General features: G+C 67.9%; 103 protein-coding genes, 1 tRNA gene and 4 pseudogenes (2 of these 108 only partly in view). 41 read left to right on the forward strand and 67 right to left on the reverse strand.

Going from position 1 to position 114,421, the window contains the following annotated elements:
* A protein-coding gene (locus ACFQ91_RS01495; RefSeq protein ID WP_376870111.1) for an SDR family NAD(P)-dependent oxidoreductase crosses the window boundary here: on the forward strand, positions 1-921 show its 3' portion. 51 nt of this gene lie to the left of the window's left edge; the window shows 921 of its 972 coding nt (coding positions 52-972); the start codon falls outside the window, past its left edge; it ends in the stop codon at positions 919-921.
* Positions 922-1,209: 288 nt separating this feature from the next.
* Positions 1,210-2,694 (forward strand): amino acid permease, encoded by a 1,485-nt coding sequence (locus ACFQ91_RS01500; RefSeq protein ID WP_211978794.1) that lies wholly within the window; start codon positions 1,210-1,212, stop codon positions 2,692-2,694.
* A gap of 91 nt (positions 2,695-2,785) precedes the next feature.
* Here the strand turns inward: ACFQ91_RS01500 and rlmB are convergent, their stop codons facing one another.
* Both rlmB and cysS read right to left on the reverse strand, forming a co-directional pair.
* The gene (gene rlmB / locus ACFQ91_RS01505) at positions 2,786-3,727 is read right to left on the reverse strand and encodes a 23S rRNA (guanosine(2251)-2'-O)-methyltransferase RlmB (protein ID WP_211978793.1); all 942 of its coding nucleotides are present in this window, start codon (positions 3,725-3,727) and stop codon (positions 2,786-2,788) included.
* Positions 3,728-3,792: 65 nt separating this feature from the next.
* Positions 3,793-5,244 (reverse strand): cysteine--tRNA ligase, encoded by a 1,452-nt coding sequence (cysS, locus tag ACFQ91_RS01510; RefSeq protein WP_211978792.1) that lies wholly within the window; start codon positions 5,242-5,244, stop codon positions 3,793-3,795.
* A gap of 177 nt (positions 5,245-5,421) precedes the next feature.
* Here cysS and ACFQ91_RS01515 point away from each other — a divergent pair, with 177 nt between their 5' ends.
* From ACFQ91_RS01515 to ACFQ91_RS01550, 8 genes are all read left to right on the forward strand, one after another.
* Positions 5,422-7,011, forward strand: a complete 1,590-nt coding sequence (locus tag ACFQ91_RS01515) for a sodium-dependent transporter (RefSeq protein ID WP_211978791.1) — start codon at positions 5,422-5,424, stop codon at positions 7,009-7,011.
* On the forward strand, positions 7,011-7,121 hold the full coding sequence (locus ACFQ91_RS01520; protein WP_211978790.1) for a methionine/alanine import family NSS transporter small subunit: 111 nt from the start codon (positions 7,011-7,013) through the stop codon (positions 7,119-7,121). The genes ACFQ91_RS01515 and ACFQ91_RS01520 overlap by 1 nt, the downstream gene beginning before the upstream one ends.
* 258 nt (positions 7,122-7,379) lie before the next feature.
* Positions 7,380-8,471 carry an S-(hydroxymethyl)mycothiol dehydrogenase gene (locus ACFQ91_RS01525; protein WP_211978789.1) on the forward strand — a complete coding sequence of 364 codons (1,092 nt, stop codon included), beginning with the start codon at positions 7,380-7,382 and terminating at the stop codon, positions 8,469-8,471.
* Positions 8,471-9,142, forward strand: coding sequence for an MBL fold metallo-hydrolase (locus tag ACFQ91_RS01530; RefSeq protein WP_211978788.1), 672 nt, complete (start codon positions 8,471-8,473; stop codon positions 9,140-9,142). Before ACFQ91_RS01525 ends, ACFQ91_RS01530 begins: the two co-directional genes overlap by 1 nt.
* A 208-nt stretch (positions 9,143-9,350) precedes the next feature.
* Positions 9,351-9,716 carry a VOC family protein gene (locus ACFQ91_RS01535; RefSeq protein WP_137825675.1) on the forward strand — a complete coding sequence of 122 codons (366 nt, stop codon included), beginning with the start codon at positions 9,351-9,353 and terminating at the stop codon, positions 9,714-9,716.
* Positions 9,717-9,915: 199 nt separating this feature from the next.
* Positions 9,916-11,313, forward strand: a complete 1,398-nt coding sequence (locus ACFQ91_RS01540) for an amino acid permease (protein WP_211979244.1) — start codon at positions 9,916-9,918, stop codon at positions 11,311-11,313.
* 131 nt (positions 11,314-11,444) lie between these two features.
* On the forward strand, positions 11,445-11,933 hold the full coding sequence (locus ACFQ91_RS01545) for a hypothetical protein (RefSeq protein WP_249121011.1): 489 nt from the start codon (positions 11,445-11,447) through the stop codon (positions 11,931-11,933).
* Entirely contained in the window at positions 11,926-12,219 is a 294-nt protein-coding gene (locus tag ACFQ91_RS01550) for a transcriptional regulator (protein ID WP_249121010.1), read from the forward strand. The genes ACFQ91_RS01545 and ACFQ91_RS01550 overlap by 8 nt, the downstream gene beginning before the upstream one ends.
* 60 nt (positions 12,220-12,279) lie before the next feature.
* Here ACFQ91_RS01550 and ACFQ91_RS01555 read toward each other — a convergent pair whose 3' ends face one another.
* From ACFQ91_RS01555 to ACFQ91_RS01570, 4 genes are all read right to left on the reverse strand, one after another.
* Positions 12,280-13,347, reverse strand: coding sequence for a hypothetical protein (locus tag ACFQ91_RS01555; protein WP_211978786.1), 1,068 nt, complete (start codon positions 13,345-13,347; stop codon positions 12,280-12,282).
* Positions 13,344-13,823, reverse strand: coding sequence for a 2-C-methyl-D-erythritol 2,4-cyclodiphosphate synthase (gene ispF, locus ACFQ91_RS01560; RefSeq protein ID WP_211978785.1), 480 nt, complete (start codon positions 13,821-13,823; stop codon positions 13,344-13,346). The genes ACFQ91_RS01555 and ispF overlap by 4 nt, the downstream gene beginning before the upstream one ends.
* Positions 13,824-13,916: 93 nt before the next feature.
* Positions 13,917-14,867, reverse strand: coding sequence for a 2-C-methyl-D-erythritol 4-phosphate cytidylyltransferase (locus ACFQ91_RS01565; RefSeq protein WP_376904038.1), 951 nt, complete (start codon positions 14,865-14,867; stop codon positions 13,917-13,919).
* The gene (locus tag ACFQ91_RS01570) at positions 14,864-15,346 is read right to left on the reverse strand and encodes a CarD family transcriptional regulator (protein WP_137825680.1); all 483 of its coding nucleotides are present in this window, start codon (positions 15,344-15,346) and stop codon (positions 14,864-14,866) included. Before ACFQ91_RS01570 ends, ACFQ91_RS01565 begins: the two co-directional genes overlap by 4 nt.
* Before the next feature lie 319 nt (positions 15,347-15,665).
* On the opposite strand from ACFQ91_RS01570, the gene ACFQ91_RS01575 reads away from it, so the two are divergent.
* The gene (locus ACFQ91_RS01575) at positions 15,666-16,313 is read left to right on the forward strand and encodes a hypothetical protein (RefSeq protein ID WP_376872101.1); all 648 of its coding nucleotides are present in this window, start codon (positions 15,666-15,668) and stop codon (positions 16,311-16,313) included.
* Positions 16,314-16,458: 145 nt separating this feature from the next.
* Here the strand turns inward: ACFQ91_RS01575 and ACFQ91_RS01580 are convergent, their stop codons facing one another.
* The gene (locus ACFQ91_RS01580; RefSeq protein WP_198499612.1) at positions 16,459-17,139 is read right to left on the reverse strand and encodes a response regulator transcription factor; all 681 of its coding nucleotides are present in this window, start codon (positions 17,137-17,139) and stop codon (positions 16,459-16,461) included.
* A complete protein-coding gene (locus ACFQ91_RS01585) occupies positions 17,136-18,578 on the reverse strand; it encodes a sensor histidine kinase (protein ID WP_376872111.1) in 1,443 nt (480 codons plus the stop codon). The genes ACFQ91_RS01580 and ACFQ91_RS01585 overlap by 4 nt, the downstream gene beginning before the upstream one ends.
* 238 nt (positions 18,579-18,816) lie before the next feature.
* Here ACFQ91_RS01585 and phoU point away from each other — a divergent pair, with 238 nt between their 5' ends.
* Positions 18,817-19,479 (forward strand): phosphate signaling complex protein PhoU, encoded by a 663-nt coding sequence (phoU, locus tag ACFQ91_RS01590; protein ID WP_211978784.1) that lies wholly within the window; start codon positions 18,817-18,819, stop codon positions 19,477-19,479.
* A 115-nt stretch (positions 19,480-19,594) separates the two neighbouring features.
* Here phoU and ACFQ91_RS01595 read toward each other — a convergent pair whose 3' ends face one another.
* Complete coding sequence (locus ACFQ91_RS01595) at positions 19,595-20,554, reverse strand: EamA family transporter (protein WP_376872098.1); 960 nt, start codon at positions 20,552-20,554, stop codon at positions 19,595-19,597.
* Between the two features lie 71 nt (positions 20,555-20,625).
* On the opposite strand from ACFQ91_RS01595, the gene ACFQ91_RS01600 reads away from it, so the two are divergent.
* Positions 20,626-21,537, forward strand: a complete 912-nt coding sequence (locus ACFQ91_RS01600; RefSeq protein WP_198499615.1) for a LysR family transcriptional regulator — start codon at positions 20,626-20,628, stop codon at positions 21,535-21,537.
* A 53-nt stretch (positions 21,538-21,590) separates the two neighbouring features.
* Here the strand turns inward: ACFQ91_RS01600 and ACFQ91_RS01605 are convergent, their stop codons facing one another.
* On the reverse strand, positions 21,591-22,334 hold the full coding sequence (locus tag ACFQ91_RS01605) for a phosphoglyceromutase (RefSeq protein WP_376872095.1): 744 nt from the start codon (positions 22,332-22,334) through the stop codon (positions 21,591-21,593).
* Between the two features lie 96 nt (positions 22,335-22,430).
* On the opposite strand from ACFQ91_RS01605, the gene ACFQ91_RS01610 reads away from it, so the two are divergent.
* Both ACFQ91_RS01610 and ACFQ91_RS01615 read left to right on the forward strand, forming a co-directional pair.
* A complete protein-coding gene (locus ACFQ91_RS01610; RefSeq protein WP_376872092.1) occupies positions 22,431-23,450 on the forward strand; it encodes a bile acid:sodium symporter family protein in 1,020 nt (339 codons plus the stop codon).
* A complete protein-coding gene (locus ACFQ91_RS01615) occupies positions 23,447-24,019 on the forward strand; it encodes a GNAT family N-acetyltransferase (protein WP_376872089.1) in 573 nt (190 codons plus the stop codon). Before ACFQ91_RS01610 ends, ACFQ91_RS01615 begins: the two co-directional genes overlap by 4 nt.
* Before the next feature lie 44 nt (positions 24,020-24,063).
* On the opposite strand, the gene ACFQ91_RS01620 is transcribed toward ACFQ91_RS01615, so the two are convergent.
* Genes ACFQ91_RS01620 through ACFQ91_RS01650 form a run of 7 tightly spaced genes read right to left on the reverse strand, consistent with a single transcriptional unit; the run spans position 24,064 to position 29,165 of the window.
* Positions 24,064-24,450 (reverse strand): iron chaperone, encoded by a 387-nt coding sequence (locus ACFQ91_RS01620; RefSeq protein WP_376872086.1) that lies wholly within the window; start codon positions 24,448-24,450, stop codon positions 24,064-24,066.
* Positions 24,447-25,202 carry a YbjN domain-containing protein gene (locus ACFQ91_RS01625; protein WP_376872083.1) on the reverse strand — a complete coding sequence of 252 codons (756 nt, stop codon included), beginning with the start codon at positions 25,200-25,202 and terminating at the stop codon, positions 24,447-24,449. Before ACFQ91_RS01625 ends, ACFQ91_RS01620 begins: the two co-directional genes overlap by 4 nt.
* Complete coding sequence (locus ACFQ91_RS01630) at positions 25,202-26,602, reverse strand: glycosyltransferase (protein ID WP_376872080.1); 1,401 nt, start codon at positions 26,600-26,602, stop codon at positions 25,202-25,204. The genes ACFQ91_RS01625 and ACFQ91_RS01630 overlap by 1 nt, the downstream gene beginning before the upstream one ends.
* 10 nt (positions 26,603-26,612) lie before the next feature.
* On the reverse strand, positions 26,613-27,437 hold the full coding sequence (locus tag ACFQ91_RS01635; protein ID WP_376872077.1) for an alpha/beta fold hydrolase: 825 nt from the start codon (positions 27,435-27,437) through the stop codon (positions 26,613-26,615).
* 7 nt (positions 27,438-27,444) lie between these two features.
* The gene (locus tag ACFQ91_RS01640) at positions 27,445-27,756 is read right to left on the reverse strand and encodes a DUF2516 family protein (RefSeq protein WP_137825690.1); all 312 of its coding nucleotides are present in this window, start codon (positions 27,754-27,756) and stop codon (positions 27,445-27,447) included.
* A gap of 45 nt (positions 27,757-27,801) precedes the next feature.
* Positions 27,802-28,368: an AzlD domain-containing protein gene (locus ACFQ91_RS01645; RefSeq protein WP_376872073.1), complete on the reverse strand. Its 567-nt coding sequence runs from the start codon at positions 28,366-28,368 to the stop codon at positions 27,802-27,804.
* Positions 28,365-29,165 (reverse strand): AzlC family ABC transporter permease, encoded by an 801-nt coding sequence (locus tag ACFQ91_RS01650; protein ID WP_376872070.1) that lies wholly within the window; start codon positions 29,163-29,165, stop codon positions 28,365-28,367. The genes ACFQ91_RS01645 and ACFQ91_RS01650 overlap by 4 nt, the downstream gene beginning before the upstream one ends.
* Positions 29,166-29,248: 83 nt before the next feature.
* Between ACFQ91_RS01650 and ACFQ91_RS01655 the strand changes: the two genes are divergently transcribed.
* Positions 29,249-29,872 (forward strand): helix-turn-helix domain-containing protein, encoded by a 624-nt coding sequence (locus ACFQ91_RS01655; RefSeq protein ID WP_376872067.1) that lies wholly within the window; start codon positions 29,249-29,251, stop codon positions 29,870-29,872.
* A 76-nt stretch (positions 29,873-29,948) separates the two neighbouring features.
* Here the strand turns inward: ACFQ91_RS01655 and ACFQ91_RS01660 are convergent, their stop codons facing one another.
* Entirely contained in the window at positions 29,949-31,091 is a 1,143-nt protein-coding gene (locus ACFQ91_RS01660; protein ID WP_376872064.1) for an aromatic acid exporter family protein, read from the reverse strand.
* A gap of 85 nt (positions 31,092-31,176) precedes the next feature.
* On the opposite strand from ACFQ91_RS01660, the gene pepN reads away from it, so the two are divergent.
* Together pepN and ACFQ91_RS01670 are read left to right on the forward strand one after the other, a co-directional pair.
* Positions 31,177-34,287 (forward strand): aminopeptidase N, encoded by a 3,111-nt coding sequence (gene pepN, locus ACFQ91_RS01665; RefSeq protein WP_376872061.1) that lies wholly within the window; start codon positions 31,177-31,179, stop codon positions 34,285-34,287.
* Positions 34,288-34,434: 147 nt separating this feature from the next.
* A complete protein-coding gene (locus ACFQ91_RS01670; protein ID WP_376872108.1) occupies positions 34,435-35,238 on the forward strand; it encodes an aminoglycoside 6-adenylyltransferase in 804 nt (267 codons plus the stop codon).
* Positions 35,239-35,587: 349 nt separating this feature from the next.
* On the opposite strand, the gene ACFQ91_RS01675 is transcribed toward ACFQ91_RS01670, so the two are convergent.
* The 3 genes from ACFQ91_RS01675 to ACFQ91_RS01685 form a co-directional block, all read right to left on the reverse strand.
* On the reverse strand, positions 35,588-36,670 hold the full coding sequence (locus tag ACFQ91_RS01675; protein WP_376872058.1) for an NlpC/P60 family protein: 1,083 nt from the start codon (positions 36,668-36,670) through the stop codon (positions 35,588-35,590).
* A 278-nt stretch (positions 36,671-36,948) separates the two neighbouring features.
* Positions 36,949-38,022 (reverse strand): LLM class flavin-dependent oxidoreductase, encoded by a 1,074-nt coding sequence (locus ACFQ91_RS01680; protein WP_211978780.1) that lies wholly within the window; start codon positions 38,020-38,022, stop codon positions 36,949-36,951.
* Between the two features lie 234 nt (positions 38,023-38,256).
* Positions 38,257-40,389, reverse strand: a complete 2,133-nt coding sequence (locus ACFQ91_RS01685; RefSeq protein WP_376872054.1) for a DUF222 domain-containing protein — start codon at positions 40,387-40,389, stop codon at positions 38,257-38,259.
* A gap of 282 nt (positions 40,390-40,671) precedes the next feature.
* Here ACFQ91_RS01685 and ACFQ91_RS01690 point away from each other — a divergent pair, with 282 nt between their 5' ends.
* Positions 40,672-41,655, forward strand: a complete 984-nt coding sequence (locus tag ACFQ91_RS01690; RefSeq protein WP_376872051.1) for an NAD(P)/FAD-dependent oxidoreductase — start codon at positions 40,672-40,674, stop codon at positions 41,653-41,655.
* Between the two features lie 204 nt (positions 41,656-41,859).
* On the opposite strand, the gene ACFQ91_RS01695 is transcribed toward ACFQ91_RS01690, so the two are convergent.
* The 26 genes from ACFQ91_RS01695 to ACFQ91_RS01820 form a co-directional block, all read right to left on the reverse strand.
* Positions 41,860-42,255: a universal stress protein gene (locus ACFQ91_RS01695; RefSeq protein ID WP_198499629.1), complete on the reverse strand. Its 396-nt coding sequence runs from the start codon at positions 42,253-42,255 to the stop codon at positions 41,860-41,862.
* Positions 42,256-42,455: 200 nt separating this feature from the next.
* Entirely contained in the window at positions 42,456-43,886 is a 1,431-nt protein-coding gene (locus tag ACFQ91_RS01700; RefSeq protein ID WP_376872048.1) for an APC family permease, read from the reverse strand.
* Positions 43,887-43,928: 42 nt separating this feature from the next.
* Positions 43,929-44,789 carry a type 1 glutamine amidotransferase gene (locus ACFQ91_RS01705; protein ID WP_376917315.1) on the reverse strand — a complete coding sequence of 287 codons (861 nt, stop codon included), beginning with the start codon at positions 44,787-44,789 and terminating at the stop codon, positions 43,929-43,931.
* Positions 44,786-45,814, reverse strand: a complete 1,029-nt coding sequence (locus ACFQ91_RS01710; protein ID WP_376872686.1) for a dipeptidase — start codon at positions 45,812-45,814, stop codon at positions 44,786-44,788. Before ACFQ91_RS01710 ends, ACFQ91_RS01705 begins: the two co-directional genes overlap by 4 nt.
* A gap of 345 nt (positions 45,815-46,159) precedes the next feature.
* Positions 46,160-47,311: a DUF819 domain-containing protein gene (locus tag ACFQ91_RS01715; protein WP_376872683.1), complete on the reverse strand. Its 1,152-nt coding sequence runs from the start codon at positions 47,309-47,311 to the stop codon at positions 46,160-46,162.
* 109 nt (positions 47,312-47,420) lie between these two features.
* Positions 47,421-48,233 (reverse strand): serine hydrolase, encoded by an 813-nt coding sequence (locus ACFQ91_RS01720; protein ID WP_376872680.1) that lies wholly within the window; start codon positions 48,231-48,233, stop codon positions 47,421-47,423.
* A gap of 64 nt (positions 48,234-48,297) precedes the next feature.
* Positions 48,298-49,605, reverse strand: coding sequence for an LD-carboxypeptidase (locus tag ACFQ91_RS01725; protein ID WP_376872677.1), 1,308 nt, complete (start codon positions 49,603-49,605; stop codon positions 48,298-48,300).
* Positions 49,602-51,347, reverse strand: coding sequence for an ATP-binding cassette domain-containing protein (locus ACFQ91_RS01730; RefSeq protein WP_376872674.1), 1,746 nt, complete (start codon positions 51,345-51,347; stop codon positions 49,602-49,604). The genes ACFQ91_RS01725 and ACFQ91_RS01730 overlap by 4 nt, the downstream gene beginning before the upstream one ends.
* Complete coding sequence (locus tag ACFQ91_RS01735) at positions 51,344-52,384, reverse strand: ABC transporter permease (RefSeq protein WP_376872671.1); 1,041 nt, start codon at positions 52,382-52,384, stop codon at positions 51,344-51,346. The genes ACFQ91_RS01730 and ACFQ91_RS01735 overlap by 4 nt, the downstream gene beginning before the upstream one ends.
* Positions 52,384-53,493 carry an ABC transporter permease gene (locus ACFQ91_RS01740; protein ID WP_376872668.1) on the reverse strand — a complete coding sequence of 370 codons (1,110 nt, stop codon included), beginning with the start codon at positions 53,491-53,493 and terminating at the stop codon, positions 52,384-52,386. The genes ACFQ91_RS01735 and ACFQ91_RS01740 overlap by 1 nt, the downstream gene beginning before the upstream one ends.
* Positions 53,494-53,611: 118 nt before the next feature.
* Positions 53,612-55,480, reverse strand: a complete 1,869-nt coding sequence (locus tag ACFQ91_RS01745; RefSeq protein WP_376872665.1) for an ABC transporter substrate-binding protein — start codon at positions 55,478-55,480, stop codon at positions 53,612-53,614.
* Between the two features lie 192 nt (positions 55,481-55,672).
* A complete protein-coding gene (locus ACFQ91_RS01750) occupies positions 55,673-56,743 on the reverse strand; it encodes an ABC transporter ATP-binding protein (RefSeq protein WP_376872662.1) in 1,071 nt (356 codons plus the stop codon).
* A 12-nt stretch (positions 56,744-56,755) separates the two neighbouring features.
* Positions 56,756-58,456, reverse strand: coding sequence for a glycoside hydrolase family 13 protein (locus ACFQ91_RS01755; protein WP_376872659.1), 1,701 nt, complete (start codon positions 58,454-58,456; stop codon positions 56,756-56,758).
* A gap of 131 nt (positions 58,457-58,587) precedes the next feature.
* Positions 58,588-59,499 carry a carbohydrate ABC transporter permease gene (locus ACFQ91_RS01760; RefSeq protein WP_376872656.1) on the reverse strand — a complete coding sequence of 304 codons (912 nt, stop codon included), beginning with the start codon at positions 59,497-59,499 and terminating at the stop codon, positions 58,588-58,590.
* The gene (locus ACFQ91_RS01765) at positions 59,499-60,404 is read right to left on the reverse strand and encodes a carbohydrate ABC transporter permease (protein ID WP_376872653.1); all 906 of its coding nucleotides are present in this window, start codon (positions 60,402-60,404) and stop codon (positions 59,499-59,501) included. Before ACFQ91_RS01765 ends, ACFQ91_RS01760 begins: the two co-directional genes overlap by 1 nt.
* Positions 60,405-60,429: 25 nt before the next feature.
* Positions 60,430-61,632, reverse strand: coding sequence for an ABC transporter substrate-binding protein (locus ACFQ91_RS01770; protein ID WP_376872650.1), 1,203 nt, complete (start codon positions 61,630-61,632; stop codon positions 60,430-60,432).
* A 190-nt stretch (positions 61,633-61,822) separates the two neighbouring features.
* The gene (locus tag ACFQ91_RS01775; RefSeq protein WP_376904020.1) at positions 61,823-63,031 is read right to left on the reverse strand and encodes an ROK family protein; all 1,209 of its coding nucleotides are present in this window, start codon (positions 63,029-63,031) and stop codon (positions 61,823-61,825) included.
* A 93-nt stretch (positions 63,032-63,124) separates the two neighbouring features.
* Positions 63,125-64,645 (reverse strand): diaminopimelate decarboxylase, encoded by a 1,521-nt coding sequence (locus ACFQ91_RS01780; RefSeq protein ID WP_376904021.1) that lies wholly within the window; start codon positions 64,643-64,645, stop codon positions 63,125-63,127.
* 152 nt (positions 64,646-64,797) lie between these two features.
* Positions 64,798-65,208 (reverse strand): hypothetical protein, encoded by a 411-nt coding sequence (locus tag ACFQ91_RS01785; RefSeq protein ID WP_376871411.1) that lies wholly within the window; start codon positions 65,206-65,208, stop codon positions 64,798-64,800.
* Positions 65,171-65,392, reverse strand: coding sequence for a hypothetical protein (locus ACFQ91_RS01790; protein ID WP_376871414.1), 222 nt, complete (start codon positions 65,390-65,392; stop codon positions 65,171-65,173). The genes ACFQ91_RS01785 and ACFQ91_RS01790 overlap by 38 nt, the downstream gene beginning before the upstream one ends.
* 148 nt (positions 65,393-65,540) lie before the next feature.
* On the reverse strand, positions 65,541-66,248 hold the full coding sequence (locus ACFQ91_RS01795; RefSeq protein ID WP_211978767.1) for a response regulator transcription factor: 708 nt from the start codon (positions 66,246-66,248) through the stop codon (positions 65,541-65,543).
* Positions 66,249-66,304: 56 nt separating this feature from the next.
* Complete coding sequence (locus ACFQ91_RS01800; RefSeq protein ID WP_376871418.1) at positions 66,305-67,825, reverse strand: hypothetical protein; 1,521 nt, start codon at positions 67,823-67,825, stop codon at positions 66,305-66,307.
* A gap of 165 nt (positions 67,826-67,990) precedes the next feature.
* Positions 67,991-69,355 carry a 4-aminobutyrate--2-oxoglutarate transaminase gene (gabT, locus tag ACFQ91_RS01805; protein WP_376871421.1) on the reverse strand — a complete coding sequence of 455 codons (1,365 nt, stop codon included), beginning with the start codon at positions 69,353-69,355 and terminating at the stop codon, positions 67,991-67,993.
* 221 nt (positions 69,356-69,576) lie between these two features.
* Positions 69,577-70,752, reverse strand: coding sequence for a YgfZ/GcvT domain-containing protein (locus tag ACFQ91_RS01810; protein WP_376871424.1), 1,176 nt, complete (start codon positions 70,750-70,752; stop codon positions 69,577-69,579).
* A 1-nt stretch (position 70,753) separates the two neighbouring features.
* On the reverse strand, positions 70,754-71,353 hold the full coding sequence (locus ACFQ91_RS01815; RefSeq protein WP_198499649.1) for an FABP family protein: 600 nt from the start codon (positions 71,351-71,353) through the stop codon (positions 70,754-70,756).
* Positions 71,354-71,554: 201 nt separating this feature from the next.
* Positions 71,555-72,358 carry an ammonia permease gene (locus tag ACFQ91_RS01820; RefSeq protein ID WP_232623703.1) on the reverse strand — a complete coding sequence of 268 codons (804 nt, stop codon included), beginning with the start codon at positions 72,356-72,358 and terminating at the stop codon, positions 71,555-71,557.
* Positions 72,359-72,550: 192 nt separating this feature from the next.
* On the opposite strand from ACFQ91_RS01820, the gene ACFQ91_RS01825 reads away from it, so the two are divergent.
* The 9 genes from ACFQ91_RS01825 to ACFQ91_RS01865 all read left to right on the forward strand — a co-directional run bounded on the left by ACFQ91_RS01825 (position 72,551) and on the right by ACFQ91_RS01865 (position 82,840).
* A complete protein-coding gene (locus ACFQ91_RS01825; RefSeq protein WP_198499650.1) occupies positions 72,551-73,384 on the forward strand; it encodes a winged-helix domain-containing protein in 834 nt (277 codons plus the stop codon).
* Complete coding sequence (gene mshD / locus ACFQ91_RS01830; RefSeq protein WP_198499651.1) at positions 73,381-74,409, forward strand: mycothiol synthase; 1,029 nt, start codon at positions 73,381-73,383, stop codon at positions 74,407-74,409. Before ACFQ91_RS01825 ends, mshD begins: the two co-directional genes overlap by 4 nt.
* A complete protein-coding gene (locus ACFQ91_RS01835; RefSeq protein ID WP_198499652.1) occupies positions 74,402-76,546 on the forward strand; it encodes an RNA degradosome polyphosphate kinase in 2,145 nt (714 codons plus the stop codon). The genes mshD and ACFQ91_RS01835 overlap by 8 nt, the downstream gene beginning before the upstream one ends.
* On the forward strand, positions 76,543-77,517 hold the full coding sequence (locus ACFQ91_RS01840) for an NUDIX hydrolase (RefSeq protein ID WP_137825725.1): 975 nt from the start codon (positions 76,543-76,545) through the stop codon (positions 77,515-77,517). The genes ACFQ91_RS01835 and ACFQ91_RS01840 overlap by 4 nt, the downstream gene beginning before the upstream one ends.
* 283 nt (positions 77,518-77,800) lie before the next feature.
* Positions 77,801-78,904: a phosphate ABC transporter substrate-binding protein PstS gene (gene pstS / locus ACFQ91_RS01845; protein ID WP_198499653.1), complete on the forward strand. Its 1,104-nt coding sequence runs from the start codon at positions 77,801-77,803 to the stop codon at positions 78,902-78,904.
* A 227-nt stretch (positions 78,905-79,131) separates the two neighbouring features.
* Positions 79,132-80,022 (forward strand): phosphate ABC transporter permease subunit PstC, encoded by an 891-nt coding sequence (gene pstC / locus ACFQ91_RS01850; RefSeq protein WP_198500788.1) that lies wholly within the window; start codon positions 79,132-79,134, stop codon positions 80,020-80,022.
* A gap of 2 nt (positions 80,023-80,024) precedes the next feature.
* Positions 80,025-81,164, forward strand: coding sequence for a phosphate ABC transporter permease PstA (gene pstA / locus ACFQ91_RS01855; RefSeq protein WP_376871462.1), 1,140 nt, complete (start codon positions 80,025-80,027; stop codon positions 81,162-81,164).
* Between the two features lie 109 nt (positions 81,165-81,273).
* Positions 81,274-82,053 carry a phosphate ABC transporter ATP-binding protein PstB gene (gene pstB, locus ACFQ91_RS01860; RefSeq protein WP_198499655.1) on the forward strand — a complete coding sequence of 260 codons (780 nt, stop codon included), beginning with the start codon at positions 81,274-81,276 and terminating at the stop codon, positions 82,051-82,053.
* 643 nt (positions 82,054-82,696) lie between these two features.
* A complete protein-coding gene (locus tag ACFQ91_RS01865) occupies positions 82,697-82,840 on the forward strand; it encodes a hypothetical protein (RefSeq protein ID WP_198499656.1) in 144 nt (47 codons plus the stop codon).
* Between the two features lie 426 nt (positions 82,841-83,266).
* On the opposite strand, the gene ACFQ91_RS01870 is transcribed toward ACFQ91_RS01865, so the two are convergent.
* The 9 genes from ACFQ91_RS01870 to ACFQ91_RS01910 form a co-directional block, all read right to left on the reverse strand.
* A complete protein-coding gene (locus ACFQ91_RS01870) occupies positions 83,267-84,280 on the reverse strand; it encodes an inorganic phosphate transporter (RefSeq protein WP_198499657.1) in 1,014 nt (337 codons plus the stop codon).
* Positions 84,281-84,283: 3 nt separating this feature from the next.
* Entirely contained in the window at positions 84,284-84,904 is a 621-nt protein-coding gene (locus tag ACFQ91_RS01875; protein ID WP_137825730.1) for a DUF47 family protein, read from the reverse strand.
* Positions 84,905-85,240: 336 nt separating this feature from the next.
* The gene (locus tag ACFQ91_RS01880) at positions 85,241-85,828 is read right to left on the reverse strand and encodes a hypothetical protein (RefSeq protein WP_232623704.1); all 588 of its coding nucleotides are present in this window, start codon (positions 85,826-85,828) and stop codon (positions 85,241-85,243) included.
* A gap of 44 nt (positions 85,829-85,872) precedes the next feature.
* Positions 85,873-86,895 carry an Ldh family oxidoreductase gene (locus ACFQ91_RS01885; protein WP_198499658.1) on the reverse strand — a complete coding sequence of 341 codons (1,023 nt, stop codon included), beginning with the start codon at positions 86,893-86,895 and terminating at the stop codon, positions 85,873-85,875.
* Entirely contained in the window at positions 86,892-87,644 is a 753-nt protein-coding gene (locus ACFQ91_RS01890) for a GntR family transcriptional regulator (RefSeq protein ID WP_198499659.1), read from the reverse strand. Before ACFQ91_RS01890 ends, ACFQ91_RS01885 begins: the two co-directional genes overlap by 4 nt.
* A 59-nt stretch (positions 87,645-87,703) precedes the next feature.
* Positions 87,704-88,864, reverse strand: coding sequence for a fumarylacetoacetate hydrolase family protein (locus ACFQ91_RS01895; RefSeq protein ID WP_344258794.1), 1,161 nt, complete (start codon positions 88,862-88,864; stop codon positions 87,704-87,706).
* Positions 88,865-88,942: 78 nt separating this feature from the next.
* Positions 88,943-90,226: a TRAP transporter large permease gene (locus ACFQ91_RS01900; RefSeq protein WP_211978754.1), complete on the reverse strand. Its 1,284-nt coding sequence runs from the start codon at positions 90,224-90,226 to the stop codon at positions 88,943-88,945.
* A gap of 1 nt (position 90,227) precedes the next feature.
* Positions 90,228-90,887, reverse strand: a complete 660-nt coding sequence (locus ACFQ91_RS01905) for a TRAP transporter small permease (RefSeq protein WP_211978753.1) — start codon at positions 90,885-90,887, stop codon at positions 90,228-90,230.
* A complete protein-coding gene (locus ACFQ91_RS01910) occupies positions 90,887-91,936 on the reverse strand; it encodes a DctP family TRAP transporter solute-binding subunit (protein WP_211978752.1) in 1,050 nt (349 codons plus the stop codon). The genes ACFQ91_RS01905 and ACFQ91_RS01910 overlap by 1 nt, the downstream gene beginning before the upstream one ends.
* A gap of 343 nt (positions 91,937-92,279) precedes the next feature.
* Between ACFQ91_RS01910 and ACFQ91_RS01915 the strand changes: the two genes are divergently transcribed.
* The 3 genes from ACFQ91_RS01915 (at position 92,280) to ACFQ91_RS01925 (ending at position 93,690) form a co-directional block, all read left to right on the forward strand.
* Positions 92,280-93,233: a hypothetical protein gene (locus ACFQ91_RS01915; protein WP_249121004.1), complete on the forward strand. Its 954-nt coding sequence runs from the start codon at positions 92,280-92,282 to the stop codon at positions 93,231-93,233.
* 182 nt (positions 93,234-93,415) lie between these two features.
* A tRNA-Lys gene (locus ACFQ91_RS01920) sits at positions 93,416-93,491 on the forward strand.
* A gap of 34 nt (positions 93,492-93,525) precedes the next feature.
* Positions 93,526-93,690 (forward strand): hypothetical protein, encoded by a 165-nt coding sequence (locus ACFQ91_RS01925; protein WP_249121003.1) that lies wholly within the window; start codon positions 93,526-93,528, stop codon positions 93,688-93,690.
* 351 nt (positions 93,691-94,041) lie between these two features.
* On the opposite strand, the pseudogene ACFQ91_RS01930 reads toward ACFQ91_RS01925, so the two are convergent.
* The 5 genes and pseudogenes from ACFQ91_RS01930 to ACFQ91_RS01950 all read right to left on the reverse strand — a co-directional run.
* Positions 94,042-95,178 (reverse strand): annotated as a pseudogene (locus ACFQ91_RS01930) (recombinase family protein); the annotation flags it as partial.
* A gap of 181 nt (positions 95,179-95,359) precedes the next feature.
* Positions 95,360-95,584: a hypothetical protein gene (locus tag ACFQ91_RS01935; RefSeq protein ID WP_211978751.1), complete on the reverse strand. Its 225-nt coding sequence runs from the start codon at positions 95,582-95,584 to the stop codon at positions 95,360-95,362.
* Entirely contained in the window at positions 95,581-96,171 is a 591-nt protein-coding gene (locus ACFQ91_RS01940; protein WP_211978750.1) for a hypothetical protein, read from the reverse strand. Before ACFQ91_RS01940 ends, ACFQ91_RS01935 begins: the two co-directional genes overlap by 4 nt.
* Positions 96,172-96,186: 15 nt before the next feature.
* Positions 96,187-96,666, reverse strand: coding sequence for a single-stranded DNA-binding protein (locus ACFQ91_RS01945; protein WP_211978749.1), 480 nt, complete (start codon positions 96,664-96,666; stop codon positions 96,187-96,189).
* A gap of 79 nt (positions 96,667-96,745) precedes the next feature.
* A pseudogene (locus ACFQ91_RS01950) lies at positions 96,746-98,008 on the reverse strand (type IV secretory system conjugative DNA transfer family protein); the annotation flags it as partial.
* On the opposite strand from ACFQ91_RS01950, the pseudogene ACFQ91_RS01955 reads away from it, so the two are divergent.
* From ACFQ91_RS01955 to ACFQ91_RS01980, 6 genes and pseudogenes are all read left to right on the forward strand, one after another.
* Positions 97,922-99,361, forward strand: a pseudogene (locus ACFQ91_RS01955) (conjugal transfer protein); the annotation flags it as partial. The pseudogenes ACFQ91_RS01950 and ACFQ91_RS01955 sit on opposite strands and share 87 nt — an antisense overlap.
* Positions 99,362-99,559: 198 nt before the next feature.
* Positions 99,560-99,910, forward strand: a complete 351-nt coding sequence (locus tag ACFQ91_RS01960) for a YciI family protein (protein WP_211978748.1) — start codon at positions 99,560-99,562, stop codon at positions 99,908-99,910.
* Positions 99,911-99,919: 9 nt separating this feature from the next.
* Positions 99,920-101,107, forward strand: coding sequence for an RNA polymerase sigma factor (locus tag ACFQ91_RS01965; protein ID WP_211978747.1), 1,188 nt, complete (start codon positions 99,920-99,922; stop codon positions 101,105-101,107).
* Between the two features lie 375 nt (positions 101,108-101,482).
* Complete coding sequence (locus tag ACFQ91_RS01970) at positions 101,483-102,865, forward strand: MFS transporter (protein WP_249121002.1); 1,383 nt, start codon at positions 101,483-101,485, stop codon at positions 102,863-102,865.
* 354 nt (positions 102,866-103,219) lie between these two features.
* Positions 103,220-103,633: a hypothetical protein gene (locus ACFQ91_RS01975; protein ID WP_211978746.1), complete on the forward strand. Its 414-nt coding sequence runs from the start codon at positions 103,220-103,222 to the stop codon at positions 103,631-103,633.
* Positions 103,630-104,043 carry a recombinase family protein gene (locus tag ACFQ91_RS01980; protein WP_211978745.1) on the forward strand — a complete coding sequence of 138 codons (414 nt, stop codon included), beginning with the start codon at positions 103,630-103,632 and terminating at the stop codon, positions 104,041-104,043. The genes ACFQ91_RS01975 and ACFQ91_RS01980 overlap by 4 nt, the downstream gene beginning before the upstream one ends.
* A gap of 61 nt (positions 104,044-104,104) precedes the next feature.
* Here ACFQ91_RS01980 and ACFQ91_RS01985 read toward each other — a convergent pair whose 3' ends face one another.
* The 6 genes and pseudogenes from ACFQ91_RS01985 to ACFQ91_RS02010 form a co-directional block, all read right to left on the reverse strand.
* A complete protein-coding gene (locus tag ACFQ91_RS01985) occupies positions 104,105-104,578 on the reverse strand; it encodes a helix-turn-helix domain-containing protein (RefSeq protein ID WP_376871451.1) in 474 nt (157 codons plus the stop codon).
* A 357-nt stretch (positions 104,579-104,935) separates the two neighbouring features.
* Entirely contained in the window at positions 104,936-105,868 is a 933-nt protein-coding gene (locus ACFQ91_RS01990; RefSeq protein WP_211978743.1) for a hypothetical protein, read from the reverse strand.
* Positions 105,868-106,425: a hypothetical protein gene (locus ACFQ91_RS01995; protein WP_249121001.1), complete on the reverse strand. Its 558-nt coding sequence runs from the start codon at positions 106,423-106,425 to the stop codon at positions 105,868-105,870. Before ACFQ91_RS01995 ends, ACFQ91_RS01990 begins: the two co-directional genes overlap by 1 nt.
* A gap of 4 nt (positions 106,426-106,429) precedes the next feature.
* Positions 106,430-106,681 (reverse strand): annotated as a pseudogene (locus tag ACFQ91_RS02000) (FAD/NAD(P)-binding protein); the annotation flags it as partial.
* An 864-nt stretch (positions 106,682-107,545) separates the two neighbouring features.
* The gene (locus tag ACFQ91_RS02005; RefSeq protein WP_211979237.1) at positions 107,546-108,604 is read right to left on the reverse strand and encodes a DUF1524 domain-containing protein; all 1,059 of its coding nucleotides are present in this window, start codon (positions 108,602-108,604) and stop codon (positions 107,546-107,548) included.
* A 155-nt stretch (positions 108,605-108,759) separates the two neighbouring features.
* Positions 108,760-109,557: a PaaX family transcriptional regulator C-terminal domain-containing protein gene (locus ACFQ91_RS02010; RefSeq protein WP_211978740.1), complete on the reverse strand. Its 798-nt coding sequence runs from the start codon at positions 109,555-109,557 to the stop codon at positions 108,760-108,762.
* A 145-nt stretch (positions 109,558-109,702) separates the two neighbouring features.
* Here ACFQ91_RS02010 and ACFQ91_RS02015 point away from each other — a divergent pair, with 145 nt between their 5' ends.
* The 4 genes in view from ACFQ91_RS02015 to ACFQ91_RS02030 are tightly spaced (each overlapping or abutting the next) and all read left to right on the forward strand, a layout consistent with a single transcriptional unit that may run on beyond the window.
* Entirely contained in the window at positions 109,703-111,091 is a 1,389-nt protein-coding gene (locus tag ACFQ91_RS02015; RefSeq protein ID WP_344258804.1) for an MFS transporter, read from the forward strand.
* Positions 111,088-112,716 (forward strand): o-succinylbenzoate--CoA ligase, encoded by a 1,629-nt coding sequence (gene menE, locus ACFQ91_RS02020; protein ID WP_211978738.1) that lies wholly within the window; start codon positions 111,088-111,090, stop codon positions 112,714-112,716. Before ACFQ91_RS02015 ends, menE begins: the two co-directional genes overlap by 4 nt.
* Positions 112,713-113,651 carry a crotonase/enoyl-CoA hydratase family protein gene (locus ACFQ91_RS02025; protein WP_249121000.1) on the forward strand — a complete coding sequence of 313 codons (939 nt, stop codon included), beginning with the start codon at positions 112,713-112,715 and terminating at the stop codon, positions 113,649-113,651. Before menE ends, ACFQ91_RS02025 begins: the two co-directional genes overlap by 4 nt.
* Positions 113,648-114,421 carry the beginning of an acetoacetate--CoA ligase gene (locus ACFQ91_RS02030; protein ID WP_376904022.1) on the forward strand. The gene runs 1,245 nt beyond the window's last position, so the window shows 774 of its 2,019 coding nt (coding positions 1-774); its start codon is at positions 113,648-113,650; the stop codon falls past the right edge of the window. The genes ACFQ91_RS02025 and ACFQ91_RS02030 overlap by 4 nt, the downstream gene beginning before the upstream one ends.

Genomic DNA, 114,421 nt, shown 5'->3' on the forward strand with positions numbered 1-114,421 from the left:
TCGCTGTTCGACCTCAGCGGGCGCACCGCCGTCGTCGTCGGTGCCGGGTCCGGGCTCGGGCAGGCGAGCGCGCTCGGCCTCGCCGATGCCGGCGCCCACGTCATCGCCGCCGACCTCTATGCCGACGGCGCCGCCGAGACCGTCCGCCTCATCACCGAGCGCACCGGCACGGGCCGGCACGACGGTGCGGGCCGACACGACGACACGGCCGGCGGGGCCGGTTCGGGCGGCGGGCGACACGGGCTCGGCGCGCACGCGGCTGACACACAGGGCGGGGCCGGCGATGCCCGTTCGGACGGCGCCCGCGGGGAGGACCGGGGCAGCGCCGAGGCCGCCGTCGTCGACATCACCGACCCGGCATCCGTCGACGCGCTCGTCGCCGCCCACCCTGATGCCGAGGTCCTCGTCATCACCCCCGGGGCGAACGTCCGCAAACGCCTGACGGCGACGACCGACGACGAGTTCGATCGGGTCATCGACATCAACCTCAAGGGCACCTACCGGCTGATGCGCGGGTTCGGCGCGCAGATGGCGCAGCGCGGGCGCGGGTCGATCGTCACCTACGCGTCGTTCAGAGCGCTCACCGTCGAACCGGGCCAGGGCCTCTACGCGGCGGCGAAGGCCGGGGTCGTCCAGCTGACGAAGACGCTCGCGAGCGAACTCGGCCCCGATGGCGTGCGGGTCAACGCGATCCTCCCCGGCCCGTTCGACACTCCCCTGACGCAGCAGATCAAAGCCGACGAGACGTGGTGGGAGGCCTACGCGGACAAGACGGCGCTGGGCCGGTGGGGCCGCCTCCACGAGATCGCCGGACCGGTTCTCTTCCTCGCCTCCGACGCGTCCTCGTACGTGACCGGCACCTCCCAGCTCGTCGACGGCGGCTGGATGGCCCACGACGGACGGTTCACCCCCGACGTGTGAGCCCATCCCTCCGGAACCGCCCGTCCACCACCACTGCCCCGCCAGTCCCTCGCCGGACGGCCGTCCGGTACGACGCTCCCTGCACGATCACCCCAGGACGACCCCCTGCGTCACTCTCCACGGACCACACCCTGCCTGACCGGATCGGTCCGACCGCCTCGGCGAATGTGATCTGAACCTCATCGAACCCGTCCACTGCGGGCGTCGTCCCAGGTGTGAGGCGGTTCACCCCGATCACGATCAAACCTCGGTGTCAGCGGCCTGTGAACGACATGTGACAATGGCTCAATGAGTTCTCCGCAGCACACGCCTGCCCCACCGTCGGGGCAGGGCACAGGAATCGTCCGCCAATTGGGACGACGCAAGTCGATCACGAGCATGATCAAGGACACCGAGGATGCGAACTCGAAGGAGCTGCGGCGCACCTTCGGTGTCTTCCAGCTGACGATGATCAGCGTCGGCGCGACGCTCGGCACCGGCATCCTCGTCATCCTCGGCGAGGCCGTGCCGATCGCCGGGCCCGGGGTGTGGATCGCGTTCATCCTCGCCGGTGTCACGGCACTGCTCTCGGCCGTCAGCTACGCGGAGATGGCGGGCATGGTGCCCGTCTCGGGGTCGAGCTACTCGTACACGTACGCGACTCTCGGCGAGGGCGTGGCCTGGGTCTGCGGGTGGTGCCTCGTCCTCGAGTACGCCGTGTCCGTCGCCGCGGTCGCCGTCGGTGCGGCCGACTACGTCAACGAGACGCTGCGGATCTTCGGACTCGAGCTGCCCCCGGCACTCGCCTCGGGGCCCGAGCAGCCTGGTGGGGTCATCAATCTCTCCGCCCTCATCGTCGTGGCACTCGCCACGATCCTGCTCATGCGCGGGGCGAAGGAGTCCGGCATCGTCAACACGATCATCGTGTTCGTCAAGATCGGCATCCTCGTCTTCTTCTCGATCGTCGCGTTCACCGCGTTCCAGGCCGGGAACTTCGAACCGCTGCTGCCGATGGGCGCGGCCGGAGTCACGGCGGCGGCCTCGGTCGTCTTCTTCTCCTACATCGGCTTCGACGCCGCCTCGACCGCCGGTGAGGAGGCGAAGAACCCGAAGCGGGATCTGCCGCGGGCGATCATCCTCTCGATGGTCATCGTCACGACGATGTACGTCCTCGTCGCCGTCACCGCGATCGGCGCCAGGGAGTGGGAGTGGTTCGAGACCTCGACGGCTCCGCTCGTCCAGATCGTCCATGAGATCACGCAGTCGAACTTCGCGGTCTTCCTCTTCGCCGCCTCCTCGGTGCTCGCGATCTTCTCCGTCGTCATCACCGTCCTCTACGGACAGTCGCGCATCCTGCTGACGATGTCGCGCGACGGCATGGTCCCGCGCCTCTTCGGCGTCGTCTCCCCGCGCACCGGCACTCCGCTCGTCGGCACGCTCGTCACCGGCACCCTCGTCGCGATCACCGCGGCGCTCATCCCGCTCGGCGAGCTCGCGAACGCGACGAGCATCGGCACGCTCTTCGCGTTCTGCCTCGTCAACGTCGCCGTCATCTACCTGCGCGTGACGAAGCCGCAGCTCGAGCGGACCTTCAAGGCACCGCTGGGGTACACGATCCCCGTGCTCGGCGCACTCGCCTGTGCGTTCCTCATGCTCAACCTCGGCGGCGTGACCTGGGCGGTCTTCGGCATCTGGATGCTCGTCGGGGCGCTCATCTACTTCGGCTACAGCCGCCGCCACTCCCGGGTCGGCGCGATGAGCGAGCAGGACTACCGCACGAGCCTCGACGCCTGAGGGACGCTCTCACCCTTGCGGCGGTCACCCGAAGGGCGCATCTGCTCGGCGCCCAGAGGGCCGGCAGCGCCCGGGCGGTGGCTGAAAACGCTCACGCCCGACGGGCGCGGGCGACCTCGTAGAGACTCACGGCTGCGGCGATGCCGGCGTTGAGCGATTCGGTCGTCGCGGCGATCGGGATCGAGACGATCTGGTCGCACTTGTCGGCGATGAGGCGTGAGAGGCCCTTGCCCTCGGAGCCGACGACGATGCACAGCGGGTCGTTGCTGAAGGTGAGCTCGGGCAGGTCGACGTCGCCGTCCATGTCGAGGCCGACGACGAAGACGCCCTGCTTCTTCAGCTCGTCGATCGCGCGGGCGAGGTTGACGACCTGCGCGACCTTGATCCGCGAGGCGGCCCCGGCGGAAGTCTTCCAGGCCGCCGCCGTCATCGATGCCGCGCGGCGTTCGGGGATGATGACCCCGTGCCCGCCGAAGGCCGCGACGGAGCGGACGATCGCGCCGAGGTTGCGCGGATCCGTGATGCCGTCGAGGGCGACGATGAGCGGAGCCTCGCCCCGGTCGGCGGCGAACTCGAGGAGGTCGCGGGGATCGGCGTAGTCATACGGCGGGATCTGCAGGGCGATGCCCTGGTGGATCGCGTCGTCGGTGAGCCGGTCGAGGTCGGAGCGGCTGGCCTCGAGCATCGAGATGCCGCGGGCCGAGGCGAGCTTGATCGCCTCTTTGACCCGGTCGTCGGAGTCGATGCGGCTGGCCACGTAGAGCGCGGTCGCCGGCACCTCCTCACGGAGTGCTTCGACGACGGAGTTGCGCCCGGCGACCATGTTCGGCCCGAGCTCCTTCTTCTTCCGCTTCGCCTGCGCCGAGGCGTTGGCGGCCCGCTTCGCCTGCGCGGCCTTGTGCGCCTTGTGGTAGACGCGGTCCTCGGCCTTGGGCGTGGGCCCCTTGCCCTGCAGGCTGCGGCGGTGCTTGCCGCCGGATCCCTTGGGCGGGCCCTTCTTCTTCGACCCGCCGGAGCGTGGGTTGGAAGCCATGTCAGTCCTCTTGGTTCGTCGGTGCTGGGTGCGGTGCCCGGGCCTGCCCGGGCGCGTCCGCGGTCTCAGCTGTTCTTGAGATGGTAACGGTAACCGTCGGTCGTGTCCTCGATCGCGACACCGGCGGCGGCGAGCTGATCGCGGATCGCATCGGCCTGCGCATAGTCCTTCTCCGCCTTCGCCGCGATCCGCTTGCTCGCGAGGTCGCCGACGAGCGCATCGAGGGCGGCGGCGGCCGGGGCGCTGCCGTCGGCACTGCCCCACACCTCGGCGCTGGGGTTGACGCCGAGGATGTCGAGCATGAGCTCCACCTCGGCGACGATCCGGGCCAGCTCCGGCTTGTCGGAACCGGCGTCGAGGAGCTTCGCCCCCTCGGTGACGCGGGCGAAGACGACGGACAGCGCGCGGGGCACGCCGAGGTCGTCGTCGAGGGCGGCGGCGAACTCGACGGGGACGTCGATGATGCGGTCGCGGTAGGCGGCTGCGACGTTCGGCAGCGGCGGTGTCTTATCCCCGAGCGCCTGCCGGGCCCGGTCGAGGAAGTTCGAGAGTCGCTCGAGTGAGGCGGTCTGGCGCTCCATCGCCTCGGGCGAGTACTCGAGCACGGAGCGGTAGCTCGCGCTCGTGAGGAAGTAGCGCACCGCGAGCGGGCTGAAGCGGGCGAAGAGGTCGGAGGCGAAGACGGAGTTGCCGAGCGACTTCGACATCTTGTCCCCGCCGACGTTGAGCAGGCCCGAGTGCATCCAGATGTTGGCGAACTCGTCACCGGCGGCGCGGGACTGGGCGAGTTCGTTCTCATGGTGCGGGAAGCGCAGGTCGAGGCCGCCGCCGTGGATGTCGAAGTGCGACCCGAGGTACTTCGTCGACATCGCCGAGCATTCGATGTGCCAGCCCGGGCGGCCGCGTCCCCACGGGGACGGCCATGAGGCGGTCTCCGGTTCGCCGGGCTTGTGCGCCTTCCACAGCGCGAAGTCCCGGGGATCCTTCTTCCCGCGCATGTCCGAGTCCTCGGCCGGCTCCATGTCCGCCAGCTGCTGGTTCGTCAGCTCCCCGTAGTCGGGCCACGAGGTCGTCGAGAAGTAGACGTCCCCGCTGTCGTCGAGCGCGGGGTAGGCGTGCCCGGCCTCGATGAGGCGGCTGATGAGCTCGTGCATCTCCGTGATGTGGCCGGTGGCCCGGGGCTCGTAGCTCGGCGGGAGGACGTCGAGGGCGTCGTAGGCAGCGGTGAAGGCGCGCTCGTAGAGGTAGGCGTGGGCGAACCAGGGCCGTCCTTCTTCGACGGACTTCGAGAGGATCTTGTCGTCGATGTCCGTGACATTGCGGATGAGGGTGACGTCGTAGCCGCGGTAGAGCAGCCAGCGTCGGAGCACGTCGAAGACCGAGGCAGACCGCAGATGCCCGATGTGGGGTTCGCCCTGCACCGTGGCACCACACGCGTAGATCCCGACGTGGCCGTCGATGACGGGCCGGAGATCTTCGGTCGTGCGGGTGGCGGTGTTGTACAAGGCGATAGTCACCCGCCCAAGTCTACCGGGGATGGATCACTCCCGAACCGAGACCATTCGGTGCTGAATTGTGACCCGCGACACGTGATGCGCACCACCACTCACAAGCAATTCCCAGTAAAATGGAAGTCGATCATCCGCAAGCAGGAGGCATCGTCGCCTCCCGGCGGTGAACTACGAAAGGTCATCATGTCTACCACCACACCCCAGAGGGAGGTCTTCGCCACCCGCGGCGCGTTCATCTTCGCGGCCATCGGCTCGGCAGTCGGCCTCGGCAACATCTGGCGCTTCCCGTATGTCACGTATGAGAACGGCGGCGGCGCCTTCATCATCCCCTACCTCGTCGCACTGCTGACAGCGGGCATCCCGCTGCTCTTCTTCGACTACGCGATGGGCCACCGCTCCCGCGGCTCGGCGCCGCTGGCGTTCCGCATGGCGACGAAGGTCGCCGAGCCGATCGGCTGGTTCCAGACCGGCGTGGCCGTCGTCATCGGCATCTACTATGCCGCGATCATCGGCTGGGCCGGGGCGTACATGTTCTTCTCGCTCAACCAGGCGTGGGGCGATGACGCGGAGACCTACTTCTTCGGCAGCTTCCTCCAGATGGGCGATCCGGGCGTCTCCTTCGAGTTCGTGCCGATGATCCTCATCCTCGTCATCGTCGTCTGGGTGATCACCCTCGGTGTGCTCCTCGGCGGCGTGCAGGCAGGCATCGCCCGCTTCTCGAAGATCTTCATCCCGCTGCTCATCATCCTCTTCCTCGCGCTCGTCATCCGCGCGCTGTTCCTGCCCGGCGCGGCCGAGGGCCTCAACGCGCTGTTCACCCCGGACTTCTCCGCACTGTCGGATCCCACGGTGTGGATCGCGGCCTACGGGCAGATCTTCTTCTCGCTGTCGATCGCGTTCGGCATCATGATCACGTACGCGTCGTACCTCAAGCGGAAGACGAACCTCACCGGCTCCGGCCTCGTCGTCGCGTTCTCGAACTCGGGCTTCGAGATCCTCGCCGGCATCGGCGTCTTCGCCGCCCTCGGCTTCATGGCCGCAGCGTCGGGTTCGCAGGTCTCGGACGTCGCGACCAGCGGCATCGGGCTGGCGTTCGTCGCCTTCCCGACCCTGATCTCCGAGATGCCCGGCGGCGGACTCTTCGGCTTCGCGTTCTTCGCATGCCTCGTCTTCGCCGGCCTCACCTCGCTCATCTCGATCGTCCAGGTGCCGATCCAGGCGCTGCGCGAGAAGTTCGGGATCGGCAACAAGGCCTCGATCCTCCTCGTCGGCGGCGCCATGGCGATCATCTCGATCCTGCTCATGTCGACCGTCACCGCCCTCTACGTGCTCGACACGATGGATGCCTTCGCCAACAACATCGGCATCGTCGGCGCAGCCGTCGTCGGACTCATCGTCGTCGGCTGGTTCGCCCGCAAGCTGCCCGTGCTGCGCGATCACCTCAATGCGATCTCGAGCTTCAAGGTGGGCTGGTTCTGGATGATCATCCTCGGCGGTGTCACCGCTCTGGTGCTCGCGTACATGCTCATCTCCCAGATCATCACCTACGCCACCGAGGGCTACGAGGAATACCCGGCGCTCGTCATCGGCGTCTTCGGCTGGGGCATGATCGCGCTGCTCATCGTCATCGCGGTCGTCCTCTCGCTCATCAAGTGGCCGAGGAAGACGATCGAGGAGGCGGACGCGGCGATCGCCGATTCCGTCGCCGAGGAGCAGAAGGGCCACCACACCGGTCGGCATGCCGCCGATGAGACCACACGAGGAGGGAACTGATGGAACCGTCAGCCGTCATCATGATGATCATCGCGATGGTCACGGTCTGGGGCGGGCTCGCCGCAGCGATCGTGCACCTGCGCAGGCATCCGGACACCGACGTCGACTGATCACCCACTCACGCATGTGATCCGCGCCAGCGGGGCGTCTCCCATCCTCGGGAGGCGCCCCGCTTCGCATGCGCGCACACGTCACCCCACCTCGGCGACAGGCACCTGCGCACGCCGATCCCACGGAGGTCGCGCTGTCGTCACACGATGCGGACGCGGTGGTCGGAGGCTGCGTCGCGTGGTTAGGGTGGGCAGCGTACGAACCCCCATCGGCGCGCAGCCGTCGCGGTCGCGCACCGATCACCCCTAGGAGGCGCAATGCCACAGACTGTCAAGGGCGTCATCGCACGCAGCAAGGGCGCACCGGTCGAGCTCACCGACATCGTCATTCCCGATCCCGGCCCCGGTGAGGTCGTCGTCGACGTCCAGTCGTGCGGGGTCTGCCACACGGACCTCCACTACCGCGAGGGCGGGATCAGCGATGACTTCCCGTTCCTCCTCGGACACGAGTCGGCCGGGGTCGTCTCGGAGATCGGCGAGGGGGTGACGAACGTCGAGGTCGGCGATTTCGTCATCCTCAACTGGCGCGCCGTGTGCGGCGAGTGCCGCGCGTGCAAGCGCGGGGAGCCGTGGTACTGCTTCAACACGCACAACGCCGAGCAGAAGATGACGCTCACCGACGGCACCGAACTCACCCCGGCCCTGGGGATCGGGTCGTTCGCGGAGAAGACGCTCGTCGCCGCCGGCCAGTGCACGAAGGTCGATGAGTCGGATCCGGCGGTCGTCGGTCTGCTCGGGTGCGGAGTCATGGCCGGCATCGGTGCGGCGATCAACACCGGCGGCGTCACGCGCGGCAAGTCGGTCGCGGTCATCGGCTGCGGCGGAGTCGGCTGCGCGGCGATCGCCGGGTCCTTCCTCGCCGGGGCGGGCACGATCATCGCCCTCGACATCGATGACCGGAAGCTCGAGTGGGCGAAGGAGCTCGGCGCCACGGAGACCGTGAACACGAAGGGGATGAGCGAGGACGAGGTCGTCGCCGCGATCCAGGAGCGGACGAACGGCTTCGGCGCCGACGTCGTCATCGACGCGGTCGGTCGGCCGCAGACGTGGCGGCAGGCGTTCTACGGACGCGATCTCGCCGGCACCGTCGTCCTCGTCGGTGTGCCGACCCCGGAGATGGAGCTCACCGTGCCGCTGCTCGACGTGTTCGGTCGCGGCGGCAGTCTCAAGTCGTCGTGGTACGGCGACTGCCTGCCCGAGCGCGACTTCCCGATGCTCGTCGACCTCTATGAGCAGAAGCGACTGCCGCTCGAGAAGTTCGTCACCGAGCGGATCGGCATCGGCGACGTCGAGGCGGCGTTCGCGAAGATGGAAGAGGGAACCGTGCTGCGATCGGTGGTGGAGGTCTGATGGCTGGGATCGATCATGTCGTAACGTCCGGGACGTTCTCGCTCGACGGCGGGACCTGGGATGTCGACAACAACGTCTGGATCGTCGGGGATCAGTCGGAGGTCATCGTCATCGACCCCGCCCATGATGTCGATGCCATCGCCGAGGCGGTCGGACCGAGAGAGGTCAAGGCCATCCTCCTCACGCACGGTCATGACGACCATGTCGGCGTTGTCCGTGACTTCGCGAGCCGGGTGGGGAATCCGACGATCTACCTCAACCCGGATGACTACGTGCTCTGGGACATGACCTATGAGGGCTACCGTCCCGAGGGGCAGATCTCCGACGGCGACACGTGGCGGGTCGGCGGGGTGACGATCAGGGCGCTGCACACGCCGGGTCACTCCCCCGGGTCGACGAGCTTCTTCATCGAGACCGGGCTGCCGGTTCCCGCATCGGCGGGGGCGGGGTCCGCGGTCGGGCCGGTGCTCTTCTCCGGGGACACGCTCTTCAACGGTGGTCCCGGAGCGACGGGGCGGTCGCATTCGAGCTTCGAGACGATCATCGAGTCGATCAGGGACCGGCTCTTCGCTCTGCCCGATCCGACGATCGTCCTCACCGGCCACGGCGAGTCGACGTCGATCGAGGCGGAGAAGCCGAGCCTCGAGGAGTGGATCAAGCGAGGGAGCTGAGTTTCCTCCAGCGGAGTGCCCGACGACGCAGTGCCCGAAGACTCCGCCCGGCTGCCGAAGCGCCGCGACGCCGCTGAAACGGTGTCGCGGCGCTTCGGCATTCAGCCCGCGTCAGACCTGCGCGATGCACGGCAGTCCCGTCGCACACGCGGCAGTCCCGCCGCGCACACCCCTATACACCGCGCGGTGCGTCGACCACACTGGTCTCATGGCCAAGACGAGCAGAATCATCAGCGTCTCCGTCCCCGTCAGCGACCTCGACGAGGCAACCCGCTTCTACACCGACGTCCTCGGATGCTCGGTGACCTACGACGGTGAGCCGATGCCCGGCAATCGGATCGTCGAGGTGGCTCCGCCCGGGTCGGACATCGCGATCGTCCTCATCCCGCAGGGCAGTCAGATCCCCGTCGCCATCCGCCTCGAGACACCCGACGCCGAGGAGGCGCACGAGCGCATCTCGGCAGCCGGCGTGACGATCCACAACGACGAGGTGTTGCGGTGGCCGGGCGTCCCGCCGATGTTCTCGTTCACCGACCCCGACGGCAACGGCCTCGTCTACCTCCAGGACGACTGACCTCCACCAGACGTCCGGGACGACTGAGTCCCGCCTGACGTCCGGGACGACTGAGCCCCGCACACAGTCCACGACGACCGAGCCCAACACCCCTTACACCACAACGACGGATCACCGTGGCACACCCCACCCCGTGAGACGGGCATCACCCTGCGCCCGTTAGACTGCTCTGGTGCCTGATTCACATTCGCAGTCGCCGGTGACCGCCGACTCCGCCTACACCAGCCCTCAGCCCACCCCCGACGGCTCCGGCCTCAAGGCCGGAATGCGGCCCCGCCACCTCGTCATGATGAGCCTCGGCTCGGCGATCGGCGCCGGCCTCTTCGTCGGCTCCGGGGCGGGAGTCCAGGCCGCCGGGCCCGCGGTCCTCGTGTCCTACGTCGTCGCCGGCCTCATCGTCATCTTCGTCATGCGGGCGCTCGGCGAGCTCGTCGCCGCCGACCCGAACCCCGGCGCCTTCTCCCACTACGCCGGCAAGGCCATGGGCCCGGCCGCCGCGTTCGCCGTCGGTGCCCTGTGGTGGGTTCAGCTGTGCCTCGTCGTCGCCGCCGAGGCGACCGCCGCCGCACAGATCGTCGCCGGCTACCTCCCGTCGGTTCCGCAGTGGGTGCTCGCGCTCATCATCATGGTCGTCTTCACCGCGATCAACCTCACGACCTCCGGCAGCTTCGGCGAGTTCGAGTTCTGGTTCTCCCTCATCAAGGTCGCCTTCGTCGCGCTCTTCGTCGTCCTCGGTATCGCCCACCTCCTCGGCTGGACCCCGGCGGCTCCCCCGACCGAGATCTTCGCCGACGGCTTCATGCCCACCGGCATCCCCGGTGTCGCCGCCGGACTCCTCGTCGTCGCGTTCGCCTTCGGCGGCATCGAGATCGTCGCCGTCGCCGCCGCCGAGACCTCCGACCCCAGCCGCTCGGTGTCGAAGGCGATCAAGACGATCGTCTGGCGCATCCTCTTCCTCTACATCGGCTCGGTGGCGATCATCGTCCTCGTCCTCGACTGGACCGATCCCCGCCTCGCCGACTCGCCGTTCGTCGCCGTCCTCGACACCGCGGGCCTGCCGTTCATCGCCTCCCTCCTCGCCGCCGTCATCGTCATCGCGCTGCTGTCGTCGATGAACGCGAACATCTACGGTGCCTCCCGGATGTCGTTCTCGATGGCCCGCCGCTCGATGCTGCCGTCCGGCCTCGGCCGCACGAACCGGCGCGGCGTTCCCGTCGCCGCGGTCCTCGCGACGTCCGTCTTCGGCTTCATCGCCGTCGCCCTCAACTACTTCTGGGCCGCCGAGGTGCTCGGCATCCTCCTCCAGATCGTCGGCTCGACGCTCATCGTCACGTGGGTCGCCACCCTCGTCTCGCAGCTCATCCTCCGCCGCCGCGCCGAGGCCGCCGGCACCCCGCTGCCGCTGAAGATGTGGCTGTTCCCCTGGCTGACGTACGCGGCACTGGCCGGCATCGCCGTCATCATCATCCTCGGCCTCACCGTCGAATCTGTCCGCACCCAGATCATCGGCACGCTCATCTTCACCGCCGCCCTCTACCTCATCGGCATCGCCGTGACCCGCCGCAAGCGGGCGAAGGGCATCGTCGCCGAGGTATGACCGTCAGAGGGGCATCAGTCGGTCCTCGTCGCCGAGGTGGTCCTCGAGTCGGCCCCGCACCGCGCAGTCAGCGCGGTGCGGGGCCGTTCTTTGTGTTTCCATCATGGAAACATTGATGTAGAGTTTCCTCTATGGAAACACAACAGACCTCAGACCACGACCGAGAAGAGGCGCGCCGAGCACTCCTCGCTGCGCGCCGGGAGGAAAGGAAGACCTCCTCCGGACACATCCCCAAGTGGCTGCTCGTGTACGGCGCAGCCTTGAACTTCGGCTTCGCCTGGACCAACCTCGCGGTACCACCCGGTTCAGCGATCGCTCTCGGCGCGGTCATCGCGCTCACCGCTGCCATGGTCGTCCAGGTCGTTCTTCTCGTGAGGTATGTGTGGTGTCCGAAGGGGTATCGATTCGTCAGAATCCAGTGGAAGGTCCTCCTCACACTTGCCTGCATTGCGATGCTGCTTGTCGGCGGGACGTCCGTGGTGGCGTCACTGTTCGGCAATGACAGAGACACCGTGTCCGGTGTCTGGTCGATCATCGCTGGCCTTCTCTGCCTCCTCCCGGTCCTCCTCGACGCGGCCGAGAAGCACTGGCCGAAGCGCAAAGGACACCGCAGTGCCTGACGCCGAATTCAATCCGCTCATCCACGCCCCGATCCGCTTGCGCATCTGCGCAATGCTGTCGCAGGCGAAGGGCATCGAATTCGGGGAGATCCAGTCTCGCCTCGACATCTCCAAATCGGCGCTGAGCAAGCACCTGTCACAGCTCATCGACGCAGGCTACGTCGACGAGACGAGCATCGTCCGGCTCGGCCGCTCGCGGCAGTGGCTGTCGCTGACACCGGCGGGTCTCTCCGCCTACAGATCCCACCTCGCCGCGCTGCGCAGCATCATCGACGCCGACGACTGATGACGTCCCCCGACTCGCCCGGACTGACGCTTCAGTCCCTACCCGGCGGGCGCTGAGTTCTCAGCGCCCGCCAATGCGCTCCCGCAGTTCATCGGCCAGCGCGCTCAATGCCTCGTGTTCGCGGGCCGCGCTGATCCACCCGTCGAGCATCGCGAGCGTCTGGCCCTCGTGTCTGGCGAAATGGCGACCGGCATACTCACGCATCGGGATCGGCGAGATCCGGTCGGCAGCCTCGAGCACCATGCGGGCGACCGCCGGCACGACCGGCACCGGCATTCCGGTGACGGCACGGACCGCCTCGGCGGCGGCAGCGCTCGGCAACCGCAGATGATCGAGCAGCCGATCCCACTTCCCTCCCCCGGCACTCAGCTGCGCCACGTACGGAATGAAGAGCGCCGGTGAGGCGATGAGGACGTCGAGCGGCACGGTGATGACGACCGGACCGAGCTCACGCGCCAGTGCGCGGAGCGGTTGCTTCGGACCGGCGGCGAGGAAGACCGGTGCCCCGAACGGCGACCAGAACCGCACCTCATGACCGTGCTCGATTCCGGACCCGGCATCGAGCCGTTCGGAGAGGAACGCCGGGGAGAAGACGACGACCTCGGCGCCGGGAAAGAGCCCCTTCGCGATGTCGACGTCCCCGTCGACTTGGCTCGTGATGGCCAGCCACCGCGGGGCGACGGCCCTGATCGCCGAGGCGACCGCCGCGTCGAGATCGCCCGGTCGAGTGGTGAGGACGACGAGATCCCACGTCGTCGGCACGCGACGGCGCGTGCGCTTCCCGTGCTGGGCAGCGGCGCGGGCCCGCGCCACCGAGACGCCGGTCCCGAGGGAACCCGACGCGCCCGTGTCATCGTCGGCCGCAGCGATCCGGAATCCGCTGGCGTCGTCGATGCCGGCCCAATCGGTGACCGTCACCCGCCTCGTCGCGGCGACCTCGGTGACACTCCAGCCGGGTTCCCCGGTGTCCGATTCGCTCAATGCCTCCAGCCACCGCACCCGCCGCGGATAGGCAGCCCGCGGTCGCTCGAGCGGGGTTCGGGTGACGACGACCGTCTCGTGCCGGTGACCGAGCAGCGCAGCGCCCGCGAGGCCGACCGCGCCCGCACCTTGGAAGAGGATTCTCATGGCCGGTACACCAGCGCATTCGCGATCGCGGCCACGCCCTCACCGCGACCCGTGAGACCGAGCGCATCCGTCGTCGTCCCCGACACGGACACCTCGGCGCCGACCGCCTGGCTCAGCGCCTGCTGCGCTTCGCTGCGCCGTTTGCCGATCTTCGGGCGGTTCCCGATGACCTGGACGGCGATGTTGCCGATCTCGAACCCGGCTGCGCGGACGAGTCGGGCCGCCTCGGCGAGGAGGCTCACCCCGGACGCTCCGGCGAACTCCGGGCGATCGACGCCGAAGTGCGCACCGAGGTCGCCGATGCCGGCAGCGGAGAAGAGCGCATCACAGCACGCGTGCGCGGCGACGTCGGAGTCCGAATGGCCGTCGAGGCCACGCTCCCCCGGCCACAGGAGGCCGGCGACCCAGAGTTCGCGGTCAGGGTCGTCGGCGAACGCATGGACATCGACACCGATTCCGGTCCGGGGAATGGTCATCGCATGGCTCCTAAACGGTGAGGCAGTCATCTGCGCGGTGAGGCAGTCGTCGACTTCCAGGATAGGTGCCGGCCAGCGCGCACGCCTGAGCTCTCACACCGAGGCGGGATGCGCCCGGCCGCGCTCGCGGGCGATGTGCTCGGCGAGGACGAGGTCGAGCGGGTACGTGATCTTCAGCGATTCCTCATCCCCGGGCACCGCGACGACATCGACGCCGAGGCGCTCGACGAGTCCCGCGTCATCCGTCGCCTCGCGGGCGCCGGCACCGAGTGTCCGGACTTCCTCCCGGTAGCTCGCATGGGCGCGGCGCAGTGTCTCGGCGGTGAAGCCCTGCGGGGTCTGAACCCGGCGCAGACTCCCCCGGTCGAGGTCGCCGCGGAGGACTTCGACCTCGGCGGCGTGCTCCTGAGGTGGAATCGGCTGTTCCCGAGGTGGATCCGGCTCGAGATCGGCGTCATCGTCGAGCGGGATTCGCCTCGGGGACTCCTCGGCCCGGCGGACGGTGTCGATCATGGGCAGGACGGGCACGACCGCCTCGGCGCCGGATGCCACAGCAGCGGTCACCCGATCGAACACGGATGGCGGAGTGAGCGCGCGGGCGGCATCGTGGACGAGGACGATATCCGGGTCACCGGCTGCCGCGAGGGCCGCCTCGACGGACGCGACGCGGTCGGCGCCCCCGGGGACGACGATGATCTCGATGGCCTCCGGGGGGACGCGGTTCTCGTGGACACCCGCACCGCCGTGGGCACCCGCATCACTGCCGGCAACCCCGTCGGCATCTGCACTACAACCGAGCCCCGCACCACCGGACCCGCCACCCCCGGAGAACCGTCGGCGCACCTCGGCGACCTCCGCCTCGGCGAGGGACACAAACACCTCGGGAGCCGCGACCACGATCGTGGTGGCGACTCCCGAGGTGATGATGGCGTCAAGACTGTGCGCGAGCAGAGTGCGACCGTCCACCTGGACGAAGGCCTTCGGCTCGGTGTGCCCCAAGCGCGTGCCCGACCCTGCGGCCGGGACGATGACGCAGGTGCTCAGGACGCGAGCACTTCGTCGAGGAGCGCTTCGGCTTCGGACTCCTCTTTCTTCTCCGCGAGTGCGAGCTCGGAGACGAGGATCTGGCGAGCCTTCGACAGCATGCGCTTCTCACCGGTCGACAGTCCGCGGTCCTGTTCACGGCGCCAGAGGTCACGGACGACCTCGGCGACCTTGATCACGTCACCGGACTGCAGCTTCTCAAGATTCGCCTTGTACCGGCGAGACCAGTTGGTGGGTTCCTCGACGAATTCCGCCCGCAGGACGTTGAAGACCTTCTCCACACCCTCTTCGCCGACGACGTCACGGACGCCGACGAGATCGCAGTTCTCCGCGGGGACCTCGATGACGAGGTCACCATGGGCGACCTGGAGCTTGAGATACAGTTTCTCCTCACCTTTGATGGTTCGTTGCCTGATTTCTTGGATTGTCGCTGCACCGTGATGTGGATAGACAACAGTGTCGCCGACCTGGAAACTCATATTCTCTTCAAACCCCTTTCGCGGAATCCCAGTTTACCATGAGGCGCGCCACAGAAATCGTCCAGGATGGGGTTTCCTCATGCTAGGCTCGGCCTTTTTGGCCGCAGTCGTCAGGATCTCGCCGAGGCGGCCCAGGCCTCCCAGCGGACGCGCAGAGAACAACGGTCAGGTTGTCGCCTTCGTCACCGTCGGCCACGTCGTCAGCCGGGCAACTCGTGTTGGCGTCAGCGCCTCGGGAAGTTCACAGACAAGGTTCTACAGCTGGTCAAAAACCGGGTAGTATACAGACGGATCTTGTATTGCCACTTCAAGGAGCACAATGAAACGGCACAACCGCGCAGCTCTCGCACTTGCCGCCCTCGCGCTCGTCATCCCCGTCAGCGGATGCGCGAGCCTGATCTCCCCCCAGCAGACCGCTGAGTACCGCTACAACGGCGGCGACGGCGCGTGGGGAACGGTCGGCGACGTCGAGGTGCGCGGCCTCCTGCTCATCATGGACGAGAGCGGCGAGGGCCCGGCCCAGCTGTTCTTCACGCTCATCAACAAGGGCACCGAGGCGGCCGACGTCACGGTCGCGGTCTCCGGAGACTCCTTCTCCGAGTCGGTTCCCGCCGGCGAGACCTTCATCCAGGATCCCGAGAGCCCCCAGTCGACCGACAGCGAGCAGCTCATCGTCGACCCCATCGACGCGAAGCCCGGTGACCTCGTCGACGTCACCGTCTCCACGGGCGGCCAGGAGCAGACCATCGAGACCCAGGTGCTCTCCAACGTCCTCCCCTACTACGAGGAGTACCTCCCGTCGGAGTCGCCGTCGGCGGTGCCGACCGACGACGCCACCGAGGAGACCTCGACCGAGGGCACCGGCACCGAGACCTCGACCCCGACCGAAGGCGCCGCGAGCACCGAGGGCACAACGTCGACCGAGGGCACGACCGCGACCGAAGGCACCGCTGCCGCCAACGGCTGACGCCGCGTGCCGGGCCGCACCGGCCTCCCGGCGCACACAGTCTGCGCCACAGCACGAAGGAGCCGCTCACCTCAGGTGAGCGGCTCCTTCTGTATCTGTATGGGTCTGTATCTGTACGGGTCTGATCTGTGCTCTTCTGGGCCCGTTACGCCTCGAACTTGTACCCGAGGCCGCGGACGGTGGTGAGCAGCTGCGGCTCGGACGGGTTCTGCTCGACCTTCGCGCGCAGGCGCTTGACGTGGACGTCGAGGGTCTTCGTGTCCCCGACGTAGTCCTCGCCCCAGATCCGGTCGATGAGCTGACCGCGGGTCATCACGCGCCCGGAGTTGCGGACGAGGATCTCGAGGAGCTCGAACTCCTTGAGCGGCATCGACAGCTCCTCCCCGCGGACGGAGACGACGTGGCGCTCGACATCGATCCGGACCCCGCCGGCCTCGAGGATCGAATCGTCGAAGCTCTCGGCTTCGACGTTGCGCCGCAGCACCGCGCGGACGCGGGCGAGGAGCTCACGCGAGGAGTACGGCTTCGTCACGTAGTCATCGGCCCCGAGCTCGAGGCCCACGACCTTGTCGATCTCCGAGTCCTTGGCCGTGAGCATGATGATCGGCACGTTCGACTTCGCCCGCAGCTCGCGGCACACTTCGGTGCCCGAGGCACCGGGCAGCATGAGGTCGAGGAGGACGAGATCGGCCCCGTTCCGGTCGAACTCCGCGAGGGCCTTGAGGCCGTCATCGGCAACGGTCACCTCGTACCCCTCCTTGCCGAGCAGGTACGACAGCGGATCCGAGAACGAGTCCTCGTCCTCAACAAGCAGAATTCGAGTCACGTCGTGAGCTTCCTTTGTTCGCTTCCAGTGGGCAAAACCTGGGCGGTCCCATTCTCCTCCGGGCCCTCACCGTTGTCACCGCCGCCCGCCGAGGCGGTCCCCGGGTCCCCATCGACCCTATCGTCACCGGTTTGTTCGTCAGCGGGCTGTCCGGCGGCGGACTGTTCGTCACCGGTCCGTTCGTCAGCAGGCTGTTCGTCGGCGTTCTGCTCGCTCCCGGCTCGCGCCGAGTCGCCCTCGCCCCGCACCGCGTCGCCCCCGGCCTGCGCCGAATGCTCGAGCAGCACCCCTTCAGGCGCCGTCGAGGTCGCCTCGGCGACGGTCTGCGTGCCGGCCAGCGGCAAGACGATCGTGAACGTCGACCCCTTGCCGAGCTGGCTCCACACCCTGACCTCGCCGCCGTGGGTGGCGACGATGTGCTTGACGATGCTCAGCCCGAGGCCCGTGCCGCCGGTGATCCGCGAACGGGCGGGATCGACGCGGTAGAAGCGCTCGAAGACCCTCTCCGTGTCCTGCCGGGACAGTCCGATGCCCTGGTCGGTCACGGAGATCTCGACGCGTTCGTCGACGAGTTCGACGCCGACGCCCACGCGGGTGCCGTCGGGCGAGTAGTTGATCGCGTTGTCGATGAGGTTGCGCACCGCATTGACGAGAAGTTCGTAGTTGCCCTCGACGAGGAGGCTCGAGGGCGGGGCGATCTCGATGTGGATCCGCTTCGCCTCGGCGCGGGTGTGCGCGCGGTCGGCGGCGTCGTCGATGACCTCGGCGGCCGAGATCTTCTCCGTCGTCGACGGGGCGGCATGGTCCTGGACGCGGGAGAGGTCGATGATCTCCTGGACGAGCTGGGTGAGGCGCTTCGATTCGCGCTGCATGCGTCCGCCGAAGCGCTCGACCGCCGCCGGATCGTCGGAGAAGTCGGTGACCGCCTCGGCGAGGAGGGCCATCGCCCCGATCGGGGTCTTGAGCTCGTGGGACACGTTGGCGACGAAGTCCCGGCGGACAGCGTCGACGCGCTTCGACTCGGTCTGGTCGTCGCAGAGGACGAGGATGAACGCGGTGCCCAGGGGCGCGATCCGCGCGTGGAGGTAGCGGAGGACGGCGTCGGAGGCCTCCCGCTTCTGTTCGAGGTCGATCTCTTCGATGAGTCCCCGCGCGCGCACCCGCTCGACGACCTCGAGCATCTCCGGTGACGTCAGGGAATGCCCTCTGACCAGGCCGAACGTATAGGCGGCCGGGGAGGCTTTGACGACGTCGTCGCCGGCGTCGAGGACGATCGCCGCCGATTGGAGGACGGCGAGCACCTCGGCGATGCCCTCGGGCAGATCGTCTTCGGAATGCAGGTCGGCAGCATCGCGGGAGCGTTCGCTGAAACGGAACGCCAAAATGCCCGCTATGCCGAGTCCCAGGCCGACGATGCCGGTCAGGACCGCTACAATCAAGAGATCCACGTGAACAAGCTTAGGCGCAGTCCGCTTGCCGGTCGCACCGGATTCACCCGCTGACAGGGCTTTTGGCGAGGAATTCACCGAACCGCCAGTTGCCGTTCACACGGCGATGGAAAGCTGAAGTCAGTGTGCCTGCCGGGACAAGCCGCACTGTCGAGCAGTCCGAGCACGGCCGATCCCGAGATCTGCGCCACGCACTCTCACCTCGCACGAGACAAAGGAAGCATCCTCAATGCGCGAAGTCTTCAGGAATGAGCTCGATGAGCTGGCCACCCAGCTCGTCGACATGTCCACCAAGGTCCTCGACTCGATCCGCCTGGCGAATCAGGCCCTGCGGAGCAACGACCTCGAGCTCGCCGAACGCGTCATCGAAGCCGACGCGAAAATCGATGCCATGCAGCACACCCTCGACCAGCAGGCCGCCGAGATCCTCGCCCTCCAGGGACCCGTCGCCTCCGATCTGCGCGCCGTCATCGGCGCGTTGCGGATGAGCGCCTCGCTCGAGCGCATGGGCGACCTCGCGCGTCACATCGCCCAGCAGGTGCGCATCCGCTACCCCGAATCCGCGATCCCCAAGCACTTCGAGCCGACGTTCCTGCGGATGGGCGATTCGGCGGAGAAGATCGCCGAGGCGACCGAGAACCTCCTCAACAACCCCGGCCTGTCGATGGTCCCGACGATCAACGCGATCGACGAGGAGCTCGACGAGCTCCACCTCTCCGTCTTCGCGCAGCTCGCCGACGCTCCCGCCGAGGATCTCGCCCCGCGTCACATCGCCGACGTCACGCTGCTCTCGCGCTACTACGAGCGCTTCGGCGACCACGCCGTGTCGGTCTCGCAGAAGGTCGAATACCTGCTCACCGGCAACTGGGAGCCCTACCTGTCCCGGAAGTGAGCGCTCTGCCGGGCAGATGACGACGACGATCGCCGAGGTGGTTGACCCACCTCGGCGATCGTCGTTTCCATGTCTGCTCGGCACATCCCTGCTCGGTCCATCCCTTCTCGGCACATCAGGGTCCCCCGCTCACCCCCGCGACGGCGTCCGCGGACGTCTCACGGGCGACGACGTCACGTCGGCGCCGGCGGAGCACGCCCCTGATCCCCCGGGCGATCGTCCGATGCACCCCTGTCGTCACCGCGACGCCGAGGATGAGGAGGGCCCCGCCGATGAGTTCGGGCACGGTCGGCCGGTCGCCGAGGACGAGCCACGCCGCCCCGACCCCGACGGGCGGGACGAGGAGCGTGAACGGAGCGACCTGCGAGGCGGGGAAGCGGGCGAGCAGGGAGTTCCAGATGACGTACCCGATGAGCGAGGCGACGCCGGCGGTGTAGACGACCGAGGCGAGGACGCCCCACGTCGGGTGCGCAAGCGAGCGGACCACCTCGGCGGGGCCGTCGATGAGCAGGGAGAGCCCGAGCATCGGCAGCGGCACGACGAGACCCGACCACACGGTCATCTGCAGGCCGCTGATGCCCGGCTTCACCCCACGGGCGATGACGTTGCCGATCGCCCAGGACAGTGCCGCACCGAGGCAGACGACGAAGGCGACGACGGGGATCGACGCCTGGAGGCTCAGGCCGATGACGGCGAGGCCGGCGACCCCGATGAGGATGCCGAGGATCTGGCGCCGGTTGGGGATCTCCCGCAGCGCGAGCGCGGCGACGAGGACGGTGAAGGCGGCCTGGATCTGGAGGATGATCGAGGACAGCCCGACCGGGAGGCCGAGGAAGAGCGAGGTGTAGAGGAGCCCGAACTGCCCGGCGGACATGAAGACGCCGATGAGGAGGATGCGCCCGAAGCTGCCGCGCGGGAAGCGCACGAAGAGGATCGCGGGGATGACGACGACGGTGAACCGCGCCGCGACGAGGAGCAGGGGCGGCCAGTCCCGGAGTCCGAAGTCGATGAAGATGAAGTTGACGCCCCAGAGGACGACGACGAGGAGGGCGAGGAGGTAATGGACGGGGCGCATGACTTCAGGATCTCAGCGCGCAGCTATAAAATCCATTGAAAGTCACTCCGGTCATTCATTACGATATTTTGATGATCGATATCGTCGCCCTGCGCACCCTCGTCGCCCTCGACGGGCTCGGGTCCGTCACCGCCACGGCCGACTCCCTCGGCTACACGCCGGCCGCGGTCAGCCACCAGCTGCAGAAGCTCTCGCGCTACCTCGGTGCCCCGGTCACCGAGCGCACGGGCCGCGGCATCTCGCTCACCCCCATGGGGCGCGAGCTCAGCAGCCGCGGGGCGCAGATCCTCCACGACCTCGAGGGCATCGAATCCGAGGCCCGGGCCCGCTCGGGTGACCCGCGCGGCCGGATCACCGTCGGCGGGTTCTCCACCGGCATCCGCGGCCTGCTCGTCCCCGCGCTCCCCCGGCTCGCCGAGGCCGCGCCCGAACTCACGGTGACGAACGTCGAATCCGACCCGGATGAGCTCATCGAGATGGTCTCGGCGGGGCGGATCGACGCGGCCCTGATCTTCGACTGGAACAGCTCCGCCCTCCGCCTGCCCTCGACCCTGACCTCGGAGATCATCGCCGTCGACCGCGCCGACATCGTCATGCCGCGTGACCATCATCTCGCCTCGCGCGCCGAGGTGACGCGTGCCGATCTCGTCGGTGAGGTCTTCGTCTCCGCCCCGCGCGGGGCGGTGTGCCATCGCTGGCTCGTCGCGCTCTTCGAGGATCTCGGCAGCGAGCCGCGGGTCGAGTACTGGGCCGTCGAGTACGACACCCAGGTCGAGTTCAGCCGGTCGGTCGGCGCGCTCGCGCTCGTTCCCCGGCTCGGTCGCCCGCACCTGCCCTCCGATGTCACGGCGGTGCCGCTCGATGACCCTTCGATCGCCCGGTCGATCCACACCGTGTGGCGGCGGTCGATGACGAACTCCCCGGCGATCGCCGTCCTGCGCAGGCAGATGCAGGCGATCGCCGGGGAGTTCGCGGAACGCTGAGGCTCCGGCTCAGCCGGGTTCAGGGTCAGGTCGGCCGGGCTCCCAGCTCAGGCTCAGCGGCCCTGGTTCGCGACCTTGCCGATCGCTTCCTCGGCCGCGGCGGGATCGAGGTAGGTGCCGCCCAGGGTGACCGGCGTGAAGTCGTCGGTGAGCTCGTAGTGGAGCGGGATGCCGGTGGGGATGTTGAGTCCCGTGATGTCCGCGTCGGAGATGCCGTCGAGGTGCTTAACGAGGGCCCGCAGCGAGTTGCCATGGGCGACGACGAGGACGGTGCGGTTCTCGGAGAGCTCGGGGACGAGGACGTCGTACCAGTACGGCAGGAGACGGTCGATGACGTCGGCGAGGCATTCGGTGCGCGGCACCGAGTCGCCGAGGTTGGCGTAGCGCGGGTCGCCGACCTGCGAGAACTCAGAGGCGTCGGAGAGCGCCGGCGGCGGGGTGTCGAAGGAGCGACGCCAGGTCATGAACTGCTCGTCGCCGAACTCCTCGCGGATCTCCTTCTTGTCCTTGCCCTGCAGCGCACCGTAGTGGCGTTCGTTGAGTCGCCAGCTGCGGTGGGTGTCGAGCCACGAGAGGTCGGCGGACTCGAGGGCGAGGTTCGCGGTGAGGATGGCCCGCTTGAGGCGGGAGGTGTGGACGACGTCGGGGATGAGATCGGCTTCGCGCAGGAGCTCTCCGGCGCGCTTGCCCTCGGCCCGGCCCTTGTCCGTGAGGGTGACATCGACCCAACCGGTGAACAGGTTCTTCTGGTTCCATTCGCTCTCGCCGTGGCGCAGCAGGATGAGGTTATGCGTCATGGCCCCTATTTTCGCACGGGCGGCGTCCCCCACTCGACGGTTCCATGATGTGGTAGTCCGTCTTGCCTGACGGGACGACGGGGCTAGTATTCGGCTATGTCCGATTCAGCACAGCACCCGAGTCCCGCCGCGGCGCAGACGGCCCGAGCCGACCGCAGTTCGATCATCGCCGTCACCGCCCTGCCGGTCCTCGTCATCCTCGCCGGCGTCCTCGGCTTCCTCAGCCCGGACACGTTCACCCCGCTCGCGCCGACGATCACGTGGAGCCTCGGCGTCGTCATGTTCTTCATGGGGCTGACGCTGACGCTGCCGGACTTCGCGCGGATCGCGAAGCGTCCGTGGATCGCCCTCCTCGGGGTCGTCACGCAGTATGTCGCGATGCCGCTGCTCGGGCTCCTCGTCGTCACCGTCTACGATCTGCCGCCGGAGATCGCCGTCGGCGTCATCCTCGTCGGCTGCGCGCCGGGCGGCACGGCCTCGAACGTCGTGACGTATCTGGCGAAGGGCGATGTCGCGCTGTCGGTGTCGGTGACGACGCTGTCGACGCTCATCGCTCCCGTCCTCACCCCGCTGCTCACCCTGTGGCTTGCGGGGTCGTACATGGACGTGCCGTTCTGGTCGATGTTCGTCTCGATCTGCCAGACGGTGCTCGTGCCGGTCATCGTCGGTGTGCTCGTCCGCCTCGTCGCCTCCCGGTTCGTCGACCGGATCGCCCCGGCGCTGCCGTGGCTCGCCTCGGTGGCGATCGCCTACATCGTCGCCATCGTCGTCGCCGGTTCGGCCGGGTCGATCGCCACGGCGGGCATCCTCGTGCTGCTCGCGGTCATCACGCACAATGTGCTCGGGCTCGCTGTGGGCTACGGCGTGGCCGCCGCGTGCCGTCTCGATACGCCGACCCGCCGGGCGCTCTCGTTCGAGGTCGGTCTGCAGAACTCCGGGCTCGCCTCGACGCTCGCGACGACGTACTTCTCTCCGCTCGCGGCGCTGCCGGGTGCCGTCTTCAGCGTGTGGCACAACGTCTCCGGTGCCGTTCTCGCCTCGATCTTCGCACGTCTGCCCTACGGCAAGCCCCCGGCGGATGCGTCACACACCGCGCCCACGCGGCAGGACGCGTGAGGGCGGCGTTGGGAGGATTCGACGCATTCACCGCGCAGTCACTCGACATCGACGGTGGGCGGTTCGTCGTCAGGCGAGCTGAGTCACGGGATCTGCCGACTCTCGTCGGTCTCCTGCGCAACGACTCCCTCGGAAGCCAGCGCGAGCACCTCGACGATGGCGACCTCACGGCCTACGAGCAGGCGTTCGACCTCATCGCTGCGGATCCGAACCAGCTGCTCGTCGCGGTGGACGCTCTGCCCGACGCCGACGTGGCCGGGCCGAGCACGGTGGATGTGAGCGGCTCGGCGCGAGACTCCGCGATCGTCGGCACCCTTCAGCTCAGCCTCATCCCCGGTCTGGCACGAACCGGTGCCCTGCGACTGCAGATCGAGGCGGTGCGGATCGCTCCCGCATTCCAAGGACGAGGGCTCGGACGCGCAGTCTTCGAGTGGGCGCACAGCTGCGGCAGAACCGCAGGAGCGACCCTGGTGCAGCTGACGACGGACAAGTCACGCACTGACGCTCACCGGTTCTACGATCGCCTGGGCTACGTCGCCAGCCACGAGGGCCTCAAGCGTCAGCTCTGAGCCTGCGCCCCGCACCGCGCCGGCACGGCAGGATGCATGAGGGCTCACATCCACTTGACGCCGTCGACCTCGAATTCGCGGATGCGGTAACCGATCATCTCGGCGAGGAGGTCAGCGGGGATCTCCTCGTCATAGGGCAGCTTGATCGAGCCCTTGCCCGTGTCGAAGCCGGAAAGCCGATCCGCGAAGGCCTCCTTCGTGCTCGGAGTGAAGACGAAATTCGCATGGTGCGTGTACCCGGCGAAGACGAAGAGGATCGAGTCGAGGAAGTACGCGGGGTTGCCCCATTTGATGCCCTCGCCGGCGGTCGGGGCGTGCTCCCGGCTGAGATCGCGCAGCTGCGTGAGAAAGTCGCGCTGGGACTCCGAGTCGAAGGTCGCGATGTATTCGTCGACGGTGCCCGGCTTGCTGAGATCGACGCGTTTGATCATCGCCGCTGCCCGTCGTCAGTTTCGCCGTCGTCTGGCGCGGTCGCGTCCGAGGGCTCAGCCGCCTCGGTGCGCTCAGCGGCCTCAGACTGTCCGGAGCCGCGCGTTCCCGCCTGCTCCGATCCGGGCGACTCCGGGCGCTCCGGTCCGATCGTGCCGAGGAACTCATTGTCGGGACCGGCGAGCACATGCTCGAATGCGGCGAGGTTCCGGGTCGACTCCCCGCGGCTGACCCGCCACGCCCACTCCTTCTTCATCCCCGTGAGGAAGCCGATGAGGAGGAGTTCGTTGAACGATTCGTCGGCGACAGTGAGGAACTCCCCCAGCAGTCCGTCGAGGTCATCGAGCAGCCGATGCGCGGGCACCGTGGCCCTGAGGTAGACGTCGCCGAGGTGGTCGACCCCGAACGCGGTCGCCGCGAGCTTCATGTTCTTCCGCAGCAGCCAGCGGTTGAACTCCGCGGCGTTCTCATCCGGGTGGCGGATGACGAACGCGGCAAGCTCGGCGGTCCGGGCCGAGATGACGATCGAGACCGTCGTCTTGAGCTTCCGCTCGCCGGGCAGTACGACCGCGATCGACGAGTCGTCGACGCTGTCGACCTCGACCTCGTTCGCTGACGCCCACTCGGTGATGCCGGACATGATCGCACTCGTCGGCGTCTCGCTCGTCGGCGTTTCGGCCGTCGGCGTCTCGCTCGTCGGCGTTTCAGTCGTCGCCGCCGGGGTCCCCGGGTGTGCGGACTCGGGCCCTGTCATCAGCGCGATCCCCCGCACAGGCCGGGAGCGGCGAGGTCCCGCGGGGCCGGCTCGGCCGCTTCGGCGAGGGCGTCGAGCACCGTCGCCACCGTCGTGTGCCAGTCGAACCGCTGCGAACGGGCCACCGCGTGCTCGCCGAGTTCGGCGCGCAGCTGCGCGTCGCCGAGCAGCCGCTCGAGGGTGAGCGCCCAATGGCGCGGGTTGTGGTCGGCGATGAGGAGACCGGAGAAGCCGTTCTCGACGACCTCCGGCAGACCGCCCACCGCCGAGGCGATCGCGGGCAGCCCCGAGGCCGCGGCTTCGGCGGCGACGAGCCCGAAGGATTCGCTGCGGGACGGGACGAGGAGGACATCGGCGGCACGGTAGTAGGTGACGAGATCGGCCGCCGGCACCGGCTGCCTGACCTCGATGTGCGGGTCAACGGCGACCGCCGCCGAGAGCGCGGCGTGGAAGTCCGCGGTGTGGAAGTCCGCGGTGTGGAGATCAGAGTTTCGGAGATCCGCGGTCCGGAGGTCCGTCGTCCGGCGTTCGGGTGCCGCGGCCTCAGCGCCGAGGTGGTCGGAGGAATCGGCCGGTTCGGTCCACCCCGAGGCGGCGCCGAGGAGGATCCCGCGGGTGGACGCCGCCGGCGCCGGATTGTTCTCCTGCAGGCAGGCGAGGGCGTCGACGACGACGTCGGTGCCCTTGATGAACTGCATCCGCCCGACGTAGAGGACGAGATGCTCGTCGGCGGCGATGCCGAGCTCCCGCCGCGCCGCAGCCCGGGAACCGGGTGAGAAGAGGTCGTGGTCGACCCCCGGGCGGGCGACGATGACGGAGTCCGGAGCCGCACCGAGCTCCCCGATGAGGTCGCGGCGCTCGGCCGGGGTGTTGGCGACGAGGAGGTCGACGCGGTGGGCGATGCGCTCCTCGGCCCGCAGGCGCCGGGGCGATTCGTCCTCGGTCTCCGAGTCCCGGTTCTTCACGGCGCCGATCGTGTGCATGCTCGCGATGAGCTGCGGGCGGACCCGGGTAACGTCATTGCCAGTGACGAGCGCCTGTGCCCGCAGGGCCGCCTCGGCGGAGATCCAGTAGTGCGCCCACACGAGGTCAGCGGCGGCATACGCGGGATGTGCTGCGAGCAGGCGCGCGAGGTCGTCGATCCGCCCGGCGAGCGCCTCCTTCGTCGTGGCGTCCGTGCGCAGGCAGTGGAGGCGGATGTTCTCGGACAGCGTCACGGTCTCGGCGTCGGGCTGTTCGGTTCCGTTCCCGTTCGGGTCGGCGGTGAAGACGTCGACCACGTGCCCCATGGCGGCAAGTGCCCTGACCGTATGGTCGACGTAGACGTTCATCCCGCCCGCGTCGCCCTGCCCCGGCTGCGCCGCGGGTGAGGTGTGGAGGGAGAGGACGGAGATGTGCACGGTCGCCAGTCTAGCCAAAGAACTCGCTGAGGATTCGGCGGACCTCATGGCGGCCGCGCCACAGGATCGATCCGGCGGGCAGGACCTCGAGGCGTGAACCGGGGACGGCGGCGGCGATCTCCTCGGCGATGAAGACGGGGTGAGCGGGGTCGTCCTCATGGGTGAGGACGAGCACCTCGCCCGCGAACTCGCGCAGCCGGGTGAGTCCGGCATCGAACTCGGCGGGGTCGCCGACGCCGGCGGCGGCGATCTCGAGGGCGAGACCGAGCCCGTCGGACATGTCGGTGTGGACGAGGTTCTCCGCCTTCGCCCGCGTCCACGCGCGGGCCGGGACGAGGTCGGCCACCTCGGCGGGTTCGCGGGTGAGCATGAGCTCGGTGATGCCGTCGACGTCACCGGCGGCGACGAGATCGCGCAGGGACTCGAGGTACGCGGTGTGGGCGTGAGCCACCTCGGCGGGGAAGCCGGCGAACGATGCGGGCAGGACGAGGGCTACCTTCTCCAGCTGGGCGGCGGCCGGGTGCCCGGTGCTCAGCAGCCGGAGGAGACCGCCGGCGGACATCGAGACGCCGAGGGCCCGCGTCGCGGAGGTCGCGGTGAGAGCGTCGGCGAGCGCCTCGGCGATGAGGCCGTAGTCCCACCCGGGACCGGGCGAGGGTCGGCCGCCGTGTCCGAAGAGGTGGAGGAAGTGCTTCGTTCCCGTGATGCCGGTGCCGAACGGGCGGGTGTCGCGGATCGCGCCGGCGAATCCGTGGCTGAAGAGGGTGTGAGGCTCGCCGGTGCCGAACGTCGAGATGTACCCGGTCTCGGGACCGGGGAGGTTGGCGTCGCTCATGCGCGGGTCAGGCGTTCCGGTTCCGCGGGTCGACGGCCTTGATCTTCGGGCGCACGTCGGTGAGGTAGACGATCGCGCCGACGAGGGCGAGGAGGTTGAGGAAGATGATGCTCTGGCCCAGCGGCGGCAGGGCGATGAGGGCGAGCGCGAGGCCGACCCCGAGGAGGATCACCCAGAACTTCTTGCTCTGCTTGTCCACGGCGCGGTAGTTCTCATCCTTGTACCGGAGCGCATCGACGAACGCCCACAGCTGGACGCCGAACGCGGCGACCGTGAGGGCGAGAAAGACGAGGCGCTGAAAGTCAGCAATGAGTTCCATGCCCACCAGGGTAGCAACCGCCGGTGGCGACGGCATCGGGGCAACTCACAGGATGCCCGAGACCCGCAGACCTGCGCACACGCCCATGGCGAGGACGACGCAGACGAGCATCGGCACCCGCAGGATCGCGGCGAGCACACCGACGCCGACGCCGATGAGGCGTGCCGGGTCGGCAAGCTCGCGGCCGTCGAAGATCGCCGTCGTCGCGAAGACGGCGCCGATGAGGACGACGGTGGCCCGGTCCATCCACTTCGTCACCCGGGAGGTCGGCGCGTCGGGGACGACGTCCGCGCCGGTGGCGGCCGGGTCGTTCGCCGAGGTGGTTGTGCCGTGGGTGGTTGTGCCGTGGGTGGTTGTGTTCGGGGTGGATGTGCTCGCCGAGGTGGTTGTGCCCGGGGTGGATGTGTTCGGGGTGGTCGCGTTCGCCGAGGTGGTTGTGCCCGGGGTGGTTGCGCTCGCCGAGGTGGAGGCGTGGTCGGCGCCGACCGCGACGAGGGCGCGCCGCTTGCCGCGGGTGGCCAGGGCCGCCCCGACCTTGACCCCGGCGAAGCGCATGACGTACGTGCCGATGCTCAGGGCGGCGAGCGCGATGAGGAAGGTCGTCGCGGTCATCGGGTGGCCTCGCTTTCGGGTGCAGTCGTAGTCGGGGCGCCAGGCAGGTCATTACCCTCCCTTTTCCTCATCCTCTTCCCCGTCCCCGTCGTCGTCCTCCGCGAGCGGCCTGCGCGGCGCACCAGCCAGCCGAGCGCGACGACGGCGAACACCGACAGGGAGGTCACCGCGCCGAGGCCGAGCGGCAGAATCGGCGTGAGCAGCACAGCGACGATGATGCCCGCCAAGGTGAGGCAGAGCGTCTTCCGGTTCTTCAGGTCGCCGCGGATGAGGCAGAAGAGGATGATCGGGAACGCGGCGTCGAGTCCGAGCATGTCCGCGTCGATGACGCTGCCGAGCCATTGGCCGACGACAGCACCGGAGGGCCACATCAGCGCGATCGCCGCCCCCATGAGAAGGAAGGCGTGCCAGCGCTGGCGGTCGCCGATTCCGGTCCGAGCGACCGCGGTCGATTCGTCGTTGATCCAGTGGGCGGCGATGAGCGCCCGCCAGTCCTGCGGGAAGAAGGGACCGACGGCCATGCCGAACGCGAAGTTCCGCGAGTTGACGAGGAGACCGGCGAGCACGGCGAGCACCGGGGCGCCGCCGGCGGCGATGACGCCGACGAAGGTGAATTCGGCCGCCCCGCCGAGGGCGAAGGCCGCGAGCAGCAACGTCTGCCACCACGCGAATCCTGCGGTCGCCGAGATCGCACCGTAGGACAGGGCGACGGCGACGATCGTCACCGTGATGATCGCGACGGCGCGGTAGGTCGACGCCGGAAGCACGCGATCGATCGTGCGGAATGGTGAACTCATGTTCACCATAGTGCACACTCGCTTGAGTGTTCGTCAACCCGAACGAGGAACCGCTCTGGTGAACACCACGGTAGGATGGTGGCATGAGTGCAGCTTCGAACGATTCGTCTCTCACCGACCGTGCCGACGACTCATCCCCCGGCGAGGTCGTCCCGGAGGACTCGCGGACGCCGCGGGCCCAGGTCGCTGCGGCGGTGCGGCGCGAACGCCAGCGCGCCGGCCTCTCCCTCTCGGAGGTCGCGCGCCGCGCCGGCATCGGCAAGTCGACGATGTCCGGCCTCGAGGCGGGTACCGCCAACCCGAGCCTCGAGACGATGTGGGCCCTGGCCGCCGCCCTCGACATCCCGCTCTCCCGGCTGCTCGATCCCCCGCAGCACGAGGTCGCCCTCCACCATGTCCGCGACATGCCGAGCCTGCCCTCGACGAGCGCGAACTACGTCGCGACTCTGCTCTCGACGTCCCCGCCGACCGCGCGGCGCGACATCTACTTCATCGCGGCCGAACCGGGCGAGTCACGCAACTCCCACCCGCATCCGGCGGGCACGATCGAGCACGTCATCGTCGGTCGCGGGGCGGCACGGATCGAGGCGCTCGGGCAGTCGTACGAACTCGTCGCCGGCGACTATCTCGTCCATCCCGGCGATCAGCCGCACACGTTCACCGCGCTCGAACCCGGCACGAACTGCATCTTCGTCATCGAGAGCTGACTGACGCTGTCGTCGAGAGCCGACGACCGCCTCGGCGAACTCTGACGCCGTCCTCATCGAGAACTGACGGGACGCGTCACTCCACGGGCGGGCCGTCGGCGTTGTCCTCGGCGAGAGAGGGCAGCCGGTCGTGGGCGGCGTCGTTCGTCAGGCCGGCCGCCTGGAGGAGATCGGCGGCCACGGGCCGCAGGAGCAGGACGAGGGATTCGTCGTGGATGTCCCAGCTCTTCTCCGCCCGCGGATCGAGTTCGCCTGCGGCCTCGGACAGGGCCACCTCGGCGAGGGAGCGGTCGGTGCCCCGACGCAGCGCGATCTCGAGCTTCTTCGCCCCGTCGGCGAGGGATTCGACGTAGTCGGCGATGATCGGCTTCTTCACCCCGAGCTCGGTGATGCCGACGACCCTGCGCGCGATGACGCGGATCGTGCGCATCGCCCGGTCGGAGTAGGTGTGGGCTCGGGAGAGTCGGGTCACCTCGGCGGCATGGCGGCGGCCGCGCGCATTGATCTTCGCGGCCTCCTTCGACACCTGGAGCGATGACCCCCACGAATCGATGATGTCCTGGGTCTCGCGGGCCCGGGTGAGCGCCCGCATCGCGAGTTCGGTGTCGGCCTCCCGCAGCGCCCGCGACATCATCGTCAGCACACTGCTCACCTCGTCGAGAAGGTTCGCCGCGAGCGCCCGCGGGACCTTGCGGGCGTCGCGGGGCATGATGAGGGCGAGGATGATCGCGAAGAGCGAGCCGACGAGGGCGTCGAGGGTGCGCGGGAACGGCAGGGTCGTCGCGGTCGCGGGAACGACGACGACGTAGACGGACTGGACGGCGATCTGCGTGATGAAGATGCCGCCGGAGTTGAGGACCGTGCCGATGACGAGACCGATGATCAGGGTGAGGGCGAGCTGCCAGATGCCGGAGCCGTAGATGTTGACGAGCACCTCGCCGACGAGCACCCCGAAGGTCGCGCCGAAGCCGATCTCGAGCGACCGGCGCAGGCGGCGGTCGGCGACGGGGCCGATGCCCACGGCCGCAGCGACGGCGGCGAGGAACGGGTAGGGATGGCCGAGGACGTAGACGCAGAACGCGTACGCGGCGGTCGCGGCGATGGGGATCTGGATGAGCTGTCCGAAGTTCGCGCCGACGCGTTTGAATCCCATGCGCAGACGGTGGGCGATGATGTTGCCCCCGCGCTTGGCCAGCCCGCTGACCTCGACTTTCGCCATGCTTTCCGACCCCCTCCCGCGCTCGTTGTACTCAGATTACCGGAATTGTGACATGCTAATGTCGGTGCGCCGAGGAGGCTGAAGAATGACGACGAACCTGACCCGAGACGAAGCGCAGAGCCGATCTCATCTGCTCAAGGTCAAGACTTACACCGTACATCTCGATGTGAGCAATGCCGAGTCCGATGCTGATACATTCCTCTCCCGCACCGTCGTCGAGTTCAAGGCTCGCGCCGACGCCCAGACCTTCATCGACCTCATCGCCGACTCCGTCTCCCTCGTCGAGATCAATGGGGAGGACCTCTCCCCCGCCGAGGTGTTCGACGGCGCCCGCATCACGTTTCCCGTCCGTGAGGGGAAGAACACGCTGACTGTCGAGGCGAAGGCGCGGTATTCGACCTCGGGTGAGGGCCTGCACCGGTTCACCGACGCCGCCGACGGCAAGGTCTACCTCTACTCACAGTTCGAACCGACCGATGCCCGGCGGGTGTTCGCGAACTTCGACCAGCCCGATCTCAAGGCGAAGTTCGTCTTCAGCGTCACCGCACCCGAGGCGTTCCAGGTGCTGTCGAATCAGGCCGAGACGAGCCGTGAGGCCACCGGCGACGATGCCGTGACCCATTACTTCGCGCCGACGCTCAAGCAGTCGAGCTACATCACGTGCATCACCGCGGGCCCCTATGAGGGGGCGACGGACACGTGGACGGACCCGGTGACGAAGGAGACGGTCGACCTCGGCGTGTGGACGCGAGCCTCCCTCGTCGATCATCTCGATGCCTCCGACATCCTCGGGATCACGAAGGCCGGTCTCGACTTCTTCAGCGCCGAGTTCGACTACCCCTACCCGTGGGGCAAGTACGATCAGATCTTCGTTCCGGAATACAACCTCGGCGCGATGGAGAATCCCGGCCTCGTCACCTTCACGGACGCGATGATCTTCCGCGACAAGGTCACCGATGCGATGTACGAGTCGCGCGCCAATGTCATCCTCCACGAGATGGCGCACATGTGGTTCGGCGATCTCGTGACGATGAAGTGGTGGGACGACCTGTGGCTCAAGGAGTCGTTCGCCGATTACATGGGCGGGCTGGCGCTCGCCGAGGCGACGCGGTTCACCGACGGCTGGGTGACGTTCGCGCTGCGCCGCAAGGCGTGGGCGTACATGCAGGATCTCTACCCGACGACGCATCCGATCGTCGCCGACATCCCCGATGTCGAGGCGGCGAAGCTCAACTTCGACGGCATCACGTACGCCAAGGGCGCCTCGGTGCTCAAGCAGCTCGTCGCTTACGTCGGGCGGGAGGCGTTCTTCGCCGGGTCCCGGCTCTACTTCAAGCGCTTCGCGTTCGGGAACACGGAGTTGGCGGACTTCCTCGAATGCCTCGCCGAGGCGGCTCCGGAGCGGGACATCGCCGGCTGGGCGGACGCGTGGCTGGGGACCTCGGGGGTCTCGGAGCTCTCGCTCGCCCTGACGACGGGGGACGACAGTGGGTCGACCGGCGACGCTGGGTCAGCTGCCGCTGCTGGGTCGGCTGGGAACGCTGGGTCAGCTGGCGGTGCCGGGTCGGCTGGCGGTGCCGGGTCGGCTGGCGCTGCCGGGTCGGCTGGCGCTGCCGGGTCGGCTGGCGCTGCCGGATCGTCGCAGGATGGTGCTTCCGGACGGAGCGCCGCGTCGTCGCGGGGCGCCGGGGCCGCCCGCGATGCTGCCCGGGCGAGCATCACGGGAGCGCGGATCTCGCAGTCGGATTCGGCGGAGGGTGCGAAGCTGCTGCGGCCGCACACTCTCGAGATCGCGACCCTCGGTCGGGCCGGGCGCGACATCGTGCCGCTCGATTCCGTGGTCTTCGACTTCGCTGAGGAGTCCGCCGAGGTGGAGCAGCTCATCGGTCGCACGCGCGGTGACATCGCCCTCCTCAACTACGGCGACCACGACTATGCACGGGTGCGCCTCGACGAGGCGTCGACGGAGACGGCGGTGACCGCGGTGTCGCGGATCAAGGATCCGCTGTCGCGGGCGCTTGTGTGGTCGGCTCTCGACAATGCGGTGCGCGACGGGCTGCTGCCGGTGCAGAGGTATCTCACGGCGTATGCGCGTAGCCTCGGCAAGGAGAGCAATCCGGGCATCATGGCCGGTCTGAGTCAGACGGCCCTGCTCTGCCTCGATCAGTGGGTGGCCGAACGCAATTTCGAGACGGCGATCTCCGGGCTCCTCGGAGCGGCGCTCGATGCGCTCGCGACGGCGAAGTCGGGGTCGGATGCGCAGCTGCATCTCGCGAATCTCGTCCTCTCGCTGACTGCACGCACGGCGCGCTGCATCGAGGCCAATCCGTCGATCGCCATGGGTCGCGCGTTCGCCACACAGGTGCTCGCGGTGCCGGTTGGCGAGGAGATCGACCGGATGAGCCCCGAGGTCGCCGAGGAGGCGGCATCGGAGGCGCAGCCCGCGGCTGAGGCCGATGCCGCGTCCGGTGCGAGTGCTACGTCCGATGTCAGTGCCGCGTCCGATGTCAGTGCCGCGTCCGACGCCAGTGCTGACGGCTCCCGCGTCGACCGCGCGGCGGCAGCCGGCAAGGGTGCGGACTCGGGCTCGGCCACTGCCTCGCGACGGACCTCTGCACGGGCTGGGGCGAGCGGTCCCGCGGAGCATGCGGCTGCCTCGCTGCCGTTCCGGGGGCTCATCAACGATCACGCCCTGCGGTGGAACGCGCTCACCGCTCTCGTCAGCCTCGGGTGGGCGGACCAGACGGACATCGCCCGGGAGACCCACCTCGACCAGAGCTCCTCGGGTCGACTGCGCGCCGAGACCGCGAGTGCGGCTCTGCCTCTGCCGATCGTCAAGATGCGCGCATGGGAGGCGATCCTCGATGCGGCCCAGCTGAGCAACGATGTGCTCTCGGCGATCATCTCCGGATTCGTCGCCCCTTCTGCGCTGCCGATCACCGAGGTCTACGTCGACGAGTATTTCGAGCGGCTGCGCGGGTTCTGGGCGGACAATTCGATCGAGATCGCGCGGCGGCTCGTGCTCGGGCTCTACCCGCGGTGGTCGGATGACGAAGAGGGCGTCGTCGAGCGGACCGACGCGTGGCTCGAGGAGAACGCCGATGCGCCGGCGGCCCTGCGGCGCCTGCTCATCGAGCGCCGGGACGACCTGGCCCGGGCGATCTTCCTCAAGTCCCGCCAGACCTCGCGGCACTGAGCTCACAGTCGAGCGGCCAGACCGGCCCGGTGCGGTGATGCGCACCTCTCCTGCTCCGCGACGGCCGACGAGGGCCGCGACTCAGCCGTCGATGGTTTCCCACGATGAAGAGGACTGCCCCTTGAACGGGAATGAGAGAATCGATTGATGGATTACTCGCGTGCACGTGAATCCTTGGTCCGGTGGGCGCAGGGTCGCACCGACGTTCGGGCACTCGTGCTGACGGGATCAGCCGCCGCTCACGAGGCCCACCCGCTCTCCGACCGGGATATCGAGGTGTTCACGACGGACATCGACGCGCTCCTGACAGACGAGTCATGGTGGAGCGACCTCGGCGATGTGCTCGTCGTCGAACGGCTCGAAGACGGTGACGGCAACCCCACACGCCTGATCTACTACGCGGGCGGCAAGATCGACTTCACCGTGCTTCCCGCAGATCGCCTAGCAGGTCGAAGCTACACCCGACCGTTCTGTGTACTCCTCGACAAGGACGACAGCGCTGCAACCGCCTCACTGGACGCGTCCTCCACTGCGCCGCCCACGCCCGCGGACTTCGAGGAGTCGATGAACTGGGCGTGGGCGGCGGCTCTGATGCAGGCAAAAGCCATCGTGCGCGACGAGCCCTGGTCAGCGAAACTGCGCGACCAGGACCTGAAAGGCGAACTGCTGCGGATGATCGAATGGGATCACCTCGCCCGGCACGGTCCGGGACTCGACACCCGATACCTGGGCACTCGGATGCGGCAGTGGATGGACACCGATGTCCAGCAAGCGCTCGAACACTGCTGGGGCAGTCTTGACGGTGACGACGCGACACGCGCACTTGTCGCGACCACCGCGCTGTACCGCACCCTCGCCGAACGCACCGCGTCCTCGCTCGACCTCCCGCACTTCGATCACGAGCGAGTCGACGATGAAGTACACGCCATCCTCGGTCTCCGCACTCGTTGAACTGCGCGAGCTGAACAGTACGAGCATCCTCGTGCCCCGCCGCACGTCGGACGACTGAGGTTCGCCGAAACCGACCACTGAGGATGTGACGGGCCGTGCAGTCGTGCGTCTGTGGAAGTGACCTGTCCTCCACCGGGAATGTCAGTGAACCTGACCTTCGCACGGAGCGAAGGCCAGGTCCTTTCTCACAGCCACAGCACCTCTCCGCGGGGAACCCACCGTGGCGATCTCGGTCAGCGGAGCACGTTCACGGTGATCCACCTCGGCGGACTAGCACTCCCATCGAATGCCGGAAGCCGGCCGCAGGATGACTGCGGCCGGCTTCAGCGCGGGAACGAACGGATGCGCATCAGATGATGCGGCGGGCTCCGGAGAACTCGTTGCCCTTGTCCCAGTCCTTCCAGTCGACGACGTAGACCGTCTTCGAGGCATTGGGCGAGTGGATCATCTTGCCGTCGCCGATGTACATGCCGACGTGGTGGACGGTGCCCGAGCTCGTTGAGAAGAAGAGCAGGTCGCCGGCTTTGAGGTCCTTCGACGACACTTCCTTGCCGACCTTCGCCTGGTCGCCGGAGTCGCGCGGGATGCCGATGCCGTGGGCGCGGTAGATGCTGTAGGTGAAGCCTGAGCAGTCGAAGCCGTAGGCGGAGACACCGGCCCACAGGTAGCGGAGGCCGTCGAACTGCTTCGCGGTCTCGACGAGGTCGTCGCCGGAGGGCTTGGCGGGCTTGTCGCCTGCCTCGTAGACGGCGACGTCGTTGACGTCGATCCACGCTGCGCCGCCGCCGGGCAGTGCCACGCGCACGTCCTCGACGTCCTGGGCGATGAGGGGAAGCTCGACGTTGAAGCTCGGGTCGGCTCCCGTGTCCTTCGTGAACTCGATGCCTTCGAGTTCGGCCGTCTTCGCGGTGACGACAGCACGCGGCTGGTCCTTCTTCAGGGAGCCGAAGCGGTCGTTCTCGACGAGCTGCTTCGTCGGCAGCCAGCCGGGGTAGCCCTTGTCGTCCTTCGGGGTGGACTGGTCGTTGACGGCGACCTTCGCCCAGTCGCCCTTGATGTCGAGGACGGTGACGGGCGAGCCGTAGACGGCCTGGGTCTCGGTCTTGCCGGTCAGACCACGGCGCACCTCGGTGTCCTTGAGGTTGTCGTTCCATTTGTCGAGGTCGACGGGCTTGCCGAGCGCCGGTTCGTCGACCTTGCGCGGGGAGGACGTGTCCTTCCACAGCGTGGCAACTGTGACGTCGACGTAGGCGGTCTCGCCCTTCTCGATCTTGCCGTCGGTGATGGGTTCGAGTTCCTGCCCGGGCACGACGGAGGCCGCCATGGTGGACGAGGAGTTCGTCGAAGTCAGATTGCTCGAGATGGCAGGAGCGCCGGCACTGAGCACGAGCCCGAGTCCGAGCGCCGCCGAAACAGCGATTATGGTACGCATTGATTCTCTTTCGGTCTGCGGGAACGACCCGAGGTCGCACCCGCGCGGGGGAAGCCGCCGAATGTTCATTTCTCTGCGTTCCGTCACCCCGCGCACCGACCTGTCTCGGTCGATTCTCAGGGCATCGAAACGATGCACGCAGACGATTCTACTGTCTGACCCGGATATTGTCTCGGGTCAGACGGTGAACAGTCCGTTTCTCGGACTGCCTCTCACCGTTGGAGTCCACCGTTGGAGCTCACCGTTGGGGCTCGCAGCTCAGGCTCACAGCTCGGGGCTCACCGCAGGATCTCACCGGCGAGCAGCTCGAGGGTCTGGATCCGTGCGGCATCCTCGCGCAGGCCCTCGCCGTCCATGGCGCCGGCCACGGGCTGGAGCATGACCTCATCGACTTCGAAGCGGGCGGCAAGCTCCTCGATCTGGGTCGTCGCCGACTGCGGGTCGCCGATGATCCAGTTCTTCGACAGCTCTTCGGCGACCATGCGCTCCTGATCGGTCATCACCGACCGCACGTCATCGCCGGCCAGTCGCAGCGGTCCCATCGCCCCACCGGTGCGCAGCCGAGCCATCTGCAGCATGAAGGGCTCGGATCGCAGCCGGGCCTCCTCCTCGGTGGGTGAGACGACGGCGTTGACGGTGACGAAGGTGCGCGGCTCATCGCCGTAGGCGCCAGGCGTGAAGTTGTCACGGTAGATCTTCATGCCCGTCGTCGCGCCGGCGGCGAAGTGGTTGGCGAAGACGTAGGGCATGCCGAGTTCCGCGGCGAGACGCGCCGAGTACCCCGAGGATCCGAGCAGCCACGGCAGCACCTGGGTGCCCGGGACGGGTGCGGGAGTCGCGCGCAGCGTGTGTTCGCGTCCGCCGTGCAGCGGGATGCGCACACCTTCGGCGGTCATCAGGGCCAGGGTGTCGATGACGTGCTGGGGGAACTGCTCGACGGGGTCGATCGTCTGACCGTTCCGGTCGACCATCCGTCCTTCGCCGAGGTGGCCCCGCATCGCCGCCGAGGTGATCGGATCCGTGCCCGGTGCCCGTCCGATGCCCAGGTCGATGCGGTCTCCATAGATCGCTGCGAGGAGGGAGAAGAGTTCGGCGACGGCGAGTGGGGCGTGGTTGGGCAGCATCACTCCACCCGAGCCCAGCCGGATGCGTTCGGTGCCCTGGCCGAGGTACATGAGTTCGGCTCCGGGCATCGTCGAGGCGATCGACGGCATGTTGTGGTGTTCGGCGACCCAGTAGCGGGTGTATCCGAGTGCATCGGCGGCGCGGACGAGTTCGTGGGACGCGGCGAAAGCGTCCGAGGTGGTCTGCCCGACGCGGACGGGCACGAGATCGAGAAGGGAAAGCTCCATGTTCAGGCCAACAGTCGCCTTGACGCGATCATTCCATGACCTGGCTCACACACGGCGCTGACCAGGATCAATTGCCTGTCCAAGATCGATCGCCTGACCAGGATCGATTGCCTGTCCGGGGGTCCCCTGTCCACGGGGCATCTGCCCAAGAGGCGCCTGTCCGAGGTATGTCTGTCCGAGGGGCGTCTGTCCGAGGTGAGGGCGCACTCGTCCCCTCATGCCGTGGCGGCACTGCTAGCCGAAGAGTGTGTCTGCGATGTCGTCGGCGATGAAGCGGGTGTGGAGGATCGGCCGTCGCGCAGGGTCGATGGTCGCCGGAGGCACCCAGGCGGCCCTGCCGTCGAAGAGCATGATCGTCTCCCAGTCGGTTCGGTCGATGAGGTGGTGGTGATAGCTGCACGCGAGGGTGAGGTTGTTGATGTTGGTCTTGCCGCCCTCGGAGAACGGCACGATATGGTGTGCTTCGCACCAGCCCGGCGGAGTCTCGCAGCCGGGGAACGTGCAGCCTCTGTCTCGTGCGGCGAGAATCGCCAGTTGGTTCTTGTTCGCGTACCGGTTCTCGGTCTCGACGCTCACCGTGCGGCCCTTCTCGCTCATGAGGTGGAAGAAGACGGTCCCGTTGAGCCCTTCGCGGACAGCGGTGTCGATGGGGAAGCTCTCGGCGGCCCCGGTTGTCGCACGACCGCTTCCTTCGGCGATGTCCTCGGCCTTTGCGGTGACGACGAGCGCGAACGGGGCACCTGCTCCGACGTGATCCATTTCGATGCGGCCGATGATCGTCGCGAACCGCTCGTAGATGCGGTTGCGCACGGATGGCTGCGCTCCGGCCATGGGCACAGCGATGCCGTCGTCGCGCATTCCATACCCCGCAGGGACATCTGCGGCGCGCGAACTCTGGGCCGCCGCGACGGGAAGCTGCTGCGGAGTCGGATCGACGGCGTCGTAACGGTCGCCGCAGAGCACTTCGGAGAACAGGTGGACGACGTCGTCCGCCGCATCGTCGGCGCTCGGATCGCTGTTGCCGCTCGCCTTATCGCAGCCGCTTGCCCCACCGCCGTGACCTGCTTCGTCATCGCCGCTCGAGTCCACAGCGCCATCGGCGGCCTGCATGCCCGTGCCCGGCTCCACGTCCTCGGCTGTCTGAGTGCCGTCGGCGCACGAGTCGGCGCCGCTCTCGGACTCGGACTGCATGCGTGAGGTGAGCAGTCCGTGCATAATTCCACCGACCACGGCGTCCAAGCGACCTTTGAGATCCCAGGTTCCGTCCTTGCGGGCGCGCAGATGGACGGCGAAGTCCTCTCGCGGCGTGTCGTCCTTGGGCAGCTCGCCATCGGGATCAAGCCATTTGAGGATCTCGTCGAAGAGGATCCTGATGTCTTTGACGTGCACGGCCGGCGCCTTGTCGACGAGGATGCTCTCCGCCTCGAGTCGCTGGGCCTCGGTGACCGAGCGCGGAAGCTCTCCGATGAAACGGGTGATCAGACCCGCCTGCACCGTCGACAGCCGTCCGGAGCGCAATCCCTCAGCGATCGCCGGATTGACGGGTTCGAGCGATTCCCCGGACGTGGTCACCCGCTTGCCCAGGTTGTCGGCCAGATCGAGGCGTCGTGACGCTTCTCGCGAGGACACCCCGCACCGATCCCGCACGAGGTCTCTCGTCGACTTCGCGCCGTAGTCCCGTGGAGCACCGACCCGCTGGAACACGGAGAGGGTGACGACCGAGAGCGCCTCGGCGAGGCGGTTGATCGTCTCGATGCCGTCGAGCATCGCGATCGCCTCATCGGGACCCATCGGTCGCGCGAAGCACTCCAATTCGTCGACGAGCGTGCGCAGATTCTCGATGCTTCCGGTCATCTCCGGCGCGAGCGACGAGAGATCGGCCCACGCTTCGTCGTTGAGCAGGGGGTGGACCGCCGAGACGGTCGACTGCGCATCGTCGGCAACATCAGTGCCGACATTCTCGGGGTCGGACGCCGCCGGCTCATCGGGAAACGGATCGCGGGGTTCGGCCGGTGGTCCGGACACCCTGTCGTGCATGGTCCGGTCGGAGATCGAGCTGGCGAAGCCCAACCCGACTTCCCCGTCGCCGGGAGCGGGCCCCAGTTTGCCGAGGACATCACGCTGCCGCTCGATGAGATCGTTCTGCCGATGGGCGGCCGATTCGTCCCAGTCTGAGCACTCCGCAGGGATCCACCACGCGTCGGGGCCGACCGCGGTATCGGGAGCATCGCCGCTCGACCGCCGCCTGTCGAGCTTCCGCTGACGACTGCCGTTCGGAACCCGGCTTCCGGCCGCACGCGAGCGGCACGACATCCGCTTGCGGCGTGCGCTCCGTTGATCGCGACTGCGATCCGGGGTGAGGGTCATGTCCTCGAGGTCCGTCCGTCGTCTTGTGGTTCCTGTGTGATCTATCTTACATCCGAAGATGAGACATGTGAAGAGTGATGTACGAATTATTTAGATAATTTTCTTGAGTTTGAATTCATTGCCTCAGCGATTTTCTCGCGCCTCTCACCTCGGTAGATCGCCGAGAACAGGGCAGTTATTGCAGTTATAGCAAACGCGATTGCAGCCACGACCGCCTCCGAGCACACTGGTCCCTGTCCACCGATCTCTGCACTGTCCGAATCCAGAAGCGAGGTTCCCGACATGACCACTCCCGATCCGACTCTGACCGCCGACGTCGCCATCGTCGGAGGCGGTGCCGCCGGCCTCGCCACGGCGATCGCTCTCGCGCGCTCCCTGCGCCGGGTCGTCGTCATCGACGCCGGTTCACCGCGCAACCGCACGAGCGCCCATGCCCACAATGTGCTCGGGCACGAGGGGATCAACCCACTCGATCTCGTCGCAAAGGGCCGGAAGGAGGCTGAGGGTTACGGGGTCACCTTCATCGACGCTGCCGTGACCGGCGCACAGAGCACCCCCGCCGAGGTGGCTCGCCCGCACCGTTTCACCCTCGACACCTCAGCCGGCGTGCAGGTCTCTGCGCAGCACGTCGTCATCGCCACCGGCATCACCGATGAGCTTCCGGACATCCCCGGTCTCGCCGAGCGATGGGGCGACACCGTCCTCCACTGCCCATACTGTCACGGCTATGAGGTGCGCGGACAGAGCATCGGGATCATCGGCACCACTGCCCTGTCGTACCATCAGGCGATGATGTTCTCCCAGCTCAGCGACCGAGTGACCTTCATCAGACACGCTGCGCCGGAACCGACGGCCGAGCAGGCGGCGATGCTCGACGCCCTCGGCATCACCCTCGTCGATGCGCAGGTCGAGGCGGTGCACAGGACCGAGGCGGGCACCGAAGTGACGCTGAGGTCTGTCGCATCTGACGACACCACCTCGGCGCTCGCCGCCTCCACAATCACCCTCGAAGCGCTGGTCGTCGGCCCGTTCTTCCGCGCCAACGGCGAGGTCTTCACCCAGCTCGGCGGCACGGTCGTCGAAGACCCGAGCGGCATGGGGTCATCGATCACCGCGGACCCGACGGGTCGCACCGACATCCCCGGTGTGTGGGCGGTCGGGAACGTCGCAGACATGTCCGCGATGCTCGGCGCGAGCGCGGCCAGCGGCGTGCGGGCCGGCGCGATGATCAACTACGAGCTCATCCAGAGCGCCCTCGCCGGCTGAGCCACTGCACCGGGCCGAACCTCATCCGACGGGCACACAGTTCAACGCAGCTCAGCACAGCTCCGCGCGCAACCCGGCCCCTCAGCTCCGCACACAACCCAGCACCCAGCACAGCACCCAGCACCCGGCCCAGTGCTCAACGCAGTTCAGCTCAGCACAGCTCAGCCCGCAACCCAGCACCCAGCCGAGCGCCCAGCACTCAGCTCAGTACTCCGCCTTGACGCAGAGCACGGGGCACACGGCGTCGATGATGACCTTCTGGACCGTCGATCCCAGGAGGAACTTGCCCACCGGGGTGCGCTTGCGGGTGCCGAGCACGACGAGCTGAGCCCCCACCTCGGCGGCGGTGGCGATGATCTGCTCCGCCGGGTCGAGTTCGCTGCCCGGGGAGCGGATCTCGCCGCTCACCCCCGCCTCGGCGAGGATGGACTCCACCTCCGCGACCTCCTTCTCACCGAGGCGGTGGGAGTCCCGCCGCACGACCGGTCGGGAGGCGTTGACGACGATGACGCTGCTGTCGTGCTTCTTCGCCTCCGCGATCGCGGTGTCGAGGGCCGCGCGCCCGTCCGGGGTGTTGACGTAGCCGACGATGATGGTCATGGTTCACCTTCGCATTCGGTTCGCTGCCGCCCGATCCGGGCGGACGTGAGCAGGGTGGGTGGGGCGGGGTGCGGTCGTGCCTCGCCGAGGCGGTCGGACCTCTTCCGCACGACCTCGCCGAGGCGGTCGGAGCGCATCCGCACGACCCTGACCGAGGAGGGCGACGCTCCCCCGCCGGCAGATCCGGGACGACACGGTCATCACGTGAGGTCGTCCGGGTGGCGGAAGCGGGTGCTTCGGCCCTTGACCGAGCGGTTCCACAGCCAGGTGATCGCCCAGAGCACCACGCCGATGCCGACGAGCGCCAACGCGATCTGATACTGGATGAGATCGTCGAGGCGCGCCCACGGTCCGACGAGGAACGCGCACGTGAAGACGCCGAGCCACGGCAGGTAGGTCGGCGATCGGAAGTGCTCGTGATCGACGGGCTGGCGGCGCAGCACGAGCACCGCGACGTTGACGACCGCAAAGACGGTGAGGAGCAGCAGCGAGGTCGTGCCGCCGAGGGAGGCGGTGACGGTCTCGGGCAGAATGTTCGTCACCGCGACGATGAGGGCGAACGCGATGAGGGTCGTGAAGACGATCGACACCCACGGCGAACGGCGGTTCTTCAGCACCTTCGCGAACACCGGCGGCAGCACGTTCTGCTTCGCCATGCCGTAGAGGAGGCGGCTGGCCATGAGCATGTTGATGAGCGCCGAGTTCGCGACGGCGAACATCGTCATGAACGGGAAGATCGCGTCGATCGGAATCCCCGGCGCTCCGGCCCGCACGACGTCGAGGAGCGGGGTCTCGCTCGTCGCGAGCTGACCGATCGGCACGGCCGCCACGGCGACGATCGACACGAGGACGTAGATAACGCCGGTGATCGACAGGCCCGTGAGCATGATCTTCGGGAAGATCCGCGGATCCTTCGTCTCCTCGACCATGTTGACCGAGTCCTCGAACCCGACCATCGAGAAGAAGGCGAGCGCCGTGGCTCCGGTGATCGCGAGGAACACGCTCTTGTCCTCGGCGGTCTCGAAGACGACGACGCGGGAGAAGTCGGCGGTGCCGGAGCCGAGGGCGAAGAAGCCGACGACGATGACGAGCAGGAGGCCGGTGAGTTCGATGAGGGTGAGGACGACGTTGAACCACACGCTCTCGGAGACCCCGCGCAGATTGATCGCCGCGACGAGGGCGAGGAAGCCGAGCGCGATCCACATCACCCCGGTGCCCGAGATGTCCCAGCCGAAGCCGGCGACCATGTTCGCCGCGAAGACGTTCGACGCCGTCGACGCCGAGGTGATGCCCGAGCTGAGCACGGCGAAGGCGACGAGGAACGTGATGAAGTGGATCCCGAACGCCTTCTGCGCATAGAGCGCGGCACCAGCGGCGCGCGGGTACTTCGTGACGAGCTCCATGTACGAGCATGCCGTGATGAGTGCCACGGCGAAGGCGAGGAGGACCGGCGCCCACCCGGCTCCGCCGACCTGACCGGCGACCGTGCCGGTCAGGGCGTAGACGCCCGTGCCGAGGATGTCTCCGACGATGAAGAGGAGAAGCAGCTTGGGCCCCATCACCCGTTTCAGGGTCTCCGGCTGCTCACCGTCCTTCGAGGTGTCCGCTGACGCTGTCTCGCTGTGACTCACGATTCCTCCGTAGTCGTCTCGAGGCGCTCAGTCCGCAGTCGGTCACCCGCGCTGGTCACGGACCACGGTGAGGAACGCTGTGAAGAGCCTCTTCGCTTCGACGAGGCTGTCGCCCTCACGCTCCTCGGCCTCTCTTTCGAGTGTGTCCTTATTAAACCCCAGTTTGGCCAGCTTCTCCTCGTCCCACCGCGAGATATTCTGCGCGGTCGCCTCGGGATGGAACTGCGTGCCCCACGCCCGCCCGATTCGGAAGGCCTGGATGCGGCACGCCGGGCTCGTCGCGAGCAGCACCGCCTCGGCGGGGAGGTCGACGATCCGATCGACGTGGCTCTCGAGGAACGCCGGCCGCGCGGACACCGCGGAGAACACGGGATCCTCGGCGGCCGCCTCGGTGAGGTCGATCCACGTGTACCCCTTCTCCGGGGTTCCCGACTGCGCCTGCACGGTGCCACCGGCGACGTGGGCGATGAGCTGCCCGCCGAGGCAGACGCCCAGTTGCGGGAGGTCGTGGTCGAGTGCGCGGCGGACGAGATCGGCCTCGCCGCGCAGCCACGGAGCGCGGTCGGTCTCGTCGGGCATGAGTCCGCCGGCGAGGAGGATGAGGCCGTCGACGCGGTCGAGCTCGGTCGGCTCGGGCACCCCGACCTCGGGGGCGACGCGGACGTCGGCGTCGATGCCCGCCTCGGCGAGCCAGTCGGCGAACTTCCCCGGCGGGGAGTCGACGTCGTTGACGATGACGAGAACGCGGGGTGCGGGTGAACTCGGCTGTGTCGGAGTGGAGGCGGTGCCCGGCGCAGCCTCGGTGGTCGCGGTGGCGTCGGCTGCAGCCTCGGTGGTCGCGGTGGCGTCGGCGGCCGCCTCGGTGGTCGCCCCAGCCCCCACTCCTGCCCCAGCCCCCGTCACGACTCCCCCAGGAACGACACGTAGGCGTCCTCATGCGCTTCGAGCACGCGCATGACGTTGTCGAAGCCGAGCTTGCGCAGGTCCGGCTCCGACCAGCCTCGGCGGGAGAGTTCGGCGAAGAGGTTCGGGTACTGGCCGGCATCGCCGAGTCCGATCGGCAGCTCATCGACGCCGCAGATGTCCCCGCCGAGCCCGACGTAGTCGATGCCGATCCGCTCGCGCACGTAGTCGCAGTGGTCGGCGACATCGGCCACGGTCACCTCGGGGGCGGTGCCGGTCTCCCCAGCCTCCACCCAGTCCCAGCGCTGACGCGAGACGAACGACGGGACGAAGGTCATCATCGCCACTCCCCCGTTGCCGGGCAGGCGGTCGAGGACGTCGTCGGGGATGTTGCGGGGGTGCGGGTTGAGGCCGCGGGCGCACGAATGACTGAAGATCACCGGCAGCGTGGTGAGGTCGAGGGACTGGTGCATGACGCTCGGCGCGACGTGGGAGAGGTCGACGATCATGCCGATCCGGTTCATCTCCGCCACGACCTCGCGGCCGAAGGCGGTGAGGCCGTCGTGCCGCGGTTCGTCGGTCGCCGAGTCCGCCCACGAATGCGTCGTCGACCACGTCAGCGTCATGTACCTCGCGCCCGCGCGGGCATAGCTGCGCAGCATCGCCAGCGATTCGTCGATCTGCTGGCCGCCCTCGACTCCCATGAGCGAGGCGACGCGGCCGGCATCCCGGGCGGCGGCCACCTCGGCGGCGGTGCGGGTGAACTTCAGGCGCTCGGGGTACGCGGCGACGAAGCGGCGGACCGCGTCGATCTGCTCCCAAGTCGCGACGACGGCGTCGGCCCCGGTGATCGACGAATGGACGTACACCGACCAGAACTGCGCGGCGACATGACCGTCCCGCAGCTGATCCATCGTCGTGAACGGCGAGATCTGCGGGTCGTTGAGCCCCTCGACGCTGTAGTCGCGCTCCTCCCGCAGCCACCATGCGAGGTCGTTGTGTCCGTCGAAGACGTCGATGCTCATCTGTGTCCTTTCGCGGCGGGGACGGTCATCCTCGCCGAGGTGGTCGCGGGGTGGGGCTTGTCGTCGGGTGGGGCTTGTGGCTGGGTGGATTTGTCGTTGCGTGGTCGCGGGCGGTGGGCGCGTGCGTACGCCCAGGTTACGCCTCCGGTGCCCCGATCAAGCGGCAGTGCGGACGTGTCCGTGCACGCGCCCACATCCGCACTGCCGCTTGATCGAGCGGGCCTGGGGTCGGCAGGGCCTGCGGTCGGGAGGGTCCGCACCGCATCGCGCGCCGGCCGGACGTGATTCCCCGGCGCCGGGTGGCGGGGCGGGTCCTGTGGTGGCGCGGCAGGTCGGCGCTCCCCGTCACCCGAGGCCGGACATGATCTGCGCCGAGGCGAGGCCGAAGAAGGTCCCGAGGAACGTGCCCATGAGCGCGAAGAGCACGCCGACGGGCACGAGCTGGCGATTGAATGCCCCGGCCACCACCGGCGCCGAGGCGATGCCGCCGATGTTCGCGGTGCTCGCCACGGCGATGCTGAAGAGCTCGGTCTTCGTCAGCTTCGCGTAGACGAGCATGATGGCGGCGTGGACGACGATGACGATGAGACCGGCGACGAGGTAGAGCGGGGCCTGCGTGAGCGAGGTGAAGTCGGAGCCCGAGGCGATGATGCCGATGATGATGTAGAGCATGATCGTGGCGAGTTCGCTCGAGCCGCGCACCCGGCCGAACCGCGTCGAGCCGATGATGAGCCCGAGGACGCTGACGATGAGGATCGTCCACGTCGAGGCGTTGATGACGGTGCCGATCTCCGGCAGCAGCTCGCCCGCTCGGATCGCCAGCGCCGAGACGAGAAGGGCGAATCCGAGGAGCCCGAAGAGCGCGGGCATCGTCAGCGGCTTCTCCTCGTCGTCAGCCGTCGAGGCGACCTCGAGCTTCGAGGTGTCCGCCTTCGTCCAGCGGTTGAAGCGGTCGGAGACCGTCACAGAGGAGAAGATCAGCAGCAGCCAGAACGAGTAGACAACGGTGTCGACGATGAGCACGTACCCGAAGACGTCCTCGGGCGCCTGGAGGATCTCCTGCACCGCGACCATGTTCGCCGACCCGCCCGTCCACGAGGCATTGAGGGCACCGAGCGCCTTCCACGCCTCGGGGTCGAGGACCGAGCGGAGTATGAGATAGCTGACGAGGAAGCCGGCGACGATGCTCGCGGCGGTCACGGCGAACGTGAGGAGCAGCTTGGGACCGAGCCGGATGATCTGCCGGATGTCGCACTTGAAGAGGAGAAGGAGGATCATCGCCGGCAGCAGGGCCGTGCGCAGGCCGTCGCCCACCTCGGTGACGGAGTCGGAGTGGTCGAAGACGCCGACCGTGTTGAGCAGGGCCGCGATGATGTAGAGGAAGACGAAGCCGGGCACGTAGGCGAAGATCCGGAAGCGGCCGCTCTGGCCGGCGATGACGAGGGCGGCGGCGATCGCGATGAGCACGCTGATGAAGAGGAAGCCGTCGGAGATCATGGGGTGGTCCTTCAGTCGGGGAAGCGGTGGGGCTGGGTAGTCAGTGGGGCTGGGCGGGTGGCCGGGCTTGGTAGCCGGTTGCGCTGGGTGGTCGGTGGGGCTGGGTCTGTCAGAGGAAGCGGTGGATGGCGTCGCCGGCGGCGCGCATGACCGGCATGACCTCGACGACGCGGTCCGTCCCCTTCTCCCAGTTCGCGAAGACCGCGTAGGCGACTCGGCGCCGAGGCGTCATGACGATGCCGGAGTCCGCGCGGATCGCACTGTCCGTGCCGGTCTTGTTCCACACCCAGACGTCACGCTGGTAGTGGTAGTGGGCGAGCGGATCGAGGTCGAACGCCGAGGCGACCATCGAGGTGTCCGCGCCGGCACCCAACCAGCGACGGAAGATCTCATTCGTCGACTCGTCCCAGAACTCGTCGGTGGCGTGGCGGGCCATGAAGTCACTGAGCTCGGCGGCGGTGCCGGTCGACAGGGTGCGCGGGGCCTGCGCGGGCCGCGGCCAGCGGAGGAAATCGTGGAGTCCGGAGTTCCGGTAGCCGAGCGCGGCGACCTGCCGGGCGACGTGGTCGAGTCCGACGCGGCGGATGAGGACGTTCGTCGCGAAGTTGTCGCTGAACGCCCCGATGAGAACCGCGACGTCGTAGATGCTCAGGTCGTCCTGCTCCATGAGGTACCAGATGCCCGACTCGTCGACGCGCTCCGATGGTCTGCGGCTCAGCCGCTCCGTTAGATCGAGCGTCCCGTCGACGGACATCTGCAGAGCAGTGTGGAGGAGGAAGACCTTGCCCATGCTCGCCGTGTCGAGCTCGTCCTCGGCATGATGGGCGAAGACCCGCTCCCCGCTGTCGACGTCGAAGGCGAGCGCGCTGAAGCGCACCCCGGGCAGGCTGTCGAAGCCGATGTCGCTCGTCGTCTCATTCATCTCGTCGCCCTCCGGCTTCTCTGCTCGCTCATCCGTCTCTGTTCGCTCGCCCGTCTCTGCACGCTCATCGTTCGACCCACATCCGCGGCCGCTGCCCCATCGGCGCGTCGAGTCTCACGTCGACGCCGAGCGGGGTGCTCGGCGCATCGGGGTCGTGGCCGAACCCCATCTCCGAGACGATCGGGATCCCCGCCTCACCGAGGAAGTCGAGGACGAGAGCCTCGATCTCGTCGATCGGCGCGCAGTCGATCCACGACCCGAGGACGAGGGCATCCGCCGAGGCGAACCACCCACCGCGGACGAGCTGGACGAGGAGGTTGTCGAGACGGTAGAGCTCTTCGTCGACGTCCTCGAGCATCGCGATCGCCGGCCCCCGCGTCGCACGCCGGGTGCGGATGTCGGCGAGTTCCGGGCTGCCCAGGCCCGCCGCGACGAGACTGAGGTTGCCGCCGACGAGTCGTCCGACCGCCGTGCCCGGCACAAGTGTCCGCGCGCGACTGACGGGAGTGGTGTGCGCCGACGTGGTGTCCGCGGACTTAGTGTCGGACTGGGCCTGCGAGCGCGAGTCCCGCAATCCCCAGGACGAAATGGTCCGAGAATCGGCCGAATTCTCCGACCATTTCGTCCTCGAGTCGTCGCCGGCAGCGCCGGTTCGCGAGGCGGTGGCGTCCGCTGGCGATCTCCCGGACGCAGAGTGTCGATTTTCGCGGCCCGCATCGACACTTTGCGTCCTCGATTCGGGCGGAGAGGGGGTACCGGGGGCGCTGAGGTGCGCGTGAGTGGCTTCCCCGGGATCGCCGGGGTGCGAGGTCTGTGCGTCCGGGGCCCCGGTCGCGTCGGGCGGGAAGCCGAGTTCGCGCCCGCCCCAGGGGGCGAAGAGCCACGAGGCCACCTCGGCGGGGACGACGGTCGACTCCTTGAATGGGTCGTTGCCGGGCATCGGACAGAAGAGCGTCGCGACGCCGAGGTGGTGGTCCCAGGCCTGGTGAAGCGCGGTGATGTCCGAGGACCCGGTGAGCAGCTTGGGTCGTCCGTCGGGGCGCAGTCCGTGGCGGGCCAGGTGGGCGAAGTCGAGGCCGTCGAGCAGTCGCATCGCCCCGTAGCCCCCGCGCAGTGCGATGACCGCCGCGGCCGTGGGGTCGCACCAGGCGTCGACGAAGTCGGCGCGGCGCTGCTCATCGGTGCCAGCGAGGTAGTTGACGCGCGGATGCCGGGCGCGCAGATGAGCGCCCGGTACGACGTTGAGACCCCACGCCTCGAGCTGGGAGATCGCCCGCTGCAGCGAGTCCTCGTCCGCGGGGCCCGAGGGGGCGATGAGACGCACGGTGTCCCCGGGGACCAGAGGCGCGGAATCGAGGTAGGGGCTGGTCATGCGTCGTCGGTTCCCGCAGGATCCGCGGTCCGCCGTGCGGCACTATCCTGCGCCGGGACGCCCGGCACCGTCGCACCCGGCGCCCGCGCATTCGACCGGACGAGGCTCTGGCTGCCCAGGCGGGGCACGGCGGCGAGGAGTTCGCGCGTGTAGGCGTGCTGGGGGTCGGCGAGGACCGTGTCGACGGGTCCGTATTCGACGATCTCTCCCTGCTTCATCACCGCCACCGTATCAGCGATATTCCAGGCCAGGCCCAGGTCGTGGGTGATGATGAGCGCACTCATCCCGAGGTTCTTCTTGAGCGCGAGGAAGAGGGAGAGGATCTCTCCGCGCACCGAGGCGTCGAGGGAGGCGACGGGCTCGTCGGCGAGGAGGACCTGCGGGTCGAGCGCGAGGGCACCGGCGATGACGACGCGCTGTCTCTGACCGCCGGAGAGCTCCTGCGGAATCGACTCGAGGTAGTCCGCCGCCGGGGTCAGCTCCGCGGCCTCGAGCGCTCCGATGACCTTCGCGTACTCGTCCTCGGTCAGCCCCTGGACCTGGAGTCCCTCGGCGACGGCTTCGTAGACGCTGCGCTTCGGATTGAGCGACCCCGCCGGATCCTGGAGGACCATCTGCACCTGGCGTCGGAATGCCCGCAGGTCCTTGGCCTTCGTCGGCAGCGGCCGGCCGGCGAAGGCGATCCGCGATCCCGGGTCGGTCTCCTGCAGGCCGAGGAGTGAGCGCGCCAGCGTCGTCTTCCCCGATCCCGACTGACCGACGACGGCGAGGATCTCGGCCCTGCGCAGGGCGAGGTCGACGCCGTGGACGGCTCTCTCCCTGCCCTGCCGGGTGTCGAAGGTGACGCTGAGGTTCTGCGCCTCGAGCACCACCTCGTCGGTCATCGTGAACGGGTCGGTCAGCCGCACCTCGGCGGGTTTGTTGGTGCGCGGACGCAGACGCGACTCCCCGTCGCCGATCTGCGGGAACGCCCCGGCCAGCTGCTTGGTGTACTCCTCCCGGGGGCGCAGGCACACGTCGTCGCTGGGACCGTATTCGACGATCCGACCATCTTTCATGATCGCGAGGTTCTCGCACACCGCGGAGAGCACGGCGAGGTCGTGGCTGATCATCAGCAGCGAGATGCCGCGGTCGGCGACGAGGTCGGCGAGCCCGGTGAGGATCTGCTTCTGCACGATGACGTCGAGGGCGGTGGTCGGCTCGTCGGCGATGATGATGTCGGGTTCGCACGCAAGCGCCATCGCGATCATGATCCGCTGCTTCTGCCCGCCCGAGAGCTCGTGCGGATAGGCTTCGGCCTTCGCCGGGTCGAGGTCGACTTCGCGGAGGAGCTCGAGCATCCGCGCCCGACGCTTCTCGGGCGTCGTCCACGTGCCCTTGGCGTGGTGTTCGAGGGCTTCGACGATCTGCCGGCCGACCCGGCGGACGGGGTTGAGGGAGTGGAGTGCGCCCTGGAAGACGATCGACGCCTGCGCCCAGCGCACCGCACGGATCTGCCCGAAGCTGAGATCGGAGATGTCCTGGCCGCCGAGGCGGACGTGCCCGGTCACCGTCGCCGACTTCGGCAGCAGCCGCAGCGCCGACATCACGAGTGTCGACTTCCCCGAGCCCGACTCACCGGCGATGCCGAGGGTCGACCCGCTCGGCAGGTCGAGGCTGACGTCGATGACGGCGGGCACGTCGCCGCGCGAGGACGAGGAGCGGTAGGTGATCGAGACGTCGTCGAAGCTGAGATCGGTCATCGGCTGCTCCTCAGGGTCGGATTGATGATCGCTTCGAGCGCCCGGCCGACCATCGTGAACGCGAGGACGACGAGGAGGATCGCGATGCCCGGCGGCAGCACGTACCACCAGTATCCCGAGGTCGCCGCCGAGGCGTCCATCGAGTTCTTGAGGATCGTCCCCCACGATTCCGAGCCCGGATCGCCGAGCCCGAGGAACGCGAGCGTCGACTCCGCGATGATCGCGCTGCCGACCATGAGCGTCGTGTTCGCGAGCACGAGCGGCATGACGGCGGGCAGCAGGTGCTTGACGAGGATGTGCCGATGTCCGGCACCGAGGATGCGCGCCCGTTCGATGTAGAGCCGGGATTCGACGCTCAAGGTCTGGGAGCGCACGATCCGGGCGGTCGACGCCCACGAGGCGATGCCGATCGCGACGACGATCGTGAAGACCCCGCGGTCGAGGACGGTGGAGAGGACGATGGCGAGCAGCAGGGAGGGCAGGACGAGGAAGAAGTCGATGAGGCGCATGACGACGGCCCCGACGATGCCGGTGAAGTGTCCGCCGGCCAAGCCCATGAGCGTGCCGATGACCATCGACATCAGGGTCGCGGCGACGCCGACGAGGAGGGAGACGCGCGAGCCCCAGACGATGCGCGCCCAGATCTCGCGGCCGAGGTCGTCGGTGCCCAGTGGGTGGGCGAGGCTCGGCGGGGCGTAGCGCGGAACGTCGAGCTGCTTCGTCACGTCGAGCATCGAGGCCGGAGCGATGACGGGAGCGAAGATCGCCATGAGGACGAAGAGGAGGAGGACGATCGCCCCGATCATCGCCGGGGTGTCGGTGCGGAAGGCGCGCCAGTTGCGTCGGAGACTGCGCAGGCGGCGTTCGCGGACGAGCTTCGCACTGTCGAAGCCGGCGGCACCGCCGCGGGTGGCAGCAGACCGTCCGGGCTCGGTGCCCGGGGACGGTGCGGACCCGGTCGTCGGGGACGATGCGGGCTGGGCGGCCGGGGTCGATGCGGATCCGGGGGCAGCCTCGGCGCGGTGATCGTTGTCCATCACGCTCTCCTCACTCTCGGATCGAGCCAGCGGTAGACGAGGTCGGCGGCGAGGTTCATGACGATGATGATCGCGGAGAACACGACGAACGTGCCCTGGAGGAGGGGCAGGTCGGGGCCGCTGATCGCGTCGAAGGTGAGTTTGCCGAGGCCCGGCCAGGAGAAGATCGCCTCGACGGTGACGGCGCCGGCGATGAGTCCGCCGAGGTGGAGGAAGACGACCGTGACCGTGGGCAGGAGCGCGTTGGGCACGGCATGCCGGCGGCGGACTTCGTCCTCGGTGAGGCCCTTCGCGCGGGCGGTCGTGAGGTAGTCCTCGGACATCTCCTCGATGAGGGAGGCGCGCATGACCATGAGGAACTGCGCGTAGACGACGGCGACGAGGGTGATGACCGGGAGGATGAGGTGGCGGATGACGTCGATGATCGCCTCCGGTGACCACGGGTCGAGTCCGGGCGTGATCATCCCGCCGGTCGGCAGCCATTGGAGGGTGCCGCCGAAGACCATGAGGAGGATGAGGCCGAGCCAGAACGTCGGGACCGACCAGAAGACGAGGGCCGTGGAGGAGGCGAGCTTGTCGAAGAGCGAGTTGCGGCGCCACGCCGAGAGCTGTCCGAGCCAGAGGCCGAGGACGATCGCGATGACCGCGGCGGTGGCGGTGAGGAGCAGGGTCGGGCCGAGGTATTCGCCGATGAGCGCGGAGACGGGTTTGCGGTAGACGTAGCTCTCGCCGAGGTTGCCCGTGACGATGCCGACGAGGTAGTCCCAGAACTGGACGATGAGCGGTTTGTCGAGGCCGTACTGGCTGCGCAGCTCGGCGATCTGGGCCGGGCTCATCGGCCGCTCTTTGGCGATCTTGAGCACGGGGTCGCCGGGGAGGAGCCGGAAGGCGAAGAAGCCGAGGACGATGACGAGGACCATCGAGATCGCCGAACCGCCGAGTTTGCGGAGAAAGTACGCGGCGAACGACGCGCCCTTCGGCGGTTCGTCGGTGTCGATGGGGGTGCCGAGTCCGTCGACGGCGGGGCCCGGGGTGGCGGATCCGGCGGTGCCGGGGTCCGAGGTCCCGGGATCGCCGGGACCGGAGGGATTGTTCGTCGATGCTGTCACTGGTGCGCTCCTGATGGAGAGGGGGCCGCTCCGGCCACCGCCGAGGTGGTGCTCGGGCAGTGCGTTCCGGTGCGGAACTGCCGGCGGTGACCGGAGCGGCCGGGGTGGGACGGGTCGACTACTCGCGGTCGTCGGCGCTCCTGCGTTTGCGGGTGGCGAACCAGAGGACTCCGCCACCGCCGACGATGACGGCGATCGCGATGCCGACCCAGGCGCCTGCGCTCAGTCCGCCTCCGTCGGAGGCACCGGCGGCTTCGCTCGCGGGTTCGACCGAGGTGTAGCCCCAGTAGCCGACCTGGTTGGCGATCGCACCGCCGTCGCTCGGCTGCTTCGTGAAACCGGTGAACTTGTCCGAACGGTAGGCCTCGAGCTGGTTGGGATACCACAGCACGATCGAGGGAGTGTCCTCGTAGTTGATCTCGAGGGCCTGCCGGACGAGGTCGGCGCGCTTGCCCTGGTCGAGTTCGATGTGCTGGGCCTGGTAGAGCTTGTCGAACTCGGGATTGCAGTAGCCGTCCTGCGTGGTGCCGCCGTTGCCTTCGGCGTCGGGGCGGTTGCCGCACGTGTTGATGCTCAGCTGATAGTCCGGATCGGGGTTGATCGACCAGCCGGAGAAGTAGAGGTCGTAGTCCCCCTTCGTGGTGAGCTCGGAGACGGTGTCGGAGTCGCTCGATTCGTTCTTCAGCTGGATGCCGATGTCCTTCATCCACGGTTCGAGGAACTTCGCGGTGTTCTGCTCGATCGGCTCGGCGGCATCGGTGAGGAAGCGGAGTTCGAGCTTCTTGCCGTCCTTCTCCCGGATCCCGTCGGCACCGGGTGTCCACCCGGCTTCGTCGAGCAGGGATTTCGCCTTCTCGACGTCGAACCCGGTGATCACGGGGTCATCGGCGGGCAGGGCCCAGGTCGAGTACACCGAGGGGATGAAGCTCGTCGCAGGCTGGGCGTAGTCCTGCATGACCTGCTTGCGCAGCGTCTCGGTATCGATGCCGGCGCGGATCGCCTGCCGGACCTTCACGTCCTTGAGCGCCTCGTTGCCGGTGCCGAACTCCTTGCCCTCGGCGTCGGCGAGGCCGGAGTTGATGGAGATGCTGTTGAAGCGGCGGCCGCGGCCGTCGTTGAGTTCGACGCCGTCGGCTCCTTCGAGGGCGGTGAACTGCTCCGGGGAGAGCAGCGTGATCATGTCGACCTCACCCGAGCGGACCGCCTGCACCTGGGCGTCGGAGTTCGTGTAGTACCGGTACTGGATGCCGTCGAGCTTGGGCTTGCCGCGCCAGAAGTTCGGGTTGGCCTTGAGCGTGACTGATTTGTTCGCCTCGTAGCTCTCGAGCTGGAAGGGTCCCGATCCGACGGTGTTCGCATCGTTCTTGAACTCGCCCGGGTTGTCGATCGTCGACCAGATGTGCTCGGGGACGATGGGGATCTCCTGGCCGGGATTGTTCGCCTGCGGGTTCTTCAGCGTGATGACGACGGTCGCGTCGTCGGGCGCTTCGACCTTCTCGAAGTTCTCGACGAGGCTGCCGTTGGCGACCGCGAGATCCTCGTTCTCCATCATCTGCGTGTAGGTCCACGCGACGTCGTTCGCCGTCAGCGGTTCACCGTCCGACCACTTCATGTCCGGGCGGATGCTGTACGTCCACACCTTGCCGTCGTCGTCGGTCGACCATTCGGTCGCCAGGCCCTCGGTGATCGAACCGTCCTTCGCGTCGTTGGCGACGAGATTCTCGTACATGTAGCGGAAGGTGTTCGTCGGGAGGAGATAGAAGGAGGTGAACGGGTTGAACGAGTCGATGAAGCCGTCGGTGGCGATGCGCAGCGTCTTCGCATCCGCGGAGCCGCCGTCGGTCGGTTGGGGTTCTGTCGTCTGAGCGCTTGCCGGTGCCGTCGCCAGCCCTGCGGCGAGCGCGATCGCGGCGAGTCCCGCGACCGTTCTGCCGAGCCCCCTGCGCAGCGTGCTGTGGGTGAACATCATCGTCCTTCCGGTCGTCATCGAACCATCGGCGCAGGTGAGACCCTGCTCACATCTCATCCTAGGACGCAATGCGGGCTGAGGGACGGAAATGCGCGCCGTGGCTCGCCCCCTTTCCTACTGCACCGTAGGGCCGGACCGTCACCGAAAGACTGGACGACCGGATCAGAGCGGCGAGATCTCCGGCTCCCCCGCCTCGGCGAGGACATGACCCTAGAGCCTGATCCCCGATTCGGCATCGAAGAGGTGAAGCCTCTCCGGGTCCGGGTGCGCGCGGATCGTCTCACCCTTGCGCGGAGCGCGCTCCGTGGGCACCCGGACGACGACCGACTCCGCCTCCCCGGCATCGGCAGGTCGACCGTGGACGAAGGTGTCCGCACCGAGCACCTCCACCATTTCCACTCGCAGGCGAATTCCGCGCTCGCCCAGTCGAAGGTCCTCCGGTCTGATCCCCACCGAGATGGTGTCCCCAGCGGATGCCTGCAGCGCCTCCCTGGGAACCGGGATCACCGCGTCACCGAAGACAGCACCGGCTTCCATCTTCTCCGCCTGCACGAGGTTCATCGCAGGCGAACCGATGAACCCCGCCACGAAGACATTCGCCGGTCGCGAGTACATCACCGACGGAGAGTCGACCTGCTGCAGCTGACCGTCGTTGAGGACCGCGATCCTGTCCCCCATCGTCAGTGCTTCCGTCTGATCGTGGGTGACGTACACAGTGGTGACCCCGAGACGCGACTGCAGCGAAGCGATCTGCGAGCGCATCTGCACGCGCAGTTTGGCATCGAGATTCGACAGCGGCTCGTCCATGAGGAACACCCTGGGCTCTCGCACGATGGCCCTTCCCATCGCCACCCTCTGTCGCTGTCCGCCCGACAGCGCTTTGGGCTTTCGGTCGAGGAATTCGCCGAGGTCGAGCAGCTCTGCGGCATCGCGGACACGGGCTCTGCGCTGCGCAGCGGGAACTCCGGCGATCTTGAGAGCGAAGCCCATGTTGTCTCCCACACTCATGTGCGGATAGAGAGCGTAGTTCTGGAACACCATGGCGATGTCCCGCTCGTTGGGCGGGACATCGGTGATGTCTCGGTCGCCGATGAGGATCCGTCCGTCGCTCACCTCTTCGAGGCCCGCCAGCATCCGCAGGCTCGTGGACTTGCCACAGCCGGACGGTCCGACGAGAACGATGAACTCGCCGTCCTCGACGTGGAGGTCGAGACCGTCGACTGCGGGCTTCCGGCCGGGCTGATAGACCCGACTCGCGCTGTCATATGTCACTGTCGCCATGGCGTGCGCCCTTCATCCTCTCGTGTTCTCACTGGTGTCGGGATCTCGCAGCCATACGGTCGTGGCACCAGGGAGAGTGCCGTCGCCAGGCAGCTCCTCGCTCGAGAGCAGGATGTCACCGTCCGGCAGCGGCACCGATTGCGGGCCGAAATTCGTCACACTGACCCAGCCGCCCGGCCGCCGGAATCCGACGACCTCGTCTCCGAGTTCGAGCCAATCCAGCTGCTCGCCCTCTCTCAGCTCGCTGCGCAGTCGCAGCGCACGGCGATACAGCCACAGAGTCGACGACGGGTCGCCCTCTTCGCGCTCGGCAGAGTACTCGGCGAACCAGTCAGGTTGCGGCAGATGCGGCGCTGCGTCTCCGAAGCCGAATGCCGGCCCTTCTGATGTCCACGGCAGCGGCACTCGACAGCCGTCGCGGCCGAGCTCCACGCCGCGGCTGCGGAAGAACGTCGGATCCTGCCGTGCGGCCTCGGGGATGTCCGGCACCTCGTGCAACCCGAGTTCCTCGCCTTGGTACAGATAGGCCGAACCCGGCAGGGCGAGCTGCAGCAGCGTGGCCGCGCGAGCCCGGCGCAGACCCAGAGCAGCGTCGAGTTCGGGCGCGGTTCCCCCGGAGAGCAGCCATTCCCGCCCCATGCGCTCACTGTCTCCGGAGACCGGCAGTCCGTAGCGCGTGGCGTGACGGACGACATCGTGGTTGGAGAACACCCACGTGGTCGATGACCCCGAGGCGGCAGCCAGTTCGAGGTTCGACGTGATGACGCTTCGGAAGACCCGGGGGTCGAAGTCGGCGCGCAGCAGATCGAAGCTGAAGGCCTGCCCCAATCCGTCCTCGCCGGCGTAGCGAGCCCGGCGATCGGGATCCACCCACGCTTCCGCGACTCCGATCAGGGGCGGATCATAGCTGCGGAAGAGCCGCCTCCATTCCGCATAGATGTCGTGAACGTCGTCTCGGTCCCAGAGAGGATGCTGTCCGTCGTGCGGCAGGGCGTCGAGTTCGGCCTGAGTCGGCAGAGGCTCCCCCTCCGGGGGAAGGTCCTTGGCCAGACCGTGGGCGACATCCACGCGGAAGCCGTCGACTCCGCGGTCCGCCCAGAAGCGCAGAGTGGCGAGGAAGTCTGCACGCACGTCCGGGTTGCTCCAGTCGAGGTCGGGCTGTTCGGGGGCGAAGTTGTGGAGGTACCACTGGCCGTCGCCCACCGGTTCCCAGGCGGAGCCGCCGAAGATCGATGTCCAGTCCGACGGGGGCAGTTCCCCTCGCTCCCCGCGTCCGTCTCTGAAGAGGTAGCGTCCCCGTTCCGGGGAGCCCTTGCCTGCGGCGAGCGCTGCCCGGAACCATTCGTGCCTGTCCGACGTATGGTTGGGCACGATGTCGACGATGATGCGGATTCCGACGTCGTGCAGTGCTGCGGTCAGGGCGTCGAACTCGGCGAGTGTGCCGAGTCGCGGGTCCACATCACGGTAGTCGTCGACATCATAGCCGCCGTCTGCGAGCGCGGACGGGTAGAACGGGCTGAGCCAGACGGCGTCGATGCCCAGAGCGCTGAGGTAGGGCACCTTCTCGATGATTCCGGCGAGATCGCCGATGCCGTTCGCGTCGGAGTCCGCGAAGCTGCGCGGGTAGATCTGGTAGACGGCGGCGTGACGCCACCAATCGTGGTCGTGGAGGAGCGCAGTCGAGCGCGAATGCGATTCTGAGGTCTGGAGCATTGTGGAATTCCTGTCCTGTTCGTACCGGAGACGGGATCTGAGGCGGGCTGTGACCGGGAACGGCTCCGCGTGGGAGCATCGGGGCCGAGAGCACCTGGACGGCGGCGCACGGTTGGGAGGTCCGTGTCTGATCACTTCACCGCTCCCTGGGTCACTCCGGACATCACCCAACGCTGCGTGAAGAGGTAGACGATGACCGCCGGCGCCATCGCCATGAGATACGACGAGAAGGCGATGTGGTAGTTGTTGCTGAACTGGGTCTGGAAGATCGACTGCACGACGGGGAGGCTCTGCAGACTCGGATCGGCGATGATGAGGGAGGGCATCATGAAGTCGTTCCAGGAGGCGAGGAAGGAGAAGATGCCGACCGTCGCGCTCATCGGCGCGAGAAGCGGGAAGACGATCCGCCAGAAGACCTGAGTGGTCGACGCACCGTCGATCCGCGCACTCTCCTCGAGCTCTTCCGGAAGGCTGCGCAGGAACGCGGTGTAGAGCATGACGGAGAACGACAGCTGGAACAGGATGTGGAGCACGGCCACTCCGAGTGGATTCGCCAGGCCAACCATGCCGGTCAGCTTCACCTGCGACAGCGCGAGGACCGGGAACGGCAGGAACATCGCGGCCAGTAGGTAGAAGAAGGACCAGCGGAACAGTCTGCGATGCCAGTTCCGTGAGATCGCGTAGGCGGCCATGGAGCTGAGAAGGATGGTTCCGACGACGGAGACGGCCGTCACGAACACGGAGATTGCGAAGGCTCGAGGGAAGTTCGTCAGCGACCACGCCTCGACGATGCCCTCGAGACTCGGAGGAGCAGGCAGTGCGAACGCCTCACCATCGACAGCTTGGGAACCCGACTTCAACGCCATCGAGACGGTGACGTAGAGCGGAACCAGGACTGTCAGCGAGCATGCTGCGAGCAGCACGGTGAGACCGACTCCCCGACGCCGCCGGCGTCGTGTTCCCGCCTTGGTGCGGTCGGCGTCGAGACTGCGCGGTGAGGTTCGGACACTGGAGTCGGGGAGCACAGTGGGTGTTGCAGACATCAGGAGCCGGCCTTTCCGCGGGAGAGCCGCAGTTGGATGAGGGCGATGCCGAGTGCGATGAGGAAGAAGATCACTGAGTTCGCCATCTGGTAGGCGTAATCGCCGTTGTCGAAGCCGCGGAAGATCATCATCGCCACCGACCGGGTTGACGTGCCCGGTCCGCCGTCGGTGAGGCCGACGATGACGTCGTACGAATTGAGGAAGTTCTTGAACCCGATCACCACGTTGATGGCGATGTACCCGGCCATCAGCGGCAGAGTGATGGAGCGCAGCCGGGACCACGACGTCGCTCCGTCGAGCGCCGCTGCTTCGTACACCTCCGCGGGGATGGAGACGAGTCCGGCGATGTAGATGAGCATGGCGGAGGGGACGGCCTGCCACGCCGTGACGATGACGATCGAGATCCATGCGAGATCGGGATCGGAGAGGATGCTCTCCTCGAGGAATCCGAGTCCCCCGGCCGATGCCGCGGCGGGCACCGTGCGTGAGAAGAGGAAGTTGAAGACGAACGCGATGATGATCCCTGACAGCACCATCGGCAGGACGAACACTGCTCGAAGCGCATTCTTGGCGCGGATTCGCGAAGTCAGGCCGATGGCGAGAAGCAGAGCGATGACGTTGACGAGAATCACGGTGACCACAGCGACGCCGATCGTGAAGCCATATGCGCCGAGGATGGCAGGATCGCTGAAGAGAACCGCGTAATTGGTGAGACCGACGAAGTTCCATTCCCCGAAGCCGATCGAGTCGGTGAAGCTGAAGAAGACGCCCATCACCGCTGGAACAGTGAGTGCCAGGGTGAAGGCGAGCACTGCAGGCAGCAGAAAGAGGACATGGACGGCCTCGGCGCCCCGTCTGCGGCGGCGAGCATGGCGGCGGTTGCCGGTCCGGCTCTCTGTGGTCATCGTTCTCCTCATCGTTGAGTTCGGTTCATGACCGGCGGGCCAATCTGGCCCAGTCGTCGTCGAGGGTGGAGAGAACTCCTTCGAGATCGGCCCCGAGCACGAGGCCCTGCATGTAGTTCTCGAACGGAATCGTGCGGGGGATGGCCGTGGACGCCCCCTGGTAGAAGTCCCCGCGGTCGACGTACGACTGCATCTCAACGAGTCGCTCGTCGGTGACAGGCGGCGCCCCGGCGCGCACTCCGAAACCGAGGTTCTCGGCGTTGTACGTGTCCTGTATCGCGGGGTCGAGCAGAAAGGCTGCCAGCTCGCGGGCTCCATCGGGATTGCGCGCGGCCTCGGGAATCCAGAGTGCGAGGTCGATGTTGACGCGCACCTTGAGATCGTCCGCGTCCTCGGTCATCGGCAGAGGGAAGGTCCCGATGTCGAGGTCGGCATTCGTCTTGGCGATCTCGCCGAGTGCCCACGGGCCGTGCAGATACATCGCGCCCTCGCCTCGGGCGAAGGCGAGGTTGCCGTCTCCGTAGCCCAGACTTGCCGCGTTCCGGTTCGAGTAGGCAGCGAGCTCGAGCATCTTCGACAGCGGACCGTGGAAGTCTTTGCTGAAGGACACCGGGGCCGTCGGACCGAGGTTGTCTCCCTGTGCCCGCAGCTGCGCGAAGAAATCGGCGATGTTCAGTCCGCCGCCCAGGCTGTAATCGGCGAGTCCCTGAGACACGGTCCACGCGTCGGCGTAAGTGCTGATGAGAGGCGTCACCCCTGCATCCTGGAATGTCCCGCACGCTTCCAGCAGCTCGGTCCAGGTCCGGGGCACGTCAACCCCGTACCGGTCGAACAGCTCGCGATTGTAGAGAACGGAGGCAGCCATCAGGGAGTAGGGGATGACACTGGTTCGCCCAGGATAGCCGGGATACTGATCGACCAGACCCTGGATCTCGGGCGCGACGGCCGCTGCCTCTGGCAGATCCGAGAGGTCGGAGAGCGCGCCGCGCTCCTGGAAGCGCGCCATCTCGAAGTTGTAATTGAGGCAGCCGAGATCGGGCGGGGCACTGCGAGCGAAGCCTCCCGACAGATTGGATGCGGTGTCATGAACTGCGCGGAGCCCGGTGCCTTCGGCGTTGAAGGCAGCGACGAGTTCGCGGAAATAGGGGATGGCCTCGGGCTTCGACTGGTACAGCGTGACGGCGGGCCGACCGCTCACACCTCCGGAACAGCCGCCGAGGGACAGCATGGTTCCAGCCGCAGCGGCGGCGAGGAACCCCCGTCGCGTTGCGACGAATGGTAGAGAGTCTGCCGGTGATCGGGACACGTCGTTGTCTCCTGATGGTCAAGCGCGAATGCTTCACGCTGTTTCTATAGCGCTTAAATATACCTCCTAAATTAATTAAATCAAGCGACCTGCGCCCGAGGCTGTGCATTCGTCAGTCCGAGAGGCGAGCCCGCAGCAGGTCGCGGACAGCTTCGAGTGCGACGGCGATGGCTCCGTCGACCACGGCATCGCCGCCCAGCTTCGAGGGCACGATCCTCACCGGCATCGGCGCGTAGTCGGCCACCATCTCCTCTGCGCGGCGCAGAAGGATCTCGTCCTCAAGCGCCGTGGCCCCGCTGACGACCACGACCTGCGGGTTGAGCAGGCTCGACAGGGTCGCCACGACCCGCGCCAAACGATCCGACAGGTCATCGACCAACCGCAGCGCCGCCGGTCTCCCCGCTGCGGCCTGCGCGATGAGTTCGTGGGGGTCCAAGGGCAGCGGTGCCTCATCCACTCCCCTGGCATTCTCCCGCTCTGCCCACTTCCGGGCGAGTCGGCCCAGCCCCTCGGTCGAACGCACACCTTCGACGTGCTCGAGGTAGACCATCTCTCCGGCTCCGCCGCGTGCACCGGTGAGAAGGTGTCCGCCGTCGACGATTCCTGCTCCGAACCGCTCTCCGGCCAAGAGCATGACGAAGTCCCCCGCGGGGTCGACGGCGCCCGCATGGCGTTCGGCGATGGCCGCGAGATTGGCATCGTTGTGGACCGAGACTGCCCAGTCGAGGTCATGCAGCACCTCCTGCAGGTCCACTTCCACTTCCCGCCAGAAGGGGTCCTCCATCGCCATCGAGCCCTCGGCGGCGATGGGCGCGGCGAATCCGAAGCAGATGGTCCGCACCTGCTCATGGTCTGCCTCCGCCCCTGCGATTGCCCGATCGATGGCGGTGCGCACCTGCGCAGCGCGACTCCGGCTCGCATCATCGGCAAAGCGGATGCGGGCTCCGCCCAGGCGACGACCGGTGACATCGGCGACTGCCACGGATACGGAATTCAGCCCCGCGTCGACACCGACACAGAGGGCATCGCGCGCTCGGGGGAAGAAGCGCTTGCCGGGGCGACCGCTGCCGCTCTGCCGGTCGGGCGGCCCCTGGACGATGAGTCCGCGGCGCTGCAGATCCTCGCACTGCGCGAGGACTGTGGCTCGCGTGAGTCCGGTCTGAGAGATGAGATCGTTCGTCGACATCCCCTCGAGCGGATCACCGGCCCAGAGCCGGTCGAGCACGAGCCGCTCGTTCCACTCGCGCACGGTGTGGCGCGGGCCGTCTGCCGCTGAGATGGACTGATGCCCCAGCGGTTGCCCTCTCTCCGTCGTCACCATCACCTCAGAGTATCCGGTGACGGGGCGATGATGGCCGCTTCTGCCGACTGCTGTTCCTGAGCTGCGCGGGTGCAGAGTTCGCCACCGACCGGATCAGAGCGGCGAGATCTCCGGCTCCCCCGCCTCGGCGAGGATCTCCGCGATCGTCTGCCCGCGCCGGATGAGCGAGAACTCGACCCCAGCGCCCAGGCGGTTCTCCGACTCCGCGGAACCGGGGACTCCGCCTGCCGCCACCATGCGATAGCCGTACACGGGCACGCGCGGCAGGAGGTTGTAGGAGAACGGATTCGCGAAGTAGTACGCGCCGGTGTCGGGCACGGCGACGAGATCGCCCACGTCGAGGCGGGGCAGCTCGCGGTTCTCGGCGAGGAGGTCACCGGCGAAGCACGCCGGCCCTGCGACGTCGGTGGGGACCGCCTCGGCGCGTTTGGGGGCACCGTCGGCGTCGAACGGGAGGATCCGCAGCGGCCAGTCCGCGGGAGCGTAGGCGGTGCGGGTGGCGACCTGCACGCCTGCATGGGTCATCGCGATGCGTCGCCCGCCGGTCGTCTTCGCGGTTTCGACGCGGGTGAGGATCGTGCCGGCCTTCGCGAGCAGGGAGCGGCCGAACTCGGTGACGATGTCGAACTCGTTGAGGGCGGGAACGACCGCGTCGAGGACCTCACGGTAGGCCGCGAAGGTCGGGGTCACCTCGTCGCTCGTGAAGTTGACCGGCAGGCCGCCGCCGATGTCGATGCGGGTGACCTGGCGAGCGCCCGCCCGCGTGTTGACCTCGCGGGCGAGGTCGACGGCCGCGGCGATCCCCGCCGCCGCCTGGTCGAGGGTGATGCCCTGCGACCCCGAATGAACGTGGACCTGGGTCAGCCACGGGCGGGCGAGGTAGGCCTCGATGAGGGCGTCGCGGGCGCCCGGGTCGGCGATCCCGATGCCGAACTTCGACGTCTGCGTCGCCGTGCTCATCGCGCCGATCGCGCCGACCCCGGACTGCGGGTTGATCCTCACCCCGATCACCGAGGTGGTGCGATCGTCGACGAGCTCGTCGAGTCGGGCCAGCTCCTCCCAGCTGTCAGCGTTGACGGAGATGCCGAGGGCGAGCGCGCGGCGCAGCTCGCTCATCGTCTTCGCGGGTGAGTCGAAGACGATCGCCTCGGGCCGGAACCCGGCGGAGAGGGCGATTTCGAGTTCGCCGGGGCTCGCGACCTCGCAGCCGGCTCCCGCCTCGGCGAAGAACCGGAGCAGCGGCAGCAGGGGCACGGCCTTGCAGGCGACGGCGTGGAGGACCGTGGTGCCGGCCGTCGCAGGAGGGTCCGTCGCGGCGGGGTCCGTGTCCGCGCTCGCAGCGGGCCCGGTGTGCGACTTCGCGGCGGTGTCCGTGTCCGACGCGGTAGCGGGCTCGGTGGTCGCCGTCGCGGCGGGGTCGAACGCCGCGGTCAGCTGCGCGAACGCGGCGGCCACCTCGTCGAGGTCGATGAGGCCGAGCACCGGACTGTCGTCGGTGAGCGCCGGGACGTCGCCGCGAGCAGGCGGCTTGGTCGACGAGTTCGCAGCGATCGCCGCGATGGCACGGGTGCGGCGCTCGGTCAGGGCGGCGGTGTCGCGTGGTGTGCTGTCCATGGGGTCCTTCACGGTCACGTCGTCGTCCGGATCCGGCACCGAGGACGGTGCCGGGCCTCCGAGACCATCATGGCATCCGCTCCGGACACGCCGGCACGCGCCCCCGGCACCTCGTCTCAGAGGTTGCCTCAGACGTTGCCTCAGACGTTGCCTCAGACGTCGCGCAGCTGCACGGGCACGGACTCCCACCACCAGCCTGACTCGCGGTCCCAGCGCCCGGCCTCATCGAGGAAATCCTCGATGCGCTCGCGTGTCGTCGAGCCGCCGTACTGGACTTCGATGATCGCGCCGCCGCACCGATCGACCACGTGGACGTCGGCATCGTCGATGGCGGGGAACTCCGCTGCCGCCCGTTCGGCAACCTGGCGGCTCGGCACCTCGTCGCAGTGGACCTTCGAGGGCACGTTGCCGTAGACGACGTCCTGGACCGTGAACGAGGAGATCACCCGCCCGCAGACGAAGGCACCGACGATGAGTGCGGCGAGACTGCCGCCGACCGCGATGGCGATGCCGCGGACGAGTCGTCTACGCGCGATGGCCGCCGCCGAGGAGCGGACGGTCATCAGGCGCCGGCAGGGTGCCGTTCGCCGTCCCTGCGTCAGACGGCAGCTGCCGGCCGAGGCGGCGATCGAGTCGGATGAGCACACGCAGTCCGACGATCATGAGCGCGATGATGAGAACCGCGGCCACCACCGCGAAGAGGATCATCAGGATTCCCAGCAGGTCCGCCGGCAACGACAATTCCACAGATTGCTCCTTCCACCGCACTATCGGCGGCTGTGATGACCGCACGTCTGCGCGGCCTCCCCCACTGTGCCCGGCTCGGGCGAGCCTGTCATCGCCTAAAAGGATGAAATCGCCGGGTGAGCTTCGAGTGAGCTTCCGTGCCCTCGCCTCACTCCGGTGAGTAGAACTTGAACTGGATCGCACGGACGACGACCTGCGCGAGGTTCTTCGCACCGAGCTTGATCCGCAGATTCCGCGCATGCGACTTCACGGTGTGGAGCGACACGAACTGCGCCTCGGCGATCTCGCCGTAGTCCATGCCCGCACACAGCTGCCGCAGGAGGATGAGCTCCTTGTCGGTGAGGACGGGCGCCGCCTCGGGGGCTTCGGGCAGCGGATCGCCGCTGAGCACGATGTCCGCGGCGAGTGAGCGCAGCAGCGCCGGCGAATCCCCGCCGAGCGCGGCCTTGACGACGCCGACGAGCTCCGCGTCCGAGGCCGTCTTGTTCACCGCGGCCAGGGCACCGGCCTCGAGGGCGCGCGCGATCCCCGGCCCCGGGGAGACCGTCGTGAGGAGGACGATCCGCGCGCTCGGCTCGACCTCGATGATCTGCGCGGTCGCGTCGACCCCGCTCATCCCCGGCGGCATGTTGACGTCCATGAGCACGAGGTCGGGACGGAACCGGATGAAAGCCTCGACCGCGTCCTCCCCCGAATGCCGGGGGTCGAGCACCGTGAGCGTCCCGTCGTCGCTGAGCGCCGCGGCGATCGCCCGCGTCGTCCACCGGTCATCATCGACGATGAGCACCGAGGCGGGGCCGGGATGTGCGGGAACGCGCGGTGCCGGCTCCCCCGCCTCCGGGCCGGTTCCGCTCATGCGCGACGTGCCGGTCCCGCTCATGCGCGACGTGCCGGTCCCGCTCACGCGCGACGTCATCCGCGACGGCTTCCGCTGTGCTGCCGTTCCCCGTGCGCGGGCTCCGAGCGCAGGCGCAGCTCGTCGCTGCCGGAGGCACCCGACATCGAGAGCGCCCCGGTCGCCGAATGCTCAGGCGAACGGACACCGGACTCACCGCGGCTGGAAAGCGCACGGTCGTCGGCAGCGATGCGAACGTCCGCCAGCCCACCAGAACCGCCGCGCTGCCCGGAACCACCGCGCGGCCCGGCACCATCAGCACGCGCCACCTCAGCGAAATCCTCACTCACGCATTCGGCGGCTCCGCGCTCACCGGCTCCGCGCTCACCGGCACCGCGGTCACCGGCAGCCGCCTCGGCGCCGTCACCGCTCAGCCGCACCGGATGGACCACCTCGACGACGACCCGACCGTCGGGGGCCGTCGCCACCGTGCAGTCCCCGCCGAGGGCCTGCGCGCGCACCTGCAGCGAGCGCGGCACGACGGTGAGATCCGCCTCGGCGCTGTTGATGCTGCGATAGTGGAGGTCGACGCGGTCGGTCGCACTGCGCAGCGCGGCGACATCGAGGCGGGACTCCGTGCCGGGCGTCGAGTAGCGGATGACGTTCGTCGCGAGTTCGAGGATGAAGGCCGTGAAATGCTCGCCGACCTCGCGAGAGGCGTGAGCGGGGAGGTCACCGACCGTCGTCGCCAGCCGCACCCCGCCGGCTGCGCTGCCGTCCCTGATCGCCGAGGTGAGGAGGTAGGCCTCGGCCTGCAGTTCGATCCGCGAGGTGTCGGGAGCATCCGCCTGCAGGCGACCGATGAGCTGGCGCAGGCGCTTCGAGGCCTCCGCGTTGACCATCGCGAGCTCGGCGATCATCCGATCCGTGCCCGGGGCCTGCGGGGCCCGGCCGAGGGACTTGATGATCGCCGCCTCGGTGGACAGGGAATGGGAGATCGTGTCGTGGGTGTCGGAGGTGAAGCGCGTGCGCAGCGCCTCCACGGTGCGCGCATGCTCGCGCGCCGCCGTCTCGCGTCGGGTGATCTCGCGCCGGAAGCGCAGTTCGATGACCCCGGCCGCGAGGCCGAGCACCGAGGTCATCAGCCACCCGTAGCCGAGGTCGATGAGTCCCGGCAGTCCCTCGTCGTAGGCGCCGAGCTGCGTCGCGACCCCGATGTAGGCGAGCAGGCCGAGCGACGCCGCCGCGAACGACCACCAGCGGAAATAGCTGAGCAGGACGCCTGCGGAGAGGATGAGCGCCTCGGGGAACATGTTCTCGAGGTCGGGGTAGAGCCACAGGTAGCCGATGCCGGCCGCCGTGGCGATGAGCGCCACCGTCCGCGGCGCGAAAGGCGTGACGATGAGCAGCGCATACGCGGCGATGAGCAGGCCGACATAGAGCGGTTCGTCGGTCTCGAACGACCCGGGGACGAGGACCGTGAGGCCCATGATGAGGGCGAGGGCGCGAATCGGCAGATCGACGAAGCGGGGGCCGCGCAGGAATCCCCACACGCGCGCCCAGCGGCCCTCCGGCCGCTCGTCTGTCGTCGCACCCATGACTATAAGTGTCCTACATTTGCGGCGAGTTCGCAGGAAGAGCGCACACGACCCTGCTCACACCGGCGCGGTCTCCCCACGGCGGGCCGGTGAGGCCTCCGCGGGGAGTCCGGGTGAGCAGGGTCGTGACAGGAGCGGCGACGCGGCGTTCACCGCCGCCGGGTGTCAGCCGAGGAGTTCGGCGAGTCCCGCCTCGAGGACGTCGAACGCATCGTTCAGCAGCTCGTCGGAGATCGTCAGCGGCGGCAGGAACCGCAGGACGTTGCCGAAGGTGCCCGTCGTGAGGACGAGGACGCCGTTCTTCGCCGCGTAGGCCGCGAGGTCCTTGACGAGTTCGGGGTTCGGGTCGATCGAGTCGCGACCCACGAACTCGGCGGCGACCATCGCCCCGCGGCCGCGGATGTCGCCGATCTCCGGGTACGTGTCCTGGAGCTTGACGAGGCGGTCGGTGATGAGCTCGCCGATCTGCGTCGCCCGCTCGAGGAGACCGTCGTTCTCGTACGCCTCGATCGCACCGAGGGCAGCCGCACACGCGGTGGGGTTGCCGCCGTAGGTGCCGCCGAGGCGGCCGGGACCGACCGAGTCCATGATCTCTGCGCGACCGGTGACCGCCGAGAGCGGCAGACCGCCGGCGATGCCCTTCGCCGTGGTGATGAGATCGGGGACGATCTCCTCCCACTCGCTGGCGAACATCTTGCCGGTGCGGGCGAAGCCGGCCTGGACCTCGTCGGCGACGAAGACGATGCCGTTCTCCCGCGCGTACTCGACGAGCGTCGGGAGGAAGCCCTCGGCCGGGACGATGAAGCCGCCCTCGCCCTGGATGGGCTCGATGACGATCGCGGCGACGTTCTCCGCGCCGATCTGCTTGTCGATCATCGTCATCACGCGCTTGGCCGCCTCTTCGCCGCTGACCTTCGTGCCGGCGGCATCGTTGTCGCGGAAGGGGTACGACATGGGCGCGCGGTAGACTTCACCGGCGAACGGGCCGAACCCGGCCTTGTAGGGATGAGCCTTCGCGGTCATCGCCATCGTGAGGTTGGTGCGACCGTGGTACGCGTGGTCGAAGACGACGACCGCGTCACGGTTCGTGTGCGCGCGGGCGATCTTCACGGCGTTCTCAACCGCCTCGGCGCCGGAGTTGAGGAGCACGGTGCGCTTCTCGTGGTCACCGGGGGTGAGACGGTTGAGCGCCTCGGCGACCTCGACGTAGCTCTCGTAGGGGTTGACCATGAAGCACGTGTGCGTGAACGCCTCGAGCTGTTCGGTCGCGGCCTTGACGACGCGGGGGTTCGCGTTGCCCGCGGTGGTCACGGCGATGCCGGATCCCAGGTCGATGAGCTGATTGCCGTCGACGTCCTTGAGGATTCCTCCGCCTGCGGCGACCACGTAGGCCGGAAGGCTCGATCCGACGCCGGTCGCGACGGCGGTCGATCGCCGGGCCTCGATCTCACGGGACTTCGGTCCCGGGATCTCGGTGACGATCTTGCGTTCCTGCGGCAGAGCTTCGCCGCCAATTTCCAAAGCTGTCATAACGGGAACAATAGAGTGTGGCGACGGTTCTTGTCATTCCGAGTCCGGCAGGTGAGCAGAACCCGCAATCAGGGGCCCGGAGAGGTGCGGAATCCGTCGTCACGCCTCTGCCGCGACCGACGTCATTCGGGGGTCACCAGCACGTCCTCTGAGCACGGTTGATCCCCGCGCCGAGGCGGCCGCCGGGCGCGCTCGCGCGTGCCCTCACGCGATCGAGCGGCTCAGCGGTGCTGATTCCGCATGTCGACATCCTTGTTCCGCCCCGGCAGGCTGCGTTCGCGTCCGCGTTCGGGGGCGACGATGATCTCCTGCGCCCCGGTGACGATCCCGCCCTCGCCGAGGTCGACGGTGAGCGGGGCGTCGGCGGCGACGGTGCGCTTGACGACGGCGAGGCCGATCGGCCCGAGCTCGTAGTGCTGGGCCACCGAGGTGAGCTCCCCGACGGGACGCTGCGTGCCGCGCACGGTGCTCATCACCTCGGCGCCGGGGTCGGGGTGGATGTGGCCCGACCCGTCGAGGTGGACGAAGACGAGGCGCCGAGGCGGCTGTCCGAGGTTGTGGACCCGGGCCACCGCTTCCTGACCGCGGTAGCAGCCCTTCGCGAGGTGGACGGAGGTGCGGAGCAGGTCGAGCTCGCCGACGAGCGACTTGTGGTCGATCTCGCTGCGTCCCGGCCGCCACGCGGCCACGCGCAGAGCCTCCCACGAGTCGAAGCCGGCCATCCGGAACTCGCTCGCCGGGGTGGTCGCCAGCTCCGCGCGGGCGACGATGCCGATGACGAAGGGGGTCTCGAGACCGGGGTGCTCACTGCCGGCGACATCGAGTCCGAGGTCGACCTCGGCGTAGGAGGCGGATCCGGTGCCGATGTGCGGCCACGGATCGGCCCAGACCTGCGTCACGGGCAGTGCCTCGGGCAGGCTGCGGATCGCTCCGATGGCCTGGTAGTCGGCGCTGACATCCTCGATCGTCACGCGCATCATGAAGACCATGCGGCGGAGGAAGTCGAGGGTCTCGTCAGTGCGCAGATCGCTGAGCGCCCACAGCGCTTCGCCGTCGTCGATGAGCTTGAGCCAGCCCTCGATGCGCCCGTTGGGGTCGAGGACGAGGGTCTCGGTCGCGATGCCCGGGGCCAGGGTGTCGAGCTTCTGCGTCGTGATCGAGTTGAGCCAGGTGAGCCGGTCGGCGCCGGTGAGGCGGAGGACGCGGAGGTGGGCGAGGTCGACGATCGCGCCGCGTTCGGCGAGCGCACGCTGCTCGCGCAGGGGCTCACCGTAGTGCATCGGGGTCTGCGCCAGATCACCGGTGCCGAGGACCGCGGACGAGCTCAGTCCGCGCGGCAGCGAGGAAGGACGCGGGGGTGTCGCGGTGTCTGGGTCCGGAGTCGGGTTCCCGGTCATCTCAGCTGAGCTTCTTCAGCCTCGCCGAGGAGTGGGTGGCGAGTTCGTGGCCGAGGGCGGCCATGTCCCACGCCCACATGAGTTCGCCGCCGACGAGTCCGTACATCCGCGTCGAGGCGGTGTACTCCTTCGCGGTCTTCGTCCGGGCGACGACGTCGGTGGAGAGGTCGATGCGCGGGCCCTTGACGTAGCCGGCGTAGAGCTCCATGACACCGTGCGGGTGGACGATCTCGGCTTCGATCTCGAAGGCGTCGTCGTTCGTCCGCAGGGTCTCGACGGCCGCCGCCGAGGTGAAGCTCGGCTCCTCGGTGGGCACGAGCATGCCCGGTCCGACGTCGCCGTTGTCGCGGGGACGCACGAGCTGCCAGATGCCGGTCTCCAGGGTCAGCGTCGCGTCGAGCTCGCCCTCCTCGGTGAGCAGCCACGCATGCGCGGTGTACTGGAGGTACGGAGTACCCGGGTGCGCGACGAACTCGATGCGCTGGCCGAACTGCTTCTCAGGGGTGTCGGCGTATCCGACGACGCCGACGCCTTCCCACGAGCCGATGAGCCACGAGAGGGGAACGAGTTCCGGGTTGACGGAGGCGTCGATCTCGATCATGTGTCTCAGCGATTCACGACGATGAGGGACTTGACGACCTTGTAGGCGACGCCGAGGGCGCCGAGCGCGGCAACGCCGACGAGTCCGGAGAAGACGATTTCGAGAAGCACGAGGTTTTCTTCCATGCCGTCGAGTCTACAGTCCCGTCCCTGACCTCAGCCAACCGCTCTCCCGCGGCAGGTGACCCGGCAAGGATGGTGACTAGAGGGCGATGCGCTCGAGGGCGTAGACGACGACGCCGCCGAGGGCGATGGGGGTGGCGCCGAGGGCGAGCTGGACAGCGAAGCTGCGGGCCTTCTCGACGTTGCGCTTGGCCGCGAGGTTCTGCGCGAGCTCGAGGTTCGTCGCCTGATACCTCGCGTAGGCGATGAGTCCGAGCATCCGGTCGACACCGGCGACGAGGAGGCCCATGACGGCGCCGAGGACGAGGGCGATCGGCAGCCCGATCGTCGAATCGAGGACGAGCACGGACACGATCCCGGCACTCGCCGTCGCCATCGCCACCGCGAGCGGTGAGGTGTAGATCGCCGGCCACGGCAGCGCGGTCATGCATTCGGCGATGATGAGGGCGGCGAGGCCGACGACGATGACCTGCTTGTCACCGGGCACCGTCGCCGCCGCCACCCACGTGCTCGCCGAGAGGACGATGACGACGCCGGCCACTTGCGCCGACACGTTCGCCACGGCGTCCGAGGCGCCCATGCCGCGGGTGAGGTTCTGGACGAAGGTCCACAGCAGCCCGAGGCCGGCGAGCACCGGCAGCCAGTCGAGGTAGGGGGCGGAGTCGTCACGCCATGCGGCGAAGAGACCCGCGAAGCCGAAGAGGGCGAGCATGATCGAGGTCGCGCGCGGCTGCGGGGAGTCCGTCAGCCGCGGCCAGCCGTAGGAGACGCCGAGGACGATGAGCCCCGTCGCGAGCAGGAAGAGCGTGTAGCCCCAGTACACCGACCCGCTCAGGGCGACGGCGAGGGCAAGCGCGACTGCTACTCGTATCCATCTGATCACTCATCTATCGTGCCCTATCGGCCCGGCGTGCGACGATTCCCGCACCGCTCGGCCGCCATCTGTCCGCCGTCGTCGCCGACCGCCCGAAGCGCCGCCGACCGCCGAATGACGGGACGCCTCGCACCCGGCTGAGCACGCTCGATATACTCTCCCTCAAGCCGAACACGTGAGACCACAGGGGGCAGGCAGAGCATGAGGATCCTGCACATCTGCCCCGCCCTGGAACCCGCGACGCCACTCGTTCCGCAGTCCCTCGAATACCTCGGCCATCACGTCGAGCGCATCGGCCTCGACATGCTGGCCGCGACGACGACCGACGCCGAGGTCGCCCTCGTCGACGCGTGCCTCGACCTCTCGCTGGCCCCGCGGATCGCCGCGGCGCTCGAGACCGCGGGCCTGCGCCTGCCGATCATCGTCGTCCTCAGCGAAGGCGGGCTGGCCACGGCATCGGCGCGGTGGGCCGTCACCGACATCCTCCTCTCCACGGCCGGGCCCGCCGAGGTGGAGGCCCGGCTGCGGCTGGCCCGTGACCGCGCCGGCACCGCGGGCGTCCCGGGCGCCATCCGCACCGGGGCCGAGCTCGGCACCGGCGGGTCCGGGGCGACCGGGTCGGGGGCGGCGAGCGGCTGGAACGAGAACGGCGAGCCGATGGTCGTCGTCAGCGGCGCGCTGCGCATCGACGAGACCTCGTTCACCGCCGACCTCGGCGGCCGCGCGCTCGACCTCACCTACCGCGAGTTCTCCCTGCTCAAGTTCTTCGCGATGCACCCCGAGCGCGTGTTCACCCGCGACGAGATCCTCCTCGGCGTCTGGGGCGACGACTACTACGGGGGCACCCGCACCGTCGACGTCCACGTCCGCCGGCTGCGGGCGAAGCTCGGCAAGGACCTCGAGAATGCGATCCACACCGTCCGCAACGTCGGCTACCGCTTCAGCCCCGACGCCGGCGCCGAGGAGGACGAGGCCCCGGACGCAGAGCCGCCAGCAGCAGAGACACCGTCGAGAGACACGGAGATGAGTGCATGAGAATCGTCGCGAGCGGAGCCGTCACCGGCACCCCGATCGACACCGTCACCGAGGCGGAGCTGTCCTTCCTCGATCGCGTCACCGCCCACGACGGGGCCGCGGAGATCTCCGGCGGCCTCCTCGCGATCGCCACCGGTGAGGACACCGCCCATGATGCGCAGACCGCCTCGAGCGTGTGGCGCGTCTACGACGACGCAGCGACCACCGACGCAGCGACCACCGGCGCAACCGACAATGCAGCCACCGACGACCCAGCCGCCCAACTCATCGGCTTCGGCATCCGGGCCCGGCAGGGCGAGAGGCACGCCGCGGAGTTCCTCATCGACCCCGACCACCGCGGTCGCGGCCACGGCGAGGCCCTGCTCTCCGCGATCCTCGCCGAGGAGCCGAGCGCCTGGTGCTGGTCGCACGGCGACGACCCGGCCGCCCGGCATCTCGCCGAGAGGCACGGCCTCAGCCGCGACCGGGTGCTCTATCAGATGCGCACCGACCCCGACCTCACGCTCGACGACCTTCCGACGGTCACGCCGCCGGAGGGTGTGACGATCCGCTCGTTCGCCCCGGGCGACGAGGCCGGATGGCTGCGGGTCAACAACGCCGCCTTCGACTGGCACCCCGAGCAGGGCCACCAGACGCTCGACGACATCGCGTCGATCGTCGGCGCCGACGGCTTCGATCCCGCAACCGTCGTCATCGCCACCGGCACCGTCGACGGCACGGACACCGTCATCGGCTTCCATGAGACGAAGCTCACGGACACGGAAGCGGGCGACCGCCTCGGCGAGGTCTACGTCGTCGGAGTCGACCCCGGCGTCCATGCCAAGGGCGTGGGCCGGGCGCTCACGGTCGAGGGCATGCGGCGGATGGTCGCGGCGGGGGCGACCGCGATCGAGCTCTACGTCGAATCGGACAACGCCCCGGCGCTAGGCTTGTACGAGCGGCTGGGATTCCACGTCGCGGTGGCGCATGTGTCGTATGCGCCGGCCACACCGGCTCAGAGCACCCAGGAGCAGTTGGATGTATGACGTCATCGCCGCCGGGCAGGAACTCGACCTGCCCTCCCCCGAGGACCGCTTCCTCGACCGGGAGCTGAGCTGGCTCGCCTTCAACGAACGCGTCCTCGACCTCGCCTCCGACCCCGAGGTGCCCCTGCTCGAACGCGTGCGCTTCCTCTCGATCTTCGCGACGAACCTCGACGAGTTCTTCATGGTCCGCGTCGCCGGGCTCAAGCGCCGCATCAACACCGGCCTCGCCGTGCCCACGGTCACCGGACGCATGCCCCAGCAGGTCATGCACGCGATCAACATCCGGGCGCATGAGCTCATGACCCGGCACGCGGAGCTGCTGAAGAACGAGATCGGCCCGCTCCTCGACGCCGAGGCGATCACGAAGGTCTCGATGGACGAGCTCACCGAATCCGAGCGCGCCCGCGTCGACGAGTTCTTCGCCGGGCACGTCTACCCCGTCCTCACCCCGCTCGCCGTCGATCCCGCGCACCCGTTCCCCTACATCTCGGGACTCTCGCTCAACCTCGGCGTGCTGCTGCGCTACCCGGACTCCGGCAAGGAGCTCTTCGCCCGGGTCAAGGTGCCCCCGCGTCTGCCCCGGTTCTTCAATGTCGCCGAGGTGACCGACCGACCCGCCGGACGCGACGTCCCCGCCCGCTTCGTCGCGCTCGAGGACATCATCGCCGCCCACCTCGACGCCCTGTTCGAGGGCATGGAGGTCATCCACCACTCGACGTTCCGCGTCACCCGCAACGAGGACCTCGAGGTCGAGGAGGACGACGCGGAGAACCTCCTCAAGGCCCTGGAGAAGGAGCTGCTGCGGCGTCGCTTCGGTCCGGCGGTGCGCGTCGAGATCACCGAGGACATCCACCCCCGGGTGCGGGAGATGCTCAAGGACGAACTCGGCATCGACGAGTCCGAGATCTATCAGCTGCCCACCCCGCTCGACCTCTCCGGGATGGCCGACATCGCCGATGTCCCGCGCGACGACCTCCACTTCCCGAAGATGGTCCCGCAGATGAACAAGGACCTCTCGCTGCGCGAATCGAGCGACCAGGTCGACGTGTTCGCCGCCGTGTCGAGCCGGGACATCCTCCTCCACCACCCGTACGACTCGTTCTCCACGAGCGTCCAGGCGTTCCTCGAGCAGGCGGCCGCGGACAAGAACGTGCTCGCGATCAAGCAGACGCTCTACCGCACCTCCGGCGACTCGCCGATCATCGACGCCCTCGTCGACGCCGCCCAGTCGGGCATCCAGGTCCTCGCGGTCGTCGAGATCAAGGCCCGGTTCGACGAGGAGGCCAACATCACGTGGGCCCGCAAGCTCGAACGCGCCGGGGTCCACGTCGTCTACGGCATCGTCGGGCTCAAGACCCACGCGAAGCTCTCCCTCGTCGTCCGGCAGGAGGCCGAGGGGCTGGCCCGCTACTGCCACGTCGGGACCGGCAACTACCACCCGAAGACCGCGCGCCTCTACGAGGACTTCGGACTGCTGACGAAGGACAAGGCCGTCGCCGACGACCTCACGAAGCTGTTCAACCAGCTCTCCGGCTACGCCCCGCGGGCCGAGTACTCCCGACTCCTCGTCGCCCCCACCCGAGTGCGGGCCGGTCTCATCGAGCTCATCGAGTCCGAGATCAGGATCGCCGAGGCAGGCGGTGCCGGCAGCGTGCGGATCAAGGTGAATTCGATCGTCGACGAGGCGATCATCGACGCCCTCTACCGCGCGTCGGCGGCCGGTGTGGAGGTCGAGGTCTTCGTCCGCGGGATCTGCGCCCTGCGCCCGGGCATCCCGGGGCTGAGTGAGAACATCACCGTCCGCTCCGTGCTCGGACGCTTCCTCGAGCACTCCCGCGCGTTCGTCTTCGGCAACGGCGGCGACCCGATCGTCTACATCGGCTCGGCGGACATGATGCACCGCAACCTCGACCGCCGCGTCGAGACGCTCATCGAACTCGTCGCCCCGAACCACAAGGCGGAGATCATCGAGCTCTTCGATCTCGCGTTCGCCCCGACCACCTCGGCGTTCGAACTCGCCGGGGACGGCGTGTGGACGCGGACGACGCACGCACCCGACGGCGCGGAGCTCACCGACTACCAGACGGAGCTCATCCGCCGGCACCGCAAGCGCCGTCTGATCGGAGAGGACGCGTGAGCCCTTCGACGGTCGATTCCGCGCAGGCATCATCGCGGGTCACCGCCGACATCCTCGCCGCCGGCGCGGTGTGCTGGCGCAACGGCGCCGAGGGCATCGAGGTCGCCCTCATCCACCGGCCCCGCTACAACGACTGGTCGTGGCCCAAGGGCAAGGTCGAACCCGGGGAGACGCTGCCGGAGGCCGCGATCCGCGAGGTCAGGGAGGAGACGGGCTTCGAGATCCAGCTCGGGGTCCCGCTCCCGACGGCCGAGTACATGGTCGGCGGTCGCAACCTCAAGAAGGTCTTCTACTGGTCGGCCCAGGTCAAGGGGGAGGCGACGTTCGCGCCGCTCAACCGCCGAGAGGTCGATGAGGCCGTATGGCTGCCGATCGCGCAGGCGCGCACGAAGCTGACGTCGTATGCCGACCGCGACCAGCTCGACGCCCTCGAGAAGTACGACGAGACGGACGCGCTGCGGGCGTGGCCGCTCATCCTCGTCCGCCACGGCAAGGCGTTCCCGCGGGCGAAGTGGTACGAGACCGAGCACGTCCGCCCCCTGCTCGCCCTCGGCACCCGGCAGGCGATGGCGCTGACCGGGCTGCTTTCAGCGTGGGAGGTGAAGAAGCTCGTCTCGAGTCCGTGGAAGCGGTGCGTGGCGACGCTCGCCCCGTTCTCCGCGGCCACCGGCAAGTCGATCAAGAAGGTCGCGACGCTGAGCGAGAAGGCGACCGCGGCGAACCCGGAGAAGACGGCGCGCTACATCGAGAAGCTGCTCGAGAAGGGCAGGCCGACGGCGTTCTGCACGCATCGTCCCGTGCTGCCGACGATCCTCGAGGTCTTCGCCCGGCACTCCCCCAAGCGCATCGCCCAGACCCTGCCGACCGACGATCCCTACCTCAAACCCGGCGAGATCCTCGTCGCCTACGTCCGGCCCGGCACGGTCCCGCGCATCGTCGACGTCGAGCGCTTCCGCCCCATCGACGCGTGAGCGCGACGCCGGGTGCGACCGCGGGCCCTGCGGCCGCGGGCTCACGGGACGCAGCAGCACCGGTCACGGCACGGTCGAGGCCTGGGCACAGCAGCCTCGGCGTCGAGTCTTTCACGAATCCCCGCCCCCATGTGACCGAGCACTCAGCACGGCTCCAATGCTTCAGCTCCCATTCACCTTCCATTCACTGAGCCACTCCCCTCGCTTTACACATCATCCTTACCGTTGTCGGTGAACGTTCGGGATCGCTCGAAAACGTGTGCTCAATCAGAAAGGCAACTTCGTGAAGCTGAAGCATCTTGCCCCCTCCGCTGCATTCCTCGCAGTCGGCGCTCTCACCCTCTCGGCGTGTGGCGGAACCTCTGCCACCGGCGAATCCGCCAGCGGCGGCGGCGAAAGCGACCTGCAGGGCACTCTCACCGGCATCGGCGCCTCCTCGCAGAAGGCGGCGATGGATGCGTGGACAGCCGACTTCACCTCCCAGAACTCCGGTGTCACGGTCAACTACTCGCCCGACGGCTCGGGTGCCGGCCGCGAGCAGTTCCTCGCCGGCAACGCGCAGTTCGCCGGTTCCGACGCCTACCTCGACGACGAAGAGATCGCCCAGACGCAGGAAGTCTGCGGCCCCGACGGAGCCTTCGAGTTCCCCGTCTACATCTCCCCGATCGCCGTGGCGTTCAACGTCGAGGGCGTCGACTCGCTCAACCTCTCGCCCGCCACGATCGCCGGCATCTTCAAGGGCGACATCACGAACTGGAACGACGAGGCCATCGCCGCCGACAACCCGGATGCGACCCTGCCCGACCTCAACATCACCGCCGTGCACCGCGCCGACGACTCGGGCACCACGGAGAACTTCACCGAGTACCTCAAGGCGACCGCCGGTGACGTCTGGGACGAGGATCCCGACGGCAACTGGCCCGGCGCCTACGGCGGCGAAGCCGCCCAGGGCACCGACGGCGTCGTCCAGACCGTGACCGACACCAACGGTGCGATCGGCTACGCCGACGCCTCGGCCGTCGGTTCGCTCACCTCGGCGAAGGTCAAGGTCGGCGAGGAATTCGTCGAGCTCTCCCCGGAAGCCGCCTCGAAGGTCCTCGACGCCTCGGAGACGGTCTCGGGCCGTGGTGAGGGCGACCTCGCCTTCGACCTCGCTCGCGACACCACCGAGTCGGGCGCCTACCCGATCGTCCTCGTCTCCTACCACATCGTGTGCTCGTCCTACTCGGACCAGAACACCGTCGACATGGTCAAGGCGTGGGAGCAGTACGTCGTCTCGGAAGAGGGACAGGCCTCGGCTGCTGAGTCGGCCGGTTCCGCTCCGATCTCGAGCGACCTCCGCGACCAGATCAACTCCGTCCTCGACACCATCCAGGTCTCCGGCTGAAACTGACGCTTTGACCTGCCATTCTGTACAGTCGAAGAGCGGCGTAGCTCCCGCTACGCCGCTCTTCGGTGCCCACGATCCGCTGCGGATCCCCACCTGCGACATGAGGAGCAGCTGTGCCGACCAGCACACAGACCACTGAGGCAGACCCGGCCGGCGCGCCTCAGCCGAGCGCCCAGGCGGCCCCGGCCAGGGCGCCCAAGGCCGTTGTCCGGCCCGGCGACCGCATCTTCTCCGGCGCGACGCTCGCCGCCGGCATCCTGATCCTTCTCACCCTGGCCGGCGTCGCCCTCTTCCTCCTCGCGCAGTCGAGCGAAACGATCGAGGCCCAGCTCACCGATCCGAGCGCGATCACCGGCGGCAACGGCTTCTTCGCCTACGTGTGGCCGCTCGTCATCGGCACGCTCGTGTCCTCGGCGATCGCCTTGGTCGTCGCGACCCCGTTCGCGCTCGGCATCGCGCTCTTCACGACGCACATGGCCCCGCGCCGGCTCGCCCCGGCCCTCGGCTACGTCATCGACCTGCTCGCCGCCATCCCCTCGGTCGTCTACGGCCTCTGGGGCCTCACGCTCGCCGGCAACCTCACCGGCTTCTACGGGTGGCTCGCAACGTGGTTCGGGTGGATCCCGATCTTCGCCCCCGGCGCCGACGGCGCGATCTCGAGCACCGGTCGCACGCTGCTCACCGCCTCCCTCGTTCTCTCGATCATGATCCTGCCGATCATCACCTCGCTGACCCGCGAGATCTTCCTCCAGACCCCGCGCCTGCAGGAGGAGGCGGCGCTCGCGCTCGGTGCCACCCGCTGGGAGATGATCCGCATGGCCGTGCTCCCGTTCGGCAAGTCGGGCATCGCCTCGGCGACGATGCTCGGACTCGGCCGCGCCCTCGGTGAGACGATGGCCGTCGCAATGATCCTCTCCCCCGGCCTGCTCACCGCGTCGCTGCTCGTCAGCGGCAACCAGACCATCGCCTCGGAGATCGCGCAGAACTTCCCTGAGGCCGCAGGACTGCGCCTGTCCGAGCTCATCTCGATCGGCCTCGTCCTCTTCGTCATCACCCTGCTGGTGAACATGGCGGCCCGCGCAATCGTGGCCAAGACTTCTGTGAAGGGCAGTTGATGATGTTGACGACCTCGGACAATGCGACAACCAAGACCCGTTCGCTGACGTCGAAGCAGCTGCCCAAGGCGACCCCCTGGATCATCGCGGCGGCCTCGATCATCGTCGGCATCGGCATCACCGTCGTGGCGACCGGCGGCTTCTCCGTCGCCATCGCCGCGATCATCGCCGGCGTCATCAACCTCGCCGCGGTGCTCATCATCTCCGGCGCCTACGAGGGCCGGCGCAAAGCCGTCGACCGCGTCGCCACGACGATCGTCACCTCGACATTCGTCCTCGCATGCGTGCCCCTCGTATCGCTGCTGTGGCTGACCGTGTCGAAGGGCGGAGCGGCGATCAACTTCGATCTGCTCACCCGCACGATGCTCGGCATGAAGGGCGTGCTCGACCAGCAGTACGTCGCCGGTGAGGCCTCCCTGGCCGGCGGCTTCTACCACGCGATCGTCGGCACCGTGCTCATCACCTTCGCCGCCTGCGTGATCTCCATCCCGATCGGTGTGCTCACCGCGATCTACCTAGTCGAGTACGCGGGCAAGAACCGCCTCGGCAAGGCCATCACCTTCCTCGTCGACGTCATGACGGGCATCCCGTCGATCGTCGCCGGTCTCTTCGCCTTCGCGCTCTTCTCGACGATCCTCGGACTCGTCATGCCGGATGCCACAGGCAGCGCGAAGACGGGCTTCACCGCCTCGGTGGCGCTGTCGGTGCTGATGATCCCGATCGTCGTGCGCAACACCGAGGAGATCCTGCGCCTGGTGCCGATGGACCTCCGTGAGGCCTCGTACGCCCTCGGCGTGCCGAAGTGGAAGACGATCGTCAAGGTCGTCCTCCCGACCTCGGTCTCCGGCATCCTCTCCGGTGTGACGATCGCGATCGCCCGCGTCATCGGCGAGACCGCCCCGATCATGGTCACCGCCGGCTTCGCGAAGACGCTCAACTGGAACCTCTTCTCCGGCTGGATGTCGACGCTGCCGACCTACATCTACGATTCGCAGCTGCGACCCGTGTCCCCGGGTGACGCGGCGCTGGCGAGCTCCGAGCGCGCGTGGGCCGCGGCCCTCGTCCTCGTCATCCTCGTCATGCTCCTCAACCTGCTGGCCCGCTTCATCGCCAAGGTCCTCGCCCCCAAGGCCGGCCGATGAACTGACCGACACGCAGCCCCGGCGGGCGATGTCAGGCGCCGACCGCCTCGGCGCGGATCCCCGTACCACACGCTTCACGCTTCACACGTCTCCAGAGAGGTGACACCACATGTCCAAGCAGATCGACATCAAGGATCTCGACATCTACTACGGCGACTTCCAGGCCGTCGACGATGTCTCCATGCACATCAAGCCGCGGTCAGTGACCGCGTTCATCGGCCCCTCCGGCTGCGGCAAGTCGACCGTGCTGCGCACGCTCAACCGCATGCACGAGGTCATCCCCGGCGCCAGCGTCAAGGGTGAGGTCCTCATGGACGGCAACAACATCTACGGCGCCGGCGTCGACCCGGTCAACGTCCGCCGCGAGGTCGGCATGGTCTTCCAGCGGGCCAACCCGTTCCCGACGATGAGCATCAAGGAGAACGTGCTCGCCGGGGTGCGCCTCAACAACAAGCGCATGTCGAAGACCGACGCCGACGATCTCACCGAGCGCGCGCTCAAGGGCGCGAACCTGTGGAACGAGGTCAAGGACCGTCTCAACCTGCCCGGTTCGGGACTCTCCGGCGGCCAGCAGCAGCGTCTGTGCATCGCCCGGGCGATCGCCGTCGAGCCCGAGGTCCTCCTCATGGACGAGCCCTGCTCGGCCCTCGACCCGATCTCGACGCTGGCGATCGAGGACCTCATCAACGACCTCAAGGACAAGTACACGGTCGTCATCGTCACCCACAACATGCAGCAGGCCGCGCGCGTGTCGGACAAGACGGCGTTCTTCAACATCGCCGGCACCGGCAAACCCGGCAAGCTCATCGAGTTCAACGACACCTCGACGATCTTCTCCAACCCCGACAAGGAAGAGACCGAGAACTACATCTCCGGTCGCTTCGGATGATCCTGCACCGCTGGCGGAGGCCTCGCTGACGCACTCGTCAGTGGCGGCCTCGTCGGTGGCGTTGGCGTCGCTGACGTACCGCTGAGTGAGAGAGCCGGATCGGGCATCGTGCCCGGTCCGGCTCTTCGCATCTGCCCTGCCGCCGTGCTTCCTCGGACGCCGGACGACAGTGGACTGAGCCGCTCCCCTCCGCCGAGACCGCCACTTGTCACTGAGACCGCCGGCCAGAACCGTCGGTCTCGGCGACAAGTGGCGGTCTCGGCGCGGGCGTCGCCGGGGCGGGGGCGGGGTCCGCGGGCGTGGCCGGGGCGGGGGCGGGGTCCGCGGGCGGCGCAGCGACGTTCCCGAGGTGGATCCCGCTCGATATCGCGCGCAGAATCGAGCGGGATCCACCTCGGGGAGGCCCGGACGTCGGACCAGACGTCGGCCTCGGACGTCGGACCGGACGTCGCCCCAAGGCGTCCGGCACGGCTTCCGTCGAGGGTGTCCGGCACGGCATCCCCAGTGCGTCCATCGGCTTCCCTCGAGGTGCCCGACACAGCTGCCCCGCGCACCCGACAGGTTTTCCTCCCAATTCGGCCCATCCGGATCGGGGACGGCTCCGAACCCCTGACACCATCGCACCGCCATCGGAGGGAACACCATGACCGCGGCTCCTGCACTCAACCGCCCGACGCGTATCCTCATCGAGCTCGTCGGCGGCGTCCTCGGAGCCGCTGCCGTCCTCGCTGCGACGGTGGCCGTCTCCGCGCTCGTGCTCGGGCGGCGGACCGCGACGCCCCACTGATTCCGGCAGGGTCGCCGTCGACGGGTGGATCGGCTGCGGCTCTGTCGGCCACACCTTCCCCTCGCCGGCCCACTGGCCTCAGCGGCTGTCATCGCAGCCGCTGAGATCGGCGGGACACCCGGCAGTCCATCCCCAACAGTGCGGCTGGCGGTACTCCGTCAGCCGCGTGTTGCGGACCCCGAGCCGTCACGTCACTGCCGAGACTCTGACGTTCAGATGAAAACCGTCACGTCTCGGCCGAGACTCTGACGTTCAGATGAAAACCGTCACGTCACTGCCGAAACCCTGACGTTCAGATGAAAACCGTCACGTCACTGCCGAAACCCTGACGTTCAGACGAAAACCCTCACGCCCCGACGGAGACCCTGACGTTCAGACGAAAACCCTCACGCCCCGACGGAGACCCTGACGTTCAGACGAAAACCCTCACGTCCCGATGGAGACCTTGACGATGAGCCCGATGACGATCGCGAGCAGCGCGGCGGCGGGGATCGTCAGCAGCCATACCCCGAACATCGGGACGAAGTAGCGGGCGCGCGGATGCCCCTTCCGGCCCGCGTACTGCGTGCCGAGGATCGCCGACCCGAGCACGAAGGTCAGCGACACCGGCACCCGCATGATGAGGGCCGCGATGTACATGAGCACGGCGGCGGCACCGTCGGCGGCGACGGACTTGACCGGGTCGAGCTTCGCCATCCGCACCGAGAGCGTGCGCACGACCCGCCAGCCGCTCAATCCGGTGCCGAGCGCCAGCGCGAGCGCGATGATGATGCGCACCGGCCACGAGATGTCGATGACGTCGACCCTCTCCCCCGGTGCGGTCTGGACGGCGACGATGGCGACCATGACGAGGGCCGCCGTCTTCTGTGCGTCCTGCACGCCGTGGACGAGCGAGAGCGAGCAGGTGAGCACCGAGTCGACCATCCGGGCGCTGCGGAAGAGCGGCTTCGATGGGGTCGAGGCGAAGATCTTCGACAGCAGCACGGTGAGCGCCCAGGCGAGGAGGAAGCCGAGGAGCGGTGAGAGGAGCAGCGGGAGCACGACGGAGTCGAAGGCCTCGCGCATGTCGAGGGCGAACCCCAGGACGATGCCGGCGCCGATGAGTCCGCCGATGAGGCAGTGCGTCGAGGACACCGGCAGGGCGAGCCAGTACGTGAAGAGACTCCACGCCGTCGCGGAGACGAAGGCGATGAGGATGCACAGGAGGATGGCGTCGGCGGCACCGGCGAACTGGACGATCTGGTTGGCGACGACGATGGCGATGCCCTCACCGAGGAGGGCGCCGATGAAGTTGAAGACGACCGCGAGTCCGAGCGCCCATTTCGGGCTGAGTGCCCGTCCGACGACGGCGTTGCCGATCGTCAGCGCCGCATCATGGAACCCGTTGGACCCGGCGAAGATCACCGCGGCGACGATGACACCCGCCAAGAGCAGCTCCACGGATCAGGATTCCTTGATCGCGATCGAGGCGACGACCTTGCCGAGTTCGGTGAAGCCGTGGGCGGCGCGGACGAACGCCTGCCCGAGCTGGGACACCGCGGCCATGTAGGTGAGGCCGCGCTTCGAGTTCGGCACGGCGTCGGACATCCGCCACTGGAGGGTCTCGACCTGGTGGGTGAGCCGGTTGATCGCGTCGACGTAGTCCCACTGGTCGAGTTTGCCCGGCAGCTTCGACACCATCCGCGAGGTGTGGTCGGTCTGGTTCGACAGGACGGCCAGGGTCTCGAGCACACCCGAGGGCAGAGTGTCGAAAGCTTCCGAGGCGAGGACGAATCCGGCCCCGTGGAGGAGATGGCAGATCTCGCGCATGTGATGGCACAGGAGGTAGAGATCGTAGCGGTCGAACGGGGTGATGTAGTTCTCGCGCAGCGCCCGCAGCACCGCACCCATGTCCTCATCGGCCCGATCGCCGATCTCCCGGAGCTGGTCGGCGACTTCACGACGCTGCCCGACATCGGAGCCGGAGAGTTCGGCGAGGACGAGATTGCACTGCCGCATCTGTCCGACGAGATCGGCCATCCGCTCGTAGAACACGGTGTCCTGCGGTACCCGTCGCAGCCGCATGCGATTCCTCCTGCCCCGCCGCCGGACGGTGTGCATGTCGCGCCAATGCTCTGTGGTGAAGTTATGACCCGGACGCTGAACCGAGAGCGCCTCTCGGCGATAGGCCGCTCGAAGCGGCTGAGGTTGGAGCCCGGGGCTTCAACGATCCAACGTCCGGTTGGCCCGAGGGCCGCTTCCCACGATACCGCTTCCTCGCCGTGCGTCTACCCGGACGACGTTGAAAAATCTCACAGTTCCGGACGGCTGATCTCGGGACTCAGCATCGTCATTCAGGCGGGTAGCAGGACTCCCCCGCCGAGGCGACGCCTCAGTCCCGCGCACCCCTGACCTCGGGTGTCACTCGAGTCCGCCGTGGCGGCGGGCCATGCCCGCGTCGCCGAGGTCCTTCGACAGCTGCTGCAGGCGGGTGCGGGTGTCCGGGTCGTTCGCACCGGCCGCGCAGATGCCGACGAAGGCGCCCGCCCGCAGCAGGGCGATGACGACGTCGCCGCGGAACGCGCCGGCGAGGATCTCGTCGATCGCGCGCGCCACCTCGTCGGGTCCGGCGGGCACCTCGACGCCGGCGAGGATCTCCGTGAGGCCGATGCCCTCGGTGGTGCGGCGCAGACCGAGGTCGAAGAGGTCGGCGACCTCGCGGGGTGCGGTGACGATCCACTCCCGCAGGGCGTAGAGGCGCCACAGCGCGCCGGGGGCAGAGACCGCGGGGGCCGCGGACCACATCTCGGCGATGACTTCGAGGCCGATGTCGTCGGCGAGGTCGATGAACCGCCTCGTCGCGGCTTCGTCGCGGTTGCCGCGGCAGTCGCCGAGGAGGAGCGCGGCGGTGGCATGTGAGGTCTCCGAGCGGGTGACCGGGTCGCTCGGGTCGCTCACGGCGTCGAGATCGGCGAGGGGCACGGGGCGGTGATACGGGCGTTCATTCATCGTGCGTGCAGTCTAGTCGCCGCGGCTGGGCACGGGTAGGGGCGTCACTGCGGTCGGGTGAGGCCGAGTTGGTCGGCGAGCGCGGTGAGCGCCGCGGCGGTGGACTCGTCGAGGTCGAGGCTCTCGGCCTGAGCTGCTTCGGTCTCGTGTTCGATCTCGCCGGGCAGGCGCACGCCGGCGCCGGAGTCCCGGATCGCGGCGCCGAGGGCGCTCACCTTCGCCTCGGCGGTCTCACGGCCGTTGAACGCCGCGGCGTCGAGCGCGATGAGGAGGTGGCCGTTGTTCATCGCCGAGGCGGGGTTGTCCCAGATGTCCTGCGTCTCGTGGGCGAACGTCGCGCCGGTCAGTGCTCCGCTCAGCGCCTCGAGCAGCACCGCGAGTCCCGACCCCTTGTGGCCGCCGAAGGGCACGAGCGCGCCTTCGGCGGCGGCGGCCGGGTCCGTCGTCGGTCGTCCCTCGGCGTCGACGGCCCAGCCGGCGGGGATGTCGCGTCCGGCGTTGCGGGCGGCGATGACCTTGCCGAAGGCCCCCGCCGAGGTGGCCATGTCGACGGTGAGCGGCTCGCCGTCGGCGGTCGGGGCGGCCAGGGTGAGCGGGTTCGTCCCGATGACCTTCGCGCTCCCGCCGTGGACGGCCACGGTCGGGCCGGTCGTCGAGGTGAGCATGCTGAAGATGCCGCGTGCCGCCAGCTGGTCGGTCCAGAACGCGCCGGCCCCGTAATGGCTCGAGTTCTCCACGGCCACGCAGCTCACCCCGTGCTCCGGGGCCCTCTCGAAGGTCCAGTCGACGGCGGTCTGCATGACGACCTGGCCGAGGCCGCTGCCGCCGTTCAGGACGGCAGAGGCGCCGTTGTCCCGGACGAAGGCGACCTGGGGCTGCGCCGCGATCCCTCCGGCGGTGAGCGCGCTGACGTAGAGCGGGAGGCGCAGCAGGCCGTGGGAGTGGATGCCGCGCTGATCGGCCTGGACGAGCGAGCGGGCGGTCAGCGCGGCGTCGGCGCCAGGTACCCCGCAGGCGCTCAGGGCGGAGGCGGCGAAGTCGGTGAGGGAATCGACACCGAATCTCATGAGCCGCCGTCCGGTTCACAGGCCCCGGCCCCGAGGACGTGGGAGCGCGCCGCCGCGGGTTCCCGCCCGGGCGCTGCGTCCGCGGGCTCCCGTCCGGGCGCTGCGTCCGCGGTGCTCGCGGAGAACCGTTCGAGCGCGCGGAGGATGTGGGTGCGCATCGCCTCCTCCGCCGCCTGCGGGTCGCAGTCGGCGATGGCCTGGGCGATCTCGGCATGTTCGGTCACCGTGTCCGTGCCGTGCGGGTCGCCGGGGAAGAGGCGGAAGAGGTGGAGGTGCGGGTGCATCTGCCGATACGCGTCGAGGAGGAAGCTGTTGCCGGTCGCCTCGAGGATGCGGGTGTGGAAGCGCGTGTCATGCTGCGAGAGCTCCTGCTTCCAGTCGGCGGCACCGAAGCCCGCGCGGAAATCGCTGATCTCCTCGCACAGGGCGCGCCCCGGGTTCGATCCCCGGTCCGCGGCGACGACCTTCGCGGCCCACGGTTCGAGGAGCAGCCGCATCTCGATCATCATCTCGAGGTCGCGGCGGCTGAGCAGCGGGGTCGTCGCGTACCCGCGCGGGTGCCGGGTGCGCACGAGCCGGTCGCCCTCGAGGCGCTGCATCGCCTCGCGCACCGGCGTCTGGGACACCCCGAGCTCACGGGCCATGCGGTCGATCGTGATCCGCTCACCGGGCGGCACGGTGCCGTCGAGGATCATCGATCTGATCCTCGCGTAGACGGTGGATTCCGCGGCCGTGTCCCGTCCGGTCATCTCGACATCCTTCCCCGACGCGCTGGCGACGTCCGTCCCCGCTCCTGTCATCACCGACACTATCGCTGTCCCGAGGCGAGGTCACGAAGGAGGGAGCGAATGCCGTAGTCCCAGGTGGGAAGCTCCTCGCACCGTCCGACGACGTTCGTCAGGCTGCCCAGGCGATCGCTGGTGATCGTCACGACATCGCCGAGGCGGAGGGTGAATCCCAGGCCGTCCTCCCCGCGGTCGGCGGTCGGGGCGAAGAGGGTGCCGGTGAAGAGGACGAACCCGTCGGGGTACTGGTGGTGGGGGCCGTGGGCGGCGGCGAGGAGCTCCTCGAAGGAGCGGCTGAGTGCGCTCACGGAGTTGATGCCCGACAGCGTGTATCCGTCGTCGCCGGTGACGGTGAGGGTGAGGTCGAGGCCGCGCGCGTCAGCGAGGTCGAAGGTCGCGTCGAAGAGGCGGATGAGCGGGCCGAGCGCGGTCGAGCGGTTGTTGTCCTTGGCCATGCCGAGCAGCAGCGCGCTGCGGCCCTCGACGTCGCGGAGGTTGACGTCGTTGCCCATCGTCACCCCGTGGACCCGGCCGTGGGAGTCGGCGACGAGGACGAGTTCGGGTTCGGGGTTCGACCACGCGGAGAAGGCGGGGATCCCGACGGCGTCGCCGGAGCCGACGGCCGAGAGCACGGGGCCCTTCGTGAACACCTCGGGGTCGGGGCCGAGGCCGACCTCGAGGTACTGCGACCACCAGCCCTTCGCGACGAGCGCGGCCTTCAGCCGGGCGGCCTCGGCCGAACCCGGGCGGATCGCGGCGAGGTCGGCGGTGACGGCCGCGGCGAGTTCGGTCCGCACCGCCTCGGCGCGGGTCGGGTCGCCGTCGCAGCGCTCCTCGATGAGGCGTTCGATCATCGAACCGGCGAAGGTCACCCCGCAGGCCTTGATGACCTGGAGATCGATCGGGGCGAGGAGGACAGGACGATCAGCGGCCCCGGCGACCGCCTCGGCGGGGGTGACGATGTCATCGATCGACCAGTCCGCCGGATGCGCGATCAGTGCGGCGAGCCGGTCGGTCGCCTCCGGGTGGTCGAGGATCCCGGCGACCGTGAGGTCGATGCGTGAGGCGTCACGGACCTCGTCACCGGTGACGAGGACGGGAACGGGAGCAGGGCGTCCGGGAGCGGACACGCGACCGAGGAAGGTGCCGGTCGCCTCGGCGGGAAGGAGGTCACGGAGACTCACGACGGACGACCTCCTCGGCGAGCGGAGACGACGATGGGAAGTGACACGGGACGGGAACCTCTCTGGCGGGGTGGACGGTCAGACGGCGTAGCCGAGGAGGCTCGGCAGCCACAGGCTGAGGAACGGGACGACGGAGATGAGGATGAGGGTGATGAGCATCGGGATGAAGAACGGCATCGTTCCCCTGATCACCGTCGTCACCGGGTACTTCGTCACCGAGGACAGGACGAAGAGGACCAGGCCGACCGGTGGGGTGAGCAGGCCGATGAGGAGGTTGAAGATGATCATGATGCCGAAGTGGACGGGGCTGAGGCCGAACACCTCGGCGACGGGGAGGAGGACCGGGACGAGGATGAGGATCGCCGAGGTGGGTTCGAGGACGCAGCCGATGATGAGGAGCAGGAGGTTGACGAGGATGAGGAAGACGATGGGGCGGTCGGTGATCGACAGGAGCACCTCGGCGGCGAGCTGCGGTGCCTGTTCGCGGGCGAGGACCCAGCCGAAGAGGGCTGCGCCGGCGACGATGATGAGGATGCCGCCGGTCGTCTCGACGGCGGTGACGAGGGCGTGGCGGACCTTCTCCCATGTGAAGTTGCCGTAGACGATCGCGAGGACGGCGATGTAGGCCACGCCCACGGCACTCGCCTCGGTGGGGGTGAAGATGCCGGAGAGGATGCCGCCGAGGATGACGACGGCGGCTCCGACCGGCGGCAGGGCGCGCAGGCCGGACTTCACGCGGTCGGCGCGGGATGCCTTGGGCAGGCGGAGGTCGTTGCGCTTGCGGGTGAGGACCCAGACCATGGCGCTCAGCGTGAGGACGAGGAGGACGGCGGGGACGATGCCGGCCATGAAGAGCGCGCCGACGGACACGCCGGCGGTGACGGCGTAGATGATCGCCGGGATCGACGGCGGCATCATCGGGGCGATGAGGGAGGAGGCGCCGGTGACGCCGAGGGAGAAGCCGACGGGGTAGCCGCGGCGGATCATCGCCGGCACCTGGATGCGGCCCATTGCGGCGGCGTCGGAGATCGCGGCTCCGGAGACCCAGGAGAAGCCGAAGCTCGTGAGGATGTTGACGTAGCCGAGCGACCCGCGGACGTGGCCGATCGCGGCGACGGCGGCGTCGTAGAGGCGGTCGGTGGCCCCGGAGATGTTCGCGAGGTTGCCGAGCAGGATGAACATCGGCACCGCGAGGATGGCGAAGTCGAAGACCCCGGAGGTCGCCTGTTGGACGGCGAGGGCGGGACTCGAGGAGGGGTCGGTGATGATGTAGACGAGCGAGGGCACGAGGAGGGCGATGCCGACGGGCACGCGCAGGGCGAGGAGCAGGAGGAGGGCGGCGAGCATGGGGATGAGGGTCATGTCACAGGCCTTCCAGCTGGGCGGTGGTGTCAACGGTGTCGGGGTTCTCCTCCGGGTGCTTGGCGACCATGATGATCTCGATGACCGTGTGGACGAAGATGAGGATGAAGCCGATCGTGGCGGCGAGGTAGAGCAGCGCGGTGGGCAGTCCCGAGGCGGGCATCGCGATCGCTGAGACGATGTCGACCATCATGATCCCGGAGACCGCCATGAATGCGGAGACGGCGAGGACGACGAGGCGGGCGAAGGTGCCGATGACCCGGCCGACGGAGGCGGGGACGACGGTGGCGATGAGATCGACGGTGATGTGGGAGCGCCGGGAGGAGACGAAGGCGGCGGCGATGAAGGTCAGCCACACGAGGGTGAGGCGGGCGACCTCCTCGGTCCACGACAGCGGCGAATCGAAGACGTAGCGGGTGATGACCTGGAGCATGACGAGGGCGAAGACGCCGACCATGAGGAGGATGCCGATCGTGCGCTCGAGCGTGATCGCCGCCCGGTAGAGGCCGCTGCGGCGTTCGAAGGAGTCCTGCTCGAAGGCCAGGGTCGCCTCGGCGTCGGCGATGTTGTCGGTGCCGGGAGACTGCGGGTCGGTCGGGTCGGGGCTGGTCGGGTCGGGAGTCTCGGAATTGGGCTCGGGATTCGGGGTCGTCGGGTTCATCAGTTCTCCTCCCCTTCTTGCGAGCGCGCGTCTTCGAGGGATTTCTTCACCGCGAGGTAGGTGTCGCCCCAGCTCACCCGGGTCGGCAGCTCCGCGGCGACGAGGTCGCGGAAGGCCTGGATGTCGACGTCCTCGACGACCTCGATCTCCCCGCTCTCCTTCCAGTCGGCGAGGATCTCCCGCTCCTGGGTGACCGTGCACTCCTCGACGCGGACGCGGGCGGCGTCGATCGCCTCGGTGAGGATCCGCCGCTTCTCCGGCTCCATGCTGTCGAGGAGGCGCTGGTTGCCGACGAGGTAGACGCCTTGGACGATGTGCTCGGTGATGCTGATGTAGTCCTGGACCTCGTAGAACTTCGCCGAGGCGATCGTCGGGATCGGGTTCTCCTGCGCGTCGATCGTGTTCTGCTGGAGGCCGAGGTAGACCTCGCTGAGCGCCATCGGGGTCGCAGTCGCCCCCATGATGTCGAGCGTCGTGAGGTAGAGCGGGGCGTCGGGGGTGCGGATCTTCAGACCGTTGAGGTCCTCAGGCGTGCGCACCGGGGTGTTCGCCGTGACCTGGCGGGCCCCGTAGTAGAAGTTGCTGACGACCCGCAGGTCGGTCTCGGCGGCCATGTCGTCGAAGACGCCGGTCATGATCGGCCCCGTCGTCGCCGCTTGGAGCTCGGCGGCATCCTCGGCGAGATAGGCGCCGTCGAGGACGGCGGCCTCCGGGTGCCACGCGCCGAGGAACGAGGGCCCGCTGTTGACGAAGTCGAGGGCACCAGTGGCGACCTGCTCGACCATCTCGGCTTCGCTGCCGATCTGGGCGGCGGGGTAGATGAGGACGTTGAAGCCCTGGTCGGCGAGTTCCTCCTTCATCGGCTCGAGGCCGCAGGAGTTGACCGGGTGGGTGGCTTCGTAGACGTTGCCGAAGCGCAGGGTCGTCGCGTTCGGGTCGACGGCGTCGGTCGCGGCGCGGTCGAATTCGACGGGTTGGAACATGGCGCAGCCGGAGAGGGCGAACACGGCGGCTGCGGCCGTTATCGCGGTGGCGAGGCGCTTCTTCATGTGTTCTCCTCAGACGAATCCCGCCGTTGGGATCCTCACGACACTGTGATGGCTGATGGTTGAGACACTGCTCGGGGGCACTGCTGAGTGTGATGCTGTGAGCTGCCGGTGGTGCTGGTGCCGGCGCGCGTTGGAATGTATAGCTTTTCTACGAATCCTATACATAGGATGTGTCGTGGGCAACAGTGACGGGAAGAATCGCCCATGAATCTCCGGGCGAATCTCCTACGAAAATCACAGTGTCCCCTACTAAAATGAATCAGGGTCTGACACCGCAGCAGGCGGTCTGATCAGACATCTTGTGAAGACGACTTGTATCGACAGTGAACGAGGAGGAACTCCCGTGGCGAAGTCATCGATGGTTCAGAAGGGCCTCGACAAAGCGGCCAAGCTCGCGGTCAACGAGGACGGAACCATCAATCCGCGCACGCAGTCGGTGCTCTCGAAGCTGCTCTCCGTGCAGCGCCCGGTGGCCCTGGCCTACGTGCGGTCGCTGCGTCGGCGGCACCCGGATGCCACTCCCGAGGAGCTCGTCGAGATCATCCGCAAGCACTACCTCGCGCTGACGACGACCGGCGGCGCTGCCGTCGGCGCGACGGCAGCGGTGCCTGGCATCGGCACGATGGCCGCGGTGGGCTTCGCGACCGCGGAGACCGCCGGGTTCCTCGAGCTGACGGCGCTCTTCGCGCAGTCGATCGCGGAGATCCACGGTCTGCCGGTCAATGATCCGGCGCGGGCGAACGCCCTCGTCCTCGGCCTCATGCTCGGCAAGGACGGGAAGAACCTCGTCCAGCGGTTCGGGAAGAAGTCCGTGGGACCTGAGGCCCTCCTCGGCGACTGGGGTGCAACGGTGACGAAGCAGCTGCCGGCGCCCGTCGTCGACATGCTGCTGCGGAAGCTGCGCAAGACCTTCATCCAGAAGTTCGCAGCACGGGCGGGCGGTTCGTTCTTCGGACGCCTGCTGCCCTTCGGCATCGGCGCGGTCATCGGCGGCGTCGTCAACGCGCAGATGGCGCGGAAGGTCGCGAACGAGTCGAAGACGGCCTTCGGTGCCGCCCCGACGGTGTTCCCGCTGGAGACCGATCCGCAGTTCGTCGACCAGAAGAAGGACAACAGGCTGCTCGGGACGATCAAGGCCCTGACGTCGCTGGGCCGGAAGAAGGACAAGGATGTCGACGGCGAGGTCGTCGACGACGGCAGCGGTGTCGGCGTCGACGCGTCGAAGTACGACGCGGATTCGGTCAACTCCGCGGGGTCGTCGAGTGGAGACGGATCCTCGAAGCAGATCGGACGCTGACCTGCGTCTCCAACGCTAGGGCCCGGCCACCGACTCAGGGATGGCCGGATGAGCGCAACGGGTGTCTCGCGAACGTCGCGAGGCACCCGTTCGCGTTTGAGGAATCGCGTGCGCTGGCCCTAGTATTGGGGAGTCTCCGATCGTCGCTCTGGGCGTACACCCATGCCGATCCGACGGAGGCCGGGCCTCTAGCTCAGTTGGTAGAGCAGCGGACTTTTAATCCGCGGGTCGTGGGTTCGATCCCCACGGGGCCCACCAGAAGTTCGTCGTTCAAACGAGCGACATTTCCCGTTTGAGCCGCCTGGACTCCGCCAGCGGCCTGCGCCGCCAGTGCGGTGGCCTGCACGTCCTGGTCGAACAGGATGTTGAACGGCGTGCCCGGTTCCCCGTCGATGCCGTTGTCGTCGGCGACGGTGAGGCGTTCGAAGAACGCTTGGTTCGCGATCCGGCGCAGTGAGTCGTCCACGCTCATGTAGATCGCGTGGGCGTCACCGGCGAGGGCGAGGCAGTCGTCGAGGTGGGCGCGGGCCTGTTCGTACTCGACGCTGGATGCTTCGATCCGCGAGTCGAGGAACGCGACCTGCCTGGCGATCCGGTCCTGCTCGCTCTTGAGCAGGTCCAGGGGCACGGCGCCGGCGTAGTGGGCTTGCAGCAGCTTCGTCCGCTCGTCCTGGAGGCGGTCGCGTTCGGCGATCTGTGCCTTGCGCTCCGTCTTGGCGGTGGCGTAGAGCCGGTCGAACTCGGCATGGATCAGCGTGCGCAGCGGGCCGAGGACGTGTTCGGGGATCTCGACCATCCGGTAGTAGTCCTCCACGGCGGCCTCGATGTCGGGCACGTACATGGCCTTGCGATCGCAGGCGGTGCGCTTGGAGTGTCGACCCGAGCACAGGAAGTACGGGTAGATCACCCCGGTGCTGCTCTTCGCATTCGACAAGATCAACCTGGACCCGCAGGTACCGCAGAACACGGTGCCCTTCAGATAGTGGTCGTGGGCCTGAGTCTTCTCCCCCGACACCCGGTGCGCGTCGAGCACGGTCTGCACCCGGTACCAGACCTCCGGGGCGACGAGAGGTTCGTGGAGGCCGTCGTAGGTGGCGCCTTTAAACACGACGTTGCCCTTGTAGTACGGGTTCGCCAGCATCTGCTGGATGCTCGACAGGCCCGGTGCCTTCTCGGGCCGCTTCGGCGTCGGCACCGTGGTCAGGCCCCGGTCGATCAGCTCTTCCCGCAGGGTCGCGGTCGAGTAGGTGCCGGTGGCGTAGGCCTCGAACGCCCACTTGATGAGCGGGCCGCGCTTGGGGTCGACCTCGATGGTGCGCACCTCGCGTCCGAGCTCGTCACGGCGGGTGGTGTTGAGGTAGCCGATGGGGGCTTTGCCGTTCGTGCCGCCGGTGGTCGCCTTCTGCGTCATGCCCTTGGAGACCTCGTGGGCGAGGTTGCGGGAGTAGAACTCGGCGATCGTGGACATGATGCCGTGCAGCAGCATCCCGGACGGGGTCTCGTCGATGTTCTCCGTCGCGGACACCAGCAGCACGCCCGCTTCCTTCAACGCGAGGTGGATGGCGACGTCATCGGCGCGGTTGCGGGCGAGGCGGTCGACCTTGTGGACGATGCAGTACGCCACCGGGTGGGTCTTGACGTACTCGATCAGCGCCATCAGCGCGGGCCGGTCGGCCTTGCGGGCGGACTCTCCAGCATCGACGAACTCTTCGATCACGACCGCGTTCAGCGTCTCGGCCTTGCGCAGGTTCGCCTCCCGCTGCGCCGGGATGGAGAACCCCTCATCCCGGCCGCCTTTGGAGGCCTGCTCCTTGGTCGACACCCGCAGGTAGGACACGGCGAGGGTCGTGGTCTCGCCGATCTGGTCGAGATCGAACGGGATGGACGCGGGCGGCGCCGTGCATTCCTCAGCCGGGCGCGTGGTGGGTGTTGGTGTGGTGTTCACGGGTCTCGTGTTTCCTTCCCCGGTTCGGGGCCAACACGAGCGGGTCGTATCCGCTCATGCGGTGCAACACGTAGGAAACAAACGAGACCCGGAGACCGGGTGGGGCCGAGAACACGGCTACAACGAGACGGTGCACCACGGCGAACCGTTCCCGATCCGCCGCTGGCGACGTACAAGCATTCTACCTCGCGGCCTCATTCCCGTCACGGGAGGCGGCGCCCAGTCGCGGGGCCGGAGGCTGCTCGGCCGCGGCCGCGGTGTCGGTGGTGTGGGCGTCGCGGGCGCGGGCTTGGGCCATGCCGATGAACAGGCGGGCGAGCTGGTGCAGGTCGGGCTCGGGCCGCGGCTCGGCCTCGATCCGGTAGCTGCGGATGCGCTCCGGGCCCACGTCGCGGCGGCGGGTCATGACGGGTCTCCTTCCAGGTCGTCGAGGCGGGCGAAGAACGCGTCTTCAGCGGCCTGCCGTTTCGCCACGTCGGCCAGCACGAAGGCCACGAAGTCCTCGCGCCGGTTCGTGATCGGGATGTCCTCGATCGGCGGGGCCGCCGGTTCGCCCGGCCAGACCGTCTGCCGGGAGGGCCGGTCGCGATCCAGGCGAGTGCCGGAGGCGGCGACCCAGTCACGTAGCCGCTGCCGGGCGGCGGCGAAGTCGCGATGCCACCCGATCGCGGCCGAGGCGTCCTGTTCCGGGTCGTACGCGGCGAGCCAGTGCAGATGCAACGCGGACAGCTCCCACCGCAGCTCCGGGTGCCGGTGCCACAACGGCGGGATCACCGACGCCGGCAGCGCGTAGGTGTGCCGTAGCCAGTCGACCCACCTGTTCAGCGCCAGCCATTCCTGCTCCAGCTCGTGCGCGGTCAGCAGGTTCCAGTTCACCGGCCGCACCGGCCCTGGCTCATCGCCTCCCGGCCCCGCCGGGTCGTCGTAGGCGTCGTCTTCCCACCCGTCCGGCACCTCCGGCGTGGACGGGGCCTCAGTCGTCTCGTCGTCCATGATGGCCACCCCCGTTCACATCGTCCGGGCGTGCGCGTCGCGGTCGACCGGCTCGGGCTCGGGCGCCTCGAACCCGGTGGTGCGCTCGGCCTCACGCTCCGGTCCGCGGCGCTCGGCCGTCGGCTGGGGCGTGCGGTCGACCTCATAGGTGGTGCGGGCCAGGTCGTGGCCGAGCCGGTTCGCGATGAACTGCTCCTCGGTGACGCCGGTGTTCGGGTTCGTGTTCTCCCGGATACGGCCCTGCGCGATCACCCAGTCGTTCTTCGCGAGCTGCTCGTAGCCGTGCGTGGCCGCACCGTCGAAGGCGATCACGTCGTGGTAGGTCGACGCGAGCCGCGTGTACGAGTCGCCGCCGTTGTACCGGTAGTGGTCCTGCCGCACCTTGAAGTACAGGCGCGGGGTGCCGTTCTCCGAATGCGTCAGCGACGGGTTCGACTCGACCCTGCCGTAGATGCTGGCCCGGGCATCCAGACCAGGCCGCTGCTCCTCAGACATCACAGTCCTCCTTGCTCGAAGCCGACGACCCACGAGCGGGCCGCCGCATCAGGCAGGTGCACCCGACCACCCGGCCGGGTTACTGCTGGTGGGCGTCGTGCAGGAGCTGTTCGACCTCGGCCCGATCCGCCTGGAGCTGCGTGCCGTCGGGGCGGTCGGGCCAGGCGCGCAGGTCGGTGATGATCGGCGGTGCCGAGCGCAGCAGGGTCACGGCGGTGCCGAACGGGAGGCGTCGGATGTGATCGGGCGGCAGGATCGCGACCCGCCGCACGGATCGTTGGTTGGAGCGGGAGCCGTAGTCGCCGACGGTGGTGGTGTCGGTGAGCTCGTCGCGTTCCCCGATCAGCGTGGAGAGGTCCTGGAGGTCGCGGCTGTTGGAGGCTCCGCCGAGGATGATCTTCACGATGGACGCATCCCAGATCGCGCCGGCCTGGTGCTCGTTCCACTTGTCCCGCGCCTGCGCGAGGGACTGGAGCACGGCGAGGGTGGTGATGCCGGTGCCGCCGCCCTCGGCCATCAGGGTCGGCAGGCTGGGCAGAGGCGCGAGGTTCCCGATCTCATCCAGGCACAACAACAGCGGCGGATCGAGTCTCGCGCCGCTGGAGCGGGCGGCCATGCGGCGCGCGGTCTCCACGAGGTCTTCGACCAGTGCCGCGACGAGGGCGGCACTGTTGCCGGCCCCGGCGCCGGTGGCGAGCAGGAACAGGGTGCCGCGATCGCGGATGAACGCCTCGGGGTCGAACTCCTCACCCTCGGCGGGTGAGACCGCATCGAGCACCCGCGGATCGGCCAGCGCCGCAAGCGAGAGGCTGACGCCTTGCCAGATGGAATCCCTGGTGCGCGGGTCGGCGTCGATCATCGAGGCGAGCGAGTCCGCCCACCCGGTTGCCGCGTCGGGGTGGTTGGTGAGGATCGCGACCGCGTCCGCCGCGCTGGTGGGGTCGAGGGTCCACCGGAACAGCTCGGACGGGCTGCGCCGGTCGAGGGCGGCGGCGTGCAGCAGGGCCTGCAGCGCGGCTTTGGTTTTGCCTTCCCAGAAGTCTCCGCCTTCGACCCCGCCCGCGGACAGGCCCGTGGCGGAGGCGAGGCCGGCGGCGCGGATCATCGCGGTCTGCGGGGACTCGCAGCCCCGGATCGGTGACCATCGCATCCCCGCCGGCAGACCCTCGGCGAGGTGCTGGGGGTCGAACACTGCGACGGGGCCGATGCGTTTGCGGGCGCGCAGGCACGCGGTGACGTTATCGGGACGGGTGCTGGTGGTGACGACGGCGCCGGGGGCGTCGAGGATCGCCGGGATGATCAGGTGCAGGCCTTTGCCGGAGCGGGGCGGGCCGACGTGCAGGCGGGGCGGGCGTCGATCCTCGTCGCCGAAACCCGCGACACCGTCACCCAGCTGAACGAGCGTGCCCGCGCCGACCTCATCCTCGACGGCACCATCACCCCCAGCCGAGAAGTCACCCTGCACGACGGCACCCAGGCATCCAAGGGTGACCGGGTCATCACACGGGAGAACGACCGGCGCCTGCGGTCGAAGAACGGCAAGAACTGGGTGCGCAACGGCGACCGGTGGACCATCACCGCCGTATCTAGCGATGGGTCGATCACCGTCCGCCCCGCCGGGCGACGCTTCGGCGGGTCACTGGTACTGCCCGCCGCGTATGTGGCTGAACAGGTCGAGCTGGGGTACGCGATCACCGGGCACCGCGCCCAAGGGATCACGGTCGATACCGCGCACACGGTCGTGACGGCGACGACGACGCGGGAGAACTTCTACGTCGCGATGACCCGCGGCCGGCACGGGAACCACGCCTACGTCGCCACCGACACCACCGACGACGCGCACGTCGCCCCGCACCCCTCCGACAACCCCGACGCCACCGCCCGCAGCGTCCTGTACGAGGTACTCCAGCACGTCGGCGCCGAACTGTCCGCGCACGAGACCATCACCGCCGAACACGAGCGCTGGGGGTCCATCGCGCAGTTGGCGGCGGAGTACGAGACCATCGCCCAAGCCGGCCAGCACGACCGCTGGGCCACCCTCCTCACCGCGTCCGGCCTCACCGAGGGGCAGGTCGATCTCGTGCTGGGCTCTGACGCCTACAGTGCCCTGTCTGCCGAGCTGCGCCGGGCCGAGGCCAACCATCACGACCTCGATGAGTTGTTCCCGCGGCTCGTGGCGGCGCGGGGCTTCGCCGATGCCGATGACATCGCCTCGGTCCTGCACCACCGCCTCGCCCGCGCTACTGCCCGCCCTGCCGGGTCCGGGCGCACCCGCCGGTCGCCGCGGCTGATCGCGGGGCTCATCCCGTATGCCTCCGGCGTCACCGACCCCGAGATGCACCACGCCCTCACCGAACGCGAAGAGCTGATCGAACATCGCGCATCCGCGGTCCTCGACCGCGACCTGAACGAGCGAGAACCGTGGACGGCCGCGCTCGGGAGCAAGCCCGCGGATGCACGGGCGGCGCAGCGGTGGCGGCAGGCCGGCCGGGTGGTGGCCGCCTATCGCGACCGGTACCAGATCACCGACGACACCCCGCTCGGCCCCGATGCGGCATCGGATGCGCAGAAGCTCGACGCCGCCCGCGCCGACGCTGCCCTTCGCCGGGCGCAGCAGCTCGCCAACCGGACGGACGCGGCTCGCCGGAACGAACCCGAGCACATCGTCGAGACGCGGCAGGGCCGCACGTTGTAACCGCAGACGGTCACAGGCTGCGGCCGGTACCCGTAGGCCAGCAAAAGTAGCGCGGTCTTGGTCGGCTTATCTCAGGGGTTCTCAGTCTCCTTCACGTACCCGCAGGGTTTTTCTTGGGAGGATGTCGAGTGTGGCCGGTCTCGAACGTATAGAGAGTGAGCATGGCATCAGGGCCATGCCGCTATCGAGGAGAAGATCATGACCCAGTACATGCTGAGCAACATCACCCCCGCCGGCCGGACGCTTGAGCCCGAGCAGTTCCAGCAGGTCATCAAGAACGTCACCGCGGTCACCCAGGAGATGCAGGCCGCCGGTGTCTGGGTGTTCTCGATGCCCCTGGCCGACCCATCGACGGCGACGGTCGTGTCCAGCCAGGACGGTACGGTCACCCTGGCCGACGGGCCGTTCGCCGAGCTCAAGGAGTACATCGGCGGCTTCACGATCATCGACGTCACCGACCTCGACGCCGCGACCGCGTGGGCTGGCAAGGTGTCCGAGGCAACGGGCCTGAAGATCGAGGTTCGCCCCGCTCCGAGCTTCGGCGGCTGAGGATCGCCGATGAATGACGCGCTGGCGGCCGTACACCGGGCATTTCGCTCGGAGTACGGCCGCACCGTCGCGATCCTGATGCGCAGTATCGGCGACCTCGACGCCGCCGAAGACGCGGTGCAGGACGCGTTCACCGCAGCCGCCGACACCTGGCCTGCCCAGGGCGTGCCGCCGAACCCGCAGGCATGGATCGTCACGACGGCACGCCGTCGCGCGATCGACCGCATCCGACGCACGCAGACGGAACAGCGATTCGCGCCGCAACTCGCCCCCCGCCCCGTTGTCGAGCCAGAGGACACCGGTGACGACGAGCTGCGTATGATCCTGCTGTGCGCGCATCCGAGCCTGTCGCCGGAGACACAGGTCGCACTGACGCTGCGCTACGTCGGCGGACTCACGGCGGCAGAGATCGCGCGGGCGTTCGGCTCCACAGAGGCGACGATCGCGCAGCGGCTCACACGGGCGAAGCGGAAGATCAAAGACGCCCAGATCGGCTTGCCAGAGCCTGGACACATCCATGACCGGCTCGGCGTCGTGCTTGCCGTGATCTATGCGATCTACAACGAGGGCTACGTCACCACGTCAGGGCCGCTCAGCCGCTTCGACCTCAGCCAGGAGGGAGTCCGTCTCGCGAGACTAGTGCTCGCCCACTCGAAAGGCGCGCACGAAGCCAAGGGTCTGCTGGCGCTGCTCGTGCTCCTCCAGGCCCGCCGCCCGGCCCGCATCGCGGACAATGGCAGCCTGATCCCGCTACCTGAACAGAACCGACAGTTGTGGGACCGCGACATGATCGCCGAGGGACAGGCCCTCGTGCGCGAGTGCCTCGCCGCAAACAAGCCCGGCCAATACCAGTTGCAGGCCGCGATCCAAGCCGTGCACTGCGACGCCGTGCAAGACGAGGACACCGACTGGCGGCAGATTCTCGCTCTGTACGACATGCTCCTGCCCATGGTGCCGACCACTGCGGTGCACACAGCGCGCCTTGTCGCGCTTTCCCATGCCGAGAACGCCGAAGCAGCCCTCGACCAGATCGACCCTGAATCAGATGACCACTACGTACTCGCGGTGCGCGCCGATCTTCTCGCCAGACTCGGCGACACGGCCAACGCCCAGGTAGCATTCCAACGCGCCGCGAACATCGCAGAGAACGACGCAGAACGGGCTCACCTCCTCCGACGCGCAGACGAACTCGCATAAGGCTCATCTGTACCGTCATCGATGGGCTGACGCCGTGTCGGATAACGCGAGCATCGGAAGTGCCCAAAGCTGAGAACCCCGTAGGGACGCAAAAGTAGTACCGGTCTTGATCGGCTAGGTTCTGCGGTTCTCAGTCTGCCGCGTTGGCCTCTCTGCGGGCATGGTGTGCGGCGGCTCTGACAGCCGGACGTCATCGGGTAGGCTAGGAGTCATGTCAGGTGCTTCTGCTGCGGCCGCTGCCGCTGTGACGAAGACGCTCCGCTAGCGGCGGAACGTCCTCTTCACCTTCTTAGATCTCACGTTCCGCCGCTTGATGGTCGGTTCGGTGCGACACATCTCGTCGCCCGATTCTTCATTCGAGCAACGGAGTTCTCTGTGTCTTTTCGCACCTCATCATCACGCCCTGAACAAATCTCGACCGCGCGATCCTGGGCAGCACTCGTGTGCCTATCGGTCCTGCAATTTTTCATCGCCGTTGATGTCACTGTCGTCAACGTGGCGCTGCCATCAATCGGCGACGATCTTGGCGTTGATCCGCGCGGCCTGACGTGGGTTGTCGTCGGATACACCATCACCGGCGGTGGCCTACTCATGCTCGGTGGCCGCTTGGGGGACGTCTTCGGTCGCCGCCGCCTTCTCCTGATCGGCACCGCGATCTTCGGAGCAGCCTCGATGATGGCAGGCTTCGCGGAAACCTTCACGGTGCTTGTTGCAGCCAGGCTGTTCCAAGGAGTAGGCGAAGCCCTCGCCCTACCAGCTGCAATGGCAACCATCGTCCTGTTATTTCCCGAGGGAAAGGCTCGTACCCGAGCGTTGAGCGTCTGGGCGGCAGTTGCAAGCTGCGGTCTCGTCTTGGGATTCGTGCTCTCGGGAATCATCACCGAGCATCTCGGTTGGCGATGGGTCTTCCTCATCGCTGTCCCGTTCATCCTGTTCGTGCTGATCGCCACGGTGATCCTGTTGCCACGCGACCGAGAACAGGAGTGCGCACCGTTGGATATCCTCGGGTCGATTCTGTTGACAAGCGCACCGTTACTGTTCGCCTTCGGGATTGTGGAGGCCGGAGAAGGAATGTCTTGGCTGCCACTCGCCGCCCTAGCGGGGGCACTCGTGGCGGCCATTCTGTTCGTCAACGTAGAGCGGCGAGCACCGAACCCGCTGATTCCTCCGGTCTTCTTCCGCAATCGGACTCGGGTGCGAGCGAATCTCGCGACCGCGTTGCTGAGTGCCGCGCTCTCAACCTCATTCCTACTGTTCACGTTCTATCTTCAGGATGAACTCGGCCTTTCCCCGCTGGAAGCCGGACTACTGCTTCTCCCGCTTGCTGTGGCGCTGATCGTCGCGGTGACCGTCGTGCCCCGGCTGATGGGGCGCTGGGGAGCACGCTCCTGCATCATCGCGGGTCTCGGCTTCGCGGGGGCAGGCATGATCGTGATCGCTGTCGCCGCGCAACTCGATGCCCCCGCTTGGGTATTGATCCCGGCGATGCTCTTCATCGCCGCAGGCATGGGATTCGGACTCGTCGGATTGCAGTACGCGGCAGTCACCGGAGTAACCGACGACGATGCCGGAGTCGCTTCTGGCGTGCAGCGGGCCGCAGACCAGCTTGGCGGGTCTGCTGGCGTCACGGTCTACGTCGGTCTGGGGTTTGCCTCGATCGTCCACGGAGTATCGCCCTATCTACTGAGTAGTGGGCTTGCGATCATCGGCCTGTGTGTCGCAGCCTTCGTTGCCCGACGAGTTGCCGTCTCCGAATGACGCACGAGTTCGGCCGGACGTTCGATGTCGTCGCTTCGGTTGCCACGCTGCATCATGCACCAGGCGGCTCGCCGCGTGCGGCGCATCCGCGGCGACGACCGACAGCACCGCGCGGGCAGTGCGCTCATCCGACACGTACTCGGCCAACGACACCATGCTCGATCCTTCCGCCAGGTCACCATCGAGCAGGTGCGCCCCGCACGCCGCCCAGGCGGTTCCGTTTCCGGCAGGTCCGGCGTAAAATCAGGGGTGAAGCGGAATCTCCCAAACAGTTCGGGTTCCTCGGAACCGCCCGCACCGGGCCTCACCACACGCCGCTTCTCGACCCGTTCGAACCGTGTGAAGGAGACCCCGATGTTCACCACCCGCGACCGCATCCGTCGCCGCTGGCGCCGCAGCGAGAACACCGCCCAGAACCTGGAACCGGCCCGCCGGCTCTTCCCGACGAACCGCATCCGCGACGCCGTCATGACCCGCCGCGGACTCAAATGGGGCGTGCCCGCGATGCTGCTCGCCGCGCCCTACTTCGCGATCATCCTGATCCTCACCGACCGCATCGAGCACGGCGGGCCCGGCTGGCTCCACCTCATCGTGCTCCTGTGCGCGTGGAACGCTTTGAAGATGCTCTGGCTCGGCCCCATCAGCCTCGTCCGCCTCGCTCGCGCCCGCCTCCGCGAGCACGGGCAGCGCCGTAGAATCGCTCACGACTCACAGGCCCCGGACGAGGCTCGCAAGCCGCGTCTCGTGCCGGCGGGAGGTGCATCATGAACGCCCTGGTCTACCGCCGCAGCGCGACAGGCAACCCGCGCGGGCTGAGGCGGCAAGCGGCCGCCTGCCGCCGCTACGCAGACGAGCACGGCCTGACGATCACGCACACGTTCACCGACATCGGCCACCCCGACGCCGGGCTCCGCGCCGTGCTCGACGCTGCCGAACGAGGCGAGACCTCCGCGATCGTCATCACCGACCTCGCCCGCCTCGGCCGCATCCCGACCGACCACCTCAACATCACGCAGCGCCTCCAGCAGGCCGACACCGAGATTCATGTCGCCGAAGGGAACGGCAGCTACCCGCAGGGCGAGTCCATCCTGGGCGTCATGCTCGCCTACGCCGAGATCGACGAAGAGGTGGAATACGCCCTCGACGAGGAGCCGGACTACAACATCGACGAGGACTGACCCCCGCCTTGTTCGTAGGTCGTGCCTGTCTCACCCGAGGCAGGCACGACCTACTTCTTTGTCAGCGAACCGGGGCATGCCGTCCGCGCGGACGGATCGTGCCGCCAGCAGCGACCACGGCATCACGCACCGCGTCGTCGCTGATCCCGAGCCGCCGACCCACCTTCAACAGCGACAGACCGTTCGCGTACAACTCCACCGCCTCCTCACGCACCTGCCGCGGATGCTCCGACGCCTTCCGAGGCGGCAGCCCAGCACGCGCAGCCAGCGCCCGCACCGTTCCGCGATGCACCCCGAACCGCTCCGCCAAGTCCTTCACCCGCTCACCCCTCGCGTACCGATCCAGCAGGTCAGCGCGATCACAGGCACTCAAACGAGTTTGAGTCACTGGCGATTTTCTCGTCACCGGCCCCCGCGCATCCTCGATAGGCTTGGATGACGGACGCGATGCAGGACGCCCCGAACCCCTGAGAACACGCCGAATCAACGAACGAACCGGCCTGCGGGGGTTTGAGAAGCACCTGGACAGCTCCACCGTGTCACAAGGCTCGAACCCTTGCCAACAGTATCGTTGGCAAGGGTTCGGGCCTTGTCGCTGTTCTGGTTCCAGTTGAGGACGTGGGTCAATGGTGGGTTAATGGTCAAAATGTGTGTACAGGATAGGCCCCTTGCCCGGTAACCAGTAGACCAAGACAGGGTCGAACATGCTCTGGAAGCATGTTCAGTGTCCAATCCCAGGAATCACCTTTTTGGGATCGTTGGGCGAGGTGGTGCTGGCGGTGATAACGGGGCCGTGGAGCGCTTCGGTGCACTGCAGCAGCAGAGCATATCAGGGCCTCTCCGAGGAGGCGGCTCCCGCCACCGCTTGGCTACAGCATTTTTCAGGCACACCCTAGTCCAGGTTGTACGTAGGATTTGGCTCTTTGGATAGTCGGTGGACTCTTGTCTTGGAGGAATATGCCTCGACGAGCCCAAAGCACACTACAGCGAGGACGAGCCCGACGAGGAGCAGAATCGACGTCAGCGTGGTGGTCGCAGGATTGATAATGGATTCTGTAATGAAGCTGAATCCTGGGGCTGCTGCCATGATGACGGATGTGAGCACGGGAGACGTTTTCATCATCCCTGCTTGAATGAGGACCAGCGGAAGCGCAATTGCGGCAAATCCGAGCGGACCGAACCACAGCAGTAACGATCCGACCTCTGCGGGGGAAGGGTAGTGCTGCCAATTGACAGCCGCGCAGATGAACGCCAGGACGTAAGTGGCGTGATAACGCACTGCGAGGATGGATGAAGCGCTCACGCCGGTTTCGGCAAGGCGTCGAGAGAGGGTTGCAAGCACGGCTAGACCCAATCCGGCAAGAATGCCCAACGCCATTCCAACGACTGTGCCGATGCCCGATGATGTCGCACCTGCAACGTTCTGGGACCAACCGAACGCGATCGAGACGACGAAGACCACAATAGCCATTATCCAGAGTCGGTATCGGACCCTACCCGTCCTGAAAGCGTTGATGCTCAGAGCAGCAAGTGGCGCTGCCGCAGCCTCGGCTCCTGCGGCCAGTGAGGCAGGGATCCAGATCAGAGCGAGATAGAACGCCCCGAAAGTGACAGCGGTAGCGACATTCAGCCATAGACAATCGACCAATCGAATGGGACTCGCAGGAGCTCTATCGCTGGCTCTGAGCAGCGCCCCGACAACCGAGGCGATGAGAAAGGCACAGCCCAGGAACAAGAAGATTGCGCTGGGCCGAACGGTTAGTCCAACGAGCGCGTTCGCAGTGCCTTGAAAAATGGCGCCGAGAATGATCAAGCGCAAGCGCATCACCCGACTTTGCAGTCGGCCACGTCGAAGAACAGTCCTCGGTCTTCGAGATCGTGTATTGCCTCAACCGATTGTATAACCTCGGCACGGCTCTCTCCGACGAAGAAAGCGATGCCCATGTAGCCGGTGGTCAGCGTCATGTCCCGGAGTTTCTGACCCACCGGCGGCATCCATGCCACGCTGTGGAAATGCGGTAGGCGACGCATCAGACGGAGGCCCGGAATCGCCCTCAAGTGCCCCGGTTTGAGTGATCTCAGAAAGACCTTGACAAGAGTCTTGGAAGGGGAGTACGTGGATCCCAATCGTTTCGCGAACTCGTCCGGACGCAGGATTTTTTCTGTGGTTTCGTTAATCCACTGGGGAACCAACGGAGGATCAAACCCTTGCGCTGCAAGAACGCTGGAGTAGGTGGTCGACGACTCATCGAGTTCAGCGAGCGATTTCACAGTGAGTCGACCTTCCGCTGAAGCGTGTTGCAGCTTTCTGGCGTTTTCCAAAGGCATGGCTGATATAAACCGAGAATTGAATGTATCGACCTTCAAACTGACGGGAAGCATTTCGAGCTGTCTCCTTGATGTATCCGGCAACAAGCCATCGCGGAACGAAATCGTGGAGGTCGCACGGCCAGCCTTGTGAAGCGAGGAAATCTCGAAATTCTCGAGGTTCTCGGTGGGTCAAGCTGTTGGCGTGAACAGGGGTATTGGTCAACGCGGAAAGCGGGGCCGTGAACGCTGGAGAGTATCCCAATTGGTTCAACGATACCGTGCACACTGCGCCCCGGAACTCTGGACGAGCTCCTAGTTCTTTCAGCAAGGAGACGGCAGCCGCGCCTCCACCAACGATAGCTATGTCTGCGTTGATTAATTGAAACTCTGCCCCTTCTCCTGGAACGCCCGAGAACGTCAGGCGGTGAAGCGCGATCTGGTCGGGCTTCGGACGCCTGGTCGATGGTCACCGCCGAGTCTGTGCGCACGTCACTCGCAAAGCGATCTACGTCATCGGCATTGCGGCCGTCACTCGCAAAGCCAAATACTTCATCGGTTTCGGTGGGCCTCAGACGAGGACCTCCGGGATTGCTCAGCTTCGAGCCAGCGGACTGGCTACGACGGCACCTTAAATCCAGCGTTCGTTGTTGTCGCCTGGACGAATCACGTCGCGAGCCCGCCCGGCCGAGCGGGCATTGGGCTCGTCAACATCCACCATGACCCTCGTAAAAATTCCATAATACGGAAACTTGCTTCCGTGTTGATGAAATCGAGTCTGCCCTTGCGCCCTGGTGGAGTCAAATCGCGTTACCGCCATGGTCAAGCCGAATTCAGGTTCTCTCGTTATGGATTGTTCCGGTTCTCGGCATCGCGAACAGGGCGTTCAGGCGGCATTGAGTCGGATGGCTGTATCGCTTGGCATCGGGCTCACGGGCCCTGACCCTTTGTATCTTCAGCCGCGTCAGTATCTGGACTGCTCTCCATTTTCAGGTTTTGGTGCCGCGATGCAGGAAGGCGAGAACCATGCAAGGTGGCGATCTGGACTTCAGCGACTGACTCTTCACTTCGTTCACTACGGGTGGCGTATATTGCACAAACCGCGGGTCGTGGGTTCGATCCCCACGGGGCCCACCGCGTCACAAGGCCCCGCAGCTCTCCCGAACCCGGGTGTGCGCGGGGCTTCGTCGACCGACTACTCGCAGCCGACGCCGTCGCCGTCGCGGTCGAGATGGCGGCCATAGCCGGGATCGCCGACGCGCACGGGCGCTGCTCCGGCGGCTCGCGCAGCCGTGCAGTTCTTGTAGTACACCGACCCACCCGATGATTCGCGCTTCGGTTCCGGCTCGGATTCACGTCGTTTCGGCTCAGGATCGGGAGCCGACGTCTCGACAGGCTGTTTCGTCTTCGTCGGCTCCGGCTCAACCGTGACGTTGTCGCCGTCGCCTGCCGCGGGCCACGACACGTCCTCGGCGAAAGCCGGCTCATCCTCACACGACTCGAGCACCCGGGTCATCGCATCCCGTTCGGCCTTGACCACCCACAGCCCGTACTTGTGCTTGACGGCGATCTGCCGCGAGACGTATTCGCAGCGGGAGCTCTTCTGCGGCGGCAGCCACGTCGCCGCGTCGCCGTCTCCCTTCTGGCGATTGAGCCTCGAGCTGACTGCGAGAAGGTTGAGCGGGTCATTGCCGAACTCCTCGAGCTCAGCCTCGTCGAAGTCCTGCGCTCCCGTCTGCCACGCATTGGACCGTGCGACGACGTGGTCGATGTCGATGTTGTTCGGGTCGCGATCGAACTCATAGGACTCACCGAGGTACGGGTCGTCGAGCATTCCCCCGACCACCACACAGCCATTCGAGCCGCGCTTTAGGGTGATGTAGCTGAGATCGCGGCGAAGCACATCGTTCCTCGTGTCGCACCCGTTGTGATCGACATCCGAGCGCCAATGGAAGAGGTCGGCATCGTAGCCGGTCTTCGGCGCCCTGCCCTTGGTGTCGAGGTCGGCCAGCATCGCGAGCGCGGTGCCCGGATCCGCCATGTCCGTCGGCACCGGGGTCTCAGTCGTCGGGGCCGGCTCGGCCGTCGCAGATGCGGACGGAGTCTCACCCGCGGCTTCGCCTGCCGTCTCTGCCGGTCCACCGCCGACGACGACCGAGATGATCGCCGCGATGACGATGACGACTACCGTGAGGCATCCGCCTCCGCCGCATCCGAGACCGACCTTCGCTCCGGTCGACAGCTTTTCGGGCATGTGTGTTGTCCAATCGAGGTCGGTTGTGCTCTGCCGCCTCACGCTGGTGGACGACTCACTGAGTGGCGGGCGCGGATCCACTTCACATGTAGAGCGAGCGCCGCCTCAGGAATGCTAGCCGACCGTCGATGCAGCCCCGACTACCGGGGTCGCCCTCACTCCAGCTCGCCGGCGAAGAAGTCGGCGACGGCCGGCTCCTCAGCCGCTCTGAGCTGCTCATCGAGATCCGTGAACAGCCGCCACTGGACGAATCCCGGCCAGTCACCGGGCAGCAGCTCCGCCGGCAGCTGCGGGTCGCTGCGGGTCAGCGTCAGCCAGTCGAAATGCAGCTCCACGCGACGTACGAGCGCCTCGGCGGCCGTCAGCTCAGAGACTGCGCACTGCCCCCACTTGTCTCCGAACGCCTCGTACTGCCCCGCCACCTCGGCGAGGTCGAAGGCATCGACGAGCATCGCGTCGGTCGTCGGCGGCTGAGTCTCCCCGTACACGACGACGGGGCTGACCTCGCTGGCCTCCTCACCGAAGATCTGCTCGACGTCGACGGCCGCCGGTGCCGCCCACGTTCCGCCGTCGAGGCGGCCGAATCCCGCCCACGACAGTCGCGACGACACCTTGTGCCGCAGCGCCCGCTTCGACTCGGGAACCTGGATGCGCACGATCGTCCACTTCCCATCCCAGGGCCGCGCCCGATCACCGATGAACATCTTCCGGCCTCCCTCGAGGAGGATCTCCCGGGCCCGGTCACTCACGGTGTAGAACGTCTTCCGCCCGTCCTTGGCCCGGATGACGAACCCCTTCGCGGCATTGCGCTGCAGCACCGAGCGCGCGGCGGCCTCGCCGACACCGAGCCTCCCCATGACGCCGACGATCGACGCACCGCTCAGCGGTGTCGGCTCGCCCGTCATGTGCAGCCCGGCGAGCGCGAGGAACAGCGACTGGGGATGAACGGGCATGGCATCACATTAGCGCGTCACTTCCCCTGTCAAATTTATTCTGCAAACCCTTGTCGTATCGTCATCTATTTGCATAGTATTCAAATGGGTTCGGTCACGTCATCTCGACGCCGCCCTTTCAAGCCACAGAGTCAGCGAGGATCCCATGGCTTCCACGAAATCTCCGACCATGCTCAAACGGGCCGCCGCGTCCGCCTACCTCGGCAGCGTCATCGAGTACTACGATTTCTTCCTCTACTCCGTCTGCGCCGCCCTCGTCTTCCAACAGGTGTTCTTCTCCGATCTTCCGCCGCTCGTCGGCACCCTCGCGAGTCTCGCGACCTTCGCCGCCGGCTACCTGGCCCGTCCGCTGGGCGGCATCATCTTCGGTCACTTCGGCGACAAGCTCGGACGCAAGCGCATGCTCGTCATCAGCATGTTCACCATCGGCATCGCCTCGACTCTCATCGGCGTCCTCCCCACCTACGACCAGGCCGGCGCCATTGCTCCGCTCCTCCTCGTCCTCATCCGCGTCATCCAGGGCATCGCGATCGGCGGCGAATGGGGAGGCGCGACCCTCATGTCGGCCGAGCACTCGACGACGAACCGCGGCTTCTGGGCGAGCTTCACGAGCGCCGGCGCCCCCAGCGGCCAGGTCGTCTCCGCCGCCGTCGTCGCCGGCACCCTGGCGGTCATGGGCGTCGAGGAGTTCGTTGCGTGGGGCTGGCGGCTGCCGTTCCTCGCCTCGATCATCCTCCTCGTCGTCGGCGTCGTCGTTCGCGCCGCCGTCGACGAGTCGCCCGAATTCCTCCGCGCGAAGGACCGCCCGCGGGCGAAGTCGATCCCCATCATGGCGACCCTGCGCAAGCAGCCGGTCACCCTCCTGCTCTCGATCGGCGTCGGACTCTCCGCCTTCATGTTCCAGGGCCTGCTCACCACGTACTCCGTGGCCTTCGGCGTCCAGATCGGGGTCGACCAGCAGACGATCCTCAACGCCCTGACCTTCTCCTCGTTCTTCGCGATCTTCGGCATCATCCTCTGGTCGCGCCTCTCCGATGCGATCGGGCGCCGACCCCTCGTCATCACCGGCGCCATCCTCATCGCTGCGTGGAGCTTCGCCCTCTTCCCCCTCATCGAGACGAAGAACGGCGTCCTCATCACCATCGGCATGATCATCGGCCAAGGCATCATCCATCCGATGATCTACGGCCCGCTCGCCGGGTTCTACACGGAACTCTTCGACACCGAGCACCGCTACACCGGCGCCTCGCTCGGCTATCAGTTCGCGGGCCTCGGCGCCGGCATCTCCCCCGTCCTCTTCGCTGCGATCATGACGGCCAACGGCGGCTCCTCGACCATCCCGCTCTCCCTCGTCATCGTCGCCGTCTCGATCGTCAGCATCCTCTGCATCCTCCGCCTCGGCGAGACGAAGACGCGCAGCCTCTCCGATCGAGTCGCCCCCGACGCCGTTATCCCAGCCGATGGCTCTGCTGCGTCCCCGGTCTCCGGACCCATGACCGCCGACGACCCCGCACCGGAAGGACAGAGCCGTTGACCTTCGTCCACCCCAGCCTCGCGACACTCTCCGAGCGGCAGGCCACCGACCACGGCGAGTCGACCGCGATCCGCTTCGCCGGCCTCGATCACTCGTACGCCGATCTCCATGAGCGCACCCTCATCGCGGCCACCGCCCTGCACTCGGCGGGCATCCGCCGCGGTGACCGGGTCGCCTATCTCGGACCCAACCATCCGGCCGCGGTCGTCACCGTGCTCGCGTGCCTGCGCCTCGGCGCGATCTTCCTCCCCCTCAACTGGCGCCTCGCCCCCGCGGAACTCGATTTCCAGCTCGACAACGCCGGAGTCTCCCGCCTCCTCGTCGCTCCCGAGTTCATGGGCACCGCCGATCGCCTCAGCTCGACGGTGCCGGTCGAGCCGGTCCGCTGGGACCCCGCCCCCGCCTCGGCGCAGGGACCGATGATCCCCGCCGCGGACCTCGACGGCGACGAACCCGCGCTCCTCCTCTTCACCTCCGGCACCACCGGACGGCCGAAGGGCGCCGTGCTCTCCCACGCCAACGTCCTGTGGAACGCCTTCAACTTCCTCCTCAGCACCGACCTCACTGCCGCGGACACGACCCTCGTCGCCGCACCGCTCTTCCACGTCATCGGTCTCAACCAGCAGGTGCTCACGAGCTACCTGCGCGGCGGCAGCATCCTCATGGAGGCGACCTGGGACGTCGACCGCGCCTTCGACGCCATCGAACACGAGGGCCTGACGTGGATGGCCGGGGTGACGACGATGTTCGCCGATATGCTCCAGTCGCCGAGGTGGTCCACCGCCGATCTCACCTCGCTGCGGTTCATCAATTCCGGAGGCGCCCCGATCCCCGTCTCCCTCATCAACGCCTTCCAGGCCCGGGACATCGCCTTCTGCCAGGGGTACGGGCTCACGGAGACCTCGCCCGGGGCGACGATCCTGCCGGCGTCGCATGCCCTGGACAAGCCCGGATCGGCCGGTCGGGCGCTGCCCTTTTCCGAGATCGACATCCGCGACCCCTCGGGGAACCCCTGCGCGGCCGGCCAGCCTGGCGAGGTCGTCGTGCGCGGTCCCAACGTCACGAACGGGTACTGGAGGAACGACGCGGCCACGGAGTCCGCATTCTCCCCCGGCGGGTGGTTCCACACCGGGGACATCGGCTACCTCGACGAGGACGGCTTCCTCTTCATCGTCGACCGCCTCAAGGACATGTTCATCTCCGGAGGTGAGAACGTCTACCCCGCCGAGGTGGAATCCGTCCTCTTCGAGCATCCCGCCGTCGCCGAGGCCGCGATCGTCGCCGCCGCCGACGACCGCTGGGGCGAAGTCGGCCACGCCTTCGTCGTCGCCGCCGAATCCCATACCCCAACCCCCGAGGAGCTGCGCGAGTTCCTCCTCACCCGCCTCGCGAAGTACAAGGTCCCGAAGCACTTCGACATCGTCGACGCCCTCCCGCGCACCGGCTCGGGCAAGGTCCACAAGGGGACCCTGCGCCGCACCGGGCCCCTCGGCGCCCACGGGGCCCGCCCCCAACCGACCACCGTTGGCCCGACCACATCAACATCGACCACCACCGACTCGACCAACCCCGAATCGACGATCACAGCACCGACCAGCACCGCACCGACCAAGGAAGCACCATGACCTCCCACACCCCCCTTCCCACCGAGGCGACCACTCCCACCGAGGCAACCCGACCCACCGAGGCAGCGCGATCCGCCGAAGCCAGCGCTGAGCCCTCGCGACCGTCATCCCCGGCCGAATCCGGATCGGTCGATCCCAGCTCGACCGACCTCGGCCAAACCGACCTCGGCCCGACACTGAGCTTCGTCCGCGATGGGTCCATCGGCGTCCTCACCCTCGACCGCCGCGCCAAGCGCAACGCCCTCGACGACGCGACGATCGGCCGCCTCGGCGCGTTCTTCGCCGAGCCTCCCGCAGGCATCCGCGCGATCGTGCTCACCGCCGCCGGCGACCACTTCTGCGCGGGACTCGACCTGTCCGAGATGACCGAGCGCGACGCCGTCTCCGGTCTCCTCCATTCCCGCCGGTGGCATGCGACGATGAACGCGATCACCGAGTCGGCGATCCCCGTCGTCGCCGTCCTCCAGGGCGGCGTCATCGGCGGCGGACTCGAACTCGCCAGCGCCGCCCACCTCCGCGTCGCCGAGGACTCCGCCTACTTCGCCCTCCCCGAGGGCAAGCGCGGGCTCTTCGTCGGCGGCGGCGCCTCGGTGCGGGTGCCCCGGCTCATCGGGCTCAACCGCGTCCAGGACATGATGCTCACAGGCCGCTCGTTCGACGCCGTCGAGGCGGAGACCATCGGCCTCGTCAACTACCGCGTCCCCGCCGGGCAGGGCAGTGAGAAGGCCCTCGACCTGGCGCACGCGATCGCGTCGAACTCCGAGGTGACGAACTACGCGATCACCCAGGCGCTGCCGCGGATCGTCGAATCCGGCCGCGACGAGGGCTACATGATGGAGGCCCTCATGGCCGCCGTCGCCCAGTCGAGCACCGAGGCGAAGGCCCTCATGCGCGACTTCCTCGACGGCACCGGACCCAAGGTGAGGAAGCCATGACGACGATCATCCGCGAGGTCCCCGCCGACGCCGGGGACACCAGCCGCCTCGGTGACTTCCTCCGATGGGCAGGCGAGCGTCGCGGCACCGCCTTCACCGGCTGGGACGATCTCCACCGCTGGTCGACCACCGAGATCGAGGAGTTCTGGGAGGCGATCTGGGACTACTTCGGCGTCATCAGCCACGCCCCGTACGAAACGGTGCTCGAAGAGCGGATCATGCCGCACGCCAAGTGGTTCCCCGGTGCGCGGCTCAACTACGCCGAGCACTCCCTCGGCTCCCCCGACCAGGCCGATGACATCGCCGTGACCGCGGTGTCCCAGACCCGGGAGGAGCGCACCCTCACCTTCGCCCAGCTGCGCGCCGAGGTCGCCCGGGTCCGCTCAGGTCTGCTCGACATGGGGTTGGGTCCGGGTGACCGGGTCGCCGGGTACCTGCCGAATCAGCCCGAGGCGCTCGTCGTCTTCCTCGCCGCAGCGAGCATCGGGGCGATCTGGGCCAGCTGCGCCCCGGAGTTCGGCACCCAGTCGGTCATCGATCGCTTCTCCCAGATCGCACCGACCGTGCTCGTCGCGATCCCGGGCTACCGGTTCGGTGAGAAGCCGATCGACCGGAGAGCCGAGGTGGCCGAGATCGTCGCCGCCCTGCCGAGCCTCACCCTTCTCATCACCGTCGACTACGGCGACTTCGCCGTCGATGACGCCGCCCGTGCACTCATCGCCGGCGCCCGTGAGGCGGACTCGCCTGTCGAGGTCACGGACTACGAGAGC

The sequence above is a fragment of the Brevibacterium sp. NPDC056726 genome (genome assembly GCF_042790515.1).
Taxonomy (GTDB): domain Bacteria; phylum Actinomycetota; class Actinomycetes; order Actinomycetales; family Brevibacteriaceae; genus Brevibacterium; species Brevibacterium sanguinis.

Bases quoted from the DNA above. Each gene is read 5' to 3' on its own strand.
- ACFQ91_RS01725 (WP_376872677.1), bottom strand. From the start codon at position 49,605: ATGACCAGCCCCTACCTCGATTCCGCGCCTCTGGTCCCCGGGGACACC.
- pepN (WP_376872061.1), top strand. From the start codon at position 31,177: ATGACGACGAACCTGACCCGAGACGAAGCGCAGAGCCGATCTCATCTG.
- gabT (WP_376871421.1), bottom strand. From the start codon at position 69,355: ATGACAGCTTTGGAAATTGGCGGCGAAGCTCTGCCGCAGGAACGCAAG.
- ACFQ91_RS01945 (WP_211978749.1), bottom strand. From the start codon at position 96,666: ATGTCTGAGGAGCAGCGGCCTGGTCTGGATGCCCGGGCCAGCATCTAC.
- ACFQ91_RS01900 (WP_211978754.1), bottom strand. From the start codon at position 90,226: ATGACCCTCATCCCCATGCTCGCCGCCCTCCTCCTGCTCCTCGCCCTG.
- mshD (WP_198499651.1), top strand. From the start codon at position 73,381: ATGAGAATCGTCGCGAGCGGAGCCGTCACCGGCACCCCGATCGACACC.
- ACFQ91_RS01905 (WP_211978753.1), bottom strand. From the start codon at position 90,887: ATGAACCCGACGACCCCGAATCCCGAGCCCAATTCCGAGACTCCCGAC.
- ACFQ91_RS01530 (WP_211978788.1), top strand. From the start codon at position 8,471: ATGGCTGGGATCGATCATGTCGTAACGTCCGGGACGTTCTCGCTCGAC.
- ACFQ91_RS01680 (WP_211978780.1), bottom strand. From the start codon at position 38,022: ATGGAGCTTTCCCTTCTCGATCTCGTGCCCGTCCGCGTCGGGCAGACC.
- ACFQ91_RS01635 (WP_376872077.1), bottom strand. From the start codon at position 27,437: ATGAGCGACGCCAACCTCCCCGGTCCCGAGACCGGGTACATCTCGACG.
- ACFQ91_RS01785 (WP_376871411.1), bottom strand. From the start codon at position 65,208: ATGACCGTCCGCTCCTCGGCGGCGGCCATCGCGCGTAGACGACTCGTC.
- ACFQ91_RS01625 (WP_376872083.1), bottom strand. From the start codon at position 25,202: ATGACAGGGCCCGAGTCCGCACACCCGGGGACCCCGGCGGCGACGACT.
- ACFQ91_RS01650 (WP_376872070.1), bottom strand. From the start codon at position 29,165: ATGAGTTCACCATTCCGCACGATCGATCGCGTGCTTCCGGCGTCGACC.
- ACFQ91_RS01880 (WP_232623704.1), bottom strand. From the start codon at position 85,828: ATGAATGAACGCCCGTATCACCGCCCCGTGCCCCTCGCCGATCTCGAC.
- ACFQ91_RS01595 (WP_376872098.1), bottom strand. From the start codon at position 20,554: ATGCGCCCCGTCCATTACCTCCTCGCCCTCCTCGTCGTCGTCCTCTGG.
- ACFQ91_RS01645 (WP_376872073.1), bottom strand. From the start codon at position 28,368: ATGACCGCGACGACCTTCCTCATCGCGCTCGCCGCCCTGAGCATCGGC.
- ACFQ91_RS01730 (WP_376872674.1), bottom strand. From the start codon at position 51,347: ATGACCGATCTCAGCTTCGACGACGTCTCGATCACCTACCGCTCCTCG.
- ACFQ91_RS01875 (WP_137825730.1), bottom strand. From the start codon at position 84,904: ATGCGGCTGCGACGGGTACCGCAGGACACCGTGTTCTACGAGCGGATG.
- ACFQ91_RS01800 (WP_376871418.1), bottom strand. From the start codon at position 67,825: ATGGGTGCGACGACAGACGAGCGGCCGGAGGGCCGCTGGGCGCGCGTG.
- ACFQ91_RS01780 (WP_376904021.1), bottom strand. From the start codon at position 64,645: ATGGACAGCACACCACGCGACACCGCCGCCCTGACCGAGCGCCGCACC.
- pstB (WP_198499655.1), top strand. From the start codon at position 81,274: ATGTCCAAGCAGATCGACATCAAGGATCTCGACATCTACTACGGCGAC.
- ACFQ91_RS01545 (WP_249121011.1), top strand. From the start codon at position 11,445: ATGGAAACACAACAGACCTCAGACCACGACCGAGAAGAGGCGCGCCGA.
- ACFQ91_RS01710 (WP_376872686.1), bottom strand. From the start codon at position 45,814: ATGAGCATCGACGTCTTCGACGGACACAACGACCTCGCATGGTGGCTG.
- phoU (WP_211978784.1), top strand. From the start codon at position 18,817: ATGCGCGAAGTCTTCAGGAATGAGCTCGATGAGCTGGCCACCCAGCTC.
- ACFQ91_RS01660 (WP_376872064.1), bottom strand. From the start codon at position 31,091: ATGGCGAAAGTCGAGGTCAGCGGGCTGGCCAAGCGCGGGGGCAACATC.
- ACFQ91_RS01765 (WP_376872653.1), bottom strand. From the start codon at position 60,404: ATGACCACAGAGAGCCGGACCGGCAACCGCCGCCATGCTCGCCGCCGC.
- ACFQ91_RS01500 (WP_211978794.1), top strand. From the start codon at position 1,210: ATGAGTTCTCCGCAGCACACGCCTGCCCCACCGTCGGGGCAGGGCACA.
- ACFQ91_RS01990 (WP_211978743.1), bottom strand. From the start codon at position 105,868: ATGCGCTTGCGCTTGATCATTCTCGGCGCCATTTTTCAAGGCACTGCG.
- ACFQ91_RS01910 (WP_211978752.1), bottom strand. From the start codon at position 91,936: ATGAAGAAGCGCCTCGCCACCGCGATAACGGCCGCAGCCGCCGTGTTC.
- ACFQ91_RS01685 (WP_376872054.1), bottom strand. From the start codon at position 40,389: ATGACCCTCACCCCGGATCGCAGTCGCGATCAACGGAGCGCACGCCGC.
- ACFQ91_RS01655 (WP_376872067.1), top strand. From the start codon at position 29,249: ATGAGTGCAGCTTCGAACGATTCGTCTCTCACCGACCGTGCCGACGAC.
- ACFQ91_RS01515 (WP_211978791.1), top strand. From the start codon at position 5,422: ATGTCTACCACCACACCCCAGAGGGAGGTCTTCGCCACCCGCGGCGCG.
- ACFQ91_RS01795 (WP_211978767.1), bottom strand. From the start codon at position 66,248: ATGAGCGGAACCGGCCCGGAGGCGGGGGAGCCGGCACCGCGCGTTCCC.
- ACFQ91_RS01620 (WP_376872086.1), bottom strand. From the start codon at position 24,450: ATGATCAAACGCGTCGATCTCAGCAAGCCGGGCACCGTCGACGAATAC.
- ACFQ91_RS01675 (WP_376872058.1), bottom strand. From the start codon at position 36,670: ATGCGTACCATAATCGCTGTTTCGGCGGCGCTCGGACTCGGGCTCGTG.
- ACFQ91_RS01575 (WP_376872101.1), top strand. From the start codon at position 15,666: ATGAAACGGCACAACCGCGCAGCTCTCGCACTTGCCGCCCTCGCGCTC.
- ACFQ91_RS01810 (WP_376871424.1), bottom strand. From the start codon at position 70,752: ATGACCGGGAACCCGACTCCGGACCCAGACACCGCGACACCCCCGCGT.
- ACFQ91_RS02010 (WP_211978740.1), bottom strand. From the start codon at position 109,557: ATGCCCGTTCATCCCCAGTCGCTGTTCCTCGCGCTCGCCGGGCTGCAC.
- ACFQ91_RS01535 (WP_137825675.1), top strand. From the start codon at position 9,351: ATGGCCAAGACGAGCAGAATCATCAGCGTCTCCGTCCCCGTCAGCGAC.
- ACFQ91_RS01760 (WP_376872656.1), bottom strand. From the start codon at position 59,499: ATGTCTGCAACACCCACTGTGCTCCCCGACTCCAGTGTCCGAACCTCA.
- ACFQ91_RS02015 (WP_344258804.1), top strand. From the start codon at position 109,703: ATGGCTTCCACGAAATCTCCGACCATGCTCAAACGGGCCGCCGCGTCC.
- ACFQ91_RS01980 (WP_211978745.1), top strand. From the start codon at position 103,630: ATGAACGCCCTGGTCTACCGCCGCAGCGCGACAGGCAACCCGCGCGGG.
- ACFQ91_RS01890 (WP_198499659.1), bottom strand. From the start codon at position 87,644: ATGACCGGACGGGACACGGCCGCGGAATCCACCGTCTACGCGAGGATC.
- pstA (WP_376871462.1), top strand. From the start codon at position 80,025: ATGTTGACGACCTCGGACAATGCGACAACCAAGACCCGTTCGCTGACG.
- ACFQ91_RS01995 (WP_249121001.1), bottom strand. From the start codon at position 106,425: ATGCTTCCCGTCAGTTTGAAGGTCGATACATTCAATTCTCGGTTTATA.
- ispF (WP_211978785.1), bottom strand. From the start codon at position 13,823: ATGACCATTCCCCGGACCGGAATCGGTGTCGATGTCCATGCGTTCGCC.
- ACFQ91_RS01885 (WP_198499658.1), bottom strand. From the start codon at position 86,895: ATGAGATTCGGTGTCGATTCCCTCACCGACTTCGCCGCCTCCGCCCTG.
- ACFQ91_RS01605 (WP_376872095.1), bottom strand. From the start codon at position 22,334: ATGACGCATAACCTCATCCTGCTGCGCCACGGCGAGAGCGAATGGAAC.
- ACFQ91_RS02025 (WP_249121000.1), top strand. From the start codon at position 112,713: ATGACCTCCCACACCCCCCTTCCCACCGAGGCGACCACTCCCACCGAG.
- ACFQ91_RS01775 (WP_376904020.1), bottom strand. From the start codon at position 63,031: ATGGTGACGACGGAGAGAGGGCAACCGCTGGGGCATCAGTCCATCTCA.
- ACFQ91_RS01745 (WP_376872665.1), bottom strand. From the start codon at position 55,480: ATGACGACCGGAAGGACGATGATGTTCACCCACAGCACGCTGCGCAGG.
- ACFQ91_RS01865 (WP_198499656.1), top strand. From the start codon at position 82,697: ATGACCGCGGCTCCTGCACTCAACCGCCCGACGCGTATCCTCATCGAG.
- ACFQ91_RS01715 (WP_376872683.1), bottom strand. From the start codon at position 47,311: ATGATCTCCGACGGCTTCCTCTTCATCAGCGTGCTCATCGCGATCGCC.
- ACFQ91_RS01975 (WP_211978746.1), top strand. From the start codon at position 103,220: ATGTTCACCACCCGCGACCGCATCCGTCGCCGCTGGCGCCGCAGCGAG.
- ACFQ91_RS01940 (WP_211978750.1), bottom strand. From the start codon at position 96,171: ATGGACGACGAGACGACTGAGGCCCCGTCCACGCCGGAGGTGCCGGAC.
- ACFQ91_RS01600 (WP_198499615.1), top strand. From the start codon at position 20,626: ATGATCGATATCGTCGCCCTGCGCACCCTCGTCGCCCTCGACGGGCTC.
- rlmB (WP_211978793.1), bottom strand. From the start codon at position 3,727: ATGGCTTCCAACCCACGCTCCGGCGGGTCGAAGAAGAAGGGCCCGCCC.
- ACFQ91_RS01825 (WP_198499650.1), top strand. From the start codon at position 72,551: ATGAGGATCCTGCACATCTGCCCCGCCCTGGAACCCGCGACGCCACTC.
- ACFQ91_RS01695 (WP_198499629.1), bottom strand. From the start codon at position 42,255: ATGACCATCATCGTCGGCTACGTCAACACCCCGGACGGGCGCGCGGCC.
- ACFQ91_RS01640 (WP_137825690.1), bottom strand. From the start codon at position 27,756: ATGGAACTCATTGCTGACTTTCAGCGCCTCGTCTTTCTCGCCCTCACG.
- ACFQ91_RS01570 (WP_137825680.1), bottom strand. From the start codon at position 15,346: ATGAGTTTCCAGGTCGGCGACACTGTTGTCTATCCACATCACGGTGCA.
- ACFQ91_RS01770 (WP_376872650.1), bottom strand. From the start codon at position 61,632: ATGCTGTCCCTCGGCGGCTGTTCCGGAGGTGTGAGCGGTCGGCCCGCC.
- ACFQ91_RS01555 (WP_211978786.1), bottom strand. From the start codon at position 13,347: ATGAGAATCCTCTTCCAAGGTGCGGGCGCGGTCGGCCTCGCGGGCGCT.
- ACFQ91_RS01960 (WP_211978748.1), top strand. From the start codon at position 99,560: ATGACCCAGTACATGCTGAGCAACATCACCCCCGCCGGCCGGACGCTT.
- ACFQ91_RS01520 (WP_211978790.1), top strand. From the start codon at position 7,011: ATGGAACCGTCAGCCGTCATCATGATGATCATCGCGATGGTCACGGTC.
- ACFQ91_RS01750 (WP_376872662.1), bottom strand. From the start codon at position 56,743: ATGGCGACAGTGACATATGACAGCGCGAGTCGGGTCTATCAGCCCGGC.
- ACFQ91_RS01835 (WP_198499652.1), top strand. From the start codon at position 74,402: ATGTATGACGTCATCGCCGCCGGGCAGGAACTCGACCTGCCCTCCCCC.
- ACFQ91_RS01815 (WP_198499649.1), bottom strand. From the start codon at position 71,353: ATGATCGAGATCGACGCCTCCGTCAACCCGGAACTCGTTCCCCTCTCG.
- ACFQ91_RS01935 (WP_211978751.1), bottom strand. From the start codon at position 95,584: ATGACCCGCCGCCGCGACGTGGGCCCGGAGCGCATCCGCAGCTACCGG.
- ACFQ91_RS01720 (WP_376872680.1), bottom strand. From the start codon at position 48,233: ATGAATGAGACGACGAGCGACATCGGCTTCGACAGCCTGCCCGGGGTG.
- ACFQ91_RS01525 (WP_211978789.1), top strand. From the start codon at position 7,380: ATGCCACAGACTGTCAAGGGCGTCATCGCACGCAGCAAGGGCGCACCG.
- ACFQ91_RS01965 (WP_211978747.1), top strand. From the start codon at position 99,920: ATGAATGACGCGCTGGCGGCCGTACACCGGGCATTTCGCTCGGAGTAC.
- ACFQ91_RS02005 (WP_211979237.1), bottom strand. From the start codon at position 108,604: ATGCCCGAAAAGCTGTCGACCGGAGCGAAGGTCGGTCTCGGATGCGGC.
- ACFQ91_RS01755 (WP_376872659.1), bottom strand. From the start codon at position 58,456: ATGCTCCAGACCTCAGAATCGCATTCGCGCTCGACTGCGCTCCTCCAC.
- ACFQ91_RS01735 (WP_376872671.1), bottom strand. From the start codon at position 52,384: ATGGACAACGATCACCGCGCCGAGGCTGCCCCCGGATCCGCATCGACC.
- ACFQ91_RS01610 (WP_376872092.1), top strand. From the start codon at position 22,431: ATGTCCGATTCAGCACAGCACCCGAGTCCCGCCGCGGCGCAGACGGCC.
- ACFQ91_RS01690 (WP_376872051.1), top strand. From the start codon at position 40,672: ATGACCACTCCCGATCCGACTCTGACCGCCGACGTCGCCATCGTCGGA.
- ACFQ91_RS01670 (WP_376872108.1), top strand. From the start codon at position 34,435: ATGGATTACTCGCGTGCACGTGAATCCTTGGTCCGGTGGGCGCAGGGT.